Origin of the sequence: Roseomonas populi (genome assembly GCF_024594815.1) — a bacterium.
GTDB classification, from domain to species: Bacteria; Pseudomonadota; Alphaproteobacteria; order Acetobacterales; family Acetobacteraceae; genus Roseomonas; species Roseomonas populi.
This window is the reverse complement of record NZ_JANJOU010000020.1, coordinates 1-111,570: the sequence shown is the minus strand read 5'-3', so window position 1 is coordinate 111,570 and position 111,570 is coordinate 1. Positions and strand designations below refer to the sequence as shown.

111 protein-coding genes, 1 tRNA gene and 1 pseudogene (1 of these 113 only partly in view) are annotated in these 111,570 nt (G+C 71.7%); 47 read left to right on the top strand and 66 right to left on the bottom strand.

The window, feature by feature from the left end; genetic code table 11:
- The 4 genes from recN to NRP21_RS20370 all read left to right on the top strand — a co-directional run.
- Positions 1–1,217: the 3' portion of a DNA repair protein RecN gene (gene recN / locus NRP21_RS20385; RefSeq protein WP_257718069.1), read on the top strand. Its footprint begins 463 nt before the window's first position; 1,217 of the gene's 1,680 nt are visible here — the last part of the coding sequence; its start codon lies off the left edge, out of view; its stop codon occupies positions 1,215–1,217.
- On the top strand, positions 1,214–1,681 hold the full coding sequence (locus NRP21_RS20380; RefSeq protein WP_257718068.1) for a GNAT family N-acetyltransferase: 468 nt from the start codon (positions 1,214–1,216) through the stop codon (positions 1,679–1,681). Before recN ends, NRP21_RS20380 begins: the two co-directional genes overlap by 4 nt.
- A gap of 92 nt (positions 1,682–1,773) precedes the next feature.
- Positions 1,774–3,228, top strand: coding sequence for a tetratricopeptide repeat protein (locus NRP21_RS20375; protein ID WP_257718067.1), 1,455 nt, complete (start codon positions 1,774–1,776; stop codon positions 3,226–3,228).
- A 149-nt stretch (positions 3,229–3,377) separates the two neighbouring features.
- Positions 3,378–3,722: a hypothetical protein gene (locus NRP21_RS20370; RefSeq protein ID WP_257718066.1), complete on the top strand. Its 345-nt coding sequence runs from the start codon at positions 3,378–3,380 to the stop codon at positions 3,720–3,722.
- Positions 3,723–3,780: 58 nt separating this feature from the next.
- Here NRP21_RS20370 and nfi read toward each other — a convergent pair whose 3' ends face one another.
- Positions 3,781–4,551 (bottom strand): deoxyribonuclease V, encoded by a 771-nt coding sequence (gene nfi / locus NRP21_RS20365; protein ID WP_257718065.1) that lies wholly within the window; start codon positions 4,549–4,551, stop codon positions 3,781–3,783.
- 27 nt (positions 4,552–4,578) lie between these two features.
- On the opposite strand from nfi, the gene ligA reads away from it, so the two are divergent.
- Together ligA and NRP21_RS20355 are read left to right on the top strand one after the other, a co-directional pair.
- Entirely contained in the window at positions 4,579–6,738 is a 2,160-nt protein-coding gene (gene ligA / locus NRP21_RS20360; protein ID WP_257718064.1) for an NAD-dependent DNA ligase LigA, read from the top strand.
- Between the two features lie 101 nt (positions 6,739–6,839).
- Complete coding sequence (locus NRP21_RS20355; protein WP_257718063.1) at positions 6,840–7,721, top strand: transglutaminase-like domain-containing protein; 882 nt, start codon at positions 6,840–6,842, stop codon at positions 7,719–7,721.
- 43 nt (positions 7,722–7,764) lie between these two features.
- Here the strand turns inward: NRP21_RS20355 and NRP21_RS20350 are convergent, their stop codons facing one another.
- The 4 genes from NRP21_RS20350 to NRP21_RS20335 form a co-directional block, all read right to left on the bottom strand.
- Positions 7,765–8,790: a TAXI family TRAP transporter solute-binding subunit gene (locus tag NRP21_RS20350; RefSeq protein WP_257718062.1), complete on the bottom strand. Its 1,026-nt coding sequence runs from the start codon at positions 8,788–8,790 to the stop codon at positions 7,765–7,767.
- Complete coding sequence (locus NRP21_RS20345) at positions 8,787–10,418, bottom strand: SEL1-like repeat protein (protein ID WP_257718061.1); 1,632 nt, start codon at positions 10,416–10,418, stop codon at positions 8,787–8,789. Before NRP21_RS20345 ends, NRP21_RS20350 begins: the two co-directional genes overlap by 4 nt.
- Positions 10,419–10,840: 422 nt before the next feature.
- Positions 10,841–11,779, bottom strand: coding sequence for a hypothetical protein (locus NRP21_RS20340; protein ID WP_257718060.1), 939 nt, complete (start codon positions 11,777–11,779; stop codon positions 10,841–10,843).
- A gap of 106 nt (positions 11,780–11,885) precedes the next feature.
- Positions 11,886–13,184, bottom strand: a complete 1,299-nt coding sequence (locus tag NRP21_RS20335) for an MFS transporter (protein WP_257718059.1) — start codon at positions 13,182–13,184, stop codon at positions 11,886–11,888.
- A gap of 236 nt (positions 13,185–13,420) precedes the next feature.
- On the opposite strand from NRP21_RS20335, the gene NRP21_RS20330 reads away from it, so the two are divergent.
- On the top strand, positions 13,421–14,053 hold the full coding sequence (locus tag NRP21_RS20330) for a LysE family translocator (RefSeq protein WP_257718058.1): 633 nt from the start codon (positions 13,421–13,423) through the stop codon (positions 14,051–14,053).
- Between the two features lie 4 nt (positions 14,054–14,057).
- On the opposite strand, the gene NRP21_RS20325 is transcribed toward NRP21_RS20330, so the two are convergent.
- From NRP21_RS20325 to NRP21_RS20305, 5 genes and pseudogenes are all read right to left on the bottom strand, one after another.
- Complete coding sequence (locus NRP21_RS20325) at positions 14,058–15,227, bottom strand: glutathionylspermidine synthase family protein (protein WP_257718057.1); 1,170 nt, start codon at positions 15,225–15,227, stop codon at positions 14,058–14,060.
- Positions 15,224–15,937: a DUF1190 domain-containing protein gene (locus NRP21_RS20320; protein WP_257718056.1), complete on the bottom strand. Its 714-nt coding sequence runs from the start codon at positions 15,935–15,937 to the stop codon at positions 15,224–15,226. Before NRP21_RS20320 ends, NRP21_RS20325 begins: the two co-directional genes overlap by 4 nt.
- A gap of 85 nt (positions 15,938–16,022) precedes the next feature.
- Positions 16,023–17,006: a Bug family tripartite tricarboxylate transporter substrate binding protein gene (locus NRP21_RS20315; RefSeq protein ID WP_257718055.1), complete on the bottom strand. Its 984-nt coding sequence runs from the start codon at positions 17,004–17,006 to the stop codon at positions 16,023–16,025.
- A gap of 80 nt (positions 17,007–17,086) precedes the next feature.
- A pseudogene (locus NRP21_RS20310) lies at positions 17,087–18,772 on the bottom strand (FUSC family protein); the annotation flags it as partial.
- Between the two features lie 12 nt (positions 18,773–18,784).
- Positions 18,785–18,919, bottom strand: a complete 135-nt coding sequence (locus NRP21_RS20305; protein ID WP_257718054.1) for a hypothetical protein — start codon at positions 18,917–18,919, stop codon at positions 18,785–18,787.
- Between the two features lie 143 nt (positions 18,920–19,062).
- Between NRP21_RS20305 and NRP21_RS20300 the strand changes: the two genes are divergently transcribed.
- Entirely contained in the window at positions 19,063–19,809 is a 747-nt protein-coding gene (locus tag NRP21_RS20300) for an SDR family NAD(P)-dependent oxidoreductase (protein WP_257718053.1), read from the top strand.
- 4 nt (positions 19,810–19,813) lie between these two features.
- Here NRP21_RS20300 and NRP21_RS20295 read toward each other — a convergent pair whose 3' ends face one another.
- The gene (locus NRP21_RS20295) at positions 19,814–20,788 is read right to left on the bottom strand and encodes a tripartite tricarboxylate transporter substrate-binding protein (RefSeq protein WP_257718052.1); all 975 of its coding nucleotides are present in this window, start codon (positions 20,786–20,788) and stop codon (positions 19,814–19,816) included.
- A 61-nt stretch (positions 20,789–20,849) separates the two neighbouring features.
- On the bottom strand, positions 20,850–22,637 hold the full coding sequence (locus NRP21_RS20290; protein ID WP_257718051.1) for an aminopeptidase P family protein: 1,788 nt from the start codon (positions 22,635–22,637) through the stop codon (positions 20,850–20,852).
- A 164-nt stretch (positions 22,638–22,801) separates the two neighbouring features.
- On the opposite strand from NRP21_RS20290, the gene NRP21_RS20285 reads away from it, so the two are divergent.
- Positions 22,802–23,158, top strand: a complete 357-nt coding sequence (locus NRP21_RS20285) for a DUF1127 domain-containing protein (RefSeq protein ID WP_257718050.1) — start codon at positions 22,802–22,804, stop codon at positions 23,156–23,158.
- A 349-nt stretch (positions 23,159–23,507) separates the two neighbouring features.
- On the top strand, positions 23,508–23,996 hold the full coding sequence (locus NRP21_RS20280) for a L,D-transpeptidase family protein (RefSeq protein ID WP_257718049.1): 489 nt from the start codon (positions 23,508–23,510) through the stop codon (positions 23,994–23,996).
- 1 nt (position 23,997) lies between these two features.
- On the opposite strand, the gene NRP21_RS20275 is transcribed toward NRP21_RS20280, so the two are convergent.
- Positions 23,998–24,903, bottom strand: a complete 906-nt coding sequence (locus NRP21_RS20275) for a 50S ribosomal protein L11 methyltransferase (protein WP_257718048.1) — start codon at positions 24,901–24,903, stop codon at positions 23,998–24,000.
- Entirely contained in the window at positions 24,903–27,134 is a 2,232-nt protein-coding gene (locus NRP21_RS20270; RefSeq protein ID WP_257718047.1) for an ATP-dependent helicase, read from the bottom strand. The genes NRP21_RS20275 and NRP21_RS20270 overlap by 1 nt, the downstream gene beginning before the upstream one ends.
- A 78-nt stretch (positions 27,135–27,212) precedes the next feature.
- On the opposite strand from NRP21_RS20270, the gene NRP21_RS20265 reads away from it, so the two are divergent.
- Positions 27,213–28,151 (top strand): hypothetical protein, encoded by a 939-nt coding sequence (locus NRP21_RS20265; RefSeq protein WP_257718046.1) that lies wholly within the window; start codon positions 27,213–27,215, stop codon positions 28,149–28,151.
- A gap of 13 nt (positions 28,152–28,164) precedes the next feature.
- Here the strand turns inward: NRP21_RS20265 and NRP21_RS20260 are convergent, their stop codons facing one another.
- Positions 28,165–29,151: a Bug family tripartite tricarboxylate transporter substrate binding protein gene (locus tag NRP21_RS20260; RefSeq protein ID WP_257718045.1), complete on the bottom strand. Its 987-nt coding sequence runs from the start codon at positions 29,149–29,151 to the stop codon at positions 28,165–28,167.
- Positions 29,152–29,285: 134 nt separating this feature from the next.
- On the opposite strand from NRP21_RS20260, the gene NRP21_RS20255 reads away from it, so the two are divergent.
- On the top strand, positions 29,286–30,293 hold the full coding sequence (locus NRP21_RS20255; protein WP_257718044.1) for an aldo/keto reductase: 1,008 nt from the start codon (positions 29,286–29,288) through the stop codon (positions 30,291–30,293).
- An 8-nt stretch (positions 30,294–30,301) separates the two neighbouring features.
- Here NRP21_RS20255 and metF read toward each other — a convergent pair whose 3' ends face one another.
- Positions 30,302–31,237, bottom strand: coding sequence for a methylenetetrahydrofolate reductase [NAD(P)H] (gene metF / locus NRP21_RS20250; protein ID WP_257718043.1), 936 nt, complete (start codon positions 31,235–31,237; stop codon positions 30,302–30,304).
- Between the two features lie 168 nt (positions 31,238–31,405).
- Between metF and NRP21_RS20245 the strand changes: the two genes are divergently transcribed.
- Positions 31,406–32,227 carry an MlaA family lipoprotein gene (locus NRP21_RS20245; protein ID WP_257718042.1) on the top strand — a complete coding sequence of 274 codons (822 nt, stop codon included), beginning with the start codon at positions 31,406–31,408 and terminating at the stop codon, positions 32,225–32,227.
- A 138-nt stretch (positions 32,228–32,365) separates the two neighbouring features.
- On the top strand, positions 32,366–32,992 hold the full coding sequence (locus NRP21_RS20240; protein WP_257718041.1) for an MlaC/ttg2D family ABC transporter substrate-binding protein: 627 nt from the start codon (positions 32,366–32,368) through the stop codon (positions 32,990–32,992).
- A gap of 24 nt (positions 32,993–33,016) precedes the next feature.
- On the opposite strand, the gene NRP21_RS20235 is transcribed toward NRP21_RS20240, so the two are convergent.
- The 4 genes from NRP21_RS20235 to NRP21_RS20220 all read right to left on the bottom strand — a co-directional run bounded on the left by NRP21_RS20235 (position 33,017) and on the right by NRP21_RS20220 (position 37,093).
- Positions 33,017–34,195 (bottom strand): M20 aminoacylase family protein, encoded by a 1,179-nt coding sequence (locus NRP21_RS20235; RefSeq protein ID WP_257718040.1) that lies wholly within the window; start codon positions 34,193–34,195, stop codon positions 33,017–33,019.
- A gap of 181 nt (positions 34,196–34,376) precedes the next feature.
- Positions 34,377–34,868 (bottom strand): GNAT family N-acetyltransferase, encoded by a 492-nt coding sequence (locus tag NRP21_RS20230; RefSeq protein WP_257718039.1) that lies wholly within the window; start codon positions 34,866–34,868, stop codon positions 34,377–34,379.
- A gap of 56 nt (positions 34,869–34,924) precedes the next feature.
- Positions 34,925–36,604: an energy-dependent translational throttle protein EttA gene (gene ettA / locus NRP21_RS20225; RefSeq protein ID WP_257718038.1), complete on the bottom strand. Its 1,680-nt coding sequence runs from the start codon at positions 36,602–36,604 to the stop codon at positions 34,925–34,927.
- A gap of 126 nt (positions 36,605–36,730) precedes the next feature.
- Positions 36,731–37,093, bottom strand: coding sequence for an HNH endonuclease (locus NRP21_RS20220; protein WP_257718037.1), 363 nt, complete (start codon positions 37,091–37,093; stop codon positions 36,731–36,733).
- Positions 37,094–37,197: 104 nt separating this feature from the next.
- On the opposite strand from NRP21_RS20220, the gene NRP21_RS20215 reads away from it, so the two are divergent.
- Entirely contained in the window at positions 37,198–37,773 is a 576-nt protein-coding gene (locus tag NRP21_RS20215; protein ID WP_257718036.1) for a LysE family translocator, read from the top strand.
- Positions 37,774–37,837: 64 nt separating this feature from the next.
- Here NRP21_RS20215 and NRP21_RS27945 read toward each other — a convergent pair whose 3' ends face one another.
- Positions 37,838–38,560, bottom strand: a complete 723-nt coding sequence (locus tag NRP21_RS27945; protein ID WP_308219921.1) for an SH3 domain-containing protein — start codon at positions 38,558–38,560, stop codon at positions 37,838–37,840.
- Positions 38,561–38,624: 64 nt separating this feature from the next.
- The gene (locus NRP21_RS20205) at positions 38,625–39,083 is read right to left on the bottom strand and encodes a GNAT family N-acetyltransferase (RefSeq protein ID WP_257718035.1); all 459 of its coding nucleotides are present in this window, start codon (positions 39,081–39,083) and stop codon (positions 38,625–38,627) included.
- 55 nt (positions 39,084–39,138) lie between these two features.
- Between NRP21_RS20205 and NRP21_RS20200 the strand changes: the two genes are divergently transcribed.
- The 9 genes from NRP21_RS20200 (at position 39,139) to NRP21_RS20160 (ending at position 47,799) form a co-directional block, all read left to right on the top strand.
- Entirely contained in the window at positions 39,139–39,564 is a 426-nt protein-coding gene (locus tag NRP21_RS20200) for an OsmC family protein (RefSeq protein WP_257718034.1), read from the top strand.
- An 80-nt stretch (positions 39,565–39,644) separates the two neighbouring features.
- Positions 39,645–41,237 (top strand): ABC transporter substrate-binding protein, encoded by a 1,593-nt coding sequence (locus NRP21_RS20195; protein WP_408639644.1) that lies wholly within the window; start codon positions 39,645–39,647, stop codon positions 41,235–41,237.
- 59 nt (positions 41,238–41,296) lie between these two features.
- Positions 41,297–42,562, top strand: a complete 1,266-nt coding sequence (locus tag NRP21_RS20190) for an aminopeptidase (protein ID WP_257718032.1) — start codon at positions 41,297–41,299, stop codon at positions 42,560–42,562.
- Between the two features lie 122 nt (positions 42,563–42,684).
- Positions 42,685–43,158, top strand: a complete 474-nt coding sequence (locus NRP21_RS20185; protein ID WP_257718031.1) for a copper chaperone PCu(A)C — start codon at positions 42,685–42,687, stop codon at positions 43,156–43,158.
- 276 nt (positions 43,159–43,434) lie between these two features.
- Positions 43,435–44,112 carry an RraA family protein gene (locus NRP21_RS20180; protein ID WP_257718030.1) on the top strand — a complete coding sequence of 226 codons (678 nt, stop codon included), beginning with the start codon at positions 43,435–43,437 and terminating at the stop codon, positions 44,110–44,112.
- A 2-nt stretch (positions 44,113–44,114) separates the two neighbouring features.
- Entirely contained in the window at positions 44,115–45,200 is a 1,086-nt protein-coding gene (locus NRP21_RS20175; protein ID WP_257718089.1) for an Ldh family oxidoreductase, read from the top strand.
- Between the two features lie 31 nt (positions 45,201–45,231).
- Positions 45,232–46,200 carry a Bug family tripartite tricarboxylate transporter substrate binding protein gene (locus tag NRP21_RS20170; RefSeq protein WP_257718029.1) on the top strand — a complete coding sequence of 323 codons (969 nt, stop codon included), beginning with the start codon at positions 45,232–45,234 and terminating at the stop codon, positions 46,198–46,200.
- 4 nt (positions 46,201–46,204) lie between these two features.
- Complete coding sequence (locus NRP21_RS20165) at positions 46,205–47,107, top strand: NAD(P)-dependent oxidoreductase (protein ID WP_257718028.1); 903 nt, start codon at positions 46,205–46,207, stop codon at positions 47,105–47,107.
- Positions 47,104–47,799: a substrate-binding domain-containing protein gene (locus NRP21_RS20160; protein ID WP_257718027.1), complete on the top strand. Its 696-nt coding sequence runs from the start codon at positions 47,104–47,106 to the stop codon at positions 47,797–47,799. The genes NRP21_RS20165 and NRP21_RS20160 overlap by 4 nt, the downstream gene beginning before the upstream one ends.
- A gap of 1 nt (position 47,800) precedes the next feature.
- On the opposite strand, the gene NRP21_RS20155 is transcribed toward NRP21_RS20160, so the two are convergent.
- The gene (locus tag NRP21_RS20155; protein ID WP_257718026.1) at positions 47,801–48,805 is read right to left on the bottom strand and encodes a Bug family tripartite tricarboxylate transporter substrate binding protein; all 1,005 of its coding nucleotides are present in this window, start codon (positions 48,803–48,805) and stop codon (positions 47,801–47,803) included.
- Positions 48,806–48,926: 121 nt separating this feature from the next.
- Here NRP21_RS20155 and NRP21_RS20150 point away from each other — a divergent pair, with 121 nt between their 5' ends.
- The 8 genes from NRP21_RS20150 (at position 48,927) to NRP21_RS20115 (ending at position 56,587) form a co-directional block, all read left to right on the top strand.
- Positions 48,927–49,541, top strand: a complete 615-nt coding sequence (locus NRP21_RS20150; RefSeq protein WP_257718025.1) for a nuclear transport factor 2 family protein — start codon at positions 48,927–48,929, stop codon at positions 49,539–49,541.
- Positions 49,542–49,614: 73 nt separating this feature from the next.
- Entirely contained in the window at positions 49,615–50,175 is a 561-nt protein-coding gene (locus NRP21_RS20145) for an NADPH-dependent FMN reductase (protein ID WP_257718024.1), read from the top strand.
- Positions 50,176–50,303: 128 nt separating this feature from the next.
- Positions 50,304–51,218 carry an ABC transporter permease subunit gene (locus NRP21_RS20140; protein ID WP_257718023.1) on the top strand — a complete coding sequence of 305 codons (915 nt, stop codon included), beginning with the start codon at positions 50,304–50,306 and terminating at the stop codon, positions 51,216–51,218.
- A complete protein-coding gene (livM, locus tag NRP21_RS20135) occupies positions 51,215–52,615 on the top strand; it encodes a high-affinity branched-chain amino acid ABC transporter permease LivM (RefSeq protein ID WP_308219920.1) in 1,401 nt (466 codons plus the stop codon). The genes NRP21_RS20140 and livM overlap by 4 nt, the downstream gene beginning before the upstream one ends.
- On the top strand, positions 52,612–53,442 hold the full coding sequence (locus NRP21_RS20130) for an ABC transporter ATP-binding protein (RefSeq protein WP_257718022.1): 831 nt from the start codon (positions 52,612–52,614) through the stop codon (positions 53,440–53,442). The genes livM and NRP21_RS20130 overlap by 4 nt, the downstream gene beginning before the upstream one ends.
- Positions 53,439–54,152 carry an ABC transporter ATP-binding protein gene (locus NRP21_RS20125; RefSeq protein ID WP_456300243.1) on the top strand — a complete coding sequence of 238 codons (714 nt, stop codon included), beginning with the start codon at positions 53,439–53,441 and terminating at the stop codon, positions 54,150–54,152. The genes NRP21_RS20130 and NRP21_RS20125 overlap by 4 nt, the downstream gene beginning before the upstream one ends.
- Before the next feature lie 55 nt (positions 54,153–54,207).
- The gene (locus NRP21_RS20120; protein ID WP_257718021.1) at positions 54,208–55,332 is read left to right on the top strand and encodes a branched-chain amino acid ABC transporter substrate-binding protein; all 1,125 of its coding nucleotides are present in this window, start codon (positions 54,208–54,210) and stop codon (positions 55,330–55,332) included.
- Positions 55,333–55,687: 355 nt separating this feature from the next.
- Positions 55,688–56,587, top strand: a complete 900-nt coding sequence (locus NRP21_RS20115; protein ID WP_257718020.1) for a hypothetical protein — start codon at positions 55,688–55,690, stop codon at positions 56,585–56,587.
- Between the two features lie 41 nt (positions 56,588–56,628).
- Here the strand turns inward: NRP21_RS20115 and NRP21_RS20110 are convergent, their stop codons facing one another.
- Positions 56,629–57,090, bottom strand: coding sequence for a flavin reductase (locus tag NRP21_RS20110; RefSeq protein WP_257718019.1), 462 nt, complete (start codon positions 57,088–57,090; stop codon positions 56,629–56,631).
- A gap of 117 nt (positions 57,091–57,207) precedes the next feature.
- Between NRP21_RS20110 and NRP21_RS20105 the strand changes: the two genes are divergently transcribed.
- Positions 57,208–58,431, top strand: a complete 1,224-nt coding sequence (locus NRP21_RS20105) for a hypothetical protein (RefSeq protein ID WP_257718018.1) — start codon at positions 57,208–57,210, stop codon at positions 58,429–58,431.
- Between the two features lie 96 nt (positions 58,432–58,527).
- Complete coding sequence (locus NRP21_RS20100; protein ID WP_257718017.1) at positions 58,528–58,827, top strand: hypothetical protein; 300 nt, start codon at positions 58,528–58,530, stop codon at positions 58,825–58,827.
- 6 nt (positions 58,828–58,833) lie between these two features.
- Here the strand turns inward: NRP21_RS20100 and NRP21_RS20095 are convergent, their stop codons facing one another.
- Positions 58,834–59,340 carry a GNAT family N-acetyltransferase gene (locus NRP21_RS20095; protein WP_257718016.1) on the bottom strand — a complete coding sequence of 169 codons (507 nt, stop codon included), beginning with the start codon at positions 59,338–59,340 and terminating at the stop codon, positions 58,834–58,836.
- A gap of 71 nt (positions 59,341–59,411) precedes the next feature.
- Between NRP21_RS20095 and NRP21_RS20090 the strand changes: the two genes are divergently transcribed.
- Positions 59,412–60,239 carry a CoA transferase subunit A gene (locus NRP21_RS20090; protein WP_257718015.1) on the top strand — a complete coding sequence of 276 codons (828 nt, stop codon included), beginning with the start codon at positions 59,412–59,414 and terminating at the stop codon, positions 60,237–60,239.
- Complete coding sequence (locus NRP21_RS20085) at positions 60,236–61,000, top strand: CoA synthetase (RefSeq protein WP_257718014.1); 765 nt, start codon at positions 60,236–60,238, stop codon at positions 60,998–61,000. Before NRP21_RS20090 ends, NRP21_RS20085 begins: the two co-directional genes overlap by 4 nt.
- Here NRP21_RS20085 and NRP21_RS20080 read toward each other — a convergent pair.
- On the bottom strand, positions 60,997–61,968 hold the full coding sequence (locus NRP21_RS20080) for a Gfo/Idh/MocA family protein (protein WP_257718013.1): 972 nt from the start codon (positions 61,966–61,968) through the stop codon (positions 60,997–60,999). The two genes, NRP21_RS20085 and NRP21_RS20080, sit on opposite strands and share 4 nt — an antisense overlap.
- A gap of 145 nt (positions 61,969–62,113) precedes the next feature.
- Here NRP21_RS20080 and secD point away from each other — a divergent pair, with 145 nt between their 5' ends.
- From secD to NRP21_RS20060, 4 genes are all read left to right on the top strand, one after another.
- Positions 62,114–63,721: a protein translocase subunit SecD gene (gene secD / locus NRP21_RS20075; RefSeq protein WP_257718012.1), complete on the top strand. Its 1,608-nt coding sequence runs from the start codon at positions 62,114–62,116 to the stop codon at positions 63,719–63,721.
- A gap of 15 nt (positions 63,722–63,736) precedes the next feature.
- On the top strand, positions 63,737–64,747 hold the full coding sequence (gene secF, locus NRP21_RS20070; protein WP_257718011.1) for a protein translocase subunit SecF: 1,011 nt from the start codon (positions 63,737–63,739) through the stop codon (positions 64,745–64,747).
- Positions 64,744–65,712 (top strand): Bug family tripartite tricarboxylate transporter substrate binding protein, encoded by a 969-nt coding sequence (locus NRP21_RS20065; protein ID WP_257718010.1) that lies wholly within the window; start codon positions 64,744–64,746, stop codon positions 65,710–65,712. The genes secF and NRP21_RS20065 overlap by 4 nt, the downstream gene beginning before the upstream one ends.
- Before the next feature lie 118 nt (positions 65,713–65,830).
- On the top strand, positions 65,831–67,015 hold the full coding sequence (locus NRP21_RS20060) for an EAL domain-containing protein (protein ID WP_257718009.1): 1,185 nt from the start codon (positions 65,831–65,833) through the stop codon (positions 67,013–67,015).
- A 58-nt stretch (positions 67,016–67,073) separates the two neighbouring features.
- Here the strand turns inward: NRP21_RS20060 and NRP21_RS20055 are convergent, their stop codons facing one another.
- The 16 genes from NRP21_RS20055 to NRP21_RS19980 form a co-directional block, all read right to left on the bottom strand.
- Complete coding sequence (locus NRP21_RS20055; protein ID WP_257718008.1) at positions 67,074–67,853, bottom strand: DUF4394 domain-containing protein; 780 nt, start codon at positions 67,851–67,853, stop codon at positions 67,074–67,076.
- Positions 67,854–67,953: 100 nt separating this feature from the next.
- A complete protein-coding gene (locus NRP21_RS20050; protein WP_257718007.1) occupies positions 67,954–68,640 on the bottom strand; it encodes an anti-sigma factor in 687 nt (228 codons plus the stop codon).
- Complete coding sequence (locus tag NRP21_RS20045; RefSeq protein WP_257718006.1) at positions 68,637–69,185, bottom strand: sigma-70 family RNA polymerase sigma factor; 549 nt, start codon at positions 69,183–69,185, stop codon at positions 68,637–68,639. Before NRP21_RS20045 ends, NRP21_RS20050 begins: the two co-directional genes overlap by 4 nt.
- Positions 69,178–70,365, bottom strand: coding sequence for an iron-containing alcohol dehydrogenase (locus NRP21_RS20040; RefSeq protein WP_257718005.1), 1,188 nt, complete (start codon positions 70,363–70,365; stop codon positions 69,178–69,180). The genes NRP21_RS20045 and NRP21_RS20040 overlap by 8 nt, the downstream gene beginning before the upstream one ends.
- A gap of 70 nt (positions 70,366–70,435) precedes the next feature.
- The gene (locus NRP21_RS20035) at positions 70,436–70,612 is read right to left on the bottom strand and encodes a hypothetical protein (protein ID WP_257718004.1); all 177 of its coding nucleotides are present in this window, start codon (positions 70,610–70,612) and stop codon (positions 70,436–70,438) included.
- 71 nt (positions 70,613–70,683) lie between these two features.
- Positions 70,684–71,775 carry an ABC transporter ATP-binding protein gene (locus NRP21_RS20030; RefSeq protein ID WP_257718003.1) on the bottom strand — a complete coding sequence of 364 codons (1,092 nt, stop codon included), beginning with the start codon at positions 71,773–71,775 and terminating at the stop codon, positions 70,684–70,686.
- Positions 71,772–72,767: an ABC transporter ATP-binding protein gene (locus NRP21_RS20025; RefSeq protein WP_257718002.1), complete on the bottom strand. Its 996-nt coding sequence runs from the start codon at positions 72,765–72,767 to the stop codon at positions 71,772–71,774. The genes NRP21_RS20030 and NRP21_RS20025 overlap by 4 nt, the downstream gene beginning before the upstream one ends.
- Complete coding sequence (locus NRP21_RS20020) at positions 72,764–74,197, bottom strand: amidohydrolase family protein (protein WP_257718001.1); 1,434 nt, start codon at positions 74,195–74,197, stop codon at positions 72,764–72,766. The genes NRP21_RS20025 and NRP21_RS20020 overlap by 4 nt, the downstream gene beginning before the upstream one ends.
- A gap of 55 nt (positions 74,198–74,252) precedes the next feature.
- Entirely contained in the window at positions 74,253–75,851 is a 1,599-nt protein-coding gene (locus NRP21_RS20015; protein WP_257718000.1) for an ABC transporter substrate-binding protein, read from the bottom strand.
- 22 nt (positions 75,852–75,873) lie between these two features.
- A complete protein-coding gene (locus NRP21_RS20010) occupies positions 75,874–76,764 on the bottom strand; it encodes an ABC transporter permease (RefSeq protein WP_257717999.1) in 891 nt (296 codons plus the stop codon).
- Positions 76,761–77,702: an ABC transporter permease gene (locus NRP21_RS20005; protein ID WP_257717998.1), complete on the bottom strand. Its 942-nt coding sequence runs from the start codon at positions 77,700–77,702 to the stop codon at positions 76,761–76,763. Before NRP21_RS20005 ends, NRP21_RS20010 begins: the two co-directional genes overlap by 4 nt.
- Positions 77,703–77,706: 4 nt before the next feature.
- Positions 77,707–79,371, bottom strand: coding sequence for an amidohydrolase (locus NRP21_RS20000; RefSeq protein WP_257717997.1), 1,665 nt, complete (start codon positions 79,369–79,371; stop codon positions 77,707–77,709).
- On the bottom strand, positions 79,368–80,156 hold the full coding sequence (locus tag NRP21_RS19995) for a class II aldolase/adducin family protein (protein WP_257717996.1): 789 nt from the start codon (positions 80,154–80,156) through the stop codon (positions 79,368–79,370). Before NRP21_RS19995 ends, NRP21_RS20000 begins: the two co-directional genes overlap by 4 nt.
- Before the next feature lie 142 nt (positions 80,157–80,298).
- Positions 80,299–80,736 (bottom strand): acyl-CoA thioesterase, encoded by a 438-nt coding sequence (locus NRP21_RS19990; protein WP_257717995.1) that lies wholly within the window; start codon positions 80,734–80,736, stop codon positions 80,299–80,301.
- Entirely contained in the window at positions 80,733–81,419 is a 687-nt protein-coding gene (locus NRP21_RS19985) for a class I SAM-dependent methyltransferase (RefSeq protein ID WP_257717994.1), read from the bottom strand. The genes NRP21_RS19990 and NRP21_RS19985 overlap by 4 nt, the downstream gene beginning before the upstream one ends.
- Positions 81,416–82,123 (bottom strand): RraA family protein, encoded by a 708-nt coding sequence (locus tag NRP21_RS19980; protein WP_257717993.1) that lies wholly within the window; start codon positions 82,121–82,123, stop codon positions 81,416–81,418. The genes NRP21_RS19985 and NRP21_RS19980 overlap by 4 nt, the downstream gene beginning before the upstream one ends.
- Positions 82,124–82,314: 191 nt before the next feature.
- On the opposite strand from NRP21_RS19980, the gene NRP21_RS19975 reads away from it, so the two are divergent.
- Together NRP21_RS19975 and NRP21_RS19970 are read left to right on the top strand one after the other, a co-directional pair.
- Positions 82,315–83,967 (top strand): methyl-accepting chemotaxis protein, encoded by a 1,653-nt coding sequence (locus NRP21_RS19975; RefSeq protein WP_257717992.1) that lies wholly within the window; start codon positions 82,315–82,317, stop codon positions 83,965–83,967.
- Positions 83,964–85,133, top strand: coding sequence for a PP2C family protein-serine/threonine phosphatase (locus tag NRP21_RS19970; protein WP_257717991.1), 1,170 nt, complete (start codon positions 83,964–83,966; stop codon positions 85,131–85,133). The genes NRP21_RS19975 and NRP21_RS19970 overlap by 4 nt, the downstream gene beginning before the upstream one ends.
- Before the next feature lie 60 nt (positions 85,134–85,193).
- Here the strand turns inward: NRP21_RS19970 and NRP21_RS19965 are convergent, their stop codons facing one another.
- The 20 genes from NRP21_RS19965 to NRP21_RS19870 form a co-directional block, all read right to left on the bottom strand.
- The gene (locus NRP21_RS19965; protein ID WP_257717990.1) at positions 85,194–85,745 is read right to left on the bottom strand and encodes a hotdog family protein; all 552 of its coding nucleotides are present in this window, start codon (positions 85,743–85,745) and stop codon (positions 85,194–85,196) included.
- A 94-nt stretch (positions 85,746–85,839) separates the two neighbouring features.
- Positions 85,840–88,392 carry an ATP-binding protein gene (locus tag NRP21_RS19960; protein ID WP_257717989.1) on the bottom strand — a complete coding sequence of 851 codons (2,553 nt, stop codon included), beginning with the start codon at positions 88,390–88,392 and terminating at the stop codon, positions 85,840–85,842.
- A 22-nt stretch (positions 88,393–88,414) separates the two neighbouring features.
- The gene (locus NRP21_RS19955; protein ID WP_257717988.1) at positions 88,415–89,131 is read right to left on the bottom strand and encodes a response regulator; all 717 of its coding nucleotides are present in this window, start codon (positions 89,129–89,131) and stop codon (positions 88,415–88,417) included.
- Positions 89,128–90,243: a chemotaxis protein CheB gene (locus NRP21_RS19950; RefSeq protein WP_257718086.1), complete on the bottom strand. Its 1,116-nt coding sequence runs from the start codon at positions 90,241–90,243 to the stop codon at positions 89,128–89,130. The genes NRP21_RS19955 and NRP21_RS19950 overlap by 4 nt, the downstream gene beginning before the upstream one ends.
- Positions 90,240–91,355 carry a chemotaxis protein CheW gene (locus tag NRP21_RS27940; protein ID WP_308219919.1) on the bottom strand — a complete coding sequence of 372 codons (1,116 nt, stop codon included), beginning with the start codon at positions 91,353–91,355 and terminating at the stop codon, positions 90,240–90,242. The genes NRP21_RS19950 and NRP21_RS27940 overlap by 4 nt, the downstream gene beginning before the upstream one ends.
- Positions 91,352–92,122 carry a CheR family methyltransferase gene (locus NRP21_RS19940; protein ID WP_257717987.1) on the bottom strand — a complete coding sequence of 257 codons (771 nt, stop codon included), beginning with the start codon at positions 92,120–92,122 and terminating at the stop codon, positions 91,352–91,354. Before NRP21_RS19940 ends, NRP21_RS27940 begins: the two co-directional genes overlap by 4 nt.
- A gap of 20 nt (positions 92,123–92,142) precedes the next feature.
- Entirely contained in the window at positions 92,143–92,469 is a 327-nt protein-coding gene (locus NRP21_RS19935; protein ID WP_257717986.1) for an STAS domain-containing protein, read from the bottom strand.
- An 82-nt stretch (positions 92,470–92,551) separates the two neighbouring features.
- On the bottom strand, positions 92,552–92,962 hold the full coding sequence (locus tag NRP21_RS19930) for an ATP-binding protein (RefSeq protein ID WP_257717985.1): 411 nt from the start codon (positions 92,960–92,962) through the stop codon (positions 92,552–92,554).
- A gap of 133 nt (positions 92,963–93,095) precedes the next feature.
- A complete protein-coding gene (gene phoB / locus NRP21_RS19925) occupies positions 93,096–93,812 on the bottom strand; it encodes a phosphate regulon transcriptional regulator PhoB (RefSeq protein WP_257717984.1) in 717 nt (238 codons plus the stop codon).
- Entirely contained in the window at positions 93,809–94,513 is a 705-nt protein-coding gene (gene phoU, locus NRP21_RS19920; RefSeq protein ID WP_257717983.1) for a phosphate signaling complex protein PhoU, read from the bottom strand. The genes phoB and phoU overlap by 4 nt, the downstream gene beginning before the upstream one ends.
- 17 nt (positions 94,514–94,530) lie before the next feature.
- Positions 94,531–95,313, bottom strand: a complete 783-nt coding sequence (gene pstB / locus NRP21_RS19915) for a phosphate ABC transporter ATP-binding protein PstB (RefSeq protein WP_257718084.1) — start codon at positions 95,311–95,313, stop codon at positions 94,531–94,533.
- 167 nt (positions 95,314–95,480) lie between these two features.
- Positions 95,481–96,383, bottom strand: a complete 903-nt coding sequence (gene pstA, locus NRP21_RS19910) for a phosphate ABC transporter permease PstA (protein ID WP_257717982.1) — start codon at positions 96,381–96,383, stop codon at positions 95,481–95,483.
- Positions 96,384–96,388: 5 nt separating this feature from the next.
- A complete protein-coding gene (gene pstC / locus NRP21_RS19905) occupies positions 96,389–97,369 on the bottom strand; it encodes a phosphate ABC transporter permease subunit PstC (protein ID WP_257717981.1) in 981 nt (326 codons plus the stop codon).
- 70 nt (positions 97,370–97,439) lie between these two features.
- Entirely contained in the window at positions 97,440–98,474 is a 1,035-nt protein-coding gene (gene pstS / locus NRP21_RS19900) for a phosphate ABC transporter substrate-binding protein PstS (RefSeq protein ID WP_257717980.1), read from the bottom strand.
- Positions 98,475–98,653: 179 nt separating this feature from the next.
- Positions 98,654–99,082 (bottom strand): hypothetical protein, encoded by a 429-nt coding sequence (locus NRP21_RS19895; RefSeq protein WP_257717979.1) that lies wholly within the window; start codon positions 99,080–99,082, stop codon positions 98,654–98,656.
- Positions 99,083–99,095: 13 nt separating this feature from the next.
- On the bottom strand, positions 99,096–99,431 hold the full coding sequence (locus NRP21_RS19890; protein ID WP_257717978.1) for a hypothetical protein: 336 nt from the start codon (positions 99,429–99,431) through the stop codon (positions 99,096–99,098).
- A gap of 169 nt (positions 99,432–99,600) precedes the next feature.
- Complete coding sequence (locus NRP21_RS19885) at positions 99,601–101,322, bottom strand: sensor histidine kinase (RefSeq protein WP_257717977.1); 1,722 nt, start codon at positions 101,320–101,322, stop codon at positions 99,601–99,603.
- Positions 101,323–101,399: 77 nt separating this feature from the next.
- Positions 101,400–101,609, bottom strand: a complete 210-nt coding sequence (locus tag NRP21_RS19880) for a NepR family anti-sigma factor (RefSeq protein ID WP_257717976.1) — start codon at positions 101,607–101,609, stop codon at positions 101,400–101,402.
- A 2-nt stretch (positions 101,610–101,611) separates the two neighbouring features.
- Positions 101,612–102,250, bottom strand: a complete 639-nt coding sequence (locus NRP21_RS19875; RefSeq protein WP_257717975.1) for a sigma-70 family RNA polymerase sigma factor — start codon at positions 102,248–102,250, stop codon at positions 101,612–101,614.
- A 96-nt stretch (positions 102,251–102,346) separates the two neighbouring features.
- On the bottom strand, positions 102,347–102,856 hold the full coding sequence (locus tag NRP21_RS19870; protein ID WP_257717974.1) for a sigma-70 family RNA polymerase sigma factor: 510 nt from the start codon (positions 102,854–102,856) through the stop codon (positions 102,347–102,349).
- A 121-nt stretch (positions 102,857–102,977) separates the two neighbouring features.
- Between NRP21_RS19870 and NRP21_RS19865 the strand changes: the two genes are divergently transcribed.
- From NRP21_RS19865 to NRP21_RS19845, 5 genes are all read left to right on the top strand, one after another.
- Positions 102,978–103,694: a response regulator gene (locus NRP21_RS19865; RefSeq protein ID WP_257717973.1), complete on the top strand. Its 717-nt coding sequence runs from the start codon at positions 102,978–102,980 to the stop codon at positions 103,692–103,694.
- Positions 103,695–103,782: 88 nt separating this feature from the next.
- A complete protein-coding gene (locus NRP21_RS19860; protein WP_257717972.1) occupies positions 103,783–104,025 on the top strand; it encodes a CsbD family protein in 243 nt (80 codons plus the stop codon).
- A 119-nt stretch (positions 104,026–104,144) separates the two neighbouring features.
- Positions 104,145–104,306, top strand: a complete 162-nt coding sequence (locus NRP21_RS19855; protein ID WP_209373742.1) for a DUF1328 domain-containing protein — start codon at positions 104,145–104,147, stop codon at positions 104,304–104,306.
- 7 nt (positions 104,307–104,313) lie between these two features.
- Positions 104,314–104,991 (top strand): hypothetical protein, encoded by a 678-nt coding sequence (locus NRP21_RS19850; protein WP_257717971.1) that lies wholly within the window; start codon positions 104,314–104,316, stop codon positions 104,989–104,991.
- A 54-nt stretch (positions 104,992–105,045) separates the two neighbouring features.
- The gene (locus tag NRP21_RS19845) at positions 105,046–106,878 is read left to right on the top strand and encodes an ABC transporter ATP-binding protein/permease (RefSeq protein ID WP_257717970.1); all 1,833 of its coding nucleotides are present in this window, start codon (positions 105,046–105,048) and stop codon (positions 106,876–106,878) included.
- Between the two features lie 63 nt (positions 106,879–106,941).
- On the opposite strand, the gene NRP21_RS19840 is transcribed toward NRP21_RS19845, so the two are convergent.
- The 4 genes from NRP21_RS19840 to NRP21_RS19825 all read right to left on the bottom strand — a co-directional run bounded on the left by NRP21_RS19840 (position 106,942) and on the right by NRP21_RS19825 (position 111,522).
- Complete coding sequence (locus tag NRP21_RS19840; RefSeq protein WP_257717969.1) at positions 106,942–108,492, bottom strand: efflux transporter outer membrane subunit; 1,551 nt, start codon at positions 108,490–108,492, stop codon at positions 106,942–106,944.
- A gap of 2 nt (positions 108,493–108,494) precedes the next feature.
- A complete protein-coding gene (locus NRP21_RS19835) occupies positions 108,495–110,063 on the bottom strand; it encodes a DHA2 family efflux MFS transporter permease subunit (protein WP_257717968.1) in 1,569 nt (522 codons plus the stop codon).
- Positions 110,060–111,196: an HlyD family secretion protein gene (locus tag NRP21_RS19830; RefSeq protein ID WP_257717967.1), complete on the bottom strand. Its 1,137-nt coding sequence runs from the start codon at positions 111,194–111,196 to the stop codon at positions 110,060–110,062. The genes NRP21_RS19835 and NRP21_RS19830 overlap by 4 nt, the downstream gene beginning before the upstream one ends.
- Before the next feature lie 249 nt (positions 111,197–111,445).
- Positions 111,446–111,522: transfer RNA gene (locus NRP21_RS19825), tRNA-Met, on the bottom strand.
- Positions 111,523–111,570 lie beyond the last annotated feature (48 nt).

Here is a 111,570-nt window from a genome sequence, read left to right as displayed (position 1 = left end):
GCCGCAGCCGCGTGGCCGAGGCCTACCGTGCCTGGAAGGGCACGGAGCGGGCACTTCGGGACGCGCAGGAGGCCATCGCCGCCGCCCAGCGCGACGAGGAGTGGCTGCGCCACGCCGTGGAGGAGCTCTCCGACCTCGCCCCGCAGGAGGGCGAGGAGGACGCGCTCGCGGCCGAGCGGCAGGCGCTGCAGGGCGGCGAGCGGCGGGCCGAGGCCATCGCCGCGGCGATTTCCGAGCTGCAGCCGCGGGACCGGCGCGGCGGCGGGGCGCCCTCGGCGGCCCTGCGCAATGCCGCGCGGGCGCTGGAGCGGCTGACCCCGCCCTCGGAGGAGGTTGGCAACGCCCTGACCGCCCTGGCCGCCGCGCAGGACGCGCTGGCGGAGGCGGAGAACGTGCTGGAGCGGCTGGCGAGCGACGTGCAGTCCGACCCGCGCCGGCTGGAGGGCGTGGAGGAACGCCTCTTCGCGCTGCGTGCCGCCGCGCGGAAGCACCTCGTGGCGGTGGTGGACCTGCCCGGGCACCTGGCCTCGCTCAAGGAGCGGCTGGCGAACCTGGACGCGGGCACCGGGCGGGTGGCGGCGCTGGACGCGGCGGCGAAGGAAGCGCGCGGGGCCTACACGGCGGCCGCCGGCGCGCTGACCGAGGCACGGCGCGACCACGCGGCGAAGCTGGAGAAGGCGGTGGCGAAGGAGCTGTCGCCGCTCAAGCTGGAGCGCGCCCGGCTGCACATCGAGATCGCGCCGCGCGAGGAGACGGGCTGGGGCCCGGACGGGCAGGACCGCGTCACCTTCCTTGTCACCACGAATCCCGGACAGAAGCCGGGGATGCTGGCGAAGATCGCCTCGGGCGGCGAGCTGTCGCGCCTGATGCTGGCGCTGAAGGTGGTGCTGGCGCGCGGCTCGCCCGTTCCGACCCTGGTGTTCGACGAGGTGGACAGCGGCATCGGCGGCGCGACGGCGGCGGCGGTGGGAGACCGGCTGGCGCGCGTGGCGGAGCGGCTGCAGGTGCTGGTGGTGACCCATTCCCCCCAGGTGGCCGCGCGCGGCAACCGGCACTTCCAGGTCGCCAAGGGCGTGCGGGGCGAGCGCGCGGAGACGCGGGTGACGCCGCTGGAGCCCGGGGCGCGGCGCGAGGAGATCGCGCGGATGCTGGCGGGCGAGCGGGTGACAGAGGCCGCCCGGGCGGCGGCGGACGAGCTGCTGGCGGGCGCCGCGTGATCCGCCGGGCCGTGGCGGCGGACGCCCCGGCCCTGGCAGGGATGCTGCGCGCCCTGAACGACGAGCCGGGGCTGGAGCCGGGCCTGATCACGCCGGAAGGGGTGGCGCGGGACCTGATCGGCGATCCCCGCGCGCTGGTGCTGGTGGCGGCACCCGAAGGGGTGCCGCAGGGCTTCGCCACCGCGCACCCCTGCTACGACAGCGGGACCAGCCGCTGGGGCACCTTCCTGAACGATCTCTATGTGCTGCCCTCCTCGCGCCGGCGCGGGCTCGGGCGGGCGCTCGTCGGCGCCGTGGCGGAGGCGACCCTTCGGGAGGGCGGCGCCTTCGTCTGGTGGGACGCGGACGAGGGAGACGAACTCGCCCTGCGCTTCCACCGCGGCATAGGGGCGAGGGAGGAGGCGACCTCCAGCTTCCTGCTGGCCGGGCCCGGCCTCGCGCGGCTCGCGGCCGGGCGGGGCTAATCGCCCGCCCGCCGGGCCCTTATCGATCCCGGGCGTGCAATCCTGTTCCCGGCCCGGCAGAATGCCGCCTCCATCGGGAAGGCTCCCCGACGATGGACGACAGCAAGCGCATCACGAGCGCCATCCGGGACTACATTGCCCGCGAGCACATGTCCCGCGACGAGTTCGCCTTCCGGACGAAGCTCGGCCGGTCCACCGTGGACAAGCTCCTCGTCGGTCTCTTCTCCGACAAGACCCTCGCCATCGTGGAGGGGCATACGGGGCTGCGGCTGCGCCCCGCCATGCCCGCGGAGGGGTATGCGGGGGAGGAGGCGGAGGACGCACCCTCCCCCGCGGCGGTGCCCGCCCCGCCGCGCCGGCCCGACAAGCCCTCCATCGCGGTGCTGCCCTTCACCAGCATGGGCACGGACCCCGAGCAGGAGGTCTTCGCCGACGGGATCACCGAGGACATGATCACGGAGCTGTCGCGCCTCCGTTGGCTCTTCGTCATCGCCCGCAACTCGAGCTTCACCTTCAAGGGAAGGGCCGTGGACGTGCGCCAGGTCGCGAAGGAGCTGGGGGTCCACTACGTGCTGGAAGGCAGCGTGCGGACCTCGGCCGCCCGCATCCGCGTGACCGCGCAGCTCGTCGAGGCGGAGCTCGGCAAGCACATCTGGGCGGAGCGCTACGACCGCGAGCTGCACGACATCTTCGCCGTGCAGGACGAGATCACCCGCAACGTCGTCGCCGCGATCGAGCCGCACCTCTACGCCGAGGAGGGGTTCCGCGCCGCGAGCCGGCCGCCGGAGAGTATCGACGCCTGGGGTCTCGCCGTCCGCGCCATGGGGCTGATCAACCGGATCGGGCGGCGGCAGAACGAGGAGGCGCGGGCGCTGCTGCAGGAGGCGATCCGCATCGATCCCGGCTTCGCGCGGGCGCATGCGGTGCTGGGCTGGGCCATGTGGTGGGCGGCGCGCTGCTACTGGTGGCACGACATCTGGGCGGGCTTCGACCAGGCCGCGCTGCATGCGAAGGAGGCCGTAGCGCTCGATCCTACGGAGCCCTGGGCGCGGATGACGCTCGGCCTCTGCCTCAGCGAGGGCCGCCAGCACGAGCGGGCCATTGCGGAGCTGCGCGCGGCACTCGACCTCAACCCGAACTTCGCGCTGGGCCATACCTTCCTCGGCTGGGGCCTGCTGCGCGCAGGGGTGTTCGACGAGGCGGTCGAGAGGACCGGACAGGCCGTGCGGATGAGCCCGGCGGATAGCTTCTCCGGCCTCTACACCGCGACCCACGGCCTCGCCCTGCTCGGGGCGCGGCGCTTCGAGGAGGCGCTGCCCTTCCTGCGCTCCTCCGTCGCCGCCTTCGCGGAGTATCCCGGGCACTACAACACGCTAATCAGCTGCTGCGGGCATCTCGGGCTGCTGGAGGAGGCGCGGAACTTCATCGAGGCGCGGAACAAGGTCGGCCCGCCGATCCATGTCAGCGTGCTGCGGCGAAACCTGGCCGGCTTCGCGCATGGCCCGACCTTCGTCGAGGGGTTGGTGAAGGCGGGCGTGCCGGAGTGAGCCGCGGGCGCGCCGCCCGCGCATCCTTTCCGGAACGTTTCGGAAAGTTTAGGAAAACTCCGGCTGTGTGCACGGAAAACTTTGCGCGGCAACTTCCCCTCACCCGCAGAGAACGGGGCAACCAAATCAATCAGGGAAGAAGCGTCACCATGATCACCATCGCATCCCGGGCTGCCGCGCCGATTATCAACGGAGTGGGCCGGCTGCTCTTCGCCCTCGCACTGGCCGGCGCCACCGCGGCCACCACCCGCGCCGACGGCCTGTACATCGCCGGCCCCACGGCCTTCCCGGCCTGGACCGCGAGCGACGCCGCGCGCACGCCGCTCGCGGGCTCCTCCGTCTCGCAGAACCTGCCGCGCGGCGGGGACGACCAGTACCTCGCCGGGCCGGCGGCCCTGCAGGCCTGGCCGAGGACGGAGAGCCGCACACCGCTGGCCGGTGACAGCGCCGGCAAGGCCGGTTGGAACTTCGACCTGACGAGCCAGGGCGGCTGAGCGCCCCCAGCCCGTCGCCTTCCTGAGCCCGGTCCCTGCCGAAGGGGCCGGGCTCTCGTCACAGCAAGCCTTCCCCTGCTTCCGCCGCGCGCCGCGCCTCTCCCGCCAGCCTGTCGGCCAGCCGCGTCGGCTCGGGCAGGCGGTATCCGGCCAGCCACTCCATCACCAGCCGCACCGCCGTCTCCGCGGACACGCGATGCCCGGTCGAGACGAACAGGGGCTGCACGCCGCGCTTGCTCCGCAGCACCGTCGCGATCTGCCGCCCCTTCCAGACCAGCGGCGCGGTGCTGCCCGCCTCCAGTCCCAGCTCTCCCTCAAGCCGGCCGACGAGGACCGACTTGGCCACCCCGATCGTCGGCAGGTCCAGCACCACGCCGAGATGGGTGGCGATGCCGCAGCCGCGCGGGTGGCTGACGCCATGGCCGTCCACGAGAACGAGGTCAGGGCGTTGCGGAAGCTTCCCCACCGCTTCCAGGACGAAGGGGATCTCCCGGAAGCCGAGGAAGCCGGGGATGTAGGGGAAGGCGGGCGCGCCCTCCACCAGCCCGGTGGCGAGGGGGCGGGAGCGGGCCTGGGCGGAGAGCAGCACGGCCATGGCGCGCACCCGGTCCGGCGCGCCGCGGGCGGCGCCGGCGCAGTCCACACCGGCCACCAGGGCAGGGGAAGCCGGCAGGCGGTCCTCCGTCTCAACGCGGGCGGCGATCTCGTGCTGCGCGGCGCGCGCGGCCTCCAGGTTGGCGGGGCGGATCCAGTCTACCGGCGGCGTCATGCCGGGAGAACGCGGCAGCGCGCGATCGGCGGCAAGTTGACCGGGGGCCGCGTTCCGCACCGGGGCGGCCCCTGCTATCTCCCGCCCATGGCCGAGAAGACCCCCTCCCCTGCCCTTCCGCCCGAGGAGCTGAACGAGACGGAGGCCGCGCGGGAGCTGGAGGCCCTGGCCGCCCGCCTCAACGAGGCCAGCCGCGCCTACCACGTGAACGACGCGCCGATCATGCCGGACGCGGAGTACGACGCGCTCTACCGCCGCAACCAGGCGATCGAGGCGCGCTTCCCCGATCTGGTCCGGCCAGACTCCCCCTCCCGCAAGGTGGGCGAGGAGGCGGCGGCGGGCTTCGCCAAGGCGCGGCACGGCACGCCGATGCTCTCGCTGGACAACGCCTTCGCGCCGGAGGACTTCGCGGAGTTCGCGGCGCGCATCCGCCGCTTCCTCGGGCTTTCGGCGGAGGAGGTGCTGCGCTTCGTGGCGGAGCCGAAGATCGACGGCCTCTCCGTGAACCTGACTTACGAGAAGGGCCGCTTCGTGCGCGGCGCCACGCGCGGCGACGGCACGGTGGGCGAGGATATCACGGAGAACCTGCTGACCCTCGATCAGCTGCCCCGGGAGCTGAAGGCGCCCTTCCCCGAGCGGATCGAAGTGCGGGGCGAGGTGTTCATGACGAAGGCCGACTTCCTGGCCTTCCACGCCGAGCAGACCCGCCTGTTTGAGGAGCGCGAGCTGCGCCGCGAGACGGGGGAGAAGGTGGGCGAGGCCGTCCGCATCCCCGTGAACCCGCGCAACGCGGCGGCGGGCTCGCTGCGGCAGCTCGATGCCAAGGTCACGGCCAGTCGGCCACTGCGGCTCTTCGCCTACGCGCAGGGCACCTCCTCCTCCCCGGTGGCGGAGACGCATTCGGGGTATCTGGACGTCCTGCGGGGCTGGGGATTCCAGGTGAACCCGCTGTCCACCCTGCTGGACGACGAGAACGCCTCGGCGGATTTCCAGGCACGGATGGCGGAGCGCCGGGCGGGGTTGGAATACGACATCGACGGCGTCGTCTACAAACTCGATCGCCTGGATTGGCAGACGCGGCTGGGCTTCGTCGGCCGCGCCCCGCGCTGGGCCATCGCCTGGAAGTTCCCGGCGGAGCGCGCGGTGACGAAGCTACTGGACATCCAGATCCAGGTGGGCCGCACCGGCGCCCTCACCCCGCGGGCCATCATGCAGCCCGTGAACGTCGGCGGCGTGATGGTGCAGCACGCGACGCTGCACAACGAGGACGAGGTGGCCCGCCGCGACGCGCGCGTGGGCGACACGGTGGAATTGCAGCGCGCGGGCGACGTGATCCCGCAGATCATCCGCGTGGTGGATCCGGAGCGGGAAGGCCGCGGCGAGCCCTGGGTGCCACCCACCGTCTGCCCGGAATGCGGCAGCCCCGCCGTGCGTCCGGAGGGCGAGGTGGTGCGCCGCTGCACGGGCGGGCTGATCTGCCCGGCGCAGCAGGTGGAGCGACTGATCCACTTCGCCTCCCGCAACGCGATGGACATCGAGGGGCTGGGGATCGAGAACATCGTGCTGCTGCACGAGGAAGGGCTGGTGAAGACGCCGGCCGACATCTTCCGGGTGAAGGACCACGTCTCCACCCTGCGGGGATGGAAGGGCTGGGGCGGCTCCGCCAAGGGTGAGTCCAAGAAGGTGCAGAACCTTCTGGCGGCCATCGAGGCGCGGCGGAGCGTGAGCCTGGAGCGCTTCATCTTCGCGCTCGGCATCCGCCGCATCGGCGAGCAGAACGCGCGGCTGCTGGCGCGCCACTACCACACGGCCGAGGCCTGGCGGCAGGCGATGCTGGACGCGCGCATCATCGGCAGCGAGGCGCGGGAGGACCTGGGCGGCATCATCGGCATCGGCCCCGCCATCGCGCAGGAGTTGGTGGGCTTCTTCTCCGAGACGCGCAACGTGGAGGCGCTGGACGACCTGCTGCGTGAGGTCTCGCCCGAGCCGGCCGAGGCGGTGGCCGAAGGTGCGCTCTCCGGCAAGTCGATCGTCTTTACCGGCAGCCTGGAGACAATGACGCGGCAGGAGGCCGAGGCGCGGGCGGAGGCGCTGGGGGCGAAGGTGGTGAAGTCGGTTTCCAAGAAGACCGACTTCGTCGTGATCGGCGCCGATGCCGGGTCCAAGGCGAAGAAGGCGGCGGAGCTGGAGCTGAAGACGCTGACCGAGGCGGAGTGGCGGGAACTGGCGGGCTTCGGGCCCGCCTAACGAGCCCACCGGGATCGTTGCGGGGCCGTAGGGGCTGCCATGCTGCAACCCGCGACTGCATCCCGGGTTTTGGACGCTCATTTGCGGGCGGAACGATCACCGTGCCGAACCGCCGTGGGGAAGATGAGCGTATGCGCTACAAGGTGTCCTGCGACCTCGGCTACGAGGTGGAGGAGGGCTGCGCGCCCTTCGTGTTCAACATCGAGGCCCAGCGCCGGCCCGGCCAGGAGGTGCTGGAAGAGAGGCTGACCCTCTCCCAGGACCTGGAGGCCGAGCGCTTCGTGATGCCGGAGAGCGGGAACCGCTATTTCCGCGTCCTCGCCGGGAAGGGCGACCTCTCCGTCCACTACGAGGCGGTGGTGGACCTGGCGCCGGAGGTGGTGGATCCCGCGGCCGTTCGGGAGATGCCGGCCGCCCGCCTCCCGCTCGAGGTGATGACGCACCTGCTGCCGAGCCGCTACGTGGAGTCCGACCTGCTGCAGACCTTCGCGCAGAAGGAGTTCGGCCACCTGCCCCAGGGCTACGGCCGTGTGGCGGCGATCTGCAACTGGATCCACGACCACCTGGACTACACGGCGGGCAGTAGCGACGAGCACACCTCCGCCCGCGACACGCTGCTGCAGCGCCAGGGCGTGTGCCGGGACTTCTCGCACCTCGCCATCGCCTTCTGCCGCGCGCTGGGCATCCCCGCGCGCTTCGTCAGCGCCTATGCCTGGCGCCTCTCCCCGCCGGATTTCCACGCGGTCGTGGAAGCCTGGCTGGAAGGGCCGGAAGGCGGCGCGTGGTTCCTCTTCGACCCGACCCGGAAGGCGGCGGCCGATGGGCTGGTGCGGATGGGCGTGGGGCGCGATGCGGCCGAGGTGGCCTTCTGCTCCCCCTTCGGCAAGGTGACCTGCGGCAAGCCCGAGGTGCGGATCGAGGCGCTGGACCGTGACGCGGACGAGGCCCTGACGGTCGAGGCCGTCACCCTGGCCGCGGCCTGAACGGGAAGCAGGCTGCCCGGGTCGCCGGCCCGCCCCGCCGCTGCTACCGCCTGTAGGGCGGAAGCGGCGGTTCCCGGCCGGGATCGAAGCGGATCCATCCCGGAACCTGGGCTTCTAGGTTCACCTCGCGCCACTTCGGGTGGCGCGGCGGGCGCAGGAAGCTCTCGAACCGGCCATGGAAGGCATCGACGAAGCCCGCCACCTTGCGGAACCGCTCCGTCCCCGGCGCCCAGGCATAGACCGCCATGACGGCGCCCACGGCGAGCGTCTCCATCACGGTGCCTTCGGGGATCAGGCCGGGATACTCCTCATGCCCAAGCCGCGCGGGCAGGTAGGTCTCGATCAGCGCGGGCGTCATCGGCAGGCGGAGGAAGTGCAGCCGGGCTTCGGGCGGTATCCCGGAGAAGAGCCGGGCCGGCTTGCCCGCGACATAGACCAATGCCGCGATCTCTCCGCGCCGGAGCCGGTCCAGCGCCACGTCCTGCGGGTCGTTGACCAGCTTCGGCGCGATGCCGAGCGCGTCGAAGATGAGGGAGGCCGTCATCGAGGTGCCGCTTCCCGGCACGTCCACGTTCACCGGCTGGCCTGCCAGGTCCTGCACGCTTCCCACATCGGCGCGGGCCAGCAGGTGCACCTCCTCGTCATAGAGCTTGGCGATGTACTGGATCATCTGGCCCACGCCCGGCAGCAGACGCCGGCTGCGCACATAGGCGAGCGCGTCGGACTGCACGATGCCGATGTCGATGCCACGCACGAACATGATGTCCGCGATGTTCTGCACGGAACCCCGCCCGACGATGGGCAGGACGCGCAGGCGCTCCCCGTCGTCCAGCACGGCGGCCAGGTCGGCGGCGATGCGGATATAGGTCCCGTCCACGCCGCCCGAGACGATGCCGACGGTGCCGGCATTCGCGCGCGCGGTCATGGCGGCGAGGCTGCCGCCCTGCGGCATGGGCGGGGCGGCCCCCTGCGCCGATGCGCGAAGCGGCCGGAAGGGGGCCAGCGCGGCCCCGAGCAGCAGGCCACGCCGCGCCATGCCTGCCAGGTCCATCTCACGCTCCTTCGTCATCGCACCATGCCCTGAGTTTCCAGGCGTTCCAGCGGCCCGATCGCTTCCTTGCCGCCCAGCGCGACGGCCCGGCGATACCAGGCGATCGCGGCATCCCGCTCCGGGCGCAGCCCCCGCACGCCCAGCTCCGCGAGGATCGCGGGATCGTAGGTGCGTGCCATGGCCACCGCCGCCGGGCTGCTCCCCGCCATCGCCGCCCGCTCGTAGAAGAGCCGAGCCGCGGAGACGTCGCCCAGGGCCAGCAGCGCATCGCCCCGCCGCAGCAGGAGCTGGAGCAGCGCCGGATCGGAACCGGCGGGAGGAGCTGCTGGTTCCGCCCGGGCCTCAGGCCGGATTTCCTCGCCCGGCGTCTCGGCCCTGATCGCCTCGTCGGGCAGCGGGGGCGCCGCGGGCGCGGGAGGAGGAGCGGCGAGGACGATCTCCGCCGGCGCAGCCGCTCCCACAGGCTGTGGCGGGACGACCACCAGGGAGAGGGCTTGCGGCAAGGGCGGCGTATCCGGCTCCGGCCGGGGCGCCGGGGCCAGCACCGGAATGGTGGGGAGCCGGAGCGAGCCAAGGACGGGCGGCTGGGCCTCGACATTCGGCGGGGAGGCCGGCCAAGCGGGCGCTGCATCCGGAACCGGCGGGAGAGTGGGCCGCTCGGCCTCGGGTGCCGCCGGCGCGGCCGCCATCTCCAGGGAAGGCGCCAGCAGTTCCGCCATCGGGCCGGCGGGCGCAGACAGCACCGGCTCCAGCGGAGGCAGGGGCGGTGGCGGCGGGACGGCCAGGGCCGGCAGTGCGGTGAGGCGTGGGCCGACCTTCTCCGGCGCTGGCCCGTCGCCCATACCGTCGGTCTCTCCGGGAGCCCGGCCCGCTGGGCGCATCGCCGCCGGCACCGCTGGCGGTTCCTCGGGCGGGACCTCCCCGTTCTGAACCTCGTCCTGGCCGGGCGTCGGTTCCTTCATGGCCAGGGACTGCACCGGTTCCGCACGGGGCGGCGCGGTGCCCACGGCCGTCACGCCGGCATCCGGCCGGGGCGCACGAAGCCAGGGCAACGCGGCGAGAAGCGTAACGGCCGCGAGGGCGGGCAGCAGAAGCAGCGCGGAGAGCCGCCGGCGCGGGATGGCGGGTACGACGGTCTCCCCAGCGCCCGCCTCGGACCTGGCGTCCGGTGGGTCTGATTCCGGGACCGGCACTTCGATCCGGGCCGGCATGGCCAGCGGCGGCAATTCCGGTTGTTCCGCTTCCGCCTGTGGTTCCGGCTCCCCGGCGAGCAGCTCGCGGGCGCGCTCCATCCAATCCGGACCGCTCTCCTTCAGGGGCGGCTCAAGCGCGAAGGCGGAATCCAGGATGATGGTCAGCCGCCAGAGGTCCATCGGGGAGAGCGAGCGGTACACGACCGGCGGCACGGGCTGATCAGGGTACAGGTAGCGGTGGAGGCGGCTGAACCGTTCAGCGGCGTCCAGCTTCTCGTCGGGGGCAAGGTCCAGCAACGCGACGCCGTAATCGCGATGGAGCAGCGCACAGTGCAGGACGCCCTGCGGCGAACCGTCCTCGCCCCGCAGGCGCGCGTAGGGAAGGACATCGCCGCTCCAGGCCTCGAGCAGAGGGTCGTGAAGCGCCGCGTCGTGCAGGGTGTCGGATGTCATGGCCGGCCTTCGATCCCGGGCGGCCTGCACGGACCCGATCGAGGCATCGCCTCGGACGGGTCGGATCGCGAAATCAGGTCAGCACCATGGGTCATAACGAAGGGAACACATCGGAATGACCGAGACCCTATCCCGCCCGAACACGAGACCACAACACAGTCTCCGCACCCGATGCGGACGGCCCTGAAATTGGAAATTACCCTGGGTTGAGCGTTCTATAGTTCTTTCAATCGGATGATCATCCGACGGACACCGATGATGCGCGCTCTTTCAGAATATGCGCGGAAGGAAATACATCATGTGAGTTCGCGGAAGCATCACGTCGGCGGCTCCAGAATACGCGCGCAGCATCGGAGCGGCAGCGAGACCAGTTGCGAGGCGGATTCGGGATTATCCGTCCGACTTCGCGCCGAACAGCCGGATCAGGGGATCCCCTTCGCAAGCCTTGCGCCAGGAGCCGGCTCCGCCTCGATCCGGGCAAAGGCGATCAGGTCGTCCTCCGGCGGGCGGCGCACGGCCGGATGGGCGGCCGCGGCACCCGGGGGCGGCGCGGGCCAGAGGCGGGTCTCCACGGCGCGCGTCGTGAAGCCGGCCTCGGCGAAGGCGGCGCGGAGCTGTGAGAGGCCCAGGCGGTTCACGTAGAGGCCGCTGCGAGCCACCAGCGCCCCTTCCCAGAAGGCGGGAGCGAAGCGGCGCGTGTTGAGGGCGCCGCCGATATGATCGTGGAAGTCCACCGCGTGAACCCCGAGCGACGCAGGGGCGGAAAGGCGGCGCAGCTCCCCGAGCAAGCCGGGCAGCGCGTCCCGCCGCACATGCTCCAGCACCACGTCGGACAGCACCAGTTCCACCGAGCCGTCCGGGATGGCGGAGAGGACTTCCGTGCCGCCGATCAGGTATCGCGCGCCGCAGGCGGCCAGGGCGGCTTCCCGGCCCGCGGCGGCGGAGAGATCCGGGGCAGGCAGGCCGGCGGCGCGGGCCATGGCGGCCGCCTGTGCATAGGGTGCCGCCTCGCGCGGCGCGTCCTCCTCCACGTCCGCAAACCAGACGGGGCCGCAGCCCAGGGCGGCGTAGGTGGCGGCGCGCGTCACCAGCCGCCCGGGGCCGAGCTCCAGCACGCCGCGCGGCGGGCGGCCGTGCAGGGCGGCAAAGCGGGCCACGTGGTCGGCGGGTTCCCGCACCAGGCGGGTTTCGGCACCTTCGACGAAGCTGTGGCGGTTCACCCCGGCCCGGCGCAGGGTGCCATGGGGCAGGCGCAGCGCGGCGATCACCAGCTTGAGGGACAGCTTCACCTGCCAGGGCAGGCGGCTTCCCGCCGCGTAGCCGGGCGGCACCACGGTCTGTTCCGGCTGATGATCGTCCATTGCGCGACCTTCTCCACGGCGCGCGCCGGTTGCGCAATCCGGGGCACGAAATGGAAAGGGCCGGAGCCTTCCGGCCCCGGCCCTTCCGGTTCCCCGGCGCAGGGGTTCAGCGCAGCGCGGGCTGGGCCTCCGTGGGCGCCTCCATCGGCGCCGTGCGCGCGGCGCGGGCGGCGTTCCACATCAGCGCGGCCATGCCGATCACCACCACCGCGGCCACGTAGTGCGCCGCCGCGTGCCGGTTGCCCGCCATCATCACGGAGACGAGCAGCGGCGTGATGCCGCCGAACACCGCATAAGCCACGTTGTAGGAGAAGGAGACGCCGGTGAAGCGCGTGGAGGCCGGGAAGGCGTTCACCATCACATAGGGCACCACGGCGATGATGCCGACCGTGGCGCCGGCCAGGGCGTAGAGCGGCAGCAGGTTCGCCGGGTTCGCCTCCACCCCGTAATACAGGGCGTAGGTGGCGGCGATCAGGGCCAGGCTGCCCACCATGCCCACGCGCAGCGCGCCGAAGCGGTCCAGCAGGGCGCCAACCACCACGGCCATGACCGTCAGCGTGAAGGTGGCGGCCACGTTGGCTTCCAGCGTCGTGGCCGGGCTCAGCCCGTGCAGCTTCTGGAACAGCGCGGGCGTCATCAGGATCACCACCACGATGGCGGCCGTCAGCATCCAGGTGACGAGCATGGAGACGATCACGCCGCCGCCCTGGCCGCGCAGCATCGTCTTTAGCGGCATCTCACGGCTCTCCGTGCCGATGCGGGCGCGCATGGCCTCAAAGACCGGGGTCTCGTGCAGCCAGCGGCGCAGGTACATGGCCACCAGCCCGAAGATGCCGCCGGTGATGAAGGGGATGCGCCAGGCCCAGTCCGCGACCTCGGCCGGAGTATAGGCGGTGTTGATGGCGGTGGCCATCAGCGAGCCCAGCAGGATGCCGCCCGTCAGGCCCCCCGTCAGCATGCCCGTCGCGACGCCCACGCGGTTGGCCGGCACATGCTCCGCGACGAAGACCCAGGCGCCCGGAGCCTCGCCGCCGATGGCGGCGCCCTGGAGCACCCGCATCAGCAGCAGGAGCAGCGGGGCAGCGATGCCGATGCTGGCGTAGGTGGGCAGAAGGCCCATCACCAGCGTCGGCACGGCCATGAGGAAGACGGAGAAGGTGAAGACGCGCTTGCGGCCGAACAGGTCGCCGAAATGCGCCATGATGATGCCGCCCAGGGGCCGTGCCAGGTAGCCGGCCGCGAAGATGCCGAAGGCCTGGATCTGCTGCAGCCAGTCCGGCATCCCAGCGGGGAAGAAGAGCTTCGCGATCACGGTGGCGAAGAAGACGAAGATGATGAAGTCGTAGAACTCCAGCGCGCCGCCGAGGGAGGCGAGGAAGAGGGTACGGGCGTCCTGGCGGGTCAATCGTCTGGTTGCGCTGGGGTTTTGCATCGAAATCTTCCGTCAACTCGGGAGTGCCGGGCAAAAGCTTTCGTCCGGCAGGTCTGCCACGCAATATTGCGTCGCAGCATCGCGGTCACCATCACGGATATGGAAGCCGAGCCATGCCCAATCGGCGGGCCGGGGGTATCAGGGGCCGTGATGCCGGGCTTCAGGATTACTCGTTCGACGCCGGGCGCGGGCAGCGCCAGCTTCGGCCCATGCCAGTCGATCCCGCCCTCCTCCTCGCCTGTACCCTGGCCGGCATCGTGGTGGTGCTCTCGCCGGGGCCGGACATGATGTTCGTTCTGGGGCAGACGCTTGCCGGCGGAAGGCGCCAGGGCTGGGCGGCCACGATCGGGATCTGGTTCGGGGCCATGGTGCATATCCTGCTGGCCGCGCTCGGCGTGGCGGCGCTGCTTGCGGCGGAGCCGGCGCTGTTCACGGCCCTGCGGCTGGCGGGCGGGGCCTATCTCCTGTGGCTGGGGGTGCAGTCGATCCGCGCGGCCCTGGCGGGCGCCCCGGTCGCCCAGCCCGCCTCGGCCGCCCGGCGCGTGGTGGCGCAGGGCATGCTGACGAACCTGACAAACCCGAAGGTGGCCCTCTTCTTCCTCGCCTTCCTGCCGCAGTTCGTGGACCCCTCGCCGGGGCGGGCGTCGGAATGGGCACAGATGCTCATCCTTGGGCCGATCCTGCCGATCCTCTCCGTGCCGGTCTTCGCGGCGGTGATCGCCGGCGCCTCCGGCGCCGCGGCGCGGCTCTCCCGCTCCGCCCGCGCGGCGCGGTGGCTGCACGGGACGGCGGGGGTGATCTTCCTGGGGCTGGGGGCGCGGCTGATGGCGGGGCGGAGCTAGCGCGTTATCGGAACAGGTGCGGCAGGACCCTGCTGTTCTCCCGCACCACCGCCCCGCGCGCCTCGCGGAAGATGACGCCGCAGGCGCGGTCGGCGGCGATCCAGGAGCCGATGATCGCGTTCCAGCCCTCCTGGGCGTAAAGGGGCGCGCGGCGCTGGCTGATCACCGGCCCGTCGCCGTAGGTGCCACCCGTCATGCTCGTCACGGTGCCGTCGCGCTTGATGCGAATGTTGGCGCCCTCCCTGCCCAGGGCGGGCTTCTCCACCCACTCCCCCGTGGCGGGCGCCGGGCCGTGATGGGCTTCCAGCAGGTTCGGGTGGCCGGGGTTCAGCTCCCACAACAGGGGCAGGATCGCCTTGTGGCTGAGGATGGCCTTCCAGGGCGGCTCGATCACGCCGGCGGTGTCGCGGGCGAAGAAGGGGCCGAACTCGTCGGTGGCGGCCCATTCCCAGGGGTAGAGCTTGTGCAGGAAGAGGATGCGGTTCTCCTCCTCGTCCCGGAACTCGCCCGCCGCGTCGTTCCAGCGGATCTCCGGGATGGGGATGGGGCGGGTGGCGATGCCCGCCTGCTCCGCCACGTCGCGGAAGTAGGTAGAGTGCGCCCACTCCTCGGGCGCGTCGGGGAAAGCCGCGAAGTGCATGCCCCGGCCGCTCATGCGCGGGACCAGGGCGCGGAAGCCGTCCAGCAGCGCCTCGTGCAGGGAGTTAAACTGGTCCGCGCCGGGCTGGGTCTCCTCCAGCCAGAACCACTGGGCCAGGGCCGTCTCGATCGCCAGCGTCGGGGTGTCGGCGTTGTACTCCAGCATCTTCGGCGGGCCGGCGGCGGGGTTCCAGGCCAGGTCCATGCGCCCCATCAGGGCGGGGTCGCCGCGCAGCCAGGATCGCGCGGCGTACTCGGCCGCCCAGGGGGCCATGCCGAACTCGGATTCCAGACGGTGCGGCTCCGAGCGCACCAGGTGATCGACGGCGGTGAGGCAGAGGCCGTGCAGTGCGGTGGTGGCGTCGTCCAGCAGGTCCACCTCGGCCCCGGTCAGCTCGTAATGATCCGCCTCGTGCCACCAGAGGCCGCCCTCCCCGCCCGGCACCGGCTCCCTTCCGCCGGAATGATAGTCCAGGCCGATGGAGGCGAGGCGGCCCTGCCAGTCCGGCCGTTCGTGGCCGGGCCGCCGGATCATGAGGCGCTGCCGGAATGCGCCGAGGCGGAGAAGCCAAGCCCGCCGGAGCGGCTGGCGCTGCGGCCGCTGGAATAGGAGGAGGACCGGCCGGAGGCCGCCTCGGCGCTGCGGGCCAGCATGGTGCCGCCCTCCGCCGTGGCGGAGGCGGCGCGGAAGCCGTTGCGGCCCGCGCCCTCGCTGGTGCCCGCGTAGCTCGTGCCGGAGTACCAGTAGGCGCGGCCGCCGCTGCCGCCGCCACCCCCGGAGGAGCCGCGGGAGGACCCGTTCGACGGCGGGCAGCCTGGCTGCGTGGCGCCGGGCGGGCAGGCACCGGGCGGGGGCGCAGCGCCGGCATAGACCGGCATCGCCCCGCGCGTGCCGTCCGCCAGCAGGCGTCCGACCATCACCCCCGCCATGGCCGGGATGAAGAGGGAGGCGGCGGTGGCCCCGGCCGACTTGGAAGCGCCGACGCCCGTGCACTCGCCGCCCGTCGCCTCCCGGCACTCCTGCTCCGAGGCGTAGCGCGGGGCGGTTCGGGCGTGCTCGGCCGCCGCATCGCGGAAGACGTCCCCGCACTCGGGCCCGGCATCGCTGCCGAGGCGCTCCACGCAGGCGGCCTCGGAGGTCAGCACGCCTTCCTCATCGCGGTCGCCTGAGAAGGCGCCGACGGCCCAAGCGCCGATCCCGGCCCCGGCGACAAGGGTGAGGGCGATCTTGCTCGAGCGTCTCATGGCGTTTGGGATACCCGCATGGCCCGGTGGCGCAACCCGCTTCCCTGCCGGAGTAACCGGCTCGTGACAGGAGGGGGTCCGTTCCTCATCGCGCCTTGCCCAGCACCTTCTCCCGCAGGTCGTCCACGAAGCCGACGAACCAGCGGGTGTATTCCTGCGCCTCCGGCACCGTTCCGCCCACGGTCTCGAGGGAGAGGTCGCCCAGGCGGCTCTTCACGGCGGGGTTCCCCGCGGCGCGGGCGAAGGCGGCGTTCACCTGCCCCACGATGTCAGGCGGGGTGCCGCCCGGGGCCCAGAGGATGATGCCCATGTTGAAGCCGAGGTCGGGGTAGCCCGCTTCCGCTACCGTCGGCACGTCCGGCAGCTGCGGCAGGCGCTGCGGCGAGAGAGTGGCCAGTGCCTTCAGCTTGCCCGCCTGCACGTGCGGCAGCAGCAGGGCCGAGGGCTGGACGAGGTAGGAGATGCGCCCGGCCAGCACGTCCGAGGTGTAGTCGCCGCGATAGGGAACATGCACCGCCTCGAAGCCCAGGCGCTGGGCAAGGCGCGCCTGGACGAGGTGGAAGACCGTGCCGGGGCCGAAGGAGGCGTGGTTCAGCTCCCCCGCCTTCTGCTTCCCGGCCGCCGCCAGCTCGTCCAGCGTGCTCACGCCGAGGGAAGGTGTGGCGACCACCAGCCAGTGGTCCTTCGTGGCGCGGGAGACGGGAGTGAAATCCTTGAAGGGGTCCAGCGGCGGGCGGTCTGCCAGCAGGAAGGCGTGCACCACCGTGTCCGCGCCGCCGAGGAAGAGGGTGTGGCCGTCCGGAGCGGAGCGCGCCGCCGCTTCCGCCGCGATGATGCCGCCGGCGCCGGGGCGGTTCTCCACCACCACGGGCTGGCCCAGCGCCTCCGCCATCGGGTCCGCCACGGCGCGGCCGGTGAGATCGATGGTGCCGATCCCCGGCGCGACGCCGACGATGATGCGGATCGGGCGGGTGGCGAAGCTGCGCTGGCCCCCCTGTTGGGCATAGAGGGCGGGCGCGGCGAGGACGGCCGGCAGGGCCGCGGCGCGGAGGATGGTCCGCCTCTGCATGATCCGTTTCTCCCGTGGGCACCTTTTGCGGCGCCTTCGGACGGGATGCTAGGGCGGATTCGGCGGACTGGGAACGCGCCTCAGGCCGCCACGAGCAGGCGGGAGGCGCGGAGCGCGGCGGCGGCGTCGCGCAGGGCGGGCTCGGTGGGGCCGGCGCCGGGGATGAGCGCCTCCAGACGCTCGGCGGTACCCTCCGGGTCCGCACGCATCCCGGACAGCGCGGCCAGGGCGCTGCGGGCCGCCTCATCTCCCGAGGCCTCGGCGGCGTGCAGGCGCAGGATGGCCTCGCCCAGCCCATAGGCGGCCACGGGGCTGGCGCCAAGGATGGGATCGGGCCCCAGCGCGCGCTCGATCTGCAGGCCAAGGCGCAGCATGGCGCGGCTCGCGCGGTTGCGGGCCTGGTGCGGCGCGGCGGGGCGGGCGGCCATGGCGGCCAGGGTCTCGCCCACGGCGCTGGCGGCCCGGCGGGCGCGGCGGGGCGCACGGGGCGGCAGCAGCAGGCCCGCCGCGGCGACGAGGAGGATCGAGAGCAGCAGGGCGGCGGAATCGGCGAGGATCACGGCCGGGTTCGTCACGGCCGGCAGCACGGCCTGGCTGGCGAGGAGAAAGCACATGTTGGCGTCCAGCGCCGGGGCGGCGGTGCGCCCACTGGCACGGGCGAGGCCGCCGATGAGCAGGAAGGGCAGGACGGAGAGGATCAGCGCCGGCACGGTGGCGACGTGCGGCTGGACCAGGAAGCGGTAGAGCAGCGCCACCGCCACGCCCGCCGTGACCCCCATGAGCATGGTCGGCGCCGCAGCGCGGGCGGAGGGCAGCGTGCCGATCACCATGGAGAAGATGCAGACGCCGAGCGCTGTCAGTTCAGCGGGCGGCCAGCCGGAGAAGATGGCGAGGGCGCCGGCGATCGCCGTGGCGCCGCCCGCGACGAGGCCGGTCTCGGCTGCCAGCACCGGGTCCGCGTGCGGGGCGAGGAGCGCGGCCTTCGGCCCGAAGGAGCGGGCATCGGCGGTGGCGGGCTCGCCGGCGAAGGCGGCCTCCGCGCGCAGGAGGCGTCCGAGCGGCTCGGCGAGGCGGGGATGCAGGCCGGGCGAGGCCTCCGTGCCGGGGGCATTCACGAGGCGCTCCAGCGCCTCCGCCATGGCGGCGTTCTCCGGGTCGCCCGGCCTCTCGGCGCCGAGGGACCCGGCGGCGGCCAGCGTGCCGAGGGCGGCGACGGCGAGGGCATCGACGTGGTGCAGGCGGCGGTAGCCCTCGATGGAGCCGGCGGAGACGAGCCCGGCCTCCGCCTGGGCGCCGGCCAGGGCGCGGATCAGCGGCCGCTCCCGCGCCGCGACCTCGGGGGAGGAGAGGCCGCGCAGCCGGGCAGCGGCGACGGAGAGCGTGTCCCGCGCCAGGGCGCCGAGCCGGGCGTAGAAGGCGCGGCGCGGAGCCTCCGGTGTCCAGAAGCCGGTGACGAGGGTGACGGCGAGGACGCCGATGAGGGTGCACTCCACCCGCGCCACGGCGAGGTGCGCGGCGTGCTCCGGCCGCAGCAGCGAGGGCAGGACGACGACCGCGGCCGTCATTCCCGCCATCAGCGCGCCGTAGCCGTGCACCCCGCGCAGCAGTTGCACCAGCGCGGCGCAGGCGCCCACCCAGATCCCGAGGAGCGGGAGCATGATGGCGGGATCCCCCGTCAGCCGCAGCAGCAGGAAGCCGGCCGCGGCGCCGGCCAGCGTGCCCAGCACGCGGAAGGCCGCGCGCTCCAGCATCAGGCCACGGGCGGATTGCGAGACGACCTAGACCGGCATGGCGGCCCAGTAGGCGTTGCCGACGTGCAGGAAGGAGGCGATGGCGAAGGCAATGGCCGCCGCAAGGGCGAGGCGGAGGCCGTGGAGGAGGGCGGCGCGGTCCAGGCCGAGTGTCGCGAGCATCCCCGGTGCATAGGGCCGCGGCCGGTGCGGGCGAAGCGCGGGTTGCGCGCCCCTCCCCTGCCTGCCGTAGGCCGCCGCCGTGCCAAGGCGGGCGGCGGATGGTAGGCTCGGGACTCGCGAACAAGAATGGGGAACGCCGGGGAATGAACACCATCGCCCGCAGGACCGCGCTGATCACCGGCGCGGGGCGCAACATCGGCCGCGCCATCGCCCTCGGGCTGGCGGCGGACGGCCTCGACATCGTCGTCAACGGCTCCTCCGACCGCGCGGCGGCGGAAGCGGTGGCGGGGGAGGTGCGCGGCTTCGGCGTGCGGGCGCTGGTGGCCATGGGCGACGTGGGCCGGCGCGAGGAGTGCGCACGCATCGCCGCCGAGGCGCTGGCCGCCTTCGGCTCGGTGGACGTGCTGGTGAACAACGCCGCGCTGCGCCCCTCCAAGCCCTTCCTGGAGATCGGGCCGGAGGACTGGAACCGCGTGATGGCGGTGGACCTGGAGGCGGCGGTGTGGCTCGCCCAGGCCGTGCTGCCGGGAATGGTGGAGCACGGCTGGGGTCGCATCGTGAGCTTCACGGGCATGAACGCCATCCACGGCTACGCGGGGCGCGCGCCCGTCTCCGTCGCCAAGCACGGGCTGTGGGGGCTGACGAAGGCGCTGGCGAAGGAGTTCGGGCCGAAGGGGGTCACGGTGAACGCGATCTCGCCCGGCCCGATCGCGGCGGATGACGACGAGCCGGGCGTGCAGACGCATCGCCACGGCTATGTCGCAAAGGTGCCGCTGGGCCGCATGGGCACGCCGGCCGAGGTGGCGGCCGTGGTGCGGATGCTCGTCGGCGAGGGCGGCGCCTATGTGAACGGGCAGATGCTGGCGGTGAACGGCGGCGCGGAGACCTGAGGCGCTAGTTCGCGCCTCCCGCCGAGGCGGCGAGCAGCGGCTTCCAGCGCGCGATCTCCGCGCGCCAGAAGGCCTGCGCGGCGGCCGGCGCGGTGCGCTCGTCGCGCGCGGGAAGGCTGCCGAGCTCGACCATGCGCTGCTGCACGTTGGCGTCGCGCAGCGCGGCCAACAGCGCGCGGTTCAGCCGGTCCACCACCGGGCGCGGCGTGCCGGCTGGGGCGAAGAGCATGTTCCAGCCGGACATCCTCATCGCCGGCAGCCCGGCCTCCTCGGTCGTCGGCACGCCCGGCAGCGCGGCGGCGCGGGCGGGGGTGGTGATGGCGTAGGCGCGGACCGTGCCGGCGCGGATGTGCTCCGCGTTGTTCGTCGTCTGGTCGCAGCCCATGTCGAGGTTCCCCGCCATGAGGTCGTTCATGACGAGCGCGTTGCCGCGATAGGGCACCAGCGTCACGGGCGTGCCCACGGCGGAGAGCAGCAGCAGGCTGCACAGGTGGCTGGTTGAGCCCACGCCGGCATTGCCGAGGTTCAGGCGCATCCCGTCCCGCCGGATCATGGCGGCGAGTTCCGCGAGGTTCCCCGCCGACAGGTCGCGGCGCGCGATGACGGCCATCGGAACCTCGTTCACCATCCCGATCGCCTCCAGCGCCAGGGGATCGAAGGCGAGGTTGGGCAGAAGGGTCGGAATCGTCGCCTGCGCCAGGCTGCCGAAGAGGATGGTGTGGCCATCCGCCCTCGCGGCGGCCACCCGGCCCTGCCCCATGGAGCCGCCGGCGCCACCGGCATTCTCGACCACCACGGGCTGGCCGAGATCCGTGCCCAGCGCGGGCGCGATCAGGCGGGCGATGACGTCGGCCGGGCCGCCCGGCGCGAAGCCAACAATCATGGTCACGGGGCGCGTGGGAAAAGCGGGCGCCTCCTGCGCCCGGGCACCACCCGATAGGAATGCGGCGAGCAGGCCGCACAGGGCCGTCCTGAACATCGTTTGCCTCCCGGTTCTTTTCCGGGAGGCTCGCAGTATCATCCCTTCCGGGGAAGGGCCTTCACAGCGGCGCGCAGGCCGCCCGCAGCCACTCCATCGTCGGCCCGTCCAGCGTGGGGCCGACCTCCACGAGGATGCGGGCGTGGTAGGCGTCCAGCCAGGCTCGCTCCGTCCGGTCCAGCGCGCCGGCGTCGATCAGCTCCCGGTCGAAGGGGACCAGCGTGAGGGTCTCGAAGTGCAGCCAGCGCCGCGGGCCCGGTGCGGCGGCGACAGGGCGCACCAGCAGCAGGTTCTCCAGCCGGATGCCGTAGGCGCCGGGCAGGTAGAAGCCCGGCTCGTCGGAGAGGATCATCCCCTCCTGCAAGGGAATGTTGGCGGCGCTGCGGGAGAAGGCGGCGGGCCCTTCATGCACGGAGAGGAAGGCGCCAACGCCGTGGCCGGTGCCGTGATCGTAGTCCAGCCCCGCCTCCCAGAGGGGGCGGCGGGCGATGGCGTCCAGGTGCGGGCCGGCCACGCCCTCCGGGAAGCGGGTGGCGGACAGGGCGATCATGCCGCGCAGCACCAGGGTGTAGCGGGTGCGGAGCTCGGCAGGCGGCGCGCCCGGGCCGGTCCAGAGAGTGCGGGTGATGTCCGTGGTGCCGTCCAGGTACTGGGCACCGCTGTCGAGCAGGAAGGGCTCGTTCGGGTGAATGGCGCGGTTGCTGGCCTCGGTGGCGCGGTAGTGGATGATGGCGCCGTGCTCCCCCGCCCCGGCGATGGCGGGGAAGGATTCCGCGCGGAAGCGGTCCTCCATGCGGCGGAAGGCGAGGAGCTGGCTGGCGGCGGCCATTTCCGTCAGCTCGCCGTGCCGCGCCTCCCGCGCGAACCAGGCGAGGAAGCGGATCATCGGCCGTGCGTCCCGGCGATGGGCCGCGCGGGCGCCGGTGCGCTCCGCCTCCGTCTTGCAGGCGCGGGGCAGGCGGATGGGATCTGGGCCGGGTGAGACCGTCGCGCCGGCTGCCCCGAGCGCCTGGCCGAACCAGGCGGGCGTCGCCTCCGGATCCAGGCGGACGGTGCGGCCTTTCAGAGCCTCCAGCGCGGCGGGCAGGGCCTCGCGCGGCTCGATCGAGACGGCATTGCCCAGGGCTTCCCGCAGCGTGGGGCCGGCCTTGGAGGGATCCATGAAGAGCGTGACGCTGCCATCCGCGCGCAGGATGGCGAAGGCCAGGGCGAGCGGCGTGTGGTCCAGGTCGCCGCCCCGCATGTTCAGCAGCCAGGCGACGGAGTGGGCGTCGGCGAGGGTCGCGGCGTCCTGCCCGGCCTCGCGCAGCACGGCGGCGATGGCCTCTCGCTTCTCGGCAGCGGAGCGCCCGGCGAACTCCTCGGGCCAGGGCTCGGCCGGGGCGGTGGGCGCGGCGGGGCGGTCCGCCCAGATCGCGTCCAGCGGGTTGACCGGAAGCGGGACGAGGACCGCGCCGGAGGCGGCCAGCCGGTCCAGCGCGGCCTGAGGGTGCAGCCAGGGATCGTAGCCGATGCGCCGGCCGGCGGCGTGCGCCTTCAGCCAAGTGACGGGCGGCTCCTCGATGATGTGGCGGCGCTCCCAGAGGCGGGGGTCGGTCTGTTGCGCCACCTGGGTGGTGTAGCGGCCATCGGTGAACACCGCCGCGCGGTCCGGCAGCACGATCGCCATCCCCGCGGAGCCGGTGAAGCCCGTGAGCCAGGCCAGCCGCTCGCCGGAGGGCGGGACGTACTCGCCCAGGAACTCGTCCGCGCGGGGGATGACGAAGCCATCGACGCCCGCGCGTACGAGCCCGGCGCGCAGATCCTCGAGGCGATTTTGCGGCGGATAAGTCACGAGATGGTTAACCACGACATGTTTCCCCAGATTTCCATGCGCTGCACGCATGGCTCAGCCACATGAACAACGCGCCATCTGCCCGGTTTCTGGGCCCATATTGCCGTCACCGAAGGCAATCACGTGATGGACCGCAAGGGCGGTCCTCTGATCAGCCGATCGATCAACGGACGAGAACCATGAACCCCCGCATCTCCCAGGTGCAGCACCCCGCGCCGATGATGCCCTATCCTGCCAACCTCCGTCAGCTGAGCGACGTCGAGCTGCTCCGCCAGGCGAACGAGGCTCGCAACGCGGTTATCGCGTCCGGGCTGCAGCGCATCCTGGCCGGCTTCGCGGGCTGGATGCAGCGCCGCCGGGCCGAGGCCGAGCTGCACGCCCTGACGGACCGCGAGCTGGCCGATATCGGCCTGACCCGCGGCGACATCCCCTTCGTTCTGGCCGGGCAGGCGCCTGTCCGCGAGGCCGAGGCCCCTGTTGCCGCGCCGGTTCCGGCCGCCGCGAACGACCGCTTCCGGAAGCACGCCGCCGCCTGACGGCCGCTTCCATCGAGTACCGGGACGGCGGTTCCCCCCGAACCCTCTCGCCGTTCCGATGCCCGGCCCGCCTGGCGCCGCCTCCCCCCTCGAGGCGCCACGGCGGGCCGGTGCTGTTTCGGGGCCACGACGCGATCGCCCGGCCGCAAGGGCCGGTGTAGGCTTCCTTCAGGGGCCGTGCGGCGGTTCGTGGCGCAGCGAGGGGCATGCGATGGACACCGGTACGTCGGGCGGAGCGGCATCCTTTCGGTCCGGCCGGCGCCCGTTGCTGCGGTCGGCGATCTCCGGTCTGGCGATGGCGTCCGGTGCCTGCCGGACATGGGCGAGCACGCCACTGGAGCGGCTCGTGGTGCCGGACCGCACCCGCCTTCTTGCCGGCAATGCGGGGCTGCGCTGCGCGATCGGCGCCACCGGTGCTCGGGTGGAGAAGAGCGAGGGCGACAAGGCCTCGCCCGCCGGGACCTTCCCGCTGCGGGAAGTCTTCTACCGGCCCGACCGCGTGGCGCCCGTGCGGACCGCCCTACCCTGCCGCGCGCTACGACCCACTGATGGATGGTGCGACGATCCGGGGAGGCCGGAGTATAATCGCCCGGTCACCCTGCCCTTCGACGGCAGCCACGAGGAGCTGTGGCGGGAGGACGGCCTCTACGACGTGATCGCGGTAATCGGGTACAACGACGCGCCGCCCGTGCCGGGGCGGGGCAGCGCCATCTTCCTGCACGTCGCCGCGCCGGACTGGGGGCCGACGCTGGGCTGCGTTTCCATCGAACTGCCGGCACTGGTGGACTTGCTGGGCCGTTGCGGGCCGGGCACGACGATTGAGATCGCGCCTTCCTGACCTAGCCCCGCTTTCGCAGCACCAGCGTCGTCCAGGGGCCGATGTTCAGGCGCCGCTCCAGCACCAGTCCGCCGCGCCGGTGCGCGGCCAGGACCCAGTTCGCCTGCTTCCCGAGAAGCCCGGCCAGGATCGCGGTGCCGCCCGGGCGCAGGTGACGCGCCAGGTCGCCCGCCATGGCGCAGAGCGGGCGCGCCAGGATATTGGCGAAGACGAGGTCGTACTCGCCCTTCGAGACGGCGGGGTTCTTCCAGCCATCGGCGAGGATGGACCGGACCAGCGTGCGCAGGCCGTTCATCCCGGCGTTCTGGTTCGCAACGCGCACGGACCACGGCTCGATGTCGGTTGCCAGCACGCGGCGGTGCAGGGCGGAGGCGGCGGCCATGGCGAGGATGCCCGAGCCGGCGCCGAGATCCAGCATCCGCAGCCGGTCCTTCGGCAGCTTGGCCATGCGGCGCGCCACGCCCTCGAAGGCGATGAGGCAGCCCTGGGTGGAGGCGTGCTCCCCGCTGCCGAAGGCGATGCCGGCGTCCAGCTTCAGCACCGTGCGGCCCCAGAGCTTGCGGTCCGGCAAGTGGGTGGGGCGGATGACCACGCGGCCGCCGATGGCCTGCTCCGGAAAGGACTGGGCGGTGCGGGCGAGCCAGCCTTCGGACTCCACCGGTGCGCGCTGAGGGGTGAGGTCCAGGCCGGTGGTGAGAGAGGCCAGGGCGAGGGCGGCGGTGAGGTCGTCGTCCTTCGTGCCTTCCTCGCGCACGCCCTCGACGCGCCAGGTGTCCGTCTCCTCGTTGAGGAAGAGGGCAACGCTGCGGCAGGCGCGCTCGAAGGCGGCCTCCACGGCGGGCACGGCCTCCTCCGGCAGGTCCTCGATCCAGACCGTCTCCAGGTTCTGGGGGTGGTGCCGCGACATCAGGCCTTCTCCACGAAGCTGTCGAGGACGCGCTTCGTGCCCGCCTTCTCGAAATCGACTTCCAGGCGGTTGTCCTCCACCGCCGTCACCCGCCCATAGCCGAACTTCTGGTGGAAGACGCGTTGGCCGACCCGCATGGCATCTGCGCGCGCGGGGCGTTCCTTCACCTCCCAGGCGCCGGCCTCGATGACGCGGGGGCGGTAGGAGGAGATGCCGCCGCCGGAGAAGACGCTCGGCGCCTCCACCATGCGCGCCCGCTGGGCACCGCCGCTGCCCTCGCGCTCGATCTGGTCGGGCGGAAGCTCGTCGAGGAAGCGGGAGGGAATGGCGGCGGACCAGTTGCCATAGACCCGGCGGTTCGCGGCGTGGCTGATCACCGCCATCTTCCGCGCGCGGGTGATGCCGACATAGGCGAGGCGCCGCTCCTCCTCGAGCGACTTGGTCCCGCCCTCGTCCAGCGCGCGCTGATGGGGGAACAGCCCCTCCTCCCAGCCCGGCAGGAAGACGAGGTCGAATTCCAGCCCCTTGGCGGCGTGCAGCGTCATAAGGGAGACGCGCTCGCCTTCCGCGTTCTCGTCGTTCTCCATCACCAGCGCGACGTGCTCCAGGAAGCCTTCCAGCGTCGCGAATTCGCCGATAGCGCGCACAAGCTCCTTCAGGTTCTCCAGCCGGCCAGGCGCCTCGGCCGACTTGTCCTGCTTCCACATCTCCGTGTAGCCGGATTCGTCGAGCATGGTGGCCACGGCCACCACATGCCCTTCCTTCTGCATCAGGGCGCGCCAGCGGGCGAAGCCCTCGAACAGCTCGCGCATGGCGGCGCGGGGCTTGGCGCGCAGCGCCTCGGTGCGGGAAAGGCGTTCCGCGGCGATGGCCAGCGGGATGGACTGCTCCCGCGCACCCATGTGCATCTGCTGCAGCGCGCCATCTCCGATGCCGCGCTTGGGGGTGTTCACGATCCGCTCGAAGGCCAGGTCGTCACTGGGCTGGTGCAGCACGCGCATGTACGCCATGGCGTCGCGGATCTCCGCGCGCTCGTAGAACTTCTGGCCGCCGACGACGCGATAGGGAATGCCGAGGGTGATCAGCCGCTCCTCGAAGGAGCGCGTCTGGAAGCCGGCGCGGACGAGGATTGCGGTCTCGGAGAGCGAAACGCCCTTGCGCTGCGCCTGCTCGATCCGCTCCCCCACCATGCGGGCCTCCTCCTCGGAGTCCCACAGGGAGACCACGCGCACCTTCTCGCCATCGGCATCATTGCGGCCGGAGCGGAGGGTCTTGCCCAACCGGCCCTCATTCTTCGCGATCAGGTGCGCGGCGGTGGCGAGGATGGGGCGGGTGGAGCGGTAATTGGATTCCAGCCGGACGATCCGCGCGCCGGGGAAGTCCTTCTCGAAGCGCAGGATGTTCTCCACCTCCGCGCCGCGCCAGGAGTAGATGGACTGGTCGTCGTCGCCCACGCAGCAGATGTTGTGGTAGCCCTGCGCCAGGAGCCGCAGCCACAGGTACTGCACGGTGTTCGTGTCCTGGTACTCGTCCACCAGGATGTAGCGGAACATGCGGTGATACTGGGTCAGCACGTCCTGCTGGGTCCGCAGGATCTCCGTCATGTGCAGCATCAGGTCGCCGAAATCGGCGGCGTTCAGGTCCTTCAGGCGGGACTGGTAGGCCTCGTAGATCTGGCGGGCCTTGTTGTTGGCGTAGTCGCTGTCCTCGGCGGGGGAGACGCGGGCAGGGGTCAGGCCGCGGTCCTTCCAGCGCTGGATCACCGCCATCATGCCCTGGGCGGGCCAGCGCTTGATATCCACCACGGCGGCATCCATCACCTGCTTCAGCAGGCGCATCTGGTCGTCCGTGTCGAGGATGGTGAAGGAACTCGTCAGCCCGACATACTCCGCGTGCCGCCGCAGCATGCGCGCGCAGAGGGCGTGGAAGGTGCCGAGCCACAGCCCTTCCGCAGGGCGGCCCAGTATGTGGGAGACGCGCTCCCGCATCTCCTTCGCCGCCTTGTTGGTGAAGGTGACGGCCAGGACCTGATTCGGGAAGGCGCGGCGGGTCATCAGGATATGGGCGAAGCGGGTGGTCAGCACCCGCGTCTTGCCCGTGCCGGCACCGGCCAGGACCAGCAGGGGGCCGTCCACGGTCTCCACCGCCTCGCGCTGCTCCGGATTGAGCTTGGCGAGGTAGTCGGTCCCGGAATCGGGGAACGGAGCGGGGGGCTGGGCTGGCGGGAACACGGGGGCGGCTATAGAACGGGACGCGAACCCGCGCCACCGGAGATGGGCCCGGCGGAGGGAGCCGAAGGGGGTTCCAGCTTGCCGCTACGCCTCGCCCTCGAATGGTCCGCCCGGAACGGGGGCTCCCTGCTGGCGGTGGGCATCTTCGTCGCCCTTTTCACCCCGGAGGCGGCGACCAGCGCCCTGCGGGGGCTGGTGACGCCGGTGGTTGCCTCCCTGATGACGCTGGTGCTGCTGCGGGTCGATCCCGGGCAGGTGCTGGCCTATCTGCGCCGGCCCCTGCTCGTCGCTGCCCTGCTAGCCTGGCTGCTGCTGGCCTGCCCGGTACTGGCTTTCGCGGTCGCATGGCTGACGGGGCTGGACGGCCCCCTGGGGGCGGCGCTGGTCATCATGGCCACGGGCTGCGCCGCCACCTCCTCCCCCGCCTTCGCCCGGCTGGTGGGGCTGGACGGGGAGATATCCCTCGTCGCGGCGGTCCTCTCCACCCTGCTGGTCCCCTTCACGGCCCCTCCCCTCGCGCTGGGTCTGCTGGGGATCGACCTTGCCATCTCCGTCTCGGCGCTGATGGGGCGGCTGATGCTCGTGGTGGGGCTGCCGCTGGTCCTCTCCGTGATCATCCGCCGGATTGTGGCGCCGGAGGTGCTGGCGCGCTGGGGGCGGGCGGTGGACGGCACGGTGGTGCTGCTGGTGGTGCTCTACGGCTTCGGGATCATGGACGGGGTGCTGGCGCGGCTGTTGGCGACACCGGAGTTCGTGCTGGGCGGGCTGGCCCTGGCCTTCGCCGGGTCCTTCGGGCTGAACGCGGCCACGGCGCTGGCCTTCCGGCCGGCAGGGGCGCGCGTGGCACTCTCGGCGGGGCTGCTCTCGGGCAACCGCAACATGGCGCTGTACTTCGCAGTTCTACCGGCGGCGACGGACCCGCGGATCCTGCTCTTCTTCGCGCTGTGCCAGTTCCCGCTCTTCCTCAGCCCCTTCCTGCTGCGGCCGGTCTACCGGCGGCTGCGGGTGGAGGGCTGACGCGGCCCGGGCCTCAGCCCGGCTTCAGCCCCGCCAGCGCCACGGCGCGGCGCGCATTGGCGAGTTCGCTCCGCAGGAACGCCGCGAAGCCCTCCGGCCGGCGCTGCGCCTCCGTGCCGAGGATCGCTCCCACCTCCTCGATCCGTGCCTGCACCGACGGCTCGGCCAGCGAGGCGAGCAGCGCGGCCTGGAGGGCGGCAAGAACCTCGGGCGGTGTCCCGGCCGGCGCCAGAACGCCGCCGAAGCTGCCGGAGGTGTAGCCGGGCAGGCCGGCCTCGATGAACGTCTGCACCTCGGGCAGATGCGGCGAGCGCTCCGTAGTGGCAACGGCGACGATCCTGGCCTTCCCGTCCCGGTGCAGCGGAAGGGCGGAGGGGATCTCGATCAGGCAGGCATCCACCGTGCCGCTGATGAGGTCCGGCATCATGGCGCTGCCCCCGCGATACGGCACGTGGGAAGCGCGCGCATCGGCGCCCGCCATCATCAGCTCCAGCGCGAGATGCGCGGCGCTGCCGTTGCCCGGCGTCGCGACGGTGATCTGGCCGGGACGTGCGCGAAGGAGGGCGAGGAAATCGGTGAGCGTCGTCACGCCCAGGCGTGGCCCGACCTGGCAGACCATCGGCGTGATGCCGACAAGGCCGATCGGCGTGAAATCGCGCTCCACGTCGTATGGGAGCTGCGCCTGCAGCGCCGGGTTCGCGGTGAGTGGCCCGCCCGAACCGAAGAGCAGCGCGTGGCCGTCCGGCGTGGCCCGGGCGACGAGTTCCGCACCGACGCTGCCGCCCGCCCCGGCCCTGTTGTCCACCACGACCGCGGTGCCCAGCCGTTCGGCCATGCGCGCCGCGACGATCCGGGCGAGGATGTCCGTGATGCCACCCGCGGTGAAGGGGACAACGAGCCGTATGGGCCGTTCGGGGAAGGCCGCGGCGGCGGAACGAGGGAGCGCGGCCGCGGCGGCAAGCATCACCGCGCCGCCCAGCAAGGGGCGTCGTGTCCACATCGGGCGTTCCTCCGGCGCGGCATCTACGACCGCGGGCGAAACGATGACACCCGGCAGGGATGGCCGGCAAGCGTCGCCTTGCCGGGCGATGCGGCATCACGCAACATCCGCAACAAAACCGGTGGAGGGACGTGATGCAGCAGCGTCGGTTGGGGCGAACCGGCCTCTCCGTCTCGGTGCTCGGCTATGGATGCGGCGCCATCGGCGGGCTGATGGTCGGCGGGACGCAGGCGGAGCAGGACCGCGCCATCGGCCTCGCGATCGATCACGGGATCACCTATTTCGACACCGCCTACGCCTATGGCGAGGGCGCGTCGGAGCGCAATCTCGGGCGCGCGCTGCGGGCGCTGGGCGCCGAGGTCACGGTCGGCACGAAGGTGCGCATCTACCCGCAGCAGCGCGGGGACATCGCGGGCACCATCGCCGCGTCGCTGGAGGCGAGCCTGGCGCGCCTGGGTCGCGACAGCGTGGACCTGTTCCAGCTGCACAACCCCGTCACCCGCGCCGGCGAGGCGCCGGCCTTCACCCCGGAGCAGATCCTGGAGGAGGCGGTTCCCGCGCTCCGGCGGCTGCACGAGCAGGGAAAGACCCGCTGGTACGGGCTGACCGGCCTCGGCGATGCCCCCTCGTTGCGGAAGGTGCTGGACGAGGGCGGCTTCGCCACCGCGCAGATGCCCTACAATCTGCTGAACCCCAGCGGATTGTCGCCGCTGCCGCCGGGCCTGCCCTCACCCGATCTCGGCGGGGTGATCGGCCACGCCGCGGCGGCGGATGTCGGCGTCCTGGCCATCCGCATCCTCGCCGGTGGCGCGCTCAGCGGGTCGGAGACGCGCAGCGCGGTGGGGGCGGCGAAGGTGGAGCCGATCGCCTCGGGGGCCAGCTACGCGGCCGATGCGGCGGCGGCGCGCGGCCTCCTGCCCCTGGTGGAGGCGGGATTCGCCGCAGATCTGGTCGAGCTCGCCCTGCGCTACGCCATCATGCCCGCGGCGATCAGCACGGCGCTCGTCGGAACGTCCAGCATCGAGGAGTTGGACCACGCCGTTGCCGCCGTGAGCCGGGGCCCCTTGCCCGACGAGGCCATGGCGATGATCGCCGATTGGCAGGCCGGAGCGGCCCGCGAGCTGTCCCAGGCCGTTTCGTAGAGCTTGGCTCAGCCCTGCGGGCGGGCGCCCAGGATATGCGCGATGGCGTAGGTCAGGTCCGGGCGGTTCAGCGTGTAGAAGTGGAACTCGTCCACGCCATTGGCCTGGAGCAGCCGCACCTGCTCGGCCGCCACCACCGCCGCCACCATGCGGCGGGTCTCGGCGTCCTCGTCCAGCCCTTCGAAGAGCTTGCCCATCCAGTCCGGCACCTTGGCGCCGCACATGGCGGAGAACTTGGCCACCTGGGCGAAGTTCGTCACCGGCAGGATGCCCGGCACGATCGGCACGGTGATGCCGGCGGCGTGGGCGCGGTCAATGAAGCGCAGGAATGTCGGGGCGTCGAAGAAGTACTGGGTGATGGCGCGGGTGGCGCCGGCATCCACCTTGCGCTTGAGGTTGTCCAGGTCGTCCTCGGGCGAGGTGGCCGTGGGGTGGATCTCCGGGTAGGCGGCGACCGAGACCTCGAAATCGGCGATGCGCTTCAGCCCGGCCACGAGATCGGCGGCGTAGGCATAGCCGCCGGGGTGGGGCTCGTAGCCCCCCTGCCCGGCCGGCGCGTCGCCACGCAGTGCCACGATGTGGCGCACCCCGGCCTCCCAGTAGCCGCGGGCCACCTCGTCCACCTCCTCCCTCGTCGCGCCGACGCAGGTCAGGTGGGCGGCGGGGGTCAGGTTCGTCTCGCGCAGGATGCGGGTGACGGTGGCGTGGGTGCGCGCCTGGGTGGTGCCGCCCGCCCCGTAGGTCACGGAGACGAAGCGCGGCCGCAACGGCTCCAGCCGCTTCACGCAGGACCAGAGCTGCGCCTCCAGCGCCTCGGTCCGCGGCGGGAAGAACTCGAAGGACAGCAGCGGCGCCGGCATGGCCGTGAGCGAGGGCAGCGCGTCCACGCGCGGGCCGGTGAGCCAGTCCTGCAGCGTCTTGGCGGGGGGCGACATCTCGTTCATGCCGGGCTTGTACCGCATTTTCCCGGCGGGGCGGAACGGGCCGGGCGCTTCCCCTGAGCCAAGCCGATCACGCGAGGTTGCACGGTGCGATGCCGGGCGGAACTGAACCGAACAGTTCACTCCCCCTTCCGCAGGTGCTAAGTCGAAGCTGAACCGAGCCCTGGAATCATGCGTCTCTCCTCCCTGCCCCGCCTCGCACCGGCCGCTCTCGCCCTGGTCCTGACCGGCGCCGCCCTGTCCGGCTGCGCCACGCCCCCGCCGGCCGACGACCGCGAGGCGATGGAGGAGTTCCGCGCCACCAACGACCCGATCGAGCCCTGGAACCGGGCCATGTACGACGTGCATCAGGCGATCGATACGGCCGTGCTGCGCCCGGTGGCTGTGGGCTACCGCGCCGTGCTGCCGCAGCCCGTCCGCACCGGCATCTCCAACTTCCTGAGCAACGTCCGCAGCCCCGTGGTGGCGATGAACGACGCCCTTCAGGGAGAGACGCAGCGCTTCGGGGAGACGCTCGGGCGCTTCCTGCTGAACTCCACCCTCGGCGTCGCCGGCTTCATCGACGTGGCGAAGGAGCTCGGCCTGCCGCCGCACACCGAGGATTTCGGCCAGACCTTCGCGGTGGCCGGGGTGGAGGAAGGGCCCTACCTCTTCATCCCCATCCTCGGCCCGAGCAACCCGCGCGACCTGGTTGGCTTCGGCGTCGGGATCGCGGCCGATCCCTTCACCTGGCTCACCTTCGGCCACCCGGACGCGATGGACATCGCCAATTACAGCCGCGCCGGGGCAACGGTGGTGAGCACGCGCGAAGGCCTGCTGGACGTGCTGGACGACGTGCAGCGCACCAGCCTGGACCCCTATGCCACGCTCCGCAGCGCCTATCGCCAGCAGCGCGCGCGGGAGATCGCCAACACCCCGGCCGCCACCCCCGCGGCGCCGCAGGGGCTCGGAACGGGCCTCCCGGACACCACGGCGCGCTCTCCCCAGCCCTGAGGCGCCACGCGCGAGGGAACGGAAGCCGCCCCCTGGCGTTCAGGGGGCGTTGAGGCGGCGACGCCACTGAACCACCTGCACACGGGCCACCCCATGGGGCGGGCCCGTGCCGCACAGCAGAACGAGACCTCGGACGAGATGATCGCACGACGCACCCTCCTCGCCGCCGGCACCGCGCTTGTGGTGGCGCGGGCCTTCCCCGCTTTCGCCCAGCCGGTGGACACGGCCCGCGCGGCGGCCTTCATCCAGGCCACTGGGCAGGAGCTGGTGGCCGCCATCAACGGCCGCGGCGCCGTCGCCCAGCGGCGGGAGCAGGTCGCGGCCATCCTCCGCCGCGCGGTGGACGTGGACGGCGTGGGCCGCTTCATCCTCGGCCGCTACCTGCGCCAGGCCACCCCGGACGAGCAGACCCAGTACATGCGGCTGTTCGAGGAGGTGCTGATCCGCAACCTCTCCGCCCGGTTCGGCGAATACCAGGGGGTGCGCTTCTCCCTGGGCCGCAGCCAGCAGCGCACGGAGGATGACGCGCTGGTGAACACGGTGGTGGAGCGGCCGAATGCCGCGCCGGTCTCGCTGGACTGGCGCGTGAGCGAGGTGGGCGGCCAGCCCCGGATCGTGGACCTGATCGCCGAGGGCACCTCGCTGCGGCTGACCACCCGCAGCGAGTACGCCTCCGTCATCGGCCGCAACGGCGGCCGGGTCTCGGCCCTGCTGGACGCCATGCGCCAGCAGGTGTCCCAGCTCTCCTCGCGCGAGGGGCGCTGAGCCAAGCGGGGGCCGGCGGGCGGGCTAGCCCGCCGCCAGCTCCCTCTGGACCAGACGCACCAGGGTGCTGGCGCCGATCGGCAGCAGGTCGTCGTTGAAGTCGTAGCGGCCGTTGTGCACCGGGGTGCTGGTGTGCTCGTCCGCCCCGGCCTGGCCAAGCAGGATGAAGGCGCCCGGCGCCTCGTGCAGCATGTAGGCGAAGTCCTCCCCGGCCGTGAGCGAGGGCAGGTCCGCCTTGATGCTCTCCGCCCCCACCACGTCGGCCACGGCCTCCGCCGCCAGTGCCGCCTGGGCGGGCGTGTTGATGGTGGGCGGGTAGGAGTAGTTGTGCTCCAGCTCCAGCCGCACGCCGTGGGCCTTGGCGGTGTTCTCCACCATCTCCCGGAACAGCGCGGCCAGGCGGTCATGCGTCTCCGGCAGCAGGGTACGGATGGTGCCGCGCATCTCCACCACCTCCGGCAGCACGATGTCCGAGGTGCCGGCATGGAACTGGCCGACGCTGACCACCGCCGTGTCGTGCGGGGAGGTGCGGCGTGAGACGAGGGTCTGGAGGGCGTTGTAGATCTGCACGGCGCAGGGCAGCGGATCCAGCCCGTTCTGGGGCTCTGCCCCGTGGCTGCTGCGCCCGATCAGGCGGATGACGAAGTAGTCCACCGCCGCCAGCACCGTGCCGGGGCGGACGGCGACCATGCCCAGCGGCATGCTGGGGTGGTTGTGCAGGCCGTAGACGGTGTCGCTGGGGAAGCGGGTGAACAGGCCGTCCTTCACCATGGAGAGGGCGCCGGTCAGCCCTTCCTCGGCGGGCTGGAAGATGAAGTGGACGGTGCCCGGGAAGTCCCGCGTGGCCGCCAGGTGCTTCGCCGCGCCGAGCAGCATGGTGGTGTGGCCGTCATGCCCGCAGGCGTGCATGGCGTTTGGGTTGGTGCTGCGGTGGGCGAAGTCGTTCAGCTCCGGCATGGGCAGGGCGTCCATGTCGGCGCGCAGGCCGATGGCGCGGTTGCCCGGGCGCTTGCCGCGCAGCACGCCCACCACCCCGGTCTTGCCGAGGCCGCGATGGACCTCGATGCCCCAGGATTCCAGCTTCTCCGCGACGATGCCGGAGGTGCGGACCTCCTCGTAGCCGATCTCGGGATGGGCGTGAAAATCGCGGCGCCATGCCGTCATCTCCTCGCGGAGAGATTCGATCTCGGGGATGGTCGGCATGGCGCGGATCCTTCGCTGTCGCGGCGAGGATGCGGCGGCGGCGGGGCGGGATCAACGGTTGCGCGGGGGATCGGCCCGACGCTACAGCGCCCCATGCCCATCGAGCGCGCGCTGCAGTGGATTGCCGAGAACCGCACCGGGGTGATGATCATGATCGCTGTCATGTTCATCACCCTCTGGATCAGGCGGCGGTAAGGCTCTCGAACACGATCATCCGGTGCCCCTGGTGCTGGAACTCGCCGGCCTCGGCCATGCCGATATCGGCCATCACCGCGCGGGATGAGTGGTTGGTCTCCCGCACGATGCCGATGATGCGGCGCAGCCCGGAGGCATGGCCGAACTCCAGCGCCGCCTTCGCCGCCTCCCGCGCGTAGCCCTTGCCCCGGAAATGCGGCCACAGGGCGTAGCGCAGGGCGACGCCGCGCCCGTCCGGGCGCTCCATCAGCCCGGTGATGCCGAGGAACTCGCCGTCCTCGCTGCGGTGGACGGCCCAGGTGCCGTAGCCCCGGACCTCCCAGAAGTCGATGTCGTCCTCCAGCTCCTCCGCCGTGCGCTCGGCCGTGCGCACGCCGTGGAGCATGAGGCCGAAGGCCTCCTCGTCGCCCTTCAGGCGAACGAGGTCCGGCAGGTTCTCCTTCCCCACGGGCAGAAGGGTGAGCCGCTCCGTCCTCACGACGCGGCTCCTGGCCAGGCGCAGCGCGGGCTGCCCCCGGCCGGGTCCCGCGGCGCTCACCGGGTAAGCGGGCGGTACTTGATCCGGTGCGGCTCGTCGGCGGCCGCACCCATGCGGCGTCGCTTGTCGGCCTCGTAGGCCTGGTAGTTGCCCTCGAACCATTCCACGTGGCTGTCGCCCTCGAAGGCGAGGATGTGCGTGGCCAGGCGGTCCAGGAACCAGCGGTCGTGCGAGATGATCACCGCGCAGCCCGCGAAGTCCTGCAGCGCCTCCTCCAGGGCGCGAAGCGTGTCCACGTCCAGGTCGTTCGTCGGCTCGTCCAGCAGCAGCACGTTGTGGGGGTTCTTCAGCATCTTCGCGAGGTGGACGCGGTTGCGCTCGCCGCCCGAGAGCACGCCGACGGGCTTCTGCTGGTCGCCGCCCTTGAAGTTGAAGGCGGCGCAGTAGGCACGGCTGGGCACCTGGCGCTTGCCCATGGTGATCAGTTCCTGCCCGTCGGAGATCTCCTTCCAGACGGTGTTCTTGTCGTTCAGCGTGTCGCGGCTCTGGTCCACGTAGCCGAGCTGAACGCTGTCGCCGATCGTCATGGTTCCGCTGTCCGGCTTGTCCACGCCGGTGATCATCTTGAACAGCGTGGTCTTGCCGGCGCCGTTGGGGCCGATGACGCCGACGATGCCGCCCGGCGGCAGCTTGAAGGACAGGTCGTCGATCAGCAGGCGGTTGCCGAAGCCCTTGCGGATGGTGTCCGCCACGATGACCGTGTTGCCCAGGCGCGGCGCGGGCGGGATCTGGATCTCGGTGGGGTCCGGCGCCTTGTCGAGGCTCTTCTGCAGAAGCTCCTCATAGGCCTGGATGCGCGCCTTGCTCTTGGACTGGCGGGCGGCGGGGCTGCGGCCGATCCACTCCTGCTCCTCGGCCAGCTGGCGCTGGCGGGTGCTCTCCTCCTTCTCTTCCTGCTGCAGGCGCTTGCGCTTGGCGGCGAGGTAGGCGGAGTAGTTGCCCTCGTAGGGGATGCCCCGGCCGCGATCGACCTCGAGGATCCAGTTGGTGACGTTGTCCAGGAAGTAGCGGTCATGCGTGACGATGAGGACCGCGCCCTCGTAATCGCGCAGCGTCTTCTCCAGCCAGGACACGCTCTCGGCGTCCAGGTGGTTCGTCGGCTCGTCCAGCAGCAGCAGGTCGGGCTTCTCAAGCAGCAGCTTGCAGAGCGCCACGCGGCGGCGCTCACCGCCCGAGAGGTGGGTCACGCTGCTCTCGGCGGGCGGGCAGCGCAGGGCATCGAGGGCGATGTCCACCGTGCGGTCCACTTCCCAGCCATTCGCGGCGTCGATCCGCTCCTGCAGTTCGGCCTGCTCGGCCAGCAGGGTGTTCATCTCGTCCTCGGACATCTCCTCGGCGAACTTCATGGAGATCTCGTTGAAGCGATCGAGATCGGCCATCAGCGTGCCGAAGGCGTCGCGCACGTTCTCGCCCACGGTCTTGTTGGGATCGAGGTGCGGTTCCTGGGAGAGGTAGCCGACGCGCGCACCCTCCGCCGCCCAGGCCTCGCCACCGAACTCCTTGTCCTGGCCCGCCATGATCCGCATCAGCGTGGACTTGCCGGCGCCGTTGGGGCCGAGCACGCCGATCTTCACGTTCGGCAGGAAGGAGAGGGTGATTCCCTTGAAGACCTCGCGGCCACCCGGATAGGACTTGGTGAGGTCCTTCATGACATAGACGTACTGGTAGGCAGGCATTTCGGGGGGCTCCGGGAGGCGTGCTGCGGCGCGGGGTTATTAGCGGGGGCACCCCGGCGCGCCAAGGCAAGGGTTATAGGGCAAGGATACGGGGCAAGTGCTACGGAAGGGGTTGGGCCGGCGGCGTCAGCGCCACTTCGGCGTCCGGTCCCTCGCCGCGCGGGTGGGGGCGTGGAAGTCCGGGGGCTTGCCCGCCACCCAGGCCAGGAAGCCCGCCATCCGCGGCTCGGACCGCAGGGCGGAGGGATCCGTCAGGTCCCGGGCCAGCTCCGCCTCGGTGAAGCGGGCGTGGATGGCCTGATGGCAGATATGGTGCAGCAGGACCGTGCCCTGGTGGGTACCGCCCTTCAGCCGCGGCACCAGGTGGTGGCGGCTGGCGCGGGCGCCGGGCGGGATGGGGCGCAGGCAGAGGGGACAGGGCGCCTCCTCCGCCGGCGCCGCGGTCGGGCGCTCCTGGCGGGCGGCACGCCTTTCGTGGCGGCGGGACACGACCAGGATATGGGAACGGGAAGCGGCGGGGTGAAGGGCCGGGCGGCTTGGCCGGCACGCCGGAGAGAGGCTACGAAGGCGCCGCCACCCCTCCCGGAACGCCCATGCAGGACCCGATCCTCTTCGCCCTGACCGTGCTGCTCATCCTCGGCACGCCGGGGCCCACCAACACGCTCCTGGCCACCGGCGGCGGTACGGTGGGCTTCCGCCGCGCCCTGCCGCTGGTTCCTGCGGAGGCGGCGGGCTACTCGATCACCATCCTGGCGGTGGGGCTGGTGCTGGGGCCGCTGATCGCAGGCGTCCCGGCCGTGGCGCTGGGGCTGCGGCTGGTGGTGGGCGCCTATCTCATCTGGCTCGCGGTGCGGCTGTGGCAGCGAGGGGCGGTGGACCTTTCAGTGGCGCCCGTGATGCCGCGGCAAGTCTTCCTGACCACCCTGCTGAACCCCAAGGCCCTGGTCTTCGCACTGGGCGTCATACCCTTCGGCGCGCCGGGCTGGCCTGCCTACTTCCTGGCCTTCCTGGTGATGCTTGTCTCGGTGGCGGTGGGCTGGATCGGAATCGGGGCCGCGCTGGGCCATGCCGCCGGGGCGGCCGGGCGGCGTGGGCTGGTGCCCCGGCTCGGCGCGGCGGTGGTCGGCGCCTTCGCCGTGGTTCTCGTGGTCGGGCCGCTGCTCCGGTGAGGAAGGGGCAGCCCGCTGCCCCTCCCCCACTCAGCAAGCATTACCGGCCCAGGCCAGGCACCGCTCAGTTAGGCCGGCCAGGGCGATCGTCGCGCCGATCGTCGCGCCGCTCCTCCCGCCGTTCCTGGATCTGGTCACGGCGCTCCTCCCGCCGATCCTGGACCTGCTCCCGACGGTCCTGGATCTGGTCGCGGCGATCCTCGCGGCGGTCCTGCGCCTGGTCGCGGCGGAATTCCTGCCAATCCTGGCGGTTCTCCCGGCGCTCCCGCTGCACGTCCTGCCGGTTCTCGCGCCGGTGGTCCTGCCAGTCCTGCCGGGCCTCGCGCTCCCGCCAGTCCTGGCCGGGAGGACCGGGGCGCCAGCCCGGGCCCGGCGGGGCATAGGCGGCGCGCGGCGGCGGGCCACCCCAGCGGTCGCGCTCGGCGTACCAGGACCGGCCGCGGTAGTTGTCCCGCCAGTAGTCGCCGAAGCTGAAGGTGACGATCGGCACGCCGCTCTGCGGGGCGTAGCGCGGCAGAGGCACGCGGCGCGCCTCGTAGGTGTATTGCAGATAGCTGGAGGAGACCCAGCCCCGCACGCCGCCGAAGCCGACGTCGCACCAGCTGTAGCCCGCCAGGCAGCCGAAAATCTCCACCCCGGCGCCGGCCGGCACCACCACCACCTTCGGGTAGCTCGTGCCAGGGCCGGCGCGGAGGTTTACGCTGCCGGTCGCGAAGCCGGGGGCGGCGGAAGCAGGGTTGGCGAGGCCAAGCAGCAGGGCCGCCGCCGGGATCAGGGTGTAGCGCATCGGGGTGGTCTCCCGTCTTGTCGCCTCAAGAACGCCCTATGAAAGGATGCGATGCGCGGCGGAATCAGGGCAATTCCTGGGCACGTTTCCGAAGCGGCCGCGCCAGGTTGGGGCCGGCAGGGTTGAAGCCAAGGGCGCCGAGGAAGGCGGGCGCCGCCCCCTCGCCTTCCGGCGGCGCTGCCTCCAGGAGGTCACAGCCGGCGGTGCGGGCGGCCTGGGATCCGGCCTTGATGAGGAGGCGGCCGATGCCGTTGCGCCGCTCCTCCTCCGCCACCGCCAGCGCGGCGATGCGGGCCACGGGGCGGTCGGCGGTCAGGGTAGGGTGCCAGTTCAGGGCAATGACCCCGATCGCCGCGCCGTTCCAGCCCGTGGCGACGAGTACGGCGGACCCCGGATCGCGCGAGAGCGCCTCCAGCCGCAGCGCCATCGCCCGCGGCGTGCCGCCGAGAAGGGTAGCGAGATCCGCAGAATCGGCGGGCAGCGCGGAACGGATGTCCACGCCGTAGCGATTTCCCGTGGCCATCCTATCCTCCGACCTTGCGCGGCCGGAATCCGGCCCGCCGAAGAGGAGAAGAGCGATGAAGAGAAGCGCTTCCGCCAGCTGGCAGGGCGGGTTCAAGGATGGCCGCGGCACCATCTCCACCGAGAGCGGGGCGATGAACGCCCACCCCTATGGCTACGCCATGCGCTTCGGGGACGTGAAGGGCACCAACCCCGAGGAGCTGATCGGCGCGGCTCATGCCGGGTGCTTCACCATGGCGCTCTCCGCCGTGCTCGGCGGCGCGGGGCTGACGGCTGAGAGGATGGATACGAAGGCGGATGTCACCTTCGACAAGGTGGGTGAGGGCTGGGAGATCACCAAGATCCACCTGACCCTGAAGGCGAAGGTACCGGGCACGGACGACGCCACCTTCCAGGACCTGGCCGCCAAGGCGAAGGCCAACTGCCCCGTCTCCAAGGTGCTGAAGGCCGAGATCACGCTAGACGCAACGCTGGAGGCGTGATCCGCCCAGCGGCGCCCCGGCTGGAAGGCAGGGGCGCCGCCATGCGAGGCTACGCGGCGCTGATGGACGAGGACCGCCCGATGATCGCTCGCCGCGCCCTGCTGGGCACCGCCGCTACCGCCGCTCTGATCCGGGGAGCCCCGGCCATCGCGCAGGGGGAGCGGGCGCATGTGCTGCGCTTCGTGCCTCAGGCCGACGTGACGAGCCTCGATCCGCTCGCCACCACCTCCTACGCCGTGCGGAATCACGCGCATCTCTGCTGGGACACGCTCTACGGGCTGGACGACGCCTTCCGCCCGCAGCCGCAGCTCGCCGAAGGGCACGCGGTGGAGGATGACGGGAAGCGCTGGACCTTCACCCTGCGCGAGGGCCCGACCTTCCATGACGGGGAGCGGATCCGCGCCGCGGATGCCGTGGCCTCCATCCGTCGCTGGATGATCAGGGACACGCATGGGCAGACCCTGGCGGCGCGGCTGGACGCGATCGAGGCGCTGGACGACCGGCGATTCGTCCTCCGCCTGCGCCGGCCCTTCGGGGTGATGCTGGACGCGCTGGGCAAGTCCTCCTCCTACCCCTGCTTCATTATGCCGGAGCGATTCGCCAACCTGCCGGCCACGGCGCCGCTGACGGAGATCGTCGGCTCCGGGCCCTATCGCTTCGTGGCGGAGGAGAGGCGCGCGGGATCGCTGGCGGTGTACCGGCGCTACGACCGCTACTCCCCCGCGCCGGGAGGGCCGGTGGCGGTGACATCCGGGCCGAAGCTCGCGCATTTCGAGCGGATGGAGTGGCAGATGATCGGCGACCCCTCCACCATCGGTGCCGCGCTGCAGGCGGGCGAGGTGGATTGGTGGGAGCGGATGGCGCCGGACCTGCGCCCGCTCATCTCCCGCCGCCGCGACGTGGTGGTGGACCGGGTGGAGACGCAGGGCACGGTGGCCATGCTGCGCCCGAACCACCTGCACCCGCCTTTCGACGACCCGGCCGTGCGCCGCGCCCTGCTGATGGCGATCAGCCAGACGGATGTGATGTCCGCCATCATGGGCGACGACCGCAGCCGCTTCCGCGACGGGATGGGCCCTTTCCCTCCGGGTTCAGCCTTGGCCTCCGACGAGGGGCTTTCCGCCGTGACGGGGCCGCGCGATTTGGCGGCAGCACGGGCCGCGCTGCAGGCGGCGGGCAAGCTCGGGGCGAAGGTCGTCGTGCTCAATCCCGGCGACCAGGTGAACAACAACGCGGGCACGCTGATCTGCGCGGACGCGATGAAGCGCATGGGCCTGGACGTGGAGGTGGCGACCACCGACTGGGGCACGATGCTGGCGCGGCGGGCGAAGAAGGAGCCGCCGGCGCAGGGCGGATGGAACGCCGTCTACGTGGCCTTCGGGGGCGAGGACCTGACCAATCCCGGCGGCCACCCCCTTCTGCGCGGGAACGGGCAGGACGCCTGGTTCGGCTGGCCCAGCAGCCCGGGGCTGGAGGCGCTGAGGGACGAGTGGCTGGAGGCGCCGGACCTGGAGGCGCAGAAGCGCGTCGGCCGGGCCATCCAGGCGCGCTTCTTCCAGGACGTGCCCTTCGTGCCGCTGGGGCAGTACTTCCTGGACAGCGCCTACCGCCGGGGGCTGAAGGTGGAGCGGCGGGGAATGACCGTGCCGCTGAACGTGAGGCGGGAGGGGTAGCGCCCCCCTTGCCCATCCCGGCCGGGGCTTCGATCTTCGGGGCATAGGAGACTTCGACCATGGATCTTGCGCCCTTCCCCGCTGCCGCCTCCAGCCTCGACGCCGCGGAAGACCCCCGCCTGGACCGGCTCGCTGAACTGGCCGTGAAGGTGGGCCTGGGGCTGGTGCCCGGACAGGAGCTGGTGATGACATCGCCGGTCGAGGCGCTGCCCCTGGCCCGGAAGATCACGGAGCAGGCCTACAAGGCCGGCGCCAAGCTGGTGACGACGATCTTCTCCGACGAGAAATCCGCCCTGCTGCGCTACCAGCACGCGCCGGACGAGAGCTTCGACGCCTCCACCCCCTGGCTTTTCGAGGGAATGGCGGCCGCCTATCGCAGCGGCGCGGCGCGGCTGGCCATCGTGGGCACGGATCCCTCCCTGCTCTCCGGCCAGGACCCGTCCAAGGTGGCGCGGGCCAACAAGGCGCAGTCCATCGCCTATCGCCCGGCGCTGGATCTGATCGTGGACAGCCACATCAACTGGACGCTGGTGCCCTTCGCCCACCCGGCCTGGGCGCGGGCCGTCTTCCCCGATGCCTCGCCGGAGGAGGCCGTGAGGCGGCTCTGGGACGCGATCTACGCCACCACCCGCGTGGAGGAGGCCGATCCGATCGCCGCCTGGGCCGCGCACAACGCGAACCTCAAGGCGCGGCAGGACCGGCTGAACGAGCAGCGCTTCCACGCCCTGCACTTCCGCGGGCCGGGCACGGACCTGATCGTGGGGCTGGCCGAAGGCCATGCCTGGATGGGCGGGGCGAGCAAGGCGAAGAACGGCGTCTACGGCAACCCGAACATCCCGACGGAGGAGGTCTTCACCACCCCGCACCGGGCGATGACGCAGGGGGTCGTCTCCGCCACCAAGCCGCTCTCGCACCAGGGCACGCTGATCGAGGGCATCCAGGTGCGCTTCGAGGCGGGCGCCATCGTGGAGGCGAAGGCCACGCGCGGACAGGCGGTGCTGGAGCAGATGATCTCCACCGATGCGGGCGCGCGCATGCTGGGCGAGGTGGCGCTGGTGCCCTCCTCCAACCCCATCTCGCGCAGCGGCATCCTGTTCCTGAACACGCTGTTCGACGAGAACGCGGCGAGCCACATCGCGCTCGGCCAGGCCTATTCTAAGTGCTTCGTGGACGTGTTCCCCGAGGAGGAGCTGGTCCGGCGCGGCGCCAACCGCAGCCTGATCCACGTGGACTGGATGATCGGCTCGCCGGAGGTGGAGGTGGACGGGCTGGACGCCGCCGGGAACCGCACGCCCCTGATGCGCGGCGGCGAGTGGGTGGACTGAAGCATTCGCGCGACGAGGGGCCGGAGGTGGGGCAGCCCAGCCCCATGCGCCGCCGATCGCCTGACTGACACCGACGCAACAGGCCGGGCGCTGCCCGGCGAGACGATCAGGATCATCGAAGCATGACCACTCCCCGTCGCGCCCTGGCCGGGCTGGCCACACTGGGCGTTCTCGCCCTCGTCACCCCGCTGGCTGCCCAGGCGCCCGGCATCACCGTGGATCAGCCCTGGGCGCGCGCGGCCATCCAGGGCGGCACGGGGGGCGCCTTCCTCACCATCCGCAACGCGGGCACGCAGCCGGACCGGCTGGTGGGCGCCGCCACCCCCCTCGCCCGCAGCGTGGAAATCCACGAGACGGTGCGCGAGGGCGACGTGATGCGGATGCGCCCCGTGCCCGGCATCCCGGTGCCGGCGGGCGGCAGCGCGGAGCTGCGCCCGGGCGGGCCGCACGTGATGCTGGTGGGCCTCTCCGAGGCGCTGCGCCCGGGCAGCCGGTTCCCCCTAACCCTTACCTTTGAGCGGGCGGGGAGCGTGGAGGTGCAGGTGGCCGTGCAGGCCGCCGGAGCCTCGGCGCCCGCCGCCGGCCACAGGCACTGAGCGAGGGCGGCGTGTCGCGCCGGTCGGAGCAGGGCTACCCCCCCGGCGGGCGCGCGGAGAGCCCAGCGCCGCCGCAGGTCGTGGCGGGGCGCTGAGGCGATCGGCAGGCCCGGGCGCATCCCGCCCCGGCTTGCCAAGCCCCTCGATCGCGCCAATCCTGCGCCCCGCCGCGCAGACGGCCTGGAGGGGACGGACAAGGCATCGGGCGCAGGGCGCCCCGCCCTTCCTCTCCGGCCGCCGCCACCCTTGCGGCGCATCGCCAGGAGAGAAAATCGCATGACCGTCGGCCTTCGCATCCTGGAGACGCGCCCCGAGCCCGATTCGGCGCTGATCGCCCGCGCCGCGAAACTGCCCGTCGCCAATATCGGCGACGTGATGAACCGGCTGCAGGCGATGCGCGGCGGCTTCCTGGCCTATGGCGGGCGCCGGACCTTCGTCGGCGCGGCGCTGACGGTGAAGGCGCGGCCGGGCGACAACCTCTTCCTGCACCGGGCGATCGACCTGGCGCGGCCGGGCGAGGTGATCGTCTGCGACGGCGGCGGGGACCTGAACATCGCGCTGGCCGGTGACCTCATGATCGGCCATGCGGAGAAGCGCGGCGTCGGCGCGCTGGTGATCGACGGCGCGGTGCGCGACCTGGACGGCATCCGCAAGATGGACATCGGCGTCTGGGCACGCGGCGCCAATCCTTCGGGTCCCTACAAGGACGGCCCGGGCGAGATCGGCTACCCCGTGGCCTGCGGCGGGCAGGTGGTGATGCCGGGCGACCTGATCGCGGCGGATGAGGACGGGGTGGTGGTGATCCCGCGCGCCGAGGCGGCCGCGATGATCGACGCTGCCGAGAAGCATGCGGCGAAGGAGCAGGAGACCACTGCGGCCATCCAGGGCGGCGGCTGGGTCCGCGGCTGGGTCGAGGAGACGCTGGCCGGCAAGGGCGTGGTCGTCTCCAAGTGAGGATGGTTCCGGCCGAGCGGGTCCGGCGCCAGATCCTCAACGTCCTCCATGCCTGGGGCATGGCGGAGGACATGGCCGCCACAACCGCGGAAGCGATGGTGGAGACGGACCTGATGGGTATCGACAGCCACGGGCTGTCGATGCTGATGATGTATGAGAGCTTCCGCAACGCCGGGCAGTTGGACCTCACCGCGCGGCCGAAGGTCGTGCTGGACATGGCGGCCACGGCGCTGGTGGATGGCGGCGCCAACCTGGGCCATCCCAACGCCGATTTCGCCATGCGGCTGGCGGTGGAGAAGGCGAAGGCCGCCGGCATCGGCGCGGTGGGCGTGCGGAACTCCCACCATTTCGGCGCGGCCGGGTACTACGCGCGCATCGCCTCGGCGGCGGGAGTGGTCGGCATGATCACCTCCACCGCGCGCACGGTGCTGATGGTGCCGACGCGCGGCACGCTGCCGCTGCTGGGCGCCAACCCCATCGCCTTCGCGGCGCCGGCGCTGCGGAACCGACCCTTCGTGCTGGACATCTCCTCCACCACCGTCGCGGCGAACAAGGTGAAGGTCTACGACCTGAACGGGAAGCCGATCCCCGAAGGATGGGTGGTGGACGAGGCGGGGAACCCGATCACGGACTCCGCCCGCGCCATGGAGATCATCTTCAAGGAACCGGGCGGCGGCGTGACGCCGCTGGGCGGCGCGGAGGTGACGGGCGGGCACAAGGGCTACGGCCTGGGCGTGATGGTGCAGGTCCTCTCCGGCACGCTGACGGGCGCCGCCTTCGGCCCGATCCGCAACCCGCAGCGCAAGCCGGGCGACCCGGACGATGTGGGCCACTTCTTCCTGGCTATCGACCCGCGCGCCTTCCGCCCGGAAGGCGGGTTCGAGGAGGACCTGGACGCGATGATCGACGTGCTGCGCGCGACGCCGCCCGCTGATCCCGCGAAGCCCGTGCTGGTCGGCGGCGACCCCGAGGCGATGGAGCGCGAGCACCGGCTCCAGGAGGGAATCCCCGTGCCGCCGACGTTGGAGAAGCACATCCGCGACATCTGCGCGCGATCGGGAGCGGAGTACGCCCTGAGCGACGACTGACACGCGAAGCGAATTCAGGAGGAAGCACAAGATGGAGCGGATCAACCGCCGTACACTTCTCGGGGCGGCGGGCGCGGCGCTCGCCTGCCCGGCCTACGCGCAGCAGATTGGCCCGTGGCAGCCCAACCGGCCGATCCAGCTCATCGTCGGCTACGCGCCGGGTGGGGGCAGCGACATCATCGCCCGCACCATCGCCGAGGCCTGCTCCGGCATTATCCCCGTGCCGATGGTGGTGGTGAACCGCCCCGGCGCGGGTGGCGCGCTGGCGGCGGAGTTCGTGGCGCGCGCGGCGCCGGACGGGCACACGCTGGTGATGCATGGCGGCAGCGAGAGCACCTCCCTGCCCGCCTTCCGCGACGTTCCCTACGACCCGAAGAAATCCTTCCGCGCCGTGATCCGGCTGACGCGGAACGGCCACGTCCTCTCCTGCAAGGGCGGCGAGAGGCCGACCTATCCGGATTTCGCGGCGGCGATGGCCGCGGCGAAGGCCAATCCGGGCGGGGTGGCGCATGGGTCGGCGGGCATCGGCACGCTGTCGCACTCCATCTTCATCCTGATGGAGCGCGCGGTCGGCGTGGAGTTCCTGCACGTGCCCTACACGGGCGGCGGGCCGGCCCTGCAGGCGCTTCTGGCCGGGCAGACGCAACTCAACATCAACGCGACGGACGAGCTGGGCGACCAAGTGACCTCCGGCGCGCTGAAGGCGCTGGCCGTCGCGTCCGAGGCGCGGGCGAAGGCCTATCCGAACGTGCCGACGCTGCGCGAGCTGGGCTACGACATCGTGGCCGACAACATGAAGGGCTGGGTCGGCCCCGCGGGCATGACGGACGAAATGGTGACCTACCTGCACGACCGCTTCCGCCAGGGGATGCAGACCCCGACTTGGCAGCGCTTCATGGAGCGCGTGGGCGAATCCGACGGCTATGCCAATGGCCCGGACTTCCAGCTCTCCATGGACCGGCTGCTCGATTCCATCCGCGCCGCCATCAAGAGGACCTGAGGCTTTGGACACCATCTCGCCCCCCGCGCGCGTCGCCTTCATTGGCCTGGGGGTCATGGGGGCCTCCATGGCCGCCAATATCCTGAAGGCCGGGTTCAACCTGGCTGTCAGCAACCGCAGCCGCGGCAAGGCGGAGGCGCTGGAGGCGGGTGGCGCTGCATGGGCCGCCAGCCCCGCCGAGGCCGCGCGCGGCGCCGCCTGCGTCGGGCTCTGCCTGCCGGACACGCCGGACGTGGAGGCCGTGCTGTTCGGCCCCGGCGGCGTGGCGGAGGGCGTGGCGCCGGGGACGGTGGTGATCGACTTCAGCACCATCGCGGCAGCCCCCACTGCGGGCTTCGCGAAGCGGCTGCTGGAGGAGCGCGGCGCCCACCTGCTGGACAGCCCCGTCAGCGGCGGCCCCGGCGGCGCGCGGGACGGCACGCTGACCTGCATGATCGGCGGTGACGCGGCGGCCTTCGAGGCGGCACAGCCCTTCCTGGCGGCGGTGGGCAAGACGCTGACCCATCTCGGCCCGCCGGGCGCCGGGCAGGTCTGCAAGTCGGCGAACCAGCTCCTCGTCGCGGCGGGCGTGCTGGCGGTATCCGAGGCGCTGGCGCTCGGGCGCAAGGCTGGGCTGGACCCGGCGGCGATGCGGCAGGCGCTGATGGGCGGCTCCGCCCGCTCCTTCGTGCTGGAGAACCATGCCAAGCGCATCATCGAGGGCACGCTCCAGCCGGGCTTCCGGGCGGAGCTGATGCGCAAGGACACGCGCCTCTCCCTCTCCGCCATGCGCGACCACGGCGTTTTCGCGCCCACCACGGCCGTGGTGGCGCAGATGCTGGAGGCGCTTGTGAACAGCGGGCGCGGGGGAATGGATTCGGCCTCCCTCGGCGCTCTCGTGGCGGAACTCTCGGGACTGGAGGGGTGAGCCTGCGGGTTCTCTCCACCCTCGCTGTGGCGGGGGCGATGCGGGCGCTGCTGCCGGGCTGCGAGGCGGCGGCGGGAATGGCGGTGTCGATCGACTTCGCGCCGACGCAGGGGCTGCTCGGCCGCATCCGCGACGGCGAGAGGGCGGATGCCGCCATCCTGACGGCGGAAGGGCTGGACGGGCTGGCGAGGCAGGGTGTGCTGGACCCGGGCGGCCGGGCGGATCTCGTCCGCTCCCATATCGGCCTCGCCGTGCGGGCCGGGGCACCGCACCCGCCGATCGGGACAGTGAACGAGTTGCGGACGGCGCTGCTGGAAGCCCCTTCCCTCGTCTATTCCCGCAGTGGGGCGAGCGGGATTGCCTTCGCGGCGCTGATCGAGACGCTAAGCGTCGCCGAGGCGGTAAACGCGAAGGCACGGGTGATCCAGGCCGGCTTCACGGCGGAGCCGGTTGCGCGCGGGGAGGCCGCGCTGGCCGTGCAGCAGGTGAGCGAGCTGCTGGCCGTGCCGGGGATCGAGGTGATCGGGCGCCTGCCGGACGAGGTGGGCACCGTCGCGGTCTTCGGCGCCGCGCCGTTCAGCGGTCTTCCGGCGGACCGCGCCGAAGCCGCCGGCCGGCTGGTCCGCTTCCTGGCCTCCAGGGAAGCGGCGCCGGCCCTGGCGGAGGCAGGGCTGGAGCCGCTGGCCGGCTAGCCTATTGCCGCTCGATCTTCGCGCGCTCGATCACCTCGCCCCAGCGGCCGATCTCGCCGTGCACGGCGGCCTTCACCGCCTCCGGCGCCATGGGCGCGCGGGGCGCGAGGCCGAGCTCACCCAGGCGGGCGCGCAGGGCCGGATCGGCCAGGACCGCGCGAGTCGCCTCGGTGAGGCGCGTCACCACCTCGGGCGGCGTGCCGCCGGGGGCGGCGATGGCGTACCAGGTCTGGATGTCGAAATCGGGTGCGCCGAGGAGTTCGGCCACGGTGGGTACCTCCGGCAGCAGCGGGGAGCGTTCCCGCGAGGTGATGGCAAGCGCCCGCGCCTCCCCGCCCTTGATCTGCCCGAGCACGGAGGAGGCGGGCTCCACCACCAGTTCCACCTCCCCGTTCCGCAGGGCCACCAGCGCGGCGGGGGTGCCGCGATAGGGCACGTGTGTCACACGGAAGTCGGCGGCGGCCTGGATCGCCTCCGCCACGAAGTGTTGCGTGCTGCCGACACCAACGGTGGCAATGTGCAGCGCGTCCGGGGATGCCTTCGCGCGGCGGGAGAGCTCCGCCATGTCGCGCGGCGCCTCCGGCCCCGTGCCGGCCAGCAGCACGAGGCCGACCGAGGCCACCATCGCCACCGGCTCCACATCCGCCAGAGGGTCGTAAGGCAGGCGGCGGTAGAGGGCGGCGGAGACGGCGTAGCCGTTGTTGATGAGCATCAGCGTGTGCCCGTCCCGAGCGCGCGCCAGGGTTTCCGCGGCCATGGTGCCGCCCGCGCCGGGCCGGTTCTCCACCACCACAGGCTGGCCGAGAGCGGCGGCGAGCGGCGGTGCGATGATCCGGGCCACGATGTCCGTGGTGCCGCCCGCGCCGAAGCCCTGGATGAAGCGGATGGGGCGGTCCGGCCAGGCGGCGCGGGCGCTGCCCTGCGCTTGGGCGGCCGCCGGCGCGAGGGCGGCGGTGGCGAGCAGGCCGAGCGCGCGACGCCGCGCCATCCCTGGCGGATGGGACATGGACAACCTCCTCGTCCGGGCCGGTCTTTCGGTGCCGGGCCCTCTTTGGCGTCATTGGGGATGGTCGGAGCATCAACCGTCAAGCACCATGCGGCAGAGGAAATGAATCGGGAGGGATGGGATGCCGGATGACGCGCTGCTGCGCCGCCTGCAGGTGATGGAGCTGGTGCAGAACTGGGCCGTCTGGCGCGATGCCGGCGACTGGGAGCGGTTCCGCACGGTCTGGGCGCCGGAGGGGCGGATGATGGCCACCTGGTGCCAGGCCCCGGCGGAGGGCTTCATCAAGGCGAGCCAGGAGGGGTGGGCGAAGGGCGTCTCCATCCTCCACTTCCTCGGCGGCTGTTCCGTGGACATCGTGGGGCGGCGTGCCATCGCGCAGACGAAGATGACCATTTCCCAGCGCGCGCCCGTGCATGGGGTAGTGGTGGACGTGGTCTGCACCGGCCGCTTCTACGACTTCATCGAGGAGCGGGAGGACGGTTGGAAGATCGTGCTGCGCCAGCCGATCTACGAGAAGGACCGGATGGACCCGGTGAACCCGGCCGAGCGGCTGGAGCTGGACCCGGACCTGCTGGGGCGCTTCCCCGAGGGATACCGGCACCTCGCCTACCTGCAGAGCGGGATCGGCTACGAGGTGAAGACCGACATGCCCGGGCTGAAGGGGGAGAAGGTGCAAGCCCTCTACGCCGCCGGAGCCGGCTGGCTGCGGGGCGAGGCCCTGGACTGGGAGGAATAGCCCCCGCGCGGTGGCGCCAGCCTTCGCCAGCGCCTATGCCTCCCTGCCCGCCTTCAGGAGAATCCCCCCGACCATGGCCAGCTTCAAGATCCTCGCCATCTCCGGCAGCCTTCGTAAGGGCTCGCACAACACCGCCGCCCTCCGCGCCGCCCAGGAGCTGGCGCCGGAAGGCGTGGAGGTGACGATCTTCGAGGGGCTTGGGGAGATCCCTCCCTACAACGACGATGTCCGCACCGGCGAGGGCTACCCGCCGGCCGTGGAGGCCTTCCGGACGGCGCTGCGGGAAGCGGACGCGGTGATGATCGCAACGCCGGAGTACAACTACTCCATCCCCGGCGTGCTGAAGAACGCGATCGACTGGGCCTCCCGCCCGCCGGAGCAGCCCTTCAACGAGAAGCCGGTGGCAATCCTTGGCGCCTCCCCCGGCCTCTTCGGCACCTCCCGCGCGCAGTACGACCTGCGGAAGATGTTCGTCTTCCTCAACGCCTTCCCGATCAACAAGCCGGAGGTGATGATCAACCAGTCCGGTGGAAAGATCGATGCCGAGGGCCGGCTGACGGACGAGACGACCCGCGGCTTCATCGCCCAGCAGATCGTGGCGCTGCGGGATTGGGCCCTGCGCATCAAGGTCTGAACGGCCCGCCGGCCCGCCCCCCTTGGCGCGGGGCGGGCCGGCGGCGTAGCGTGGCACGAGGGATGCTTCACCGCCGAAGGGCGGGCCAGGGGGAACACCCCCGGCCACGAACGTTTGGGAGACCGCGCTTGGCCTATGCCCTGCAGCAGCTGATCAACGGCGTCGCGTTGGGCATGATCTACGGGTTGATCGCGGTGGGCTACACGATGGTCTACGGGATCATCGGGATGATCAACTTCGCCCATGGCGACATCTTCATGGTGGGCGCCTTCATCTCCCTCATCTCCTTCGTGCTGATCGCGATGGGGGGATGGACGGCGGGGCCAGGTGCGATCCTGCTGGTGCTGCTGGTCTCCATGGCCGTCACCGCGCTGTACGGCTGGTCCGTGGAGCGGGTGGCCTACCGGCCCCTGCGCGGCTCCTTCCGGCTGGCGCCGCTGATCTCGGCGATCGGCATGTCCATCGTGCTGCAGAACTACGTGCAGGTGGCGCAGGGGGCGCGGGTGAAGCCGATTGAGTCCCTCGTCACCGGCAGCGTGGAGCTTTGGCACGGCAACGGCTTCGCGGTGTCCATCTCCACCATGCAGGCCATGATCATCGTGGTGACGCTGCTGGTGTTGGCGATCTTCACCTGGCTGGTGACGCGAACCTCGCTCGGCCGCGCCATGCGGGCCTGCGAGCAGGATCGGAAAATGGCGGGGCTGCTCGGGATCGACACGGACCGCACCATCAGCATCACCTTCGTCATCGGCGCGGCGCTCGCCTCCGTCGCGGGCACCATGTACCTGCTGCGCTACGGGGTGATCGACTTCTACATCGGCTTCCTGGCGGGGGTAAAAGCCTTCACCGCCGCGGTGCTGGGGGGCATCGGATCCCTGCCCGGGGCGGTGCTGGGCGGGCTGCTGATCGGGCTGATCGAGACCTTCTGGAGCGCCTACTTCTCCGTGCAGTACAAGGATGTGGCGACCTTCGCGATCCTCGTCATCACGCTGATCTTCATGCCCACCGGGCTGCTCGGCCGGGCGGAGGTGGAGAAGGTATGAGCGATTCCGTCCTCGGCGGCCCGCATGAGGGCGGGGCGGCGCGCAGCGATGACGGCGTGCCCGCGCCGGGCCAGACGGGCGGCATCCCCCGCGGCCCCGCCCCGGCCGCACCGCGCCCGCCTATCGCGCACGCGCTGCGGGACGCGGTCATGGCCGCGCTGGTCTCGGTGGTTCTCTTCGTGCCGCTCGTCGGGCTGCGAACGGATGTCTCTCCGGGCAGCGGGCTGATCATCCGGACACGCTGGGCGGACGTGGCCATCCTTGTCGGCCTCGTCTTCGCCGGGCGGCTGCTGCTGAACCTCTGGCAGGACCACCGCCCGGCCCGCACGGCACCCACCGCGCGGCGGACGGAAGTGCTGCGCCGCATCGGCACCTTCGTCGCGCCCCTGCTGCTGGGCTTCGCCGTCGTCCTGCCCTTCCTGCCGGGCACGTCGCGCTACGTGCTGGACCTCGGCATCCTCGTCCTCACCTATGTCATGCTGGGATGGGGGCTGAACATCGTGGTCGGGCTCGCCGGGCTGCTCGACCTGGGCTACGTCGCCTTCTACGCCGTCGGCGCCTATGCCTACGCGCTGCTCTCCACCAATTACGGCCTCTCCTTCTGGATCTGCCTGCCGCTGGCAGGGATCATGGCGGCCTTCTGGGGCGTGCTCCTCGGCTTTCCCGTGCTGCGGCTGCGGGGCGACTACCTGGCGATCGTCACGCTGGCCTTCGGCGAGATCATCCGGGTGGTGCTGATCAACTGGGTGTCGCTCACGGGCGGGCCGAACGGAATTTCCGGGATCCCCCGCCCATCCTTCTTCGGGCTGAGCTTCAGCGCGGGCGGCGGGCCCGGCTCCTTCTCCGACTTCTTCGGGCTGGAACCCTCCCCCACCCACCGGGTGGTGTTCCTCTACTACCTGATCCTCGCCCTCGCCCTGCTGACGAACTGGGTGACGCTGCGGCTCCGCCGCCAGCCCCTGGGCCGCGCCTGGGAGGCGCTGCGGGAGGACGAGATCGCCTGCCGAGCGCTGGGCATCAACGTGACGAACACGAAGCTGACCGCCTTCGCCATCGGCGCCATGTTCGGCGGCTTCGCCGGCGCCTTCTTCGCCACGCGCCAGGCCTTCGTCAGCCCAGAGAGCTTCACCTTCATCGAGAGCGCCATCATCCTCGCCATCGTCGTGCTCGGCGGCCTCGGCAGCCAGTTGGGCGTCGCGCTGGCGGCGCTGGTGATGATCGGCGGGTTCGAGGCCTTCCGCGACCTGGAAGAGTACCGGATGCTCGTCTTCGGCGGGGCGATGGTGGCGATCATGGTCTGGCGGCCGCGCGGGCTGGTTTCCACCCGCACGCCCTCCATCGCCCTCGGGAAGCGCCGCGCCATTTCGGGTGACCTCGTGGGGGAGGGCCACGGATGAGCGCGCCGATCCTTCAGGTGCGGGAGCTGGTGATGCGGTTCGGCGGGCTGACCGCCGTGAACCACGTCTCCTTCGAGGCGGCGCGGGGCGACATCACCGCCGTGATCGGCCCCAACGGCGCAGGCAAGACCACCGTCTTCAACCTCATCACCGGTTTCTACACGCCGAGCGAGGGCGAGATCATCCTGCACGGGCGGGAGGGTGAGCGCGGGCTGCACGCCACCCCCGGCCACCGCATCGCACGCGCGGGAGTGGCCCGCACCTTCCAGAACATCCGCCTCTTCGGCGGCATGACGGTGCTGGAGAACCTGCTGGTCGCGCAGCACAACCGGCTGCAGGCGGCAACCGGCTTCGGCATCGGCGCGGTCCTTGGCCTGGGCGGCTACCGCGCGGCGGAACGGGCGGCGATCGAGCGCGCGAAGCACTGGCTGGGGGCGACGGACCTGCTGGACCGGGCGGACGACCCTGCGGGCGCCCTGCCCTACGGCGCGCAGCGGCGGCTGGAGATCGCGCGGGCCATGTGCACCGACCCCGTGCTGCTCTGCCTGGACGAGCCCGCCGCGGGGCTCAACCCGCGGGAGTCCGAAGAGCTAGCGGCGCTGATCCGGCTGATCCGCGATGGTGGCTGCTCCATCCTGCTGATCGAGCACGACATGGGGGTGGTGATGAACATCTCCGACCACATCGTCGTGCTGGACCACGGCAAGAAGATCGCCGACGGCACGCCAGCCCAGATCCGCTCGGATGAGGCGGTGATCGCCGCCTATCTCGGCACCGGCGACGACGACGAGGAACCCTCCCCCGCCACCGCGGAGGGCGCGGCATGACGCAAATGCTGCGTCTGGAGAACGTGACCACCGCCTATGGCGCCGTGGAGGCGCTGAAGGGCGTCTCCGTCCACGTCGACCCCGGCGAGATCGTGACGCTGATCGGCGCGAACGGCGCCGGCAAGTCCACCCTGCTGATGACGATCTTCGGCAGCCCGCGCGCCCGCACCGGCCGCGTGGTGTTCGAGGGGCGCGACATCACGGGCATGCCGATGCACGAGATCGCCCGCGCCGGCATCGCGCAGTCCCCGGAGGGCCGCCGGATCTTCCCGCGCATGAGCGTGCGGGAGAACCTGCTGATGGGCGCGCAGTCCTTCGGGGTGGATCCCGCACCGGGGCTGGAGCAGGCCTTCACCCTGTTCCCCCGCCTGAAGGAGCGCGAGGCGCAGCGCGGCGGCACACTCTCCGGCGGCGAGCAGCAGATGCTCGCCATCGCCCGCGCGCTGATGTCGAAGCCCCGGCTGCTGCTGCTGGACGAGCCCTCCCTCGGCCTGGCGCCGCTGGTGGTGCGGCAGATCTTCACGGCCATCCGCACGCTGAACCGGGAAACCGGGCTGACCGTGCTGCTGGTGGAGCAGAACGCCAATCAGGCGCTTCGCCTCGCCCACCGCGGCTACGTGCTGGTGAACGGGCGCATCACCATGGGGGACACGGGCGCGGCGCTGCTGGCCCGGCCCGAGGTGCGGGACGCCTATCTCGGCACCCATTGAAGCGTAACGGTCGCGCGCCCTAGGCTCCCCCAAACAGTCCAGCGGAGGCTTCCCCATGACCATCCAGCGCCGCACCCTCCTGGGTGCCACCCTCGCCGCCCCGGCGGTCCTCCCGGCCGGGGGCGCCATGGCCCAGGCCCGCGGGCCCATCCGCATCGCCATGGCCGGCCCGCTGACGGGCGCCAACGCCACCTTCGGCGCCCAGATGCGCGAGGGCGTGACCCAGGCCGTGACGGACCTGAACGCCGCCGGCGGCGTGCTGGGCCAGCAGCTGGCGATGGAGACGGGCGACGACGCCTGCGACCCGCGCCAGGCCGTCTCCGTCGCCAACCAGCTCGCCGGGCGGCAGGTGCGCGTGGTGGTCGGGCATTACTGCTCCGGCTCCTCCATCCCCGCCAGCAAGGTCTATACGGAGGAGGGCGTGCTGCAGATCAGCCCCGCCTCCACCAACCCGCGCTACACGGACGAGGGTTCCTGGAACACCTTCCGCACCTGCGGGCGCGACGACCAGCAGGGTGCCGTGGCCGGGAAGTACATCGCCGAGAACTACAGGGGTAAGCGCGTCGCCGTGCTCCACGACAACTCCGCCTACGGCAAGGGCCTGGCGGACGAGACGAAGAAGACGATGAACGCGGCCGGGCTGACCGAGACGATCTACGCCGCCTATACCCCCGGCGAGCGCGACTACAACGCCGTTGTCTCCCGCCTGAAAGCCGCGAACATCGACGTGATCTACCTTGGCGGCTACCACACCGAGGCCGGGCTGATCATCCGCCAGGCCAAGGAGCAGGGGATGAACTGCACCCTGATCGGCGGCGACGCGCTGACCACGAACGAGTTCTGGCAGATCAGCGGCGCGGCCGGCGAGGGCTGCATGATGACCTTCCCCTCCGACCCCCGGAAGCGCCCGCAGGCGGCCGAGGTGGTGGCCCGCTTCAAGGCCCGCAACGTGGATCCGGAGGGCTTCGCGCTCTACTCCTACGCCGCGGCCCAGATCTGGGCCGCCGCCGCGGCGAAGGCGAACACCGTCGATCCGCGCAAGGTGGCGGACGCGATGAAGGCCTCCGGCCCGTGGCAGACGGTGCTCGGCCCGATCAGCTTCGATCGGAAGGGCGACATCACCGTGCCGGACTTCGTCTTCTATGTCTGGAAGAACGGCTCCTACGCGGAAATGTCTTGAAGCGGCCGGCGCACCGTCCCATCTTCGTTCACGTCAACAGCATGAAAGGAGGTGATCCGGTGTCGCATCGCTTTAACCAGGTCCTCGTGGCCGCCACTCGGATCACCGTGCAGGGCTGAACCCGCACGGGTCACCGTTTGACGCGGGCCGCGAACCGGCCACGCGATGGGAAGGCCCCGGCGGGAAACCGCCGGGGCCTTCTGCGTTCCAGACCCTCCGGTCCCTTGTTGTTGGAGGGGCGGCGTTGCCGCGGGGCCACGCCGCGCGCCCTTCATCTCCGCCGCGGCAACTTGCCGGATTTTCATCCCGTTCCCGGATTGCGGCCCTCAAGGCCCACAAAAAAGGAACACACGCCATGTCCGGCACCTACGAAGCACCATCCGCCGCCCCCACCATGCCGGAGGGCGCGCCCGTCCTGCGGAACCGCGTCTCCTGGGGCGCCATCATTGCCGGGGCACTGATCGCCATTGCCGTCGGCATGTCGCTGAACGTGCTCGGCCTCGCCATTGGCGTCACCACCGTGGACGCGGTCGCGCGCGACACCCCCGCCGCCGGCACGCTCGGTATCGCGGGCAGCATCTGGATGCTCGTCTCCAACCTTCTCGGCCTCGCGCTCGGCGGCTACGCGGCCGCGCGCCTCTCCGGCACCTCGGACACGCCGGATGCCACGCTGCACGGCGCGGCGGTCTGGGCCACCGCCTTCCTCGTCTCCGCCGTCCTCCTCGGCTCCATTGCCTCCGGGGCGGTCAACATGGCCAGCTCGGCCGTATCGAACGTCGTGGGCGGCGCGGCGCAGGGCCTCGGCCATGCCGCGGGCGCCGCGGCGCCGGACACCAACCCCGACGAGATCGTGGAGCGCGCCCGCGTCGCCCTCTCCGGCCCCAGCGATCCTGCCCGCATGACGACGGAGCAGCGCGGCGCCGAGATGGGAGAGCTCCTGGGCAAGCGCTTCGCAAGCGGCGGCCTGTCCGGCAACGACCGGACCCGGCTGAACCAGCTCGTGGCGGCGGAGGCCGGCATTCCCGAGGCCGAGGCGGCGAACCGGGTCCAGGCCTATGAGGCGGAAGCCCAGCGCGTGGCGCAGGAGGCCGAGCAGAAGGCGCGCGAGGCCGCGGACGCGGCAGCGAAGTCGGCCGCCATCGCGGGCTTCTGGGTCTTCGCGGCCCTGGTCCTCGGGGCGGGCGCGGCGATCATCGGGGCCCGGACGGGCACGCGGGACCTCGTCTACCTCGCCGGGCGCCGCAGCGCCGGCTGAACCTGCCCTGCGCCCGGGGGGGATTCACCCTCCCCCGGCCGCTACTCCGGCATGCCCACCGGGTGATAGTTGCGCGAGAACCAGATCAGCGCCGGCCCGGGCGCCCCCAGGCGGATGGCCAGGACACGCGCGAAGACGACGCTGTGCGTGCCCTTCTCCACAACCTCCTCCACCTCGCAGTCCAGGGCGGCCACCGCCTCCTCCAGCATCGGGGCGCCGGTGGCGAGGGTGGTCCAGTTCCCCTCCTCGAAGCGCACCACCTGATCCGCACCGGTGAAGCCGGCGAAGGTGTTGGCCAATTCCTGCGCCGCGCCGGGCAGCACGTTGACGCAGAGCACGCCGTTCGCCTGGACCACCGGGTTGAGGCTGCTGTTGCGGTTCATGCAGACCAGCAGGGTGGGCGGGGTGTCCGTCACGCTGCACACGGCGCTGGCAGTGATACCCACGCGGCCGCCTTTCCCATCGGTGGTAACGATGGTCACGGCCGCGCCGAGACGGGCCATGGCATCGCGGAATTCCTGGCGGCTAGGCTCCATCGGGCGACTCACTCCTGCGGCGTCAGGTGAAGGTATCGACCCGAACGGGCCGCTTTCCCAGGGGGTGGGTGCTAGAAGGGCGGGATGAGCACGCCCGAAGGCGCCCGGAAGCCCCCTGCCCTACCCCGCCGGCTAGCGCTGGCCACGCCATTTCTCGCAGCCCCGGCCCGGGCGGCGGAAGCGCCCTGGGCGGCGCTGGGCCGGGATGGCCTGGCGCCCATCCGCGCGGCCGTAGCGGCGGCGGACGGGCCGGTGCTGCTGAAATCCTTCACCACCGAGGGGCGGGAGGACTTCGACCGTGTCCACGCGGAGGTCGCCTTCACCTACGACAACGCCCTGGCCGGGTTGGCCCTGCTGGCGGGCGGGGAGCGGCCTCTTGCCTTTCGGATCGGCGAGGCGCTGCGCCTGGCCCAGGAGCAGGACCGGCACTGGACGGACGGGCGCCTGCGCAACGCCTACGCCGCCGGGCGGGTCCATGCCGAGGCGCCGCGCAGCGCAAGGCCGCCGGGCTGGTGGGACGCCGCGCGCGGAATGTGGCTGGAGGACGGCTACCAAGCCGGCAGCGCGGCCGGGCCGGTGGCCTTCGCGGTGCTGCTCTGGACGGCGCTGGGAGACCCGCCCTTCCGCCACGCGGCGGAGCGGGCGGCGGATTGGCTGGAGGGGCTGCGCGCCCCCTCAGGCTATCGCGGCGGCACCATAGGGCACGAGCCCACCCCCGATCCCCTGCCCTGGGTGAGCACGGAGCAGAACCTGGATCTCGCCGTTGCCTTCCGGCGCCTGGGGCGGGCGGAAGCCGCGGCCCACGCGGCCGGCCTCGTGCGCTCCACGTGGCTGCCCGCGCAGGAGCGCTTTGCGATGGGCCTCACGCCCGATGGCTCGGTGAATGGCGGCAGCGCGCTGGACGCCAATCTCTGGCCCGTCCTCGCCTGGCCCGATGCGGGCTTCGCGGCGGCGCTGGACTGGGTGCTGGCGCGGCACGGCCTGCCCGCCGGGGCGCCGCCCGCCGAGATGGAGGGGCTGGACTTCAACGACGACCGCGACGGCATCTGGATGGAGGGCACGGCCCAGGCCGTGCTGCTGCTGCGCCGGATGGGGCGGGAGGAACATGCGGCGCGCTTCGCCGCCACCCTCACGCGCCACCGCCGGGAGGATGGCTGGATCGCTGCCGCCAGCGTGCCCTGGCTGACCACGGGGCTCGGAACGGGGCTGCGGCCAGGGGTGGCGGATTTCCTCTACCCGGCGCGCGGGCACCTGGCAGCGAATGCCTGGGCGGCACTGGCCGCGATGGATGCCAGCCCCTTCGGCTGAGATCGGTTCGGCCGAGACCGGCATTTCCCTGTCATGGCGAAGCCAGGCGCGGGCCGTCCTCGTTCCCTACCGGTCACTCGCCAAGGAGAGCCCGGGATGAAGCCGATGGAACCCATGAAGCCCATGGAACCGATGAAGCCGATGAAGGAGGAGGCGCCATGGTGGCCCGGCGACCTCGGCCAGCCCAGCTCCAGCGGCGGCGGAAACGGGACGCGCTACGCCACCTTCCCGGATAAGCGCCGCGTGGCGGTGGAGAAGGACGGGAAGGTCACCCTCTACGACAGCGGTGACCGCCGGATCACCGGGGTGTCGCAGGACGGAGGCGGCGACGCGCCGCTGACCTTCTCCGGCGCGGAAGGACCGATCCGGCTCGAGGACCTCAGGAAGCTGGGCTGAACGCCCTCAGCCCGCCGGGCGGTCCAGCGCGTACCAGACATGGCGGTGGAGCGGGTGCCCCGCCGCTAGCCGGGGATGGCCGAAGTAGCCGCCCCGGCGCATGCCCAGCCGCTCCATCAACCGCCAGGAACGCTCGTTGGCAGGCGCCGTAAAGCTGACGATCCGCTCCAGCCCCAGCGGGCCGAAGCCGCGGGACAGGGCAAGGTGGGCGGCCTCGGTCGCCATGCCTCGTCCCTGGAAGGCGGTGCGGAAGCGCCACCCGATCTCGACGGCAGGGGTGAAAGGCGCATCGAAACCCACCCGCAGCAGGCCGCAGAGCCCGGCCAGTTCGCCCTCCGCCTCCACCGCCCAGAACGTGAATCCATGGGCGGCCCTGTGGGCGACCAGCCGGTCCAGGAACGCGTCCGATTCCCCGCGGGACAGGGTGGCGGGAAAGTGCCGCATCACGGCCGGGTCGGCATTCATCGCGGCGAAGGCCGCCCGGTCCTCCTCCTGCCAGTCGCGTAGGATCACGCGCCGCGCCGCCCTCATCCCCCTCCCCTTTCCCCCCGGTGCGTCCTAGCTTCGTGCCCGGAGGAACCGCGATGACGCAAGTGAGCCTGGAGGCCCTGGCCGCCACCGTGCCAGATGGCGCGCTTCTGGCCCTGCCGCCGGACAATTCCCTGCCCTCCGTGGCGCTGGCGAAAGCGCTGGTGCGGCGGGGCGCGAAGGGGCTGCGGCTGCTGGGCGTGCCCGTCTCCGGCTTCGCGACGGACCTGCTGATCGGCGCGGGCTGCGTGGCGGAGGTGCAGACGAGCGCCGTCTCGCTTGGGGAAGCCGGGTTCGCGCCGCGCTTCTCAGCTGCCCTGAAGGCCGGCGCGATCACGGTGCGGGACGCGACCTGCCCGGCCATCCACACGATGCTGCAGGCCGCGGAGAAGGGGGTGCCCTTCATGCCGCTGCGGGGCGTGATCGGCAGCGACATCATCGCCCACCGGCTGGACTGGCGGGTGGTGCAGAACCCGCTCTCCGACCGCCCGGACCCCATCCTGCTGCTGCCCGCCCTGCACCCGGACGTCGCCGCCATTCATGCCGTGATGGCGGATGAGGCAGGGAATGTCTGGGTGGGGCGGCGGCGGGAATGCGCCACCCTTGCCCACGCCTCCCGCAAGCTGCTGGTGACGGTGGAGCGGGTGGTGCCCGGCAACATGCTGGAGGATGAGCGGCTGGCGCCCGGTGCCATTTCCGCCACCTACGTGGAGGCCTTCGCGGTGGCGGAGCGCGGGGCCCATCCCGTGGCCCTGCTGGACGAGTACGGGTTCGACGCCGCCTACGTGGCCGGATACGCCCGCGCCGCGAGGACGGAGGAGGGCTTCCGGGCCTGGGTGGAGGAGCACGTCTTCGGCCGCGCCGCGCGGGTGGCCGCGGAATGAGCGCTCCGGACACACAGGTTCAGCCGGAGGAGCGGCTGGCGGCCGCCCTCGCCCGCCTCATCCTCGACCCGAGCGCACCGCCGGTCCGGCACATCGCGGTAGGGGCAGCCTCCCCCATCCCGGCCGCGGCGTGCTGGCTGGTGGCGAAGTCCGGGCACCCCGTGCGGCTCTCCCTGCTCCACAAGCGCAGCGGCAACCCCTTCACGGAGGGGTCGCGCGAGCTGTTCGACCTGACCGGCCAGGGGCGGATCGACCTGTTCTTCCTCGGCGGCGGGCAGATCGATGGCCAGGCGAACATCAACCTCATCGGAACCGGCGAGTGGCCCGGCCAGGGGGTGCGCTTCCCCGGCAGCTTCGGCAGCGCCTTCATGTACCTGATGACGCCGCGCACCATCCTGTTCCGAGAAGAGCACTCCCCGCGCGTGCTGGTGGAGAAGGTGGACAACGTCTCCGCCCCCGGTGTCTCTCCGCCGGAGGTATTCCGGCGCGGCACGGCACAGGCGCTGGTGACGGGGCGCTGCGTGTTCCTCTTCGCTCCGGACCGGGCCAGGTTCACGCTGGAGAGTGTCCACCCAGGAGAGAGCTCCGAGAGCATCCGGGAGCAGACGGGCTTCGGCTTCGACGCGCCGGAGGTGGTGCCCGCCACCCCCGACCCGACGCCGGAGGAGCTGGCACTTCTCCGCGGCCCGGTCTGCGAGGAGATGCTGGAAACCTACCCGGAGTTCTGCGCCCGGGTCTTCGGGCGGAAGGCGGCGGCCTAGGCTGCCCCGGCCGCCTCCAGCGAGGCCTTCACCGCCGCTTCCACCCGCAGGGCCGCGTCCAGCGCCGCGCGGCCGGCGGCGCCGTCGGCCTCGATCGGGGCGCCATCCAGGCAGGCAGCGGCGAAGCTGGCGTGCTCGGCTTCCAGGCTGTCGCTCTCCGCCCAGGTGGCCTGGGACAGGCCGTGCCCGGGGATCTGCTCCAGCGAGGCCCCCTCGCCCTTGCGCACCCAGAACATCTCCCGCTTCAGGTGGTCCAGGTTCAGGTAGCCGGCATCGCCGAACAGGCGCAGGCGGCGCTCCATGTGCAGGGAGACACGGCTGGCCGTGATGGTGGCCACCGCCCCGTTGCCGAAGCGCAGCCGGGCATTGGCGATGTCGATGGTGGGGGAAGCGATGGCGGAGCCCACCGCGTCCACCCCCACCAGCGGGCTGCCGGCCAGCGCCAGGGCCAGGTCCAGGTCGTGGATCATCAGGTCCAGCACCACGGAGACATCGAGGCTGCGGGGGCGGAAGGGGGCGATGCGGATCGCCTCCATGTAGAGGGGGCGGCCCACGCGGGCGGCCAGCCCGCCCTCGGCCCGCAGGGCCCGCATCCCGCCGGAGAAGCGCTCGAGTTGCCCGACCTGCAGCACCACCCCCTTCGCCCGGGCGAGGGAGACGAGGTCGTCCGCCTGTTCCAGCGTGGCGGCGATGGGCTTCTCCACCAGGACATGCTTGCCCGCGGAAAGCGCCGCACGGGCCAGGCCGTGGTGAAAGGCGGTGGGGGCGGCGACGATCACGGCGTCGGCGGCGGCGATCACGGCCTCGGCCGAGAGGGCGGGGCAGCCGGCCTCCCCGGCCACCAGGGCGGCGCGCGCCGGATCGGCGTCGTGCAGGCCGATGAACTCGAACCGGGGGCCCTTCGCGGCCTTCAGCGCGTGGAACCGGCCGAAATGCCCGGCCCCCAGGATGCCCAACCGAAGACGCATGGAGCCGTAATCCCTTCGAAACCCGGCGGGCTGTAGCAAAACCTCGCAAGGGTTGCATCGGGGGCGGCCGGGCCGCATCTTCCGGCCCTATTTCCAGGCCATATCGCCGGTTAACCACGGCAGTCACGGGGGGCCCGAACAGGCCATGCTGTATTTCGCGCGGTGGAAGGTCGCCGCGATCCTGGGCGTCATCGCCCTGGGCCTGCTTCTCTGCGTCCCGAATCTCGTCCCTCGCTCGGCGCTGCCCTCCTGGGCGGCGCGGCAGATCTCCCTCGGGCTCGACCTGCGCGGCGGCTCCTATCTCCTGCTGGAGGTAGACATGAACGCGGTGGTGCGGGAGCGGGTGGAGAGCCTGGTGGACGGCGCCCGGACCCGGCTGCGCACGGCGAATATCGGCTACATGAACCTGGCCGGCGACCCGAACAACCGCCGCCTCTCCTTCCGCGTGCGCGATCCGGCCCAGGCCGAGGCGGCCGCCACCGCAATCCGGGAGCTGGCGAACCCCATCCCCGTCCGCGGCTCCGCCACCGGCGCGACCGAACCCGACATCGCCGTGACGGCCGCCCCGGACGGCACCGTGACCGCCACCCTGTCCGACGCCGCCCTGGTGGCGCGCGCGGGCGGCGCGGTGGAGCAGTCCATCGAGATCGTACGCCGCCGCATCGACGAGACCGGCGTCTCCGAGGCGCTGATCGCGCGCCAGGGGCAGAGCCGCATCCTCGTCCAGCTCCCCGGAGTGGAGGATCCCAACCGGATCAAGGACCTGCTGGGCCGCACCGCCCGCATGACCTTCCACCTGCTGGACGAGAACGCCAATCCCAACGGCACCGGCGCGCCGCCCCCGGGCGTGCAGTTCCTCCAGGGCGAGACGCGCCAGGGAACGCAGCCCGAGCGCTACGCCGTGCGCCGCCGCGTGGAGGTGGACGGCGCCAACCTCTCCGATGCCCGTGCGGGCCAGGACAGCCGCAACGGGGAGTGGGTGGTGAACTTCACCTTCGATTCCGTCGGCACCCGCCGCTTCGCGGAGGTGACGCGCCAGAATGTGGGCCGCCCCTTCGCCATCGTACTGGACGACAAGGTGATCACCGCGCCGGTCATCCGGGAGCCGATCATCGGCGGCAGCGGCCAGATCAGCGGCAGCTTCAATGCCCGCACCGCGAACGACGTGGCCGTGCTGCTGCGCGCCGGCGCCCTGCCCGCCCCTCTGACGGTGGTGGAGGAGCGGACGGTCGGGCCGGAGCTGGGCGCGGACGCCATCCGGGCGGGCGTGATCTCCCTGCTCGCCGGCGCGCTGTTCGTCTTCCTCTACATGGGCTTCGCCTACGGGCTGCTCGGCTGGTTCGCCAACGTCGCGCTGCTGGTCAACATCATGCTGATGATGGCGGCGCTCTCCCTGTTGCAGGCCACGCTGACGCTGCCGGGCATCGCCGGCATCGTGCTGACGCTGGGCACGGCGCTGGATGCGAACATCCTGATCAACGAGCGCATCCGGGAGGAGACTAAGGCCGGGCGCACGCCGATCCAGGCGCTGGAACTGGGCTTCACCAAGGCTTCCGGCACCATCATGGATAGCAACCTGACGAACCTGATCGCCATGGTCTGCCTCTATGCCTTCGGCTCCGGCCCGGTGAAGGGCTTCGCCGTCACGGTTGCCATCGGCACCGTGGTGCAGATGTGGACCGCCACCACCCTCGTCCGCCTGCTCGTCTCCTGGTGGTATCGCGCGCGCCGCCCGCGCGAGCTGCCGGTCTGAGAGGGGAACACGCACATGCTCGGCTTCTACCGCCCCCTCTTCCGGCTGGTTCCGGACAACACCAAGATCCAGTTCATGAAGGGCCGGATCGCGGGGCTCATCGTCTCCGCGATCCTGTCCACCGCCTCGGTGATCCTCGCCTTCCATCCCGGCCTGGAGCAGGGGATCGACTTCAAGGGCGGGATCATCATGGAGGCGCGGACCCCCGGGCCGGCCGATCTCGGCCAGCTCCGGACCGCGACCTCCGCCCTCAACCTTGGCGATGTCGGGCTGCAGCAGTTCGGCGATGAATCCACCGTGCTCATCCGCCTGCCCGTGCAGGGCGAGGAAGCGGCGACGCAGCAGGCCGTCTCCCGCGTGCGCGGGGCGCTGGAGAGCGTGGCGCCCGGCACGCGCATTCTGCGGACGGAGGCGGTGGGCAACCGCGTCTCGGACGAGCTGTTCCAGGGCGGGCTGATCGCGCTGGGCATCTCTCTCGCCGCGATGCTGGTCTACATCTGGTTCCGCTTCGAGTGGCAGTTCGCGGTCGGCGCGATCGCGACGCTGATCCTGGACACGACGAAGGTGGTGGGCTTTCTCGCCGTCACCCGGATCGAGTTCAACCTGACGACGATCGCGGCGATCCTGACGATCATCGGCTTCTCGGCCAACGACAAGGTCGTGGTCTATGACCGGATGCGGGAGAACCTGCGCAAGTTCAAGACGATGCCGCTGCGGGAGCTGATCGACCGCTCGATCAACGAGACGCTGAACCGCACCCTCGGCACCTCCATGACGCTGTTCCTCTCGGCGCTGCCGCTGGCCCTCTTCGGCGGCGACACGCTGGCGGGCTTCGCCTGGACCATGCTCTTCGGCATCGTCGTCTCCGCCTCCTCCTCCATTTTCATCGCAGCGCCGATCCTCCTCTTCCTCGGCGAGAACCGGCTGCGGCGGGGCACCGAGGCGCCGAAGGTCGCGGCTCCGGGCGTGCCCGCCGGTGCCAAGGCCCGGGGTGCGGCCCAGGGCGTGGCCGGACCGCGGGGATGACCACGCGGCGCGCGCTCCTCGGCACCTCCGCCCTGCTGGCAACAGGGGCCGGCGGCGCGCGGGCACAGAATGCCGCGCCCTATGTGCCGCCCACGCCGCGGCCGAAGAGCCTCACGCTGCTCGTCGGCGCCGCGGGCGGCAGTTCCACGGACCTCTGGGTCCGCGGCTTCGCGCCCTTCCTGGAGCGCCACCTGAAGCTGGTGCAAGTCCAGGTCGTGAACCGGGTCGGCGAGGGTGGCCTGGCGGTGATGCGCGACCTCGCGGACGCGCCGGGCGATGGATCCGTGCTGGCCTATGCCATGACACCCATCCTTCTCGCGCGCGCGGTGGAGCGGAACGCGACGGCGCTTCTGGACCGCATCCTCCTCCTCGGCGCCGTGACGGAGGAGCCGGTTGCCCTCGTCGCCCCGCCTGGGATGGAGTTGGAGGCGCTGCGGAGCCGGCCGGATGGCCGCCCCCTGGGCCTGCCGCCGCCCACCAGCGCCTCCGCCATCGCGGCCGCGGATCTCGCCACCTCGCTGCCGATGGAGCAGCTCCATTTCCCCTCCGCCGCCGCCGCCCGGCAGGCGGCCATGGCGGGCAATGTCGCGGCGGCACTGGTGACGGTGCCGGAGGCGCTGGTGGCGGTGCGGGAGGAGAAGCTCTCCCTCCTCGCCATGGCTGCCCCGGCGCGGCACCCGCAATTCCCGGAGGTGCCGACGCTGCGCGAGGAAGGGCTGCCCGTGGAGGGCGCGCTCCGCCGTGGGATTGCGGCACCGGCCCGGATCGCGCCCGAGGCCGCCGCCCGGGTCGTGCGCGCCCTCCGCACCGCCGCAGCCGATCCGGAATTTCTTGCCCAGGCCGAATCGCGGGGCATCCTTCCGCAGTTCCTGGATGGCCAGGCCTGGGGCAAGCTGGTGTCCCAGGAACTCGTGGAGTTGCGGAGCCGCTGGGAAACCTCACCCTGGCAGGTCAGCGGGGGCTGAAATGGGGCATCGGGCACCCTTCGCCCGATTGTTTCCCGCAGCCGTGACCTCCGGGGAGTAGGCATCACCCGCGTGTGGACGTTATGGTTTCTTCACGCGGAGGTGGTAGGTCGAAGCGGTGCCTTTTGAAGCATCCCATGGAGAGAACGCCCCTCTGCCCACAGGGAAGGCGGCACGGGCCGGTGCTGAGGGAGAGCTTCTCGCCGTTCTGCGGAACCCCGCCCTGATCGCCCAGGTCCAGGAGGCGCTGCTTCGCATCGGGGCATCGCCGGTCCGGCCGGTGGCGCCGGAGGAGGCGACGGCGCGGCTCGTCGGGCCCGGCCGGCCTCCGCTGGGCCTTCTCTGCGAGCCGCAGCCCGAGGAACGGGGCTGGGGCGCGCTGCACGCGGCGGCGCAGGATCCCTTCAGCCCGACCCGCGTCCTCGTCCTCGATGCTGCCCTGGCCGGGAATCCGGGCGCGCTGCTCGCCGCCCTTCGGCGGATCACCGGCCGGCCGGACCCGAGCGAGGCGGACGAGGTAGCGGCGCTGCGGCGTGGCCTGGCGGAGGGCGAGGTGGCCATGCGCTACCAGCCGATCGTCCGGATTTCCGACCGCCGCCCCGTGGGGCTGGAAGGGCTGGTCCGCTGGCTGCGGCCGGACGGGCGGCGCGCTATCCCGCTGGGGCCGGATGCCTTCATTCCCATGGCGGAGCGCCACGGGCTGGCCCTGGCCGTGGCCCGAGCCGTGGGGCGCATGGCGACGCAGGAACTGGTGGCGCTGCGGCCGCGTCTGGCCCTGCCCATCTCCATCAACCTGCCGCTGGAGGTGCTGCAGCGCCCGGACACCGTGCCCTGGCTCGGCCGCCTCTGCCGGGAGTGCCGGCTGCGGCCAGCCATGCTGGGGATCGAGCTGACGGAAACGACCCCGGTACACGACCTGCCGCTGCTGCGCCGGGCCGTGCTGCGGCTGCGGGGCGCGGGCCACCCACTCTGGGTGGACGACATGAGCCTGGAGGAGCGGCGGGACGAGCTGCTGCGCCTTCCCTTCACCGGCATCAAGCTGGACCGTTTCCTTGTCTCCGACGCGGCCCGCAGCCGGCGGTCGCGGGCGGAGATGGAGCGGCTGGTGGCCCTGGCGCACGGGCGCGGCATGCTGGTGACGGCCGAGGGGATCTCAAGCCCGGCGCTGTGGCACGCCGTGGCCATGGCCGGGGTGGATCGCGCCCAGGGCTACGCCGTGGGGCGGCCGCTACCGGCCGCAGCCCTGCCGGCCTGGATCGCTGCGTGGCGCGGGGCCCGCGGCCCGGTCCGGGATCCTGCCTGATCGGGTCCCGGTCAGGTGAGGTTACCTGACCGGGCGAGATGCCCCGGGAGCCTTTCCCTCAGCGCATCGCCGCGATGTCGATGACCTCCGCGGACCCCGCGACGGGGCCCAGCGGCGTCGGCGTTCCGTTCTCCAAGTTCAGGGTGTGCAGCACGCCGCCCGCGAGGAGATAGCCGGTGTTCGTGGCGCCCTCTGAGAGAATGTCGAAGGCGGCGGAGGCACCCACGCCCGGGCCGATGCGCCCGCGCATCTGCTGCACCCCGTCATTCGGCGGCGCCTGCAGGTTTAGCTGTCCGAGCACGCCGTCCACGGTCAGCAGCATCGTCTGCTGCGCGCCGGCCATGCTGTTCGTGTAGGCGCCGGCGGTGATGCGCGGCATGGTCTCGGCCAGGGGAGTGCCGGCCTGGTACTTCAGCCCGCCGTCGCGCGCGACCTGCCCGTTCTCCACGTTCACGCGGAAATTGGTCCCGGAAGAGCCCATCAGCCGCAGCCGGTCCGCCACCGGGTTGAAGTCCACCACCGCGCGGCCGCCGGATTCGAATCGCTCGCCGAGCTGGCTGACCTTCGTCGCCATGCCCGTGGCGGGATCGATGGTGACGATCGCGCCCGCATCCGTGACGCCGTAGAGCTTCCCGTCCGCCGGGCGGACATCGATGCCGAGCAGCGTGCCCTCTGCGCCGCGGACGCGAACGGGGGCAGCGGCGCGCCGGGTCTCCGTGTCGATCCGGAGCAGCTGGCCATCGGTGGTCAGGCCGATCAGCGTGGCGGCCTGGGCCACGCCACCCAGGCCGAGAAAGGCCGCGCTGGCCAGGGCAAGGCGGCGGATCGTGCGGGTCATGCGTCTCTCCATCAAGGGGCGGGACGCCGGGCCCCGCACCGCGATACGGCGGGCGGACGCGACTGGACGCAGGAAGCAGGATCACGCGTGCGTGATCAGATCAGCTGCTCCGGGCGGGAGTCAGATTTCCGATGAAGAGGATCGGCCCTGTGGGGCGCCCGATGGGAGAGCCACCCGGCGGCTCCAGGGTGATCTCGATCAGCATCCCCGGCTCGGGCCGGACCAGCCCGGGGGCCACGCTGACCTGCCCGCTCTCCGGCACCAAGCCGAGGGAGATAGGGGCCGTGGCGCCGGGCGGCAGCGCCCAGAGCTGCTGCACGCGGCCGCTCTCCACCGGGCGGGGATTGAGGCTGGCCAGGCGCAGCCCGCCACCCTCCGTCTCCACCACCCAGGCCGGCTGGTCGCGGCTGGTGAGGAGGACGGTCATCATCCGCGGCGGCTCGGCGGGGCGGAGCAGCATGAAGGCGGCAAGCCCGGCGGCAAGGGCCGTGGAACCGACGGCCCAGGCCTTCCAGAGCGGCGCCACCCGTATCGGCCGAACCGGCGCGGGCATGGCGCGATCGGCCAGTGAAACCTCGATCCGGTCCCAGAGCGCAGCGGGCGGCGGCTCGGGCCGCGCCAGATCCGAGAGAGGGGCGAGGCGGGCCTCCCAATGCGCCACGGCCTCGCGCAGGGCGGGGTTGACCGGCAGGGCGCGGGCCACCTCAGCCGCCTCGCGGGCGTCCAGCGTGCCGAGGACGTGCTCGGCCGCCAGGGCATCCAGGGCTTCGGGATCGGAGGGGATCATGCGAGGCACCCCTTCAGCCGCAGCAGCCCTCGGCGGATCCAGGCCTTCACCGTGCCGAGCGGCAGTTCCAGCCGCGCAGCGATCTGGGCATGGGAAAGGCCGTGCACGAAGGCGAGAAGGATGCTCTCCCGGTTGCGGGCTTCCAGCGAGGCCAGGCAGTCGCGCAGGCGGCCGTGCTGCTGGGCGGCGGCCAGGCGGTCCAGCGCCTCGGGCGCGACGGCCGCGTCGCCCAGGGCGGGGTCGTCGGACAGGGTTTCCCGCCCGCGGGCACGGGCCAGGTCCAGCGCGACGTTGCGGGCGATGGCGCCGAGCCAGGCCGCCCCCTCCCCCCGCGCCGGGTCGAACTGGGCAGCCCGGGCCGCCACCTTCAGCACGGCGTCGTGCAGCGCGTCCGCCGCCGCGTCCCGGTCCCGCAGGATGGCCAGGGCGATCCCGAAGAGGCGCGAGCCCTGCGCGTCGTAAAGGCGGCGCAGGGCACCTGTCTCACCTGCGGCGACGGCGCGGATCAGTTCGGCGGGATCGGGCGCCGCGTGGCTGTCAGGCATAGGCCTCACGGTACAGCGCCACGATCTCCGCCGCATCGGGCACGCGGGGATTATTGGCGGGGCTGCCCGAGGCGAGGGCCTGGGCCGCCATCGTCTCCAGCAGCCCGTCCCAGCTGTCGGCGGGGATGCCGTGGGTGGCCGGGCTGGGCACGTCCAGTTCCCGGTTCAGCGCCTCCAACTCCTCGACCAGCCGGCGGCCTGCGCTGGCGTCGTCATCCCCCTCCCCCGCCACACCCATGACGCGCGCGGCCTCCGCGTAGCGCGGCAGGGCCGATTCCAGGCCGAAGCGGGTGACGGCGGGCAGGAGCATGGCGTTGGACAGGCCGTGCGGCACGTGGAAGTGCGCGCCGATCGGGCGGGACATGCCGTGCACCAGCGCGACGGAGGCGTTGGAGAAGGCCAGGCCAGCCAGTGTGGCGCCCCGCATCATCGCCTCGCGCGCCTCCTCGTCCCGCGGGCCGTTGCCGCCGCGCCGGGCATCCGCGTAGGCACGGCGCAGGTTGGGGGCGATCAGGCGCATGGCCAGGCGCGCGTAGTCGTCGCTCATCGGGTTGGCGCGGCGGCTGACGAAGGCCTCCAGCGCGTGGGTCAGGCTGTCCACCCCGGTATCGGCCACGGTGCGGGCGGGCACGGTCCAGGTGAGGTGGTGGTCCACGATCGCGGCCAGCGGCAGGGCGCCGAGGCCGGAGATCAGCATCTTCTCGTCATGCGCCGTATCGGTAATGACGGTGAACTTCGTCGCCTCGCTGCCCGTGCCGGCGGTCGTGGGGATGCAGACCACGGGCACGGCTCCGCGGTTGGCCTGGGCCGGGACCTTCAGGGCGCGGATATGCGTGCCGTCCGGCGCGGCGGCGAGGATGGCGATGGCCTTCGCCGTGTCCATCGGGCTGCCGCCGCCGAAGCCGATGAGGCAATCGTAGTCGCCGGCGCGGAAGGCCGCCACGCCGGCCTTCACCACCGTGTCGGTCGGGTCCGGCACCGTCTCATGGAACACCGCCGCGGCGATCCCGGCGGCGCGCAGCGGGGCGACAACCCGATCCACCGTGCCGGAGGATGCCATCCAGGGATCCGTGACGATCAGAGGGCGGGAGAGGCCGAGCTGGGCCAGGACCGAGGCCACCTCAGAGACGGCGCCGCCGCCGGAGAGGATCAGGCGTGGCGCGAGCAGCAGGACAGGCATGGACACGTTCCCCCGGCTTGTTTGACGGGCATCCTGCGGGGCGTCGTTCCGGCCGGCAATGGCCGGGGCGCTACCGGAACAAGGCAATCAGCGCCTGGATCAGCGTCGCGCCGCCGATCGGCGCCACGAGCAGCAGGACCAGGTTCACGGCGACGATCCAGACCAGGACCTTCTCCTCCTTCGGCGTGATCCTCGGCTTCGGAGGGTCCGGCCGCCATGGGCCGGCACCCGGTAGGTCAAGGAACATCGGCCGTCTCCGCCTCTCCCGTCACCGCCCTGAGATCGTGCGGCATTCCCGCCTGACCAGGGCCTCCCGGGTCACGGAGCAGGAACCGGGGCGAGAGCACGACGCTCCCGGGCCGCCGCATAGGCCGCCAGGCGCCGCTGGGCCACAGGGGCGATCCCGCCATCCGCCTCGGCGTCGAAGCGCGGCAGGCTCTCGGCGAAGTGGCAGGCGGCGGTGTGGCCGGGGGCGATCTCGCGCAGCGGCGGGTCCCCTTCCCGGCACACGGCCTGCGCCGCGGGGCAGCGCGTGTGGAAGCGGCACCCGGGCGGGATGTTCAACGGGCTGGGCAGGTCGCCGCCCAGCGGCGTGACCTGGCCCCGGCGGGAAGGGTCCGGGCGCGGGATCGCGGCGAGCAGGGCGCGCGTGTAGGGGTGGCGCGGGTTGGAGAAGAGGTCCCGCTTCCCCGCCACCTCCACGATGCGGCCGAGATACATCACGGCCACACGGTCGGCCACGTGCTTCACCACTGCCAGGTCGTGCGCGATGAAGAGGTAGGAAAGGCCGAGGCGCTGCTGCAGGTCGCCCAGCAGGTTCACCACCTGGGCCTGGATGGAGACGTCCAGCGCCGAGACGGGCTCGTCCAGCACCATCACCTCCGGCTCCACGGCAAGCGCCCGCGCGATGCCGATGCGCTGGCGCTGGCCACCGGAGAATTCGTGCGGGTAGCGGTCCGCGTGGAAGGCACGCAGGCCGGTCAGGCGCAGCAGATCCTGCACGCGCGCCCGGCGGCTGGCGGCATCGCCGATGCCGTGCACGGCCATCGGCTCCGCGATGGCGTCCGCGACCGTGAGCCGCGGGTTGAGGCTGGCATAGGGATCCTGGAACACGATCTGCAGGTGCCGGCGAAGGGCGCGCAACTTCGCGCCGCCGACATTCGTGACGTTCTGGCCCTTGAAGATGATGTCGCCGCCCGTCGGCTCGATCAGGCGCATCACCACGCGGGCGGTGGTGGACTTGCCGCAGCCACTCTCGCCCACCAGGGCCAGGGTCTCGCCGCGGTGCAGGGCGAAGGAGACGCCGTCCACCGCGCGCACGGCGCCCACCTGGCGCGCGACGATCAGGCCCTTCCTCACCGGGTAGTGCTTCGCGACGGAAACGGCTTCGAGGAGGGGCGCTTCCGTCATGCGGCGATGTCCAGGGCAAGTTCCACGGGCGCGCGGATGCAGGCGGCGCGGTGGCCGGGCGCGAGTTCACGCAGCGGCGGGTCGGCTTCCGTGCAGGCCCGGATGGCAAAGGGGCAGCGAGGGTTGAAGCGGCATCCGCTGGGGAGGGCGAAGGGCGGCGGCACGCTGCCGTCGATGGAGAGCAGGCGCTCCCGCTCCTCCTCGATGCGCGGGATGCTGCCGAGGAGGCCGATGGTGTAGGGGTGCTGCGGGTCCTCGAAGATGTCTTTCGCGGTGCCGCGCTCCACCACCCGGCCGGCATACATCACCCCCACCTCGTCCGCCATTTCCGCCACCACGCCGAGGTCGTGGGTGATGAGGATGACGGACATGCCCGTCTCGGCCTGCAGCTCGCGCAGCAGGTCGAGGATCTGGGCCTGCACCGTCACATCCAACGCGGTGGTCGGCTCGTCCGCGATCAGCAGGCGCGGCTTGCAGGCGAGCGCCATGGCGATCATCACGCGCTGGCGCATGCCGCCGGAGAGCTGGTGCGGGTACTCCGCGAAGCGCCGCTCCGGCGAGGGAATGCGGACGCGGCGCAGCGCCTCCACGGCGCGGTCGCGCAGCTCGGCCGCGCTCGCCTTCGCGTCGTGGGCGCGCATGGCCTCCATCAGCTGGTCCCCGATGCTGTGGACGGGGTTCAACGAGGTCATCGGCTCCTGGAAGATCATGGCGATGTCGCCGCCGCGCACGCCGCGCATCTCGGCCGCGGAAAGCGCGGCAAGGTCGCGCCCGTCCAGCATCACCCGGCCCTGCGCAATGCGTCCGGGGTTCGGCACGAGGCGCATGATGGAGAGGGAGAGCATGGACTTGCCGCAGCCGCTCTCCCCCACGATGCCCAGCGTCTTGCCGCGGGGCACGTCCAGCGTCACCCCGTCCACCGCAGCGATGTCGCCGGCGCTGCTGCGGAAGACGGTGCGGAGATCCTCGACGCGGAGAAGAGTGTCGTTCATGCCCAGGGAAAGCTCGGCGGGCTGATCTGCTCGACGGGGCGGTGGGCCCAGTCCTGGGAGGGGGCGCGGTCCAGCACGCGCTTCTGCGCCTCGTGAAGATGGGCGGCGGCGCCCTCGTAATCCATGGTCAGCACCATCCCGTCCTTCACGACGAGTTGGCCGTCCACGTACACGTCGCGCAACGCGCGGTCTCCGGCGGCGTAGACGAGGCTGCGCATGGGGTCCCGCCCCGGGCGCATCATCGGATGTTCCGCGTTCACCAGCACGATGTCCGCGCGGCAGCCGGCGGCGAGGCGGCCGATGTCGTCCCGGCCCAGCGCCTTAGCGCCGCCGATGGTGGCGGAATCGAAGATCTCGGTGGTGGTCACGGCGCGCGGGTCGGTCGCCTGGGTGCGGGCGAGATAGCCGACAAGGCGCATCTCATCGAGCATGTTGTGGGGATAGGTGTCTGTCCCCAGGCCCATGTTGACACCGGCGCGCTTGTAGCGGCCGAAGTTCTTCATGGTGATGCCGCGCCGGGCGAAAACGGTGGGGCAATGGGCGACGGTGGTGCCAGTCTCCGCTAGGCGCGAGAGGTCCGTGTTGGTGTGCCAGGGCGTGGAGGGGTGGTCGTCCAGGAAGATGCCGTGGCCGATGATGGCGCGCTCGTTCAGCAGGCCCATGGAATCCAGCCAGCCGATCGGCGTGTGGCCGTGCCGGCGGGTGATCTCGTGGAACTCCACCACGGATTGCGCGGCGTGGATCTGCCAGGAAAGGCCACGGGCCTTCGCCTCCTGGCTGCTCTCGCGCAGCAGGCCCTCGGCGCAGGTGTCGATCTGTGCAGGCACGACCATGCCGAAGAGGCGACCGCTCTCGTGCTGCTTCGCGCGGTCGATGAGGCTCAGGGCCTCGGCCATGGCCTTCTCGCCTGCGCCTTCGTCCCACTCGTACTCCACCACATGCCCGTTCTTCGTGAACCAGCGGGCGGAGCGGAACATGGGGGCGATGCAGACGCGCATCCCGCTCTCCGCCAGCAGGTCCAGCCAGCCGGGATGCGCCATGGAGAGGTCGGCGACGGTGGTGACGCCGGAGAGCAGCAGCTCGGAGAGCGCCACGCGCACGCAGCTTGGCACCGCATCCGCATCGGCGCGGAAGATCGGCATGTATTCGTACAGGGAGGAATTGTAGAGGCCGGGCGAGCCGATCTCGTCGATCAGCCCCTTGTTCATCGGCTCGGAGGAGGGGTGGGAGTGGATGTTCACCAGCCCCGGCATAACCATCAGCCCGCGGCCGGGAACCTCCTCGTCCACCGGGCCGGTGTAGGCCCGACCAACGAAGGTGATGGTGCCACCATCGAAGGCGACATCGGCTCCGGTCAGGTAGGTGTGCCGCCCCGCCGAGGCGTCCCAGGCGACGGCGACGTCGGCGTCGCGGATCACGGTCACTGTCACGGCTCGCTCCCCCAAGTGTTGGTGGGCGGCCGCGCGCGGCGGCCGCCCGCGATGTTCAGCGCGTCAGGCGAATGTCCAGGCCCTTGTAGAGGGCCACGCCATAGATGCCGTGCGGCCGCGCACCCTCTACCCGCTGGGAGGTGGCCATCCACATGGAGGTGCGGATCATCGGCACCCAGACATTCGCCTCCGCCAGCTTGCGCTGCAGCTTGCCGATGGCCTCGGCGCGTGCCGCAGGGTCGGTGGCCCGCTTCGCCGCGTCCAGCAGCGCGTCCGTCTCCGGATCCGCCCAGTTCATGCGGTTTGGCGTCGGGCGGTTGCCGGAGGGGAAGTAGAGGGAGAGCGCGTCTGTCGCCGAGACATACGGGTAGCTCATGGTGAAGACGTCGTATTCCTGGGTCGCCAGCTTGCCCCAGCCCACCGTCGCGTCCCACAGCTGCACGCGCAGCTCGATGCCCACGCGGCGAAGGTCCGCCTGCATGGCCTGCATCATGCCATTGTTCGCCTGGTTCTGCAGGCCGTAAGCCAGCAGCGTGGCGCGCTGCCCGTCCTTCACGCGGATGCCGTCCGGCCCGGGCACCCAGCCCGCCTCGTCCAGCACCTTCTTCGCTTCGTCCTGGTTGAAGCGCGGCACCATGCGGCCGGCCTGGGCGTCGTAGTCCAGCGCCTGCGGGTTGATCAGCTCCGGTGCGGCGGGCGCCGTGCCGAAGAACACCGCGCGGCTGATCGCCTCCTTGTTCACCGCCAGGTTGGCGGCGCGGCGGATGGCGGCGTCGCTGGCGACGGGCTTGTCCACCTTGAAGCCCACGAAGATGTCGTAGAAGAACACGGACTGCTGCTGCAGCTTCACCGTGGGCACGCGCCGCAGCCCCTCGATGGCAAAGGCGGGCAGCGCGGGGCCGGCTACCACGTCCGCCTGGCCGGACTGGATGGCGGCAAGGCGCGTGTTCGCCTCGGGGATGATGCGCAGGACGATGCGCCCGACCTGCGGCGAGGGATTCTGGTAAATCGGCGGACCCCAGTTGTAGTTGGGGTGCTTCGTCAGCACCATGTCCTGCCGCGGCGTCCAGCTCTGCCAGCAATAGGGGCCGGTGCCGTTGAAGCCCTGCACGCCGAAATTCTCGCCCAGCTTCTCCACCGTGGCCTGGTCCACGATGGCGGAGAATTGCTGCGTCAGCTGGTAGAGAAGCTCGGAATACGGCTCCTTCAGCTTGTAGACCACGGTGTAGTCATCCGCCGCCGTCACGCTCTCCACCTGGCCGGCGCGGTAGCGCACGGGGCTGCGCGTGGCGGGATCGACCCAGCGGTTAATGGTGTAGGCGACGTCGCGCGCCGTCATCGGCTTGCCGTCGCAGAAGGTGACGTTGCGCTTCAGATGGAAGGTGTAGGTCTTGCCGTCCTCGCTCACCTCCCAGCGCTCGGCGAGGCCGGGGCGGACGGTGCGCTGGTCCCAATCCATGGAGACGAGGGTGTCGCTGAGGAGGAAAATCGCCTCACCGGCCGCGGTGGCGGCGGAGCGCGGGGGATCGTAGCGGTCCGCGTCGATCTCGCGCAGCCAGACCAGCGTGTCGCGCGGCGCGGCCTGCGCCAGGGCTTCCGCCGCCGGTAGAACCGCCGAGGCCGCGAGCATCAGCCCGCCCCAGAACGTCTTCATGCAAACCCCCTCTCTGTGGTGTTCAGACCCTCAGCTTCGGGTCCAGCGCATCGCGCAGGGCGTCGCCCAGCAAGTTGAAGACCAGCACGGTCAGGAAGATGACCACGGACGGGATGATGGCGATATGCGGCGCGAAGAAGAGGAAGTTCCGCCCCTCCGCCGCCATGGCGCCCAGCTCCGCCGTGGGCGGCTGCGCGCCGAGGCCCAGGAAGGACAGTGCGGAGCCCAGGAGGATCACCTGCCCGAAGCGCAGCGTGGCGAAGACGAAGATCGGCGAGAGGCAGTTGGGCGCGACATGGCGCAGGATGATGCGCCGGTCCGACATGCCCGTGGCCCGCGCCGCCTCGATGTAGTCCAGCGCCATGATGGCGAGCGCGGAGCCGCGCACGATGCGCGCCATCAGCGGCACGGTGGCGACAGAGAGGGCCAGCACCACGGCCGGGATGCCCGGGCCGAAGATGGCCGCCAGCGCCAGGCCGAAGAGGATGGCGGGGAAGGAGAGCATCACGTCCATCAGCCGCATCAGCAGCCCGTCCACCCGCCGGTAGAAGGCGGCGGCGAAGCCGACCAGCGCGCCGATGCCGCCGCCGAGCAGCACGGCGGCGAGGCCCATGCCGAGGGTCAGGCGGAGGCCGTACAGGGTGCGCGTGATCATGTCCCGCCCCTGCGCGTCCGCGCCCAGCGGGAGGCCGGGGGAGCCGGGCACCGCCATGGCGCTGCCCAGGTCGTTGTCGAAGAAGTCAGTGGGCGACAGCACGGGGGCGAGGAGCGCGGCACCCACAAGCAGCACGGCCAGCAGCAGCGCCACCGCGGCCACCGGCTCGCGCAGGAGGCGCCCCAGCGTGCCCGGGCGGCGCGGCGGGGCGGCCTCGGCCTCCTTGGCCGGCGCGGGGGCTGCGGTCGTCGCGCTCATGCTGCCCTCATGCGCGGGTCGAGGGCCGCGTAGAGCACGTCCACGATCAGGTTGATGATGATGAAGCCCAGGGACAGCACGATGATCGTACCCTGCGCCATCGGGAAATCGGCGGAAAGAATAGCGCCCACCGCCAGCCGCCCCACGCCCGGCCAGGAGAAGACCGTTTCCGTCACCACCGCGCCGCCGAGCAGGAAGCCGATCTGCAGACCGATGAGGGTGACCACGGGGATCAGCGCGTTGCGCAGCGCGTGGCGGGTGACGACGCGGAACTCGCCCAGGCCCTTGGCGCGGGCGGTGCGGACATGGTCCACGGTCAGCACGTCCAGCACCGCCGTGCGCGTCATGCGCGCCACGGGCCCGATGAAGGTGCCGCCCAGCGCGATGGCTGGCAGGGCGATGGCCTTCAGCCCATCCGCTGTCCAGAGCGGTCCCTCGCGGCCTGTGAAGGGCAGGAGCTGCAGCTTGAAGCCCACGTACCAGATCAGCAGCAGGCCGAGGAAGAAGACGGGGATGGAGCCGCCCGCGACGGCGAAGGCGGTGATGATCCGGTCCACCACCGTGCCGCGCCAGTAGGCGCCGGCGGTGCCGAGGGCGATGCCGATCGGGATGGCCCAGACGAGGCTGGCGAACATCAGCTCCAGCGTTGGGCCCACCGTGTTGCCGAGCTCCTGCATGACGGGGACGTTGTTGATGATGGACACGCCGAGATCGCCGTGCAGGAGGCGCCAGAGATAGAGGCCGAACTGCTCGTACAACGGCCGGTCCAGCCCCATGTCGCGCCGGATGGCCGCGATCACGTCGGGCGTGGCGGAGGGCCCGGCACGCACCAGCGCCGGGTCGCTCGGCACCACCTGCATCAGCAGGAACCCGACCAGGACGACCCCGAGAAGCACGGGGATCGCCATCAACAGCCGCTGGACGGCGTGGCGGCCCATGGGTTCAGGCCGCCGGTGCGCGGAGCGCATCCGCCGCGGCGGCGCGCAGGGCGCCGTGCCTGTCGAAGATCGCCTCCCCGCCACGCAGGGTCAGGTCCGCCTCGGTCGTCAGGATCTCCTCCGGCGCGATGGAGAAGATGTCCTTCGACAGCACGGCCACGTCGGCCAGCATCCCCGGCTCCAGCGTGCCGCGCCGGTCCTCCGCGAACTGGGTGTAGGCGCCGCACCAGGTGTAGCAGTGCACGGCTTCCTCCACCGTCAGCCGCTCGGCCTCGCCCAGCACCGTGCCCTTGTTCGTCCTGCGCGTGACCATGGTGAAGAGGTTGATGAAGGGATCCACCGTGGAGACGGGAGAGTCCGAGGAGGCGGCGGGGTGGTGGCCCTCGTCCAGCCAGGTCTTCATCGGGTAGGCCACCTCGGTCCGCTCCAGGCCGAGGTTCTTCACGTAGAGGTCGCCGAACTCGTACATGAACACGGGCTGCGGCACGGGGAGGATGCCGTTGGCCTTCATGCGCCGCCGCTGGTCGGCGTTGAGGAAGCCGCAATGCTCGATGCGGTGGCGGCGGCCGGCGAGCGGGGCATCTCCCTCCCCCGCCTTTTCCATGCCCACCAGCACCTGCTCGATCGCGGCGTCGCCGATGGCGTGGATGTCCAGCTGCCAGCCCTGGCGGTGGTACAGGGCCAGAAGCCGGTGCATCGTCTCGTCGGGGAAGCAGAAGATGCCGGTGCCGCCGCCCGCGCTCTCCAGATAGGGGTCGAAGAAGGCGGCGGTCAGGCCGCCGGCGGAACCGTCCCCGAAGACCTTCACGGCGCCCCAGGCCAGCATGTCGTCCGTGTGGTCGGGGCGCAGCCCCTCGTTCCAGGCGGCCTCCGCGATACCCTCCGGGTTGCCGGCCAGCACCTGCCACATGCGCTGCATCAGCCGCCCCTCGGACAGGGCGCGGCGATAGGCGGCGATCTCGTTCAGCCCGGCGGTCATGCCGACATTCATGTCGCTGGCCGTCGCGAAGCCGCGCGCCGCAAGGTCGCGCCCGGCCGCCTCGATGGCCGCCACCATGGAGTCCTCGGACGGCATGGGCATGGCGTCCGCGATCAGGCGCTTGGCGCGCTCCAGGAACAGGCCGGTCAAGCGGCCATTCTTCCGCTCGATCGCGCCGCCCTCGGGATTCGGCGTGTTGTGGCCCACGCCCGCGGCCCGCAGGGCGGCCGTGTTCGCCACGCCCATATGGCCGCAGGTGCGGACGATATAGACCGGGTTGTCCGGGGAGACGCGGTCCAGTTCCTCGGCGGTCGGGTGCCGGCCGATATCGAGTTCCCCGTGATCGTAGCCGCGGCCGAGCACCCAGGCGCCTTTCGGCGCCTTCTTCGCGGCATCACCGACGCGCTTCAGCACCTCGTCCAGGGAGCGGGTGCCGGTCTCCGGCCGCAGGTTCACCTGCGAGAGGCCCAGCCCATAGGGCAGCAGGTGCATGTGGGCCTCGTTGAAGGCCGGGATTGCCACCCGGCCTTCCAGATCCACCCGCCGCGTGCCGGCGGGCGCCATGCCCTCCACCTCGTCCAGGCTGCCCACGGCCGCCACGCGGCCATCGGCGATCAGCATGGCTTCCGCGAAGCCGTTCTCGATTCCGCGGAAGATACGTCCGCCGGAGAGGAGGAGGGGCGCGCTCAAGAGCGGTAGTCCTGGCCCTCGATCATGCTCAGCGCCGCGTCCCAGGCGAACTCGGCATGAGCAAGGGTGTGCGGGCCGTTGAACTGGGCCGCGGTCTTCAGCCGCACCTCCTCCGGCGGGAAGACCAGTTCGGCGCCGCCGGACAGCGCGGCGATCTGGGCTGAGCAGGCGCGCTCCAGGTAGTAGATCTGATTCCAGGCCTCGGGGATGGAGCGGCCGCCGGCCAGCAGGCCGTGGTTCACCAGGATCATCGCCTTGTTGCTCGGGCCGAGGTCGTGGATCAGCCGCTCGCGCTCGTCGAGGTCCAGCGCGATGCCCTCGTAGCCGTGGTAGGAGAGGTGGCCGTAGAACTTCAGCGCGTGCTGGGAGATCGGCAGCAGCCCGTGCTTCTGGGCGGAGACGGCGATACCCGCCGCGCTGTGCGTGTGCACCACGCAGCTCAGGTCCTCACGCGCCATGTGGATGGCGGAATGGATGGTGAAGCCGGCGGCGTTCACGCGGCGGCTCTGCCCGGCGTACTCGGCGTCGCCGTCCAGCACATTGCCGTCCACATCGATCTTCACCAGGTCGCTGGCGCGCATGTTCTCGAACAGCACGCCGTAGCGGTTGATGAGGAAGTGGTGCTCCGGCCCGGGGATGCGGGCGGAGATATGGGTGTAGATGAAGTCCGTCCAGCGGTGATGGGCGATCAGCCGGTACAGGGCGGCCAGATCACAGCGGATCTTCCATTCCTCTTCCGCCATGCCGGCGGGGGCATTTCCATCGGAGCGCAGGGCAACGTTCATCGGGGGGTCCTCCGTGGGGCGGGATGGTTCTCCCTCGCATGACGGATCGTCAACCCGGATATGCGAAAACTTCGCCTTTGTTGGGCAGCACCTGCCCAATCTGCCCGCATGCCGGCGCCGGATTGGGCAGCGCCCTGCCCGTCTAGCGCCGCAATGCCAGCCGTTCCGGCGGCGGTCCGGAAGCGGCGGCCGCGAAGGCCGCGCGCACGTCTTCGGGCCAGAGACAAACCTTGCGCGCCAGGAGGTCCACGCAGAGGAAGAGCAGCTCGCAGCGCGCGCTCTCAAAGCCCTCCTCGGCGTGGAAGAGGCGGTGGCGGATCAGCAGGCGCTTCCCGTCGTGCTGCAGCACCTCGCTCTCGGCGGCCAGCGGATCGTCCAGCCGCACCTCCCGCCGGTAGGAGACCCAGTTCTCCGCCGCGAAGGTGCCGAGGTTCCGCGCCCGGAAGGCCGGGCCGAGCCCGAGGGTGGGCCAGAGCACGTCCGTCGCCATGTCGAACACCGCGACATAGGGCGCGAGGTTCATGTGGCCGTAGTGGTCAACCCATTCCGGGCGCACGCGGGCCAGCACGGGGCGGGTCATGCGGGCTTCCTGATGATCCATTTCGGGTCCTGCACCTCCAGCGGCAAGCGCTGCGCGGCCGCGAACTCGTCGGCCGCCCGCTTCACGCCGGGCCAGGCGTAGTCGTCGCCGATCAGGACCCCACCGGGGCGCAGCAGGGCCCAGTAGGCCTCGATGTCGCGCCGCACCGGCTCGTACTCATGCGCGGCGTCGATGTGCACGAGGTCCGGCCGCAGCCCCAGGCGGCGCAGGATGACGGCCGCGTTCTCGCTCGTCTGCGGCAGCGGCACCACGCGGTCGGCGTGCCCGGAATGCACCATGTTGGACAGGAACTGCCAGTACAGGCCCGGCCAGCCATGGACGAGGCCAAGGCTGTCCATGATCCGGTCCGCCCGCTCCCGGTTCCAGTGCTCCGGGCTGCCGAGGAAGGTGTCGATCGCCAGCAGCGCGGAATCCGGCCGCACGCGCCGCATCGCCTCCGCGATGGAGACGGCGGACTGGCCTTTCCACACGCCGACATCGAGTGCGAGCTCCGGCCGCACCTCCTCCACAGCCCTGACCAGGGCGGGGTGGGTCCCGTTCCAGCCCTGCAGGTCCTTCGCGCGGATAGGCGCGAAGCCGGCATAGATGTCCGCCCCGTGCAGCGCCTGCATCACCCGCGCCGCGGCGGGCGTCAGCCCCGCCGCGGGCGCCGCATCGCTCAATGGATCTCGTCCGCGCGGGACAGCGCCTCCCGCAGAGCCGCCACGGTAAAGTCGCGGGAGGCGCAGAGGTCGAGGATCACCTTCTCCCGGCGCGACAGCAGCTCGATCGCGGCGGGGATCTTCGTCACCGCGTCGTGCGGGATCACCACCGCCCCGTGCCGGTCCGCGTGCACCACCGCGTCGTGGTGGCAGGCCATGCCGTGCACGGAAACCTCCTGCCCGTACTGCACGATGTGGACATAGGCGTGGGAGGGATTCACCACGCCGGCGATGAGCTGGAACCCCGGGGCGATCATGTCCAGGTCCCGGATGGAGCCGTTGGTGACGCAGCCCTGGGCGCCGAGCGCCTTGTGGACGTTCGTGTTCACCTCGCCCCAGAAGGCGCCGGTGCCGGGCGTGTCGTCCAGGTCCTGCAGCACCACCACGGTCGGCAGGGCGGCCTCGCCCACGTACTCGTACCAGCCGATGCGGGCGGCGCGGTCCACCTCCTTCGCGCGGCCGGAGGGATGAGCGGCGCGGATGGTTCCGGTGCGGGCGATGCCGCAGATCGGCGGCAGGGTGGTGGAGGCGGGCACCAGCGGGCGCACCGTGAAGCCGTGGCCGCGCCGGTGCGGGGCCACCATCTCCAGCGCGTTGCAGATGGTGGGCGTGTCCCAGGCCCGCAGGGCCTCGAGGTCCGCGGCGGTGAAGGGGTATTCTGGCATCGGTTCCTCTGGCGGTCCTGGGCGGTGCCCCGGGCGGGCCGGGGCCGCGCGCAGCATCGCCGCGCCCGCCCCGGAGGGCAAATGGGCAACAGCCCGAGGGGGGCGAACCGGGCTTTCCGGCCTGTCCCGCCAACCGACCGGGACGCGCGTCTTGTTCCGGTCACGGGCCGGAGGCTAGCCTCCGGCCCGCCATGAACCTCGCCCCGCCCGCCCCGGCGCCCGCCGAAACGGCGGCCCCGGGCGCCCCGCGCAACCCCGCCCCGCGCGGCCTCGCCTCTCTGGCAGGGCGGATCGGCACGCGGGCGGCGCTCATCGCGCTGCTGATGCTCGGCGTGGTCGGGCTGCTCACCGCCACGGCCCTGCTGCTGAGCGAGCGGCAGATCGCGATCATCGAGCGGATCGCCGGGGAGGACCAGGAGGCGGACGCGGCGGTGGACCGCTTCGCCGGCAGCCTCGCCGACTTCACCTCGCAGATCATGCGGGCCCTGGCGGGCGTGATGCCCCCTCGTGCCGCCGCGGGGCTGATGGTGCGCGGCGGCGAGCGCGTGCAGGAGACCTTCGCCGAGGTGGAGCGGCGCCTGGGCCCGGAAATCGACCCCATCGTGCTCGCCGGGGCGCGGGACATGTCCCACCGCATGACGGAGATCGCGGAGCGGGCGCGGGAGGCCTTCGCCGCGAACCGCCGCGCGGACTTCCTCTCCGTGCAGGAGGACTGGCTCGACGCGCAGTCGAGCTTCAGCGTGATGATGCTCGCGGCCCGGCGCATCGTGGGGGCGCACAACGCGGCCACGCTGCAGCGGTCCCACGCGCTGAACACGGCGGCACGGAGGATCGTGCTGGGGGCGGGGGCGGTCGGGGTGCTCGGCTGCGCCCTGATCCTCTACGTGCTGCTGCGGCTGATCGCGCGGCCCGTCGGGCGGCTGGCCCAGGCCATGGATAGCCTTTCCGCCGGCGCGCTGGATACCGAGGTGCCGGAGGCGGACCGGAGCGACCAGGTGGGCGAGATGTCCCGCGCCGTGCTGGTCTTCAAGGACAGCCTCCTGGCGGCCCGGGCGCTCACGGACCAGGCACTGGAGAATGCGCGGCGCACCGCGGTGGCCACCACCCAGGCCTCCGACGCCATCGGGCAGGTGAGCGACGGAGCCATGACCCAGCTCTCCGAATTGCGCCACACGGCCGAGGCCCTGGCCCAGACGACGGAGGGCATTGCCGACGTCTCCCGCGCCACCGCCGAGGCGCGGGACGGGGCGGAGCGGGCCAAGGCGGTGGTGGCGGAGAACCTGCCGAAGATCGGCACGCTGATCGGCTTGGTGGACGCGGTTGGCGAGGACACGGAGCGCGTGACGCGCATCGCCGCCACCATCGCCAAGGTGGCGACGCAGACGAACATCCTGGCCATCAACGCCGCCATCGAGGCGGCGCGGGCGGGGGAGCACGGGCGCGGCCTCTCCGTGGTGGCGGAGGAGGTGCGGGCGCTCGCGGCCTCGGCCGAGGCGCTGGCGCAGGAGATCGCGGATGTCGTGGTGGCCGCCGGCCGCCGCGCGCGGGAGGGCAGCGGCACCGCCGCGGCCGTGGGAGAGGCGATGGACGGGCTGGAGCACATGGTGGCCGAGAGCGCGCGGCTGGCATCCTCCATCGCGGTGGCGATGGAGCAGCAGCAGGCGACGGTGGCGGGGCTGGGGGAACGGGTGGAGACGCTGACCCGTATCGGGCAATCCAACGCCGCGGCGGCCGAGGAGATCACGGTGACGATGATCGACCTCTCCCGCCTGGCCGGCGACACGCGGCGCGTGGTGGAGAGCCTCGCGGTCCCCGAACACGCCGAGCGGGAGGGCGCAGCATGAGCGGCGCCGCGCCGGAGGTCTCCATCCTCGTCGTCGAGGACTCCTCCTTCAACCGCCTGGTGTTGAAGAAGCGCCTCGCGGAGCTGGGCTACACCGGAATCACGGAGGCGGTGGACGGGGTGGAGGGCCTGGCCGCCATCGAGCGCGGCGCCTTCGACATCGTGCTGCTGGACCTGGAGATGCCGCGCCTGGACGGCATCGGCGTGCTGGAAGCGTTGCACGCCGCGCGCGGGGCTGCGCCGCCGGTTATCGTCATCTCCGCTCTGACGGAGATGGAGAAGATCGTCCGCTGCATCGAGCTGGGCGCCGAGGACTACCTGCCCAAGTCCTTCGACCCGCCCCTGCTGCGGGCGCGGCTGGGTGCGGTGCTGGAGAAGAAGCGGCTGCGCGACTTGGCCGACCAGCGCCTGGCCGCGCTGGAGGCGGAGCTGGAGAGCGCGCGCGCCGCCCAGCTGGACCTCGTGCCGCGGGACTTCGAGGCCATCGCGCCACCGGGGCTGTCGCTCCACGCGGCCATGATCCCGGCCCGGCAGGTGGGCGGCGACCTCTACGACGCCGTGCGCCTCGCCCCCGGGCTGCTTCTGGCCGCCGTGGCGGACGTCTCGGGCAAGGGAGCGCCGGCCGGGCTGACCATGGCGCGCACCCTGGGGCTGATCCGCGCCGCGGCCGTGATGCTCTCGGCCGGGGGCGCGGTGCCGGATCCGGCGGCCATCCTGGCCCAGGCCAATGACGACCTCTCCCGCGAGAACGAGAGCCAGACTTTCGTGACGGTTGTGCTGGCGGCGATCGACGCCGCCTCTGGCACGGGGCGCATCGCCCTGGCCGGGCACGAGCCCCCTTTCCTTCTTGGCAACGGCACGGCGCGGGTGCTGACCGGCCTCTCCCGCCAGCCGCCGCTCGGCACGATGGAGGGCTTCCCCTACCGCTCGGACCCGCTGGCGCTGGCGCCGGGCGAGGCGTTGTTCCTTTTCTCGGACGGGGTGACGGAGGCAGAGGACGGCGCGGACGGCTTCTTCGGGCGGGATCGCCTGGCCGCCCGGCTGCGGGACGGCGCCGATGCGCCGCCTCGCGCGGTGGTGGAGAAGGTGCTGGAGGCCGTGGCCGGCTTCGCCGGAGGGGCGCCGCAGGCCGACGACATCACCGTGCTCGCGGTGCGCCGGGGCTGAAGGAGGCGCCCGGCCCAGGTTGCCGTGGGGAGTGGCCGGGGCAGTGCCTTCGGCGCCGCGTCAGGCGTCCCGGCGCGTCCGCCGCTCCTGCCGCCGCCGTGGGGTGGGGCCCGTGCGGCGGAACACGATGGAGACGCCGTCCAGCAGGAACACGGGCCGCCCATCCAGCAGGATCGTACCGTCCGCCGTCAGCTGCTGGGAGTCGCGGCCGATGTTGCGGAGGTCCAGGCGGTACTCGACGGAGGCCTGCTCCCCCGGAATGGCTCCCAGAACGGTCGGCACGGGCCGGACCTCGCCGGGATGCACCGGCTCAGCCTCGCCCTCGAAGCCCATCCAGGCGCCGTAGTGTTCCAGCAGGCGCAGCAGCACCGCAGTGCCGGCAACCGGGTCGTCCGTAGCATCTGGCGCCATAACCCGCACCGCACCCATCCGGTGCCGCCCGTCCTGTACGCCGAGTGAGACAACGATCCCGGGCCCCTGCCATACGGGCTCTGGCGCGGCAACCATAAGGCAGGCCTCGGAGGCGAGGTTGTCGTTCACGCTGTTACGGGCAGGCTTCGCCAGCTGCCTTGCACGGAGGCTCTCTGCCATTCGCGAAAGTCGGTGGGGCATCCCTTTATCCCTCGCTGACCTCTTCGGGCCAATCTTCACGATATTGCGATCCGTCTCATCCCCAATTTTGGTGATAGGTCACATGAAAAAAAGTTTAGGTGGGACCGGCAACATTCTCGCTGATCCCGTCCGGCTCCAGCAGCAGCACCGGTGCCCCGTTGCCCAGTACGCCCACGCCACCCACCCCGGGCAGGCGCGCCAAGGCCGGGTGCAGCGGGCGCAGAAGTATATCGGCGCGGCGCTGCACGCTATCCACTCCGATCGCAACCAGGCCGGCGGCGGCCCGTGCGACCACCACGGCACCGAGCGGCGCGGGCGGCAGGCCCAGCAGCGGGGCTAACGGCAGCACGGGGCGGCCATCCCCTTCCCCTTCCAGCACCGCCTCCACCCTCGCGGCGGGAATGGCGTAGGGGTGCCCACCAACCTCCACCAACAGCACGGACTGGGTGGCGGCGGTGAAGGGCAGGCGCAGCGTGAAGCTGGTTCCGCGCCCGGGGGTGCTGGCCACCTCCAGCGTGCCGCCGGCGCGGCGCGCGGCCTCCTGCACCACGTCCAGCCCCACGCCGCGGCCGGAGGTCTCGGTGATCGTCTCGGCGGTGGAGAAGCCCGGGCGGAAGAGCAGCGCCTCGATGGCGGCGGGGGAGAGGCCGCCCGCCTCCTCCGGCGTCACCAGCCCGCGGTCCACGGCCCGTGCCAGCACCCGGCCATGATGGATGCCGCGCCCGTCGTCGGAAACGCGGACACGGATGCCCCCGGCGCGGCGGGCGGCGGAGACCCGGATCACGGCCCGGGGCGGCTTGCCGGCCGCGCGGCGCTCCGCCGGCGCCTCGATCCCGTGGTCCACGGCGTTGCGGAGGAGGTGCAGCAGCGGATCGGCCAGGCCCTCCACCAGGGTCCGGTCGATGGCAACGTCCTGCCCCTCCAGCACCACCTCCACCCCCTTCCCCTCCGGCTCCGCCACGGCGCGGGCCACGCGGGGCAGGCGGGCGAAAAGGGTGCCGATGGGCACCACGCGCAGCTCCATCACCGCCTCGTCCAGCCGGCGCAGGGAGAAGGAGAGGCGGCTCTCCGCCTCTTCCAGCGCGTCCTCGAAGCGGCGGAGCCGGTCCGCCAGCCCCGTCAGCTCCCGCCCCGTGGCCCCTTCCAATCGCCCGGCAAGGACGGTGAGGCGGGCGATGGCGTTGCGCGGCGCGCTCTCCCGCAGCGCCTCCGCCAAGGCGAGGGAGGCGGCGCGCACTTCCGCCTCCAGCGAGATCAGCCCGTCGATCGTCTCCCGCCGCACCCGCATAGTGGCCCCGCCAGCAGTGGCGGGAGCGTGCGAGCCCTCCTCCTCTGCCGCGGAGAGCGAGAGGAGGACGCGGCGGGAAGGATCGGCGGCGGTGGCGGCGCGGGAGAGGACGTCGAGCTCGGCCGCGCTGGCCAGGAGCAACTCCAGCAGGGGTGGGCTGGCCCCGGGCAGCGTCCGGCTGCCCAGGATTTCCGCCTCCGGCCGCAGCGCGTCAGATATCGCCGCTTCCAGCGCCTCTCCCTGCCCCATGGCGAGCCGTGCGACGTAGAGCCGGGCCCCGGAGTCCAGGGCAGCGACGGCGCGCTGCCGCGCCGTCTCGCTCAGCAAGGGCAAAAAGCCGGCGGGGATGCGGGAATCCCCCTCCCCGCCCGCGACCGGCGCGGTGCTGCCGCTCCCGGCATGGCGGATAGCCTCCGCCAGAGCCGGGCCGCGCGCGGCGAGAAGGGCGGCGGCGTCTGGATCCGCCGCACGGTCCGCCAGATCCTCCAGGGCCAGCAGAGCGCGCTCCAGCGCGTCCTGGCCCAGGGCGCAGGCGGCGGCGGCGGCGTCCCGCGCGGCGGCGGCCAGGGCGTGATGGCCCCCGGGCGGGTCGGCCAGGGCATCGGCGGCAGAGGCCAGGGCGGCGGTGTCCACCTCGCCCCGCGCGGCGCGGGGGATGGTCTCCGCGCCCGCCGTCTCCCCCGCCCGTGCGGCGAGGAGTACCAGGCGACGGCGCAGGCGGCCCAGGGCCGGCAGCGCACCGGAGGACCCGTTCGGGGCGGCGGAGGCCAGAGCCTCCATCGCCTCGGCCAGGCCGGGCAGGCGCAGCATCCGGGCGGCGGCGGCAAGGGCCGCGGTTTCGGCCAGGGCCGCCGGATCCCGCCCGGAGGAGAGCCCGGCGAGAAGCGGTGCGGCGGCGGCGCAGCGGGAGGCAAAGGCGCCGAGCAGAGGATCGGTGCCGGCGGGCGCGACGGCTTCCAGGGCCGGCGGCGCGGGGGTAGGCGCACCCTCGCCGTCCGCCAGGACGGCGATCCGGCGCAGCAGGGCGGGGTCGGCGGGCGCGTCGCGGCGGCTCTCCAGAACCCGGGCGCGCAGGCCGCGCAGCGCATCCACCGCTGCCGTCAGCCCGTCCGCCACGCCGCCCGTAACGGCGAGCTTGCCGGCGCGGGCGAGTCCCAGCAGGTCCTCGCTGCCGTGCGCAACATCCCGCATCCCGGCGGCGCCGAGGACGGAGGACATGCCCTTCAGGCTGTGGAAGGCTCGGAACAGGGTGTTCACGCCCTCCTTGTCCACCGGGGCGGAGAGGAGGCGCTCGATCGTGTCGAGATGCTCCTCGCTCTCAGCCGCGAAGCCCTCCCAAAGGGTGTCGTCGTCAATCACGACGATAGGTCCATCGCGGGGATCATGGCGCGCCCTCGGCTGGCAGGCCCGCCGCCTTGCGCGCGGCGCGGCGGATCGCCTCGCCCTGGCGCTCGCCGAGGTCTGGGGAGAAGGCGCCGGAGGGCTTGCCCACCACGGTGCAGGCGCCTAGGCGTCGCGCCTCCGCCGCCACTTCCCCGCCCGGTACGGCCGCTGAGGAGACGACCACCACCGCCCCCGTGCCGCGTAGCGCCCAGTCCCGCAGCACGCCCAGGCCGTCCAGCACGGGCATCTCGATGTCCAGCATGATGAGGTCCGGCGCGTCCTCCGCGATCCGGGCCAGGGCCTCCCGCCCGTCCGAGGCCTCCGCGACGACGAGAAAGGCGGGGTCGGCGGAAAGGCTCTCCCGCACCAGGCGGCGCATCATGGCGCTGTCGTCCACCACCAGGGTGCGGACGGGCGGCTGGTCCGGTGCGGCGGCCGGGTTGGCGCTGAAGGGCCGGTCCTCCCCGGCCTCCACCACGGCGCGGGCATGGGAGGCCAGGGCGGCAGCGGTCGCAAGGGCATCGAAGGGCTCTGGCAGCGGCTCCAGCGCGCGGAGCGCGGCCTTGAGAGAGCCGATCTCCGCCCCGCTCGCCAGGGCGCCTAGCGTGTCCAGGGCCCGGCGCTGCGCCGTTTCGTCGGGGGCCGCGGCCAGTCGGGCGGCGGCCTCCTCCCATTCCGGCAGGAAGAAAGCGAGGATCTCGGGATCGAGATTCATGTCGATCCCCATCCACGCCCCCGGACGGCGGCGGGCGTCAGCGGCACGGCCAGGGCCCGCAGGCGGACGCCGAGGGCAGCGGGATCGCCTACCCCGGAGGCCAGCCCGGCCTCGATCACCGCGCCGGGCATCCCCGCCACCACGCAGCTTTCCGGCGACTGCGCCAGCACGGCCATGCCCCTCTCCCGCATCGCGGCCGCTCCCTCCGCCCCGTCGCGCCCCATGCCGGTGAGCACGGCGCCGATCGCACGCTGCGCCACCACGGCGGCGGAGCGGAAGAGCATGTCGGCAGAGGGATGCACCATGCCGGGCCCCGGCCCGAGCCGCAGTACCAGCCCACCGGCCGGCGCATCCATCCCGCCGCGCGCCAGGTGGCCGTCCGTGCCACCGGGGATCACCGTCGCCTCGCCCGGGCGGGGCGGGGCGCCATGGGTGGCCAGCACCGCGGGCATACCGCCGCGCCGGGCGAGGTGGCGGACGAAGTCCGGGCTGAGGTCCGCGGGCATGTGCTGCGCCACCACCAGTGGCACGGGCAGCGGGCCGGCGGCCTCCAGCAGCGCCGCCAGCGCGTCCGGCCCACCGGTGGAAGCGGCGAGGACCACCACGTCGCAGCCCGGCGTGAGCGGAGGCTCGGGACGCGGGCGGGGCGGCGGGGCAGGTCGCTCAGGCTGCGTCCCGGGCCCCGGTTCGGCCGCGTGGCGCGGCGGGCGGCGCCGCTGCCCGGCCCAGTAGCGCAAGCGGCCGCGCAGCGCCCGATCGATCCCGGCCAGGTCCAGGGCGCCGATGGCGGATCCCTTCCAGAGCACGTCCGCGGCACCCGCGGCCAGCGCGGCCACCGCGCCCTCTGATCCGTCGCGCGTGTGGTGGCTCACCATCACCACGGCGGGCGGATCCGGCAGGCGGGCCAGGCGGCGCGTGGCCGCGATCCCGTCCAGCCCGGGCATCTCCAGGTCCATGGTCACGATGTCCGGGTGCAGGCGCGCGGCCATCTCCACCGCACGCTCCCCGTCGCTCGCCTCGCCCACCACGCGCAGGTCGCCATCGGCCTCGATGATCCGGCGCAAGGCCATGCGCATGAAGCCGGAATCGTCCACCACGAGGGCCCGGATCAAGGCGCCACCCCCGCCAGCGGGGCGAGCAGCGCCCGGGACCGGCAGACCGGCAGCACCGCCCCGTCCAGCCGCGCCATGGCCGCCACCAACCCTTGCCCACTGCCGGATACGGGGGCGAGATCCGCCTCCGGCACCGCGCGCAGGCCGAGCACGGCGGAGACGGCGAGCGCCGCGGGCAGCGCGCCCTGCAGCCGGAGCATCGGCACCGCGCCTCCGGCCAATACCGGGCCGCTGCCGAATCGCGTGCCGGCGTCCAGCACGGGCAGCACGTCCTCGCGGTGCGCCGCGATTCCCGCGACCGCGCCCGTTCCCGGAACGGCGTTGCGCGGCACCTGTGGCGGCAGCACCGCCGCCACCTCGTCCAGCGGCAGGGCGAAGCCGATCTCCCCCGCGCGGGCCATGAGAAGCAGGCGCGTGGGGGCCGGCGGCGCCGCGGCAGGCGGTATGGCCAGGGGGGCGGCCGCGAGCAGGCGGGGATCGGAAAGGTGCGGCGGCAAGGTTGGCGCCCCGCCCACAGGCTCGGCGCCGCGGCAGGGGAGGCCGAGGCGGCGGCCCTCCACCAGCAGCAGGGCCAGCAGCGGCGAATCCGCCGCGCCGTCCAGGACAAGGACCGGGCCAAGCTCGGTCCAGGCCATGCCGCGCGCGCCGGGCGGTGCCTCCGGCAGGGGATTGAGCGCCGGCATGGGCAGGAGGTGCTCCAGCGCCGCGAAGGGCAGGTCCAGCGCCCCCCCGGAATGGGCCAGGCGGAAGCCACCCCGGGCGGGCGCGGGTGGCGGCACCGGCTCCTCCGGCATGGGCAGGCGGGCCAGGGGCGGAGGCGCGGGCGGCAGGCGGGGCAAGCAAAGCGGCTCCGCGCCCTCCCCCGGCATGTCGGTCAGCGCGTCGCCCCCCACCAGCACCGCGCCTTCCGGCCCGGGCACCAGCGCCCAGGCCCGGGCTGGGCGAGCCGCGCCCGGCAGCATCCAGACTGGCAGAGCGCCGCCGCCGAGCACCCCGACGAAGAGGCTCCCCTGCCCGCCCGGCACGGGCCGCAGCACGGGCGCGGAGACGGCCGAGGCGCCTTCGGGCAGGCGATGGGCGATGGCGCCCGCGCGGATCACGGCGGGATTCACGCGCGGCGCCAGACGCCGTGCACGCCCGGCTCCGGCAGCAGGGGCAGGCCGGGGGCGGGGAACTCCGTCGGGCCGAGCAGGAGGGCGCCGCCCGGGAGTAGCCGATCGACGAGACCGCGAAGAACTGCGTGCCGCGCGGCCGGGACCAGATAGATCAGCACGTTGCGGCAGAGCACGGCGCCGAAGCCGCCGATGCCGGGCGGCAGGTCGATCAGGTTCGCGCGGCGGAAGGCGGGCGGGCGGGCGGCCAGGGGTCGCACCCAGCCTTCGGCCTGACGGAAGCGGGCGCGGAACGGCAGCGGCACCTCCCGCAGAGCGTCCGGCGGGCCGGCCGGGTAGCGACCGGCCGCGGCTTCCGTCAGGAAAAGGCGATTCAGGTCGAGGCCCAGCACCTCCGCCTCGATCCCCGCCTCCTCTGCCAGCAGGGCAAGACTCCAGGCCTCCTCCCCCGTGGCGCAGCCAGCCGAGAGCAGGCGGAGCGGCCGGCCGGGCAGCCTCGGCATCAGGTCTCGCAGGGCGAGGAGTTGGGGCGCGGCGCGGAAGAACCGGGTTTCCCCCACCGTCACCGCGTCCAGCAAAGCGGCCCAGCCGGGCGAGTCGATGTGCGGGCGTGGCTCTAGCGAGGGCAGCAGGGGAGCAGCCCGGTCCAGCCGCCGCTCCAACACGGCAGAGGGGGCGAGCCCGGCCAGGGCCGCCAACCCCTCCCCGGCGGTTCCGGGCATGGCGTCGCCGGGCGGCGCGGGCGCGGCCTGGCGCAAGGCGGGCATGGCCTTGCCGCGCCCGGTGGTCAGGCGCCGGCCACCGCCTCGGCGCGGGTGGCGTGCATGGGGATGATCTTGTCGAAGCCGGAGATCTCGAAGACCTCCCGCACGGCCGGCTGCAGCCCGCAGACGGAGAAGGAAACACCCTTCACCCGCGCCTGCTTCGCCGCCTTCAGCAGCACGCGCAGGCCGGCGGAGGACACGTAGCGGACTTCCGACATGTCCGCGACCAGCCCGCCCCCGTCCAGGAGGGAGAGCAGCTTCTCCTCGGTGGCCGGGGCGGTGGCGGTGTCCAGGCGGCCCTCCAGCGCGGCGATGGTGGTCGCGCCTTCCCGGTGCTCGGCGATCTGCATGGCGTCTCCAGTCAGCGCCGGCCAGATAAGGGCGTGTTGGCCAAGTGGCGGGGCCGGCTGCGGCTGATCTTTGCCGCCCCGTTCAGCCCGCGTCCAGCAGCGCCGTCAGGCGATTCGTGCCGTCGCGGCGCTCATAAGCGGCCTCGCGCGTCATGCGGCGGACGAAGTGGATGCCAAGCCCGCCAATGTCGCGCTCTTCCACCCCCGCATCGATGTCCGGCGCGGCGGCGGAGAGGGGATCGAAGGCGGGCCCGTCATCCTCGATCAGGAGGTGGACCGAATCGCCCTCCCGCCTCGCCTCCACGAGGAGGCGGCTCGCACCTTTCCCGTGCATGGCGACGTTCGCCGCCAACTCCTCGGCCACGACGGAGAGGCGCTGCGCGGCGCCCGGGGAGAGGCCCGCGGCCTCGGAGAACTCTTCGAGCCGGTCGAGGAGCCCGGGAAGGGCCTCCACCTCCGGCGGCATCTCGTGGCGCAACGCCGCAGCGTCCAAGCCCTGCTATCCCCTTCGCTCCGCTGCCGAGGATAGGGCGGGCAGCGGCGCTTGGGAACACGGGCCGGAACCCCGGCCCGCCCGGTCAGCCCTCTCCTGGGTCAGCCCTCTCCTGGGTCAGCCCTCTCCTGGATCAGCCCTCGACGTCCAGGGCGTAGCCGGCGCTGCGGACGGTGCGGATCACGTCCGCGTCCGATTCGCCGTTGATCGCCTTGCGCAGCCGGCGGATGTGCACGTCCACCGTCCGCAGCTCCACATGGATGTCCCGGCCCCAGACGGCATCCAGCAACTGCTCGCGCGAGAAGACGCGGCCGGGGTGCTGCAGGAAGAACTCCAGCAGCCGGTACTCCGTGGGGCCGAGATGCAGGGTGCGGCCCGCCCGCGTCACGCGGTGGGCGTCCTGGTCCATCACGATGTCCTGCCAGGCCAGCGTGCCGCGGGCCGCGGGCGCGCCGGAGCGGCGCATCACCGCGCGGATGCGGGCCAGCAGCGCGTCCATGGTGAAGGGCTTGCCGATGTGGTCGTCCGCCCCGGTGTCGAGCGCGCGGACGGCGTCGGTCTCCTCCGTGCGGGCGGTGACCATGATGATCGGCAGGTCCCGCGTCTCCGGCCGGCGGCGGAGCTGGCGGCAGACCTCCAGCCCGGACATGGCGGGCAGCATCCAGTCCAGCAGCATCAGGTCCGGCTTGGACTCGGCGACGCGGATCAGGGCCTCAGGCCCGTCCGCCGCCTCTTCCACCCGGAAGCCCTGCTTCTCCAGGTTGTACCGCAGGAGGGTGAGCAGCGGCGCCTCGTCCTCGACCACGAGAATGGTCGGGCGCTGCGCGTCCGGAAGCGCCGCCGTCCTCATGGCGCCGGCGCCTCGACGGAGGCGTCGGCCTTCGGCCGGTCCTCGGGGAGCGTGGCGCCGCGCACGGCGTAGTGCACCGTCTCCGCGATGTTCGTCGCGTGGTCGCCGATGCGCTCGAAATTCTTCGCGATGAACAGCAGGTGCGTGCAGGCCGTGATGTTGCGCGGATCCTCCATCATGTGGGTCAGCATCTCCCGGAAGATCCCGGTGTAGATGTCGTCCACGGGAGCATCCGCGGCCCAGACGCGCTCGGCGAGCTCGGCATCGTCCTTCACGAAGGCGTCGATGCTGTCCTTCAGGTTGCGCTGGACGAGCTGCGCCATCCACTGGAAGCCGTTTACCCCACCCAGGAAGGGCTGGCCGGAGACGATGATGGCGCGCTTGGCCACGTTGCGGGCGTAGTCGCCGATGCGCTCGATGTCCTGGCTGATCTTCAGCGCGGCGATGATGAAGCGCAGGTCGCTCGCCATAGGTTGGCGGAGCGCCAGCAGGCGCACGCAGAACGCGTCCACCTCCCGCTCCAGCGCGTCGATCGGGCCGTCGCGGCCGACCACCTCGCCGGCCAGCTCGGAATCCCGCCGGACCAGGGCGTAGGCGGCGTCAGCCACCTGGCGTTCCGCAAGGCCGCCCATGCGGGCGATCAGCTCGCGCAGGCGCTTCAGCTCTTCCTCGTAGGACTTCACGATGCGCTCCGAAGCCATGTCCGTCTCCTCGTGGCTCAGCCGAAGCGGCCGGTGATGTATTCCTGGGTGCGCTTCTGCCGCGGCGCGGTGAAGAGCTCGGCGGCCGGGGCCACCTCCACCAGCTCGCCGAGGTAGAAGAAGGCCACCTGGTCCGCGCAGCGCGCCGCCTGCTGCATGTTGTGCGTCACAATCGCGATGGTGAAGTCGCGCTTCAGTTCGTCGATCAGCTCCTCGATCTTGAGTGTGCTGATGGGATCGAGAGCCGAGGTCGGCTCGTCGAACAGGATGACCTCCGGGCGCACCGCGATGGTGCGCGCGATGCACAGGCGCTGCTGCTGGCCGCCCGAGAGGCCCATGGCGGAGGAGTGCAGCCGGTCCTTCACCTCGCCCCAGAGGGCGGAGCGGGTCAGCGCCCACTCGATCCGCTCCTCCATTTCCGCGCGGGAGAGCTTCTCGTGCAGGCGGATGCCGAAGGCGATGTTCTCATGGATCGTCATCGGGAAGGGCGTGGGCTTCTGGAAGACCATGCCGACCTTCGCGCGCAGGGCGTTCAGGTCCATCCCGTCATCCACGATGTTCTGCCCGTCCAGCATCACCTGCCCCTCGGCGCGCTGGCCGGGGTAGAGGGAGTACATGCGGTTCAGCACGCGCAGCAGCGTGGACTTACCGCAGCCGGAGGGCCCGATCATGCCCGTGACCTGGCGGTCCGGGAAATCGAGCGTGATGCCCTTCAGCGCCTTGTTCGCGCCGTAGTAGAAGTTGAGGTCCTTCACCGCGATCCGCGCCGGGTTCATCACGGCGGAGGAGCGCACGGCCATCCCGCCGAAGCTGCCGGAGCCGGCCTGCTGCGGATGAGCCTGCTGGGCGATCTGGGCCAGTTCCGCCGCCTTCTGGTTCGCGGCGGCGGCTTGGGCCTGGTTCAGGGGTTCGGCGCTCATGGCGGCGGATTCCATGCCGTTGTTCTGGTTCATGACCTTCTCCGGCTCTAGCGACGTGCGCGCAGCACGGAGCGGGCGGCGATGTTGAGGCCGAGCACGCCCAGGGTGATGATCAGCGCGCCCGTCCAGGCGAGCGTGATCCAGTCCTCATAGGGAGAGCCGGCGTAGGAGTAGATGGTGATCGGCAGGCTCGACATGGGCTGAGAGAGGTTCAGCGACCAGTTGAGGTTGCCGAGCGAGGTGAAGAGCAGCGGCGCCGTCTCGCCGGCCACGCGGGCCACGGCCAGCAGGACGCCGGTGATGATGCCGGACACCGCGGCGCGCCAGCAGACCAGCACGATCATCTTCCACTTCGGGGCGCCGAGGCCGATCACCGCCTCCCGCAATGTGTTCGGCAGCAAGCGCAGCATGTCCTCGGTCGTGCGGACCACGACGGGGATGACGATGATCGCCAGCGCCACGATGCCCGCCCAGCCGGAGAAGCCCCCGAAGGGCAGCACCAGGATCTGGTAGACGAAGAGGCCGATGAGGATCGAGGGGGCGGAGAGCAGCACGTCCGACACGAAGCGCACCACCTGACCGAAGCGGGACTCCCCGGCGTACTCGGCCAGGTAGGTGCCCACCAGCATCCCGATCGGCGTGCCGACCAGCGTGGCCAGGAACACCTGGATGAGACTGCCGATGATCGGGTTCAGCAGGCCGCCATGCGAGCCCGGGGGCCGCGTGACGTTGGTGAAGACGCTGAGGGAGATGCCGCCCGCGCCGCGGATCACCAGGGTGAGGAGGATGGAGGCGAGAAAGAAGAGGCCCAGGATCGTGGCGATGGTGCAGAGCACCCGCACGATCGCGTCCGCGCGGGCACGGCGGCGGCCCAGCGCCTCCGAGGTGGCGCGGTCCTTGGCCCGGCCGGGGACCGAGGATTGAGGCATGGGGGAGGTCGTGGCGGACATGGGTATCAGCCCTTCAGCCGCGAGCGGAGCAGCCAGCGCGAGAGGGCCAGCACCGCGAAGGAGATGACGAAGAGGAGGAAGCCGAGCGCCAGCAGGGCGGAGAGTTTGAGGCTGCCCGCCCCGCTCTCGCCGAACTCCAGTGCGACAATGGAGGCGATCGTGTTGCCAGGCCCGAATAGGGAGGGCGTGATGCGGTTGGCGTTGCCGATGACAAAGGTGACCGCCATCGTCTCACCCAGGGCTCGGCCGAGGCCGAGCATGATGCCGCCGACCACCGAAACGCGGGTGTAGGGCAGCACGACCTTGCGCATCACCTCCCACCGCGTGGAGCCGAGGCCGTAGGCGCTTTCCTTGTACACGCCGGGCACCTGCAGGAAGACGTCCCGCATGGTGGCGGCGATGAAGGGCAGCACCATGATCGCGAGGATGAGGGCGGCGGTGAACAGGCCCGTGCCGAAGGGCGGGCCCTGGAAGAGGCTGCCGACCAGCGGCAGTTCGCCGATGGTGTCAATGATGGCGGGCTGGATCGTGCCCGCCATCACGGGGACGATGACGAAGAAGCCCCACATGCCGAAGATGATGGAGGGCACGGCCGCCAGCAGCTCGATCGCGGTGCCGACGGGGCCGCGCATCCATTCCGGCGCCAGCTCCGTCAGGAAGAAGGCGATGCCGAAGGCGACCGGCACGGCGAGCAGCAGGGCGAGGATGGCGGTGAGGATGGTGCCGTAGATCGGCACGCCCGCGCCGTAGATCTCCTGCACCGGGTCCCATTCGGTGGAGGAGACGAAGGCGGCGCCGAAGGCCCGGAAGGCCGGCAATCCGCCGATGAACAGCTCCACGATGATGGCGCCCAGCAGCACCAGCACCAGCGCCGCGGAGGCGCGGCAGAGAAAGGCGAAGACCGCGTCGCCGGTCCCGCTGCCCCTTCGGGTGGTGGGGCGTGCCGGTGCGGCTTCGAGAGTTTCGGGAACGGCGACCTGTGCCACGCGGTCTTCCTCGAAAAAGGGGTCGTCCGGCGGCGCGGGGCCGCCGGACGGGTTGCTTCAGCTCAGGGCTTCAGCGGGCCGGCCAGGCCGGCTGGCCGTCGATCCGGATCTGGCCCCAGGCGGCGCGCACGGAGTTCTGCACGGTCTGCGGCAGCGGGACGTACTCCAGCTCGCTGGCGACGCTGCTGCCGTTGGTGAAGGCCCAGTCGAAGAAGCGCATCACCGCGCGGGTCTTCGCGCCGTCCGTCGGGTTGGTCGGCAGCAGGATGAAGGTGGGGGAGACGATCGGCCAGGAATTGGCGCCCTGCTGGTCGATGATGCTCGCCGCCATGCCCGGCACGCCCCAGTTGGCGTTGGCCGCAGCCGCCTGGAAGGTCTCCATCGTCGGCTTCACGTACTGGCCGGCCTTGTTGCGCAGCTGCACGGTGGCAAGGCGGTTCTGCGTGGCATAGGCGTTCTCGACATAGCCGATGCCGCCGCGGGTGTTGCGGACAGTGCCCGCCACGCCCTCATTGCCGCGGGCACCCGCGCCGGTGGCCCACTTCACGGAAGTGCCGGCGCCCGCACCGTTCTTCCAGGCCTCGGACACGGCGGAGAGATAGGAGGTGAACACGAAGCTCGTGCCGGAGGCATCCGCGCGGTAGACGGGCGCGATGGCGAGGTTCGGCAGGGTGACGCCGCTGTTCAGCTCGACGATACGCGGGTCGTTCCACTTGGTGATCTTGCCAGCGTAGATGTCAGCCAGCACCTCGCCCGTCAGGCGCAGCTGGTCGGCGGCAACGCCGGGGATGTTCACGATGGGAACCACCGCGCCCATCACGGTCGGGAACTGCAGGAGGTTCGCCTCGGTCAGCTGCTGCTGGGTAAGCGGGGCGTCCGTGGCGCCGAAGTCCACCGTGCGGTTGCGGATCTGGTTCACGCCGGCGCCCGAGCCGACGGACTGGTAGTTCAGCTGGATGCCGGCCGCCTTCGCGCCCTCGCCCCAGCGCTGATAAACGGGATTGGGGAAGGAAGCGCCGGCTCCCGTGATCGAGGCGTTCTGGGCCAGGGCGGGCGTGGCCGCAACGGCAACGAGGCCCGCAAGGGCGAGGCGACGGGTGATCACCGGCAATTCTCCGTGTTTCAGGCCCGGCCTTCCGGCCGGCAGGCGCCTTCTAGGTAGGGGCCGCGACGTCCGCGTTTCAAATATATGACGGTTGGATGACAGTCCTCCCCGCGCGACCACGAAAAAGGGGCGCCCCCGGCAGAGGCGCCCCGCTTCCATGACGGCGATGTGTCGGTTTGCTAGAGGCGCCGGCCGCCGCGGAGCTTCGGCCACAGGGCGGCGATGGCAATTCCCGCCAGCGCCATGAGCGGCCCGGCCTGGGTGGTGAAGCCGCTGACGGCCGATTGGGCCGCCCCGGTCAGGGCCACGTTGCGCACGGCCTGGGCCTCGATCTCCTCCCGCGCGGTGGTGTTGCGCGAGGCCAGGAACACGCAGATCCCGGCCAGGACAAGGTCGAACACCATGACCAGCAGGGAGGAGACAACGGTCCCGAAGCTGTTCCGCGCGATGAACCAAAGCACGAAGTGGAGCACCACGAAGGCGGCCAGGCCCATCACGCCGGCCCCGGCGTAGAAGGCCATACGCGTGCCAGTCGCGCTGGCTTTTGCTTTCAGGCGGCGGCCTTCGGCCTGCGCCGCCATCCCGACCAGGCTGAAGGTCCGCAGCATGCCCGGCGTCTCCTCAGCGGCCCAGGATGCGGGCGAGAATGTAGCCGGCAGCGGCGGCGATCAGGATCGACTGCGCCGGGCGCTCCCGCACGCGGTCGGCCACCGCCTCGTACTGCACCTGGGCGGCGTCGCTGGCGCGGGCCGCATAGCCCTCGGCAGCATCCATCGCCTTGGACAGGTACTTGTCCCGCTCGGCGTAGAGGTCCTCCACCTGCTTCTTCAGCGCTGCGATCTGCTCGGCGGCACTGTCAGCGGCGTTGCCGGCCGCATCGCTCACCCTGTTGACGGTATCGGTCACCTTGGTGGCGGCCTCGTCAACCGCCTTGCCTGCATCACTGTTCGCGGCCATGGGTCCCTCCTGGGATGATGTGACAATCCCTTCGCCAACGCGCCCCCTCGGGGGCGGTTGCGCCGCCACGGAGGGCAACTGCCCGGCGGAGGGGCCCATGGCAGGGCGGACACAACGGAGATCCAGATAAGGCGGCCTTGCTGGCCCGGTCCGCTTGGGGCTGCCCCTATCAGGCCGCCATGGGACGCGGCGGCGGATTGGCCCGGATGGGGAAGCGGACGCTCCAGCGGGTTCCGCCCCCCTCCCCTTCCACGCGCCCGCCGACGAGCGGGCCGCCCAGTTGCTTGGCGAAGCCGTCCATCAACTGGAGCCCGAGGCCACGCGGGCGGGACTGCCGGTCCGGAAGGCCGATCCCGTCATCCCGCACCGTCAGCACCACATCGCCGCCCTCCTCCCGGAGACAGAACCAGATCGTGCCGCGCGTGTCGTCCGGAAAGGCGTGCTCCACCGCATTGCCGATCGCCTCCGTCACGAGGAGGGAGAGCGAGACGGCCTGGTCGGTGGAGATGACGACGTCGGCGATCTCCAGCTTCAGCGCGAGCCGCTCGCCCGGCGCCTCGTTGTGGGAGGAGAACTGCTGGTTCGCCAGCTCCGTCAGGAAGGGCGGCAGGGAGACCGATTCGAAGCTGTGCTGCACGTAGAGGTGCCGGTGCAGCGTGGCCAGGGCGCGCACCCGGTTGCGGGCGGCCAGGAACTCGGCCGTGGCCTGCGGGTCCGCGATGCGCCCGGCCTGCAGGTTCAGCAGGGAGGAGACGATCTGCAGGTTGTTCTTCACGCGGTGGTGGATCTCGGCCATCAGCGCGTCCCGCTGCTCCAGCGCGGCCCGCAGGTCGGCCTCGCGCCGGGCCAGCGCCTCGGCCGCCTCGCTGAAGGCCTGCTCCACCGCGCGCACCTCGCGGGGCTCCGTACCTGTCGGGTTCACGCGGAAGGCGTTGCCCGGCCGCCAGGCCCTGACCCGCACGGAAAGAAGGCGGAGCGGCCGGACCATGGCCAGGTCCGCCCCCACCACGATGGCGGCAAGGCAGGCCACGAGAAAGGTGGCCAGTTCCATGACGCGCTGGAGCAGGACGTCGCGCGCCGCCTGCCTGGAGGCGGAGATCGGGTGGCCGACGACCAGCCGCAGGCCGGGATTGAGGCGCGCGCCGGCGTAGACAACGTCCCCGCGAGGCCCTTCCGCGACCTCTCCCTCTTCCCCCACTTGGGCGATGATGGCCGGATCCAGGGCGGCCCCGCCCGTCCCGCCAGGCGTGAGCACCCGGCCGGCGCGGTCGATGAGCCAGATCATGTCGCGGGATGCGCGGGAATTGCCCGGCAGGGCGGCGTCGTCCCGAAGAACCACGGCCCCGATGACCGCCCATTCCCCCTGGGCCGGCCCGGGGCTGGTCCCCGGCCCGGATCCCGGCACCGCCACGGGCATGACAGGGGCGCGGCCCCGTACCCCCGGCAGGAAGGCGCCGTAGGCGGGGGCACCGCTGGCCAGGGCCTCGCGCAGTAGCGGCTGCGGATCGAATCCGGCCGGGACGCTGCCGCAGGCCGCCGGCTGGCCGGGGGTCGCCACAGCAAGTTCAGCGATGTCCCCGGGGTGGAGGTCGATGACACGGCGGAAGGAGGCCGTGCAGCCGGCCTGGTCCTCCCCGGCACGGGGATCCTGGCGCGCCAGGGCTATGAGAACCGATTCGGCGCTGCCGATCGCCACCCCGTAGCGTGCCGCCACCAGGGCGCGCAGCGTTTCGACGCCACGTCGCCCCTCGTCGAGCGCGGCCCGGTAATCCTGGAGTGCATTGGTAAGGGCAATGGCCGCGACCGGGATGCCCGCGACCATCAGCAGCACCATCATCCGTCCACGTATGCCGCCCAGGGCGGAGCCGAGTCGCAGCCTGAGCTGCCTCAACCTGTCCTGCCCGGGCATAGATCGGACGTTCCTTCGCACAGTGCCGGACGGCAGAGGCCCGTCCGGCACGGAATTCGTCAGCCCTGCCCTCGATCCTGCTCGATCAGGCGCAGCAGTTCCTCAGGAATCGGTTCGCGCATCACGTCGTCGAACAGCTGATGCAGGCCGCGTTGCAGCCAAAGGTCGAAGGCGGCTTCGGGCGCAGCCTCGCCGCGCCCGTTCGCTCCTCCAGATGATCCGGGCTTCGGCACAGCCCCTGATTTTCCCTTGGCGTTACTCTCGGCCATCCTCAGACAGGGTTCGCGTACCCCGCACCAGTGTCATCCGCCGCAATACGACGGCGAGTGGCCCGGGGGGAAGAGGCCGACTTGCGGGAAGAGGCGGCAACCTTCGGCGCCTCGACCCCGCGCTCCTCGCCCGTCAGCCAGCGCTGCAGGGTCTGGCGCGCCCGGAAGACGCGGCACTTCGCGGTGCCGACCGCGCAGTCCATCGCCGCCGCGACCTCCTCGTAGGACATGCCCTGGACGGTCACCATCACCAGGGCGGTGCGCTGCTCGGCCGGCAGGCGGGAGAGGTGGCCGCGCAGCTCGCGCATCACCAGGCTGTCCTCCTGCGCGCCGGGACGGGCGAAGGCGGAGCTCGGCACGTCGTCGATGTCCGTCGTCTCGCGCTTGCGGCGCACGTCGGAGATGAAGCGGTTGCGGAGGATGCGGAACATCCAGGCCCCGAAGTTGGTGCCGGGGGTGAAGCTGTCCTTCGCCGCCAGGGCCGAGGTGACGGCGGCCTGCACCAGGTCGTCCGCGTCGGCGCGGTTGCGGGTCAGCGCCAGCGCCTGGACCCGCAGCCGCGGCAGGGTGGTGACGAGCAGCTTGTGGAAGTCAGCGGCCGTGTGGCTAGCGGCAGGCGTCGCGGCAACGGTCTGGGTCATCTGGGCTATCCCCTCTACTCGAACTTCACCCGACCAATGCTTGGGGCCCGATTCCGGTTACCGCGGCCTTAATCACGAAAACGCCATGGGCGAGGATTAACCCGTATCCTCCTGATGCGCCTCATTTCCATAGCGCGTGGCCAGGGCTTTCCGAGCGCGGGAGACGCGGGCCTTGAGGGTCCCGACCTGAACGCCGGCCACCCGGGCCGCGTCCTCCATCGAGAATCCGAGCGCCCCGACGAGCACCAGCGCCTCCTGTTGCTCCGGCGAGAGGTCCTTCATTACGCGGGCCAGCCCGATCACCTCCATCCGGTGCTCCTGCCCGGCCGGCCGCCCTTCTTCCTCCGGCGGGGCACGGTCCAGGGCGCGCTTCAGCGCGGCGTGGCGGCGGCGATCCTCGAACCAGGCGTTCCGGAGGATGGAGAAGGTCCAGGCACGCAGGCTGGTGCCACGCTGCCACTGCGCCTCGTTGCGCAGGGCCCGCAACAATGTGTCTTGCACCAGATCGTCCGCTGCGGCCGGATCGCGCGACAGGAATCGGGCGAAAGCCCGAAGATCGGGCAGCAGGCGGGTCAGGGCCGGGCGGAAATCCTGGTCTTCTGTCATGCACCCGGCTGGAAAAGGGCAGCGCGACGCCTCGCGGCGCCGCGCTGCGCGACCATCTAGAGAGGGCCCGCAAGCCCTGCCATGTCGGCGGGGGCCCGCGGGGGGCGGAGGACTATCACGGATGAATGCTGTGTCGCAGGGGGAGTTGCTTCGTACCCTGCCCTATGCCCGGCGCTATGCCCGGGCCCTGACCGGCAGCCAGGCGCAGGGCGACGCACTGGTGGCCCAGGCCCTCCGGGCCGGGCTGCCGGATGACGCGCCGGGGCCCCTCGCCCTCTTTGCCGGGGTGAGCCGACTGGTGCCGGATTCACCGGGCGAGCACATCTCCGCCAAGCAGCGCCAGCTTCTCCTCCTCACGGCGCTGGAGGACCTGACGATCACGGATGCCTCCCTGGCCGTGGGCATCACGCTGGAGGAGGGCCGCCGCCTGCTGGAGGCGGCGCGCACCGCGCTGCGGGCCGTGGCGGCGACGGACATCATGGTGATCGAGGACGAGCCGATCATCGCCATGGACATCCGCCAACTGGTGGAGAGCTGCGGCCACAACGTGGTGGGCATCGCCAGCGGCGAGGCCGAGGCGGTGGCCATGGCGCGGGAGCTGAGGCCGGGGCTTATCCTGGCGGACGTGAACCTCGGCCCGGGCGGCGACGGCATCTCCGCCGTCCAGCGCATCCTGCAGGAGCAGAACACTCCCGTGATCTTCGTCACCGCCTATCCCGAGCGGCTGCTGACGGCTGAACGGCTGGAGCCCGCCTTCATCATCAGCAAGCCCTTCGAGCCCGTGGCGCTGGCCATCGCCACCTATCAGGCCGTCTCTGGCGGCGTTTCGCTGGACTGATGGGAAAACGCGGTCCGGCAACCCCCCGGACCGCGCCCCCGTTCCCATCCGGCAGGCCCGCATCGGCGCGGGCAGGATGGAGGACGGGATGACCAAGGAACTGGACCGGGGCCGCCTCGCCGGCGACTGGGGCGGGATGGGCGACAAGGTCCGCAAGGACTGGGGCAAGCTGACAGAAGAGGACATCAGCCAGGCCGGCGGCCGCCGCGACCTGCTGCTGGAGCGCATCCGCGAGCGCTACGGGCTGAGCGAGGGTGACGCGGAGCGGCAGCTGACGGACTGGGCCTCGCGACAGGGCGACGCCTCCAACCAGGCGGTGGACCCGAAGTAGCGCAGCCCAGCAGGTGTAGCGCCGGGGCAACGCTCCGTGGCGGCCCCGCAACCCCGTCGGGCAACCGGCCCGGCAATCCTACGTTCAGGGATCGCATCCTCCTCAAGGGAACCCGGACAATGCTCTACTGGACCGTCATCTTCCTCATCATCGCTCTCGTGGCGGGCGTGCTGGGCTTCGGTGGTGTGGCCTCCGCAGCCAGCGGCATCGCCAAGGTCCTGTTCGTGATCTTCCTCATCCTCTTCCTGGTCTCGCTGGTGGCCGGCCGGGGCTGGATCTGAGGGCTTCATGAACCGCCGCACGGCGCTTCTGGCCGGCCTCGCGACACTCGTCGCGGGGCCGGTCCTGTCTCAGGGGTCAGGCTCTGGGAACTCCAACCCGGGCGGCGGCCGCCTGTGGTTCGATCCCACGCAGCTGCCCTCCTTCACCGGGGTGGTGGATCGCTATCTCCTCACGCCCGAGGGCAAGACGGATCGCCTGCTGTTCCGGGAGGGGCCGCAGGTTCTGTTCCCCGAGCACATCGCCGACGACATCATGCAGGCCGTGTCCCCCGGGCAGTCCATCGTCGTGTACGGAATCCGCGCGCGGCGTGCCCCGGCCATCACGCTGCTGGCCTGGGCGAAGGACGGGGCCAGCCCGCCCCGCTTCGTGGACCGGCCGAGCTGGACCTTCCCGGAGTACCGGGCGGCCGACGAGATGCTGCAGGTGTCCGGCACCATTCGGGCGCCGCTCTACACCCCGCAAGGCGACGTGATCGGCGCCGTGCTGGACGATGGCGTGGTGATCCGCGTCCCCGCCGGCGTGGGGCAAGCCCTGGGCGACAAGCTGGCCGTGGGCCGCTCCATCGCCGCCGCGGGGCATGGGGCCACCGTGCCGGACCGCGGCAAGGCTCTGGACGCCGAGCGCATCGGCGAGAGCCCGGAGAAGCTCGGGCCGCTGCCGCCCCCGGCGGAGCGGCCCCAATGATAACAGCCGCGACGGAGCGGACAGTGGCGAGACCCATGACAGGCGAGACGCAGGGTGAGTGAAGCGACGGGCGCGAACGTCCAGATCCAGACGGGGGCCGTCAGGGCCTTCCTCCGCCTGGCCGGAGGCTACTTCCTGCGCGCGAAGGGCGCGAAGTGGCTGGGCTTCGGCCTGCTGGCGCTGACGCTGCTGCAGATCCTCATCCAGATCCGCTTCAACCTGTGGAACCGCGACTTCTTCAACGCGCTGGAGAACCGCGACCGCAACGCCTTCCTCTGGCAGATGGTGCTGTTCCTCGGGCTCGCGCTCGCCTCCATGATCACGGCGGTGTACCAGCTCTACGTTAAGCAGCTGGTGCAGCTGCGCTGGCGCGAATGGGTGACGAAGCGCCTGCTGGACCTGTGGATGACGGATGCGCGCCACTACCAGCTGGAGCGCGCCGGCGGCGCCGACAACCCGGACCAGCGCATCGCGGAAGATGCGCGGCTGTCCGTGGACCTGGCCGTGGATTTCGCCACCGGTATCTTCAACTCCGTCGTCATGCTGATCGCCTTCGTCGGCATTCTCTGGAGCATCTCCGGTGCCCTGAACCTGACGATCGCCGGGCAGGCCATCACCATCCCCGGATACATGGTCTGGGCGGCGCTGATCTACGCGGCCATCGGCTCGGGCCTCACCTACCTCGTCGGCCGGCCCATGGTGGCGCTGAACTTCTGGCGCACGGCGAAGGAGGCGGACTTCCGCTTCGGCTTGGTGCGCGCGCGGGAAAGCAGCGAGGGCATCGCGCTGATCGGCGGCGAGACGGATGAGCGGCGCGGCCTGGCCCTCCTGTTCACCAACGTGGCGGAGGCGGTGCGCAACCTGATGCAGAGCCAGCGCAGGCTCATGTGGCTCACCAGCGCCTACGGCATGCTCACCTCCGTCTTCCCCACCGTGGTCGCCGCGCCCTCTTACTTCTCCGGCGCGATCACGCTGGGCGGGCTGATGCAGATCGGCTCGGCCTTCGGCTCGGTGCAGGCCTCGCTCAACTGGTTCGTGGACAACTTCCCGCGGCTGGCCGAGTGGCGCTCCTCCGTGGAGCGGCTGCTGTCCTTCCGCGAGTCCCTGCGGGTGATCGAGGAGATGGTGCAGGATGGCGATCAGCCGACCATCGTGCGGGTCGAGGAGAAGACCGGCGAGGAGGAGCGCGTGGTCTTCCGCGACGTTCAGGTGGCCTTCGCCAACGGCTCCGTGGTGATCGCGGAGGCGAGCGCGGAGATCCGCGCGGGCGAGCGCGTGCTGGTGAAGGGCGAATCCGGCACGGGCAAGAGCACCCTGTTCCGCGCCTTCGCCGGCATCTGGCCCTGGGGCAGCGGCGAGATCCGCATGCCGCCGCGCGAGGCGACGATGTTCATGCCACAGCGCCCCTACCTGCCGCTGGGCACGCTGCGCGGTGCGCTCTCCTACCCCGGCCCGCCGGAGAAGGTGTCCAACAAGGCGGCGGTGGCGGCTCTGGAGCGGGTTGGTCTCTCACACCTGGAGGATCGGCTGGACAGCGACGAGCGCTGGGACCAGGTGCTCTCGCTTGGCGAGCAGCAGCGCCTGGCCTTCGCCCGGCTGCTGCTGCAGAAGCCCCGCTGGATCTTCATGGACGAGGCGACGGCCGCGCTGGACGAGGATAACCAGGACGCGATGATGCAGCTGGTGCTGGACGAGCTGCCGAAGAGCGCCCTGATCTCCATCGGCCACCGCCCTGGGCTGGACGCGTTCCACGAGCGCACGCTGCACCTGCAGCGCGGGCCGGAAGGCGCGAAGCTGGCCATGCGCGCGCCGGGGCGCGTGCTGAAAACCCGGAAGATCCGGATCCGCAACCCCTTCAACCGGCGCGTCCGCGCTCAGGCCGGCTGAGGGGAATGGGGTAAGAGAGCGGATTCTACGCTTCCGGGCGATGCCGCCCCGCAGCGATCCGCTCTATCCCGGCTGGGCCGCCGTGGCGCGGTCCAGCCACTCCGCGCTGCTCCATCCACCGCCCAGCGCCTTATAGAGGGCGACGGCGTCATTGGTGAGGGTGATGCCCGCCCTCACCTCCTGCTGCCGCGCCCCGACCAGGGTGCGCTGCGCGTCCAGCACCTCAATGAAGTTGGAAAGGCCGTGGTCGTAGCGCTCCCGCGCCAGTGCGAGGGCGGTGCGGGCGGAGACGACGGTCTGCCGCAGCAGGTCCGCCTGGGCGCGGTCCGTGCGGTAGGCGACGAGCGCGTCCTCCACCTCGGCCAGCGCGTTCAGCACGGTGGAGCGGTAGCCCAGTGCGGCGCCCGCCTCCTGAGCCTTCGCCAGCTTCAGGTTCGCCGTAAGCCGCCCGCCCTGGAAGATGGGAACGGAGATGGCGGGGCCGGCGCTGTAGAAGTGGCTCGCCCAATCCGTCAGGTAGCTCGCGTCGATGGCGCGGGTGCCCAGGCTGCCGGTGAGGGAGACGGTGGGGTAGAATTGCGCCACGGCGACGCCCACGCCGGCCGTGGCGGCGTGAAGGTCGGCCTCGGCGTGGCGGATGTCCGGCCGCCTCCGCGCGAGCTCGGACGGTACGCCGACCGGTACGGTGGGCGGGACCACGGGGATCGGCCGGGGCGTCGCCAGCTCGTTGTCCAGGATACCGGGCGGGGAGCCAGTGAGGACGGCGAGGCGATTCATCGCCTGCTGCACTTGGGCGATGTAGGGCTGCAGCTGCGCCTCGTAGCTCGTGAGCTGGGCGCGCTGGTTCTCGACGTCCAGCTGCGTGGTCAGGCCCTGATGCTGCCGGCGTTGGGTCAGAGCGAGGATTTCGCGCGCGGCGTTCACGTTGTCCTGCTGCGCCTGCTGCAGGGCCTGCGCACCGCGCAGCGCGGCATAGGTCCGCACCACCTCCGCCACGAGGCTGACCAGTGCGTCGTTGGCGCCCTCCACCGCGGATTGCGTGCGGGCGCGGGTCTGCTCCACCTGCCGGGCGATACGGCCGAAGAGGTCCAGCTCCCAGGAGGCGTCCAGCCCCTGCTGGAAGAGGTTGGTGGGCCGGGTGGCGAGGCCGAGCGCGGAGCCGAGGGCATCGGCCGCCCGGTCCGACAGGCCGGCCTGCGCGTCCTCGAGCCGCGCGTTGCCGCGCAGGTCCTCCACGGAATCGTAGACGCCACGGGATTTCAGGATGCCGCGCAGACCGAGTTGCTGGCGGGTATAGGCGCCATCAGCGGAAAGGCTGGGCAGACCGGCGGCCCGCGCCGCCGCCTCGCCCTGCCGCGCCTGGGCGATCCGCAGCACCGCTTGCTGCAAGGAGAGATTGCCGCTGAGGGTGCGGCCGACGAGGCTCGTCAGTTGCGGATCGCGAAAGCTGTTCCACCATTCCGGGTCCGGGCGGCCGGCGGGAGTGACGGCCCCGTCCGTGCTGCGCGCGGTGTCACGGTAGGCCGCGGGTGCCAGCGGGTCGGGCGGCGTGAAATCCGGCCCGACGGTGCAGGCGCCGAGGGCGGTGGCGAGCAGGAGCGCGTGTGGGCGCATGATCAGTGCCCCCCTCCCCCGCCCTGAACCTTTACGCCCGAGAAGAGGAAGGCGAGCGGCACGATGAACAGGGCGATGATGGCGGTGGTGGAGAAGACGTCGGAATAGGCGAGCACGGCGACCTGCGCGCGCAGCATCTGCACCATCTGCGTCATCGCCATCTGCGCCGCCTGGGCGGGCGCCTGGCCCATGTCGATCAGCGCCTGGCGGATGGCTTGCAGCGTGGTGTTGTAGGGCTCGTAGAGCGGCGTCATGTGCTCGATCAGCTGGCTGTTCCGGATCTGCTGGTGGTCGGCGACGATGGCGGTGGAAAGGGAGATGCCGATGGAGCCGGCGACGTTCCGGATCATGCTGAACAGCGCGGTGGCGTCGCCGTTCAGCTCGCGCGGAAGCGTGGCGTAGGCCAGGGTGCTGATCGGCACGAAGAGGAATGCGAGGCCGATGGTCTGGGTGGCGCGGATGATGGCGAGCTGCTGGTAATCCAGGTTCGGTGTCAGCCGCTGGGAGTAAACGAGGGAGGAGGCCAGGCAGAGCCCGCCGAAGGCGATGACGTACTTCGCGGGAATCAGCTGCATCAATTTCCCCGTCACGGGGATGAGGAGGACGAGCACCACCGCGCCCGGCGCGAGCACGAGACCGGACCAGGTGGCGTTGTAGCCCAGCTGCTGCTGCGCGAATTGGGGAATCACCACGGCCGATCCATAAAGGACGAAGCCCATCAGCCCGATCTGGGCGCAGCCCACGGCGAAGTTCCGGTCCTTGAAGACGCCGAGGTTGACGATGGGGTGCCGCGCGTAGAGCAGCCAGTAGGCTCCGCCGACGAAGCCGAGGGCGGAGACGAGGGCCGCGTTGCGGATGTAGGCGGAATCCAGCCAGTCGTAGTTCTCGCCGCGGTCGAGCGCCAGTTCCATGCCGCCGAGCGCCAGAACGACGAAGCCGAGGCCCACATAGTCGAAGCGCGGGCTGTTCTCCTTCTCCTCCTCCACCCAGGGCGGGTCTTCCACCACCTGCAGCACGCCGAAGACCGTCAGCGCACCAATCGGCACGTTGATAAGGAAGATCCAGTGCCAGGAGTAAGTATCGGTCAGGTAGCCGCCCACGACCGGGCCCAGGATGGGTGCGATGATGGTCGCAACGGCGGTGACGGAGAAGGCGGTGCCGCGCTTCTCCGGCGGGAAGGTGTCGAGGATGATGGCCTGCTGCGTAGGCTGCAGGCCGCCGCCGAAGAAGCCCTGCACCGCGCGGAAGAGGATCAGCTGCCAGAACTCCGTAGCGATGCCGCAGCCGAGCGAGGCGAGGGTGAAGACGGAGATGCAGATGATGAAATACCGCTTGCGCCCGATCATCCGGCTGAGCGCGCCCGAGACGGTGAGGACGATGCCGTTGGCGACGAGGTAGGTGGTCAGTGCCCAGGTGCTCTCGTCGTTGCTGACGGAGAGGCTACCGGCGATGTGCGGCAGGGAAACGTTGACGATGGTCGTGTCCAGCACCTCCATGAAGGCCGCCAGGGTGACCACCATCGTGATGGTCCAGGGATTGGAGCGGGGCTTCCAGCCCTGCGATCCGCTCATTCCACGTTCACCGTGGGCACGACGGAAAGGCCGAGCGGAATGGGTTGGTCCGGGTTGAGGCCGCGGTCGATCACGATCTTCACGGGCACGCGGCGGACGATCTTCACGAAATTGCCCGTGGCGTTCTCCGCCGGGAAGGCGCTGAACCGGGCGCCGCTGCCCATCTGGATGCTGTCGATATGGCCTCGGAGTTCGAGATCGGGGTAGGCGTCCACCTCGATCTCCACGGGCTGGCCGGGGCGCATGCGGTCCAGCTGGCTCTCCTTGAAGTTGGCAGCAATCCAGACCTCGGGCGTGACGAGGCTCATCACCGTGCCACCGGGCTGGAGCAGCGCGCCCTTCTCCACGTTGCGGCGGGTGACGCGACCGTCCTGTGGGGCACGGAGCTCGGTGTAGGAGAGGTTCAGCTCGGCCTGGGCGAGTTGCGCCTCGGCCTGCGCCACGGCGGCGCGGCGCTGCTCCACGGTGCTGGCGGCCTGCTCGATGGTTTGCTGCGAGACGGAGGCGATCTTCACCTCGGCATCGGCTTGGGACACGGCAGCCGTACGCGTCTGGAGCGCAGCGTTCGCAGTGTCGATGTTGGACTGGGTGGTGGCGCGGGGGTCAACGCTGCGCTGACGCTGGTAATCCGCGCGGGCCTGGGCCTGGTTGGCCCGGGCCGAATCGCGCTGCGCCTCAGCCTGCTGCAACTGGGCGGGCGCGCGCACCCGCGCGATTTCTAGCTCCAGCTCCGAGGAACGGAACTGCGTGCGTGCGAGATCCAGTTGAGCCCGGGCCTGGTCGCGTTGCACCTGATAGTCGCGCGGATCAATCCGAAGCAGCAGGTCACCGGCGCGGACGAACTGGTTGTCGGTGACGGAGAGTTCGACAACGGTGCCGCTGACACGCGGTGCGATGCTGACGGCCCGGCCTTCTGTGTAGGCGTCGTCCGTCGATTCCAGATTGCGGTGGCTCCACCAGTACCAGCCGCCCCCAGTAGCCGCGAGGAGCAGCACAACCCCGCCGATGATAAGTGGCCATCGCCCCGGAGTTTTCCGGCCTTCCTTTTCTTTCGGCTTGTCCTCATCAGGCTTCTTGTCGTCGCCCTTGTCCGGGTGGTGCTTCGGCTCTTTCTCGTCACCCTTGCGGACCACAGCACGCCCCGTCCTGCGCCGCTCCTCCTCCGAGCGGTGCTGGCTGCTCGCTGGGTCACCCCCGTGGTCATTGGAAGACGGTGAAGAACAGTTCTGATCCGCCACGCGAAGTCTTGCTCCGTCCGGTACAGCCAACGGCCGTTGCGGCGCAGCATAGCCACAAGAAGTCCCCGGGTATGCAGAGGGGCGTAACGCAAATAGCCCTCGGCACGGGATTGTGCTGAGGGCTTAGCTTTAGATGGCGATGTTTGGATGCGGGGACAGGATTTGAACCTGTGACCTTCAGGTTATGAGCCTGACGAGCTACCGGGCTGCTCCACCCCGCGTGGGTGATGGGGTTCATGTCGTCCGGTCGGGTGGCCTGGCGCTGACCG

Coding starts and splice junctions, on each gene's coding strand:
- NRP21_RS20375 (WP_257718067.1), top strand. CDS start 1,774: ATGGACGACAGCAAGCGCATCACGAGCGCCATCCGGGACTACATTGCC.
- NRP21_RS20370 (WP_257718066.1), top strand. CDS start 3,378: ATGATCACCATCGCATCCCGGGCTGCCGCGCCGATTATCAACGGAGTG.
- ligA (WP_257718064.1), top strand. CDS start 4,579: ATGGCCGAGAAGACCCCCTCCCCTGCCCTTCCGCCCGAGGAGCTGAAC.
- NRP21_RS20350 (WP_257718062.1), bottom strand. CDS start 8,790: ATGACGAAGGAGCGTGAGATGGACCTGGCAGGCATGGCGCGGCGTGGC.
- NRP21_RS20345 (WP_257718061.1), bottom strand. CDS start 10,418: ATGACATCCGACACCCTGCACGACGCGGCGCTTCACGACCCTCTGCTC.
- NRP21_RS20340 (WP_257718060.1), bottom strand. CDS start 11,779: ATGGACGATCATCAGCCGGAACAGACCGTGGTGCCGCCCGGCTACGCG.
- NRP21_RS20330 (WP_257718058.1), top strand. CDS start 13,421: ATGCCAGTCGATCCCGCCCTCCTCCTCGCCTGTACCCTGGCCGGCATC.
- NRP21_RS20325 (WP_257718057.1), bottom strand. CDS start 15,227: ATGATCCGGCGGCCCGGCCACGAACGGCCGGACTGGCAGGGCCGCCTC.
- NRP21_RS20320 (WP_257718056.1), bottom strand. CDS start 15,937: ATGAGACGCTCGAGCAAGATCGCCCTCACCCTTGTCGCCGGGGCCGGG.
- NRP21_RS20315 (WP_257718055.1), bottom strand. CDS start 17,006: ATGCAGAGGCGGACCATCCTCCGCGCCGCGGCCCTGCCGGCCGTCCTC.
- NRP21_RS20305 (WP_257718054.1), bottom strand. CDS start 18,919: ATGCTCGCGACACTCGGCCTGGACCGCGCCGCCCTCCTCCACGGCCTC.
- NRP21_RS20300 (WP_257718053.1), top strand. CDS start 19,063: ATGAACACCATCGCCCGCAGGACCGCGCTGATCACCGGCGCGGGGCGC.
- NRP21_RS20295 (WP_257718052.1), bottom strand. CDS start 20,788: ATGTTCAGGACGGCCCTGTGCGGCCTGCTCGCCGCATTCCTATCGGGT.
- NRP21_RS20285 (WP_257718050.1), top strand. CDS start 22,802: ATGAACCCCCGCATCTCCCAGGTGCAGCACCCCGCGCCGATGATGCCC.
- NRP21_RS20275 (WP_257718048.1), bottom strand. CDS start 24,903: ATGTCGCGGCACCACCCCCAGAACCTGGAGACGGTCTGGATCGAGGAC.
- NRP21_RS20260 (WP_257718045.1), bottom strand. CDS start 29,151: ATGTGGACACGACGCCCCTTGCTGGGCGGCGCGGTGATGCTTGCCGCC.
- NRP21_RS20255 (WP_257718044.1), top strand. CDS start 29,286: ATGCAGCAGCGTCGGTTGGGGCGAACCGGCCTCTCCGTCTCGGTGCTC.
- metF (WP_257718043.1), bottom strand. CDS start 31,237: ATGAACGAGATGTCGCCCCCCGCCAAGACGCTGCAGGACTGGCTCACC.
- NRP21_RS20245 (WP_257718042.1), top strand. CDS start 31,406: ATGCGTCTCTCCTCCCTGCCCCGCCTCGCACCGGCCGCTCTCGCCCTG.
- NRP21_RS20240 (WP_257718041.1), top strand. CDS start 32,366: ATGATCGCACGACGCACCCTCCTCGCCGCCGGCACCGCGCTTGTGGTG.
- NRP21_RS20235 (WP_257718040.1), bottom strand. CDS start 34,195: ATGCCGACCATCCCCGAGATCGAATCTCTCCGCGAGGAGATGACGGCA.
- ettA (WP_257718038.1), bottom strand. CDS start 36,604: ATGCCTGCCTACCAGTACGTCTATGTCATGAAGGACCTCACCAAGTCC.
- NRP21_RS20215 (WP_257718036.1), top strand. CDS start 37,198: ATGCAGGACCCGATCCTCTTCGCCCTGACCGTGCTGCTCATCCTCGGC.
- NRP21_RS27945 (WP_308219921.1), bottom strand. CDS start 38,560: ATGCGCTACACCCTGATCCCGGCGGCGGCCCTGCTGCTTGGCCTCGCC.
- NRP21_RS20205 (WP_257718035.1), bottom strand. CDS start 39,083: ATGGCCACGGGAAATCGCTACGGCGTGGACATCCGTTCCGCGCTGCCC.
- NRP21_RS20200 (WP_257718034.1), top strand. CDS start 39,139: ATGAAGAGAAGCGCTTCCGCCAGCTGGCAGGGCGGGTTCAAGGATGGC.
- NRP21_RS20195 (WP_408639644.1), top strand. CDS start 39,645: ATGATCGCTCGCCGCGCCCTGCTGGGCACCGCCGCTACCGCCGCTCTG.
- NRP21_RS20190 (WP_257718032.1), top strand. CDS start 41,297: ATGGATCTTGCGCCCTTCCCCGCTGCCGCCTCCAGCCTCGACGCCGCG.
- NRP21_RS20185 (WP_257718031.1), top strand. CDS start 42,685: ATGACCACTCCCCGTCGCGCCCTGGCCGGGCTGGCCACACTGGGCGTT.
- NRP21_RS20180 (WP_257718030.1), top strand. CDS start 43,435: ATGACCGTCGGCCTTCGCATCCTGGAGACGCGCCCCGAGCCCGATTCG.
- NRP21_RS20175 (WP_257718089.1), top strand. CDS start 44,115: ATGGTTCCGGCCGAGCGGGTCCGGCGCCAGATCCTCAACGTCCTCCAT.
- NRP21_RS20170 (WP_257718029.1), top strand. CDS start 45,232: ATGGAGCGGATCAACCGCCGTACACTTCTCGGGGCGGCGGGCGCGGCG.
- NRP21_RS20155 (WP_257718026.1), bottom strand. CDS start 48,805: ATGTCCCATCCGCCAGGGATGGCGCGGCGTCGCGCGCTCGGCCTGCTC.
- NRP21_RS20150 (WP_257718025.1), top strand. CDS start 48,927: ATGCCGGATGACGCGCTGCTGCGCCGCCTGCAGGTGATGGAGCTGGTG.
- NRP21_RS20145 (WP_257718024.1), top strand. CDS start 49,615: ATGGCCAGCTTCAAGATCCTCGCCATCTCCGGCAGCCTTCGTAAGGGC.
- livM (WP_308219920.1), top strand. CDS start 51,215: ATGAGCGATTCCGTCCTCGGCGGCCCGCATGAGGGCGGGGCGGCGCGC.
- NRP21_RS20130 (WP_257718022.1), top strand. CDS start 52,612: ATGAGCGCGCCGATCCTTCAGGTGCGGGAGCTGGTGATGCGGTTCGGC.
- NRP21_RS20125 (WP_456300243.1), top strand. CDS start 53,439: ATGACGCAAATGCTGCGTCTGGAGAACGTGACCACCGCCTATGGCGCC.
- NRP21_RS20120 (WP_257718021.1), top strand. CDS start 54,208: ATGACCATCCAGCGCCGCACCCTCCTGGGTGCCACCCTCGCCGCCCCG.
- NRP21_RS20115 (WP_257718020.1), top strand. CDS start 55,688: ATGTCCGGCACCTACGAAGCACCATCCGCCGCCCCCACCATGCCGGAG.
- NRP21_RS20110 (WP_257718019.1), bottom strand. CDS start 57,090: ATGGCCCGTCTCGGCGCGGCCGTGACCATCGTTACCACCGATGGGAAA.
- NRP21_RS20105 (WP_257718018.1), top strand. CDS start 57,208: ATGAGCACGCCCGAAGGCGCCCGGAAGCCCCCTGCCCTACCCCGCCGG.
- NRP21_RS20100 (WP_257718017.1), top strand. CDS start 58,528: ATGAAGCCGATGGAACCCATGAAGCCCATGGAACCGATGAAGCCGATG.
- NRP21_RS20090 (WP_257718015.1), top strand. CDS start 59,412: ATGACGCAAGTGAGCCTGGAGGCCCTGGCCGCCACCGTGCCAGATGGC.
- NRP21_RS20085 (WP_257718014.1), top strand. CDS start 60,236: ATGAGCGCTCCGGACACACAGGTTCAGCCGGAGGAGCGGCTGGCGGCC.
- NRP21_RS20080 (WP_257718013.1), bottom strand. CDS start 61,968: ATGCGTCTTCGGTTGGGCATCCTGGGGGCCGGGCATTTCGGCCGGTTC.
- secD (WP_257718012.1), top strand. CDS start 62,114: ATGCTGTATTTCGCGCGGTGGAAGGTCGCCGCGATCCTGGGCGTCATC.
- secF (WP_257718011.1), top strand. CDS start 63,737: ATGCTCGGCTTCTACCGCCCCCTCTTCCGGCTGGTTCCGGACAACACC.
- NRP21_RS20065 (WP_257718010.1), top strand. CDS start 64,744: ATGACCACGCGGCGCGCGCTCCTCGGCACCTCCGCCCTGCTGGCAACA.
- NRP21_RS20055 (WP_257718008.1), bottom strand. CDS start 67,853: ATGACCCGCACGATCCGCCGCCTTGCCCTGGCCAGCGCGGCCTTTCTC.
- NRP21_RS20050 (WP_257718007.1), bottom strand. CDS start 68,640: ATGATCCCCTCCGATCCCGAAGCCCTGGATGCCCTGGCGGCCGAGCAC.
- NRP21_RS20045 (WP_257718006.1), bottom strand. CDS start 69,185: ATGCCTGACAGCCACGCGGCGCCCGATCCCGCCGAACTGATCCGCGCC.
- NRP21_RS20040 (WP_257718005.1), bottom strand. CDS start 70,365: ATGCCTGTCCTGCTGCTCGCGCCACGCCTGATCCTCTCCGGCGGCGGC.
- NRP21_RS20035 (WP_257718004.1), bottom strand. CDS start 70,612: ATGTTCCTTGACCTACCGGGTGCCGGCCCATGGCGGCCGGACCCTCCG.
- NRP21_RS20030 (WP_257718003.1), bottom strand. CDS start 71,775: ATGACGGAAGCGCCCCTCCTCGAAGCCGTTTCCGTCGCGAAGCACTAC.
- NRP21_RS20025 (WP_257718002.1), bottom strand. CDS start 72,767: ATGAACGACACTCTTCTCCGCGTCGAGGATCTCCGCACCGTCTTCCGC.
- NRP21_RS20015 (WP_257718000.1), bottom strand. CDS start 75,851: ATGAAGACGTTCTGGGGCGGGCTGATGCTCGCGGCCTCGGCGGTTCTA.
- NRP21_RS20010 (WP_257717999.1), bottom strand. CDS start 76,764: ATGAGCGCGACGACCGCAGCCCCCGCGCCGGCCAAGGAGGCCGAGGCC.
- NRP21_RS20005 (WP_257717998.1), bottom strand. CDS start 77,702: ATGGGCCGCCACGCCGTCCAGCGGCTGTTGATGGCGATCCCCGTGCTT.
- NRP21_RS19995 (WP_257717996.1), bottom strand. CDS start 80,156: ATGAACGTTGCCCTGCGCTCCGATGGAAATGCCCCCGCCGGCATGGCG.
- NRP21_RS19990 (WP_257717995.1), bottom strand. CDS start 80,736: ATGACCCGCCCCGTGCTGGCCCGCGTGCGCCCGGAATGGGTTGACCAC.
- NRP21_RS19980 (WP_257717993.1), bottom strand. CDS start 82,123: ATGCCAGAATACCCCTTCACCGCCGCGGACCTCGAGGCCCTGCGGGCC.
- NRP21_RS19975 (WP_257717992.1), top strand. CDS start 82,315: ATGAACCTCGCCCCGCCCGCCCCGGCGCCCGCCGAAACGGCGGCCCCG.
- NRP21_RS19970 (WP_257717991.1), top strand. CDS start 83,964: ATGAGCGGCGCCGCGCCGGAGGTCTCCATCCTCGTCGTCGAGGACTCC.
- NRP21_RS19965 (WP_257717990.1), bottom strand. CDS start 85,745: ATGCCCCACCGACTTTCGCGAATGGCAGAGAGCCTCCGTGCAAGGCAG.
- NRP21_RS19955 (WP_257717988.1), bottom strand. CDS start 89,131: ATGAATCTCGATCCCGAGATCCTCGCTTTCTTCCTGCCGGAATGGGAG.
- NRP21_RS19940 (WP_257717987.1), bottom strand. CDS start 92,122: ATGCCCGCCTTGCGCCAGGCCGCGCCCGCGCCGCCCGGCGACGCCATG.
- NRP21_RS19935 (WP_257717986.1), bottom strand. CDS start 92,469: ATGCAGATCGCCGAGCACCGGGAAGGCGCGACCACCATCGCCGCGCTG.
- phoB (WP_257717984.1), bottom strand. CDS start 93,812: ATGAGGACGGCGGCGCTTCCGGACGCGCAGCGCCCGACCATTCTCGTG.
- phoU (WP_257717983.1), bottom strand. CDS start 94,513: ATGGCTTCGGAGCGCATCGTGAAGTCCTACGAGGAAGAGCTGAAGCGC.
- pstB (WP_257718084.1), bottom strand. CDS start 95,313: ATGGCCGTGCGCTCCTCCGCCGTGATGAACCCGGCGCGGATCGCGGTG.
- pstA (WP_257717982.1), bottom strand. CDS start 96,383: ATGTCCGCCACGACCTCCCCCATGCCTCAATCCTCGGTCCCCGGCCGG.
- NRP21_RS19895 (WP_257717979.1), bottom strand. CDS start 99,082: ATGCTGCGGACCTTCAGCCTGGTCGGGATGGCGGCGCAGGCCGAAGGC.
- NRP21_RS19890 (WP_257717978.1), bottom strand. CDS start 99,431: ATGGCCGCGAACAGTGATGCAGGCAAGGCGGTTGACGAGGCCGCCACC.
- NRP21_RS19880 (WP_257717976.1), bottom strand. CDS start 101,609: ATGGCCGAGAGTAACGCCAAGGGAAAATCAGGGGCTGTGCCGAAGCCC.
- NRP21_RS19875 (WP_257717975.1), bottom strand. CDS start 102,250: ATGACCCAGACCGTTGCCGCGACGCCTGCCGCTAGCCACACGGCCGCT.
- NRP21_RS19870 (WP_257717974.1), bottom strand. CDS start 102,856: ATGACAGAAGACCAGGATTTCCGCCCGGCCCTGACCCGCCTGCTGCCC.
- NRP21_RS19865 (WP_257717973.1), top strand. CDS start 102,978: ATGAATGCTGTGTCGCAGGGGGAGTTGCTTCGTACCCTGCCCTATGCC.
- NRP21_RS19860 (WP_257717972.1), top strand. CDS start 103,783: ATGACCAAGGAACTGGACCGGGGCCGCCTCGCCGGCGACTGGGGCGGG.
- NRP21_RS19855 (WP_209373742.1), top strand. CDS start 104,145: ATGCTCTACTGGACCGTCATCTTCCTCATCATCGCTCTCGTGGCGGGC.
- NRP21_RS19850 (WP_257717971.1), top strand. CDS start 104,314: ATGAACCGCCGCACGGCGCTTCTGGCCGGCCTCGCGACACTCGTCGCG.
- NRP21_RS19840 (WP_257717969.1), bottom strand. CDS start 108,492: ATGCGCCCACACGCGCTCCTGCTCGCCACCGCCCTCGGCGCCTGCACC.
- NRP21_RS19835 (WP_257717968.1), bottom strand. CDS start 110,063: ATGAGCGGATCGCAGGGCTGGAAGCCCCGCTCCAATCCCTGGACCATC.